The organism is Streptomyces sp. NPDC025833 (assembly GCF_055558055.1).
The window spans coordinates 294,815-390,284 of record NZ_JBVHNF010000008.1 but is presented as its reverse complement, the minus strand read 5'-3'; the positions used below and the strand labels follow the sequence as shown (position 1 = coordinate 390,284).

The following is a 95,470-nucleotide window of genomic DNA, read 5'->3' as shown; positions in this document are numbered from 1 at the left end:
TTTTCTTGGGGGGGGGGGGGGTGTGGGGGTGGGGTGGGTGTGGGGGGGGGGGGGGGGGGGGGGGGGGGGGGGGGGGCGCCGGGGGGGGGGGGGGGGGGGCCCCCCGCCCGCCCCCCCCCCCCGGCCCCGCGCCGTTCACCGCCCGGGTGTCACAGCGTCTTGCCGGTCGCCGGTCCGACCAGCAGGCCCTCGCCGGAGCGGTCGACGCGGACCGTGTCGCCGTCCTTGATCTCACCGGACAGGATCTCCCTGGCGAGCCGGTCGCCGATGGCGCTCTGGACGAGGCGGCGCAGCGGCCGGGCGCCGTAGGCCGGGTCCAGGCCCTCCTCCGCCAGCCAGGCCAGCGCCTCGGGGGTGATCTCCAGGCTGAGCCGGCGCTCGGCCAGGCGCCGGCCGAGGCGGCCGATCTGGAGCTCCGCGATCCGCTCCAGCTCGGGCTTGGTCAGCGCCGAGAAGACGACCAGGTCGTCGAGGCGGTTGAGGAACTCCGGCTTGAAGGAGGCGCGGACCACCTCCAGCACCTGCTCCCGCTTCTCCGCCTCGCTGCTGATCGGGTCGACCAGGAACTGGCTGCCCAGGTTGGAGGTGAGCACCAGGATGGTGTTGCGGAAGTCGACCGTGCGGCCCTGGCCGTCGGTCAGGCGGCCGTCGTCCAGCACCTGGAGCAGGATGTCGAAGACCTCGGGGTGGGCCTTCTCCACCTCGTCCAGCAGCACGACGCTGTACGGGCGCCGCCGCACCGCCTCGGTGAGCTGGCCGCCCTCCTCGTAGCCGACGTAGCCGGGGGGCGCGCCGACGAGCCGGGCCACGCTGTGCTTCTCGCCGTACTCCGACATGTCGATGCGGACCATCGCCCGCTCGTCGTCGAAGAGGAAGTCCGCGAGCGCCTTGGCGAGTTCGGTCTTGCCGACACCGGTCGGGCCGAGGAAGAGGAAGGACCCGGTGGGCCGGTCGGGGTCGGCGACGCCGGCCCGGGAGCGCCGTACGGCGTCGCTGACCGCGCGCACGGCCTCGCCCTGGCCGATCAGCCGCTTGCCCAGCTCGTCCTCCATGCGCAGCAGCTTCTGCGTCTCGCCCTCCATCAGGCGGCCGGCCGGGATGCCGGTCCAGGCGGCCACCACGTCGGCGATGTCGTCGGAGCCGACCTCCTCCTTGACCATCGTGTCCGTGGCGGCCTGCTCCTCGGCCTGCGAGGCGGCCTCCAGCTCCTTCTCGAGCTGCGGGATCTCGCCGTAGAGCAGCTTGGCCGCGGTGTCGAAGTCGCCGTCGCGCTGGGCGCGTTCGGCCTGGCCACGCAGGTCGTCCAGCCGCTCCTTCAGCTCGCCGACCCGGTTGAGGGACTGCTTCTCCTTCTCCCAGCGGGCGGTGAGGCCGCGCAGCTCCTCCTCCTTGTCGGCGAGGTCGCGGCGCAGCTTCTCCAGGCGGGCGAGCGAGGCCGGGTCGGTCTCCTTGCCGATCGCCAGCTCCTCCATCTTCAGCCGGTCGACGGCGCGCTGGAGCTCGTCGATCTCGACCGGCGAGGAGTCGATCTCCATGCGCAGCCGGGAGGCGGCCTCGTCGACCAGGTCGATGGCCTTGTCCGGCAGGAAGCGGGAGGTGATGTACCGGTCGGAGAGGGTGGCGGCGGCGACCAGCGCGCTGTCGGCGATCTGCACCTTGTGGTGGGCCTCGTACCGGCCCTTCAGACCGCGCAGGATCGCGACGGTGTCCTCGACGGTCGGCTCGGCGACCAGCACCTGCTGGAAGCGCCGCTCCAGCGCCGGGTCCTTCTCGATCCGCTCGCGGTACTCGTCGAGCGTGGTCGCGCCGACCATGCGCAGCTCGCCGCGGGCCAGCATCGGCTTGAGCATGTTGCCCGCGTCCATGGCGGAGTCGCCGCCGGCGCCCGCGCCCACGACCGTGTGCAGCTCGTCGATGAAGGTGATGACCTGGCCGTCGGATTCCTTGATCTCGGCGAGGACGGCCTTGAGCCGCTCCTCGAACTCGCCGCGGTACTTGGCGCCGGCCACCATCGCGCCGAGGTCCAGCGCGACCAGCCGCTTGTCCTTCAGCGACTCGGGCACGTCCCCCTTGACGATCCGCTGGGCGAGCCCCTCCACGACGGCGGTCTTGCCGACGCCGGGCTCGCCGATGAGCACGGGGTTGTTCTTCGTACGGCGGCTCAGCACCTGCACGACCCGCCGGATCTCCTGGTCCCGTCCGATGACCGGGTCCAGCCGCCCCTCGCGGGCGGCGGCGGTGAAGTCGGTGCCGAACTTCTCCAGGGCCTTGTACTGGCCCTCGGGGTCGGCGGTGGTCACGCGGCGTCCTCCCCTGGCCTTCTTGAAGGCCTCCAGCAGCTTCTTCGCCCCGGCGCCCTGCCCGGAGAGCACCTCGCCGGCCTCGCCGCCCTTCGCGGCGACGCCGATCAGCAGGTGCTCGGTCGACAGGTACTCGTCGCCGAGGTCCTTCGCGCGCTCACCGGCGTCCGCGATCACGGCCAGCAGCTCACGGCTGGGCTGCGGGGGCGCCACGGTGGAGCCGGTCACGCTGGGCAGCGCGGCCAGGATCCGCTCGGCGCCCGCGCGCACGGCGGCCTGGTCGGCGTCGACGGCGGCGAGCAGGTCGGTGATGTTCTCGTTGTCCTGCCCCTGGAGCAGAGCCAGCAGCAGGTGGGCGGGGGTGAGGTCCGGGTGCCCCTCGGTCACGGCACGACTGCTCGCCGCGTTGATCGCGTCCCGGCTCCTGTTGGTCAGCTCGGCGTCCACGTTGTCCGTTCTCCTCCTCGGCCGCTTTTTCCGGTCTTCCCGGCACTTCGCACTGCCCCTCGCACTGCTGACTTAACCAGCGTACACAAAGTTGAGTCTATTCCGCTCAAGGTTCGGGCGGGAGCGCGCCGGGGTTAGGTTGCGCCCATGACGAGGCACTCCGTGGACCCGGTTTCCCCCGACGAGCCGTATCTCGCCTTCTGGCGGGAACGGCACCTGTGCACCCTGACGACCCTGCGGCCCGACGGCAGCCCGCACGTGGTGCCGGTGGGGGTGACGTACGACGCCGGGGCGCGGCTGGCCCGGGTGATCACCAGCGGCACCAGCGCGAAGGCCCGGTACGTGCGGGCGGCCGGGGCGGCGGGCGCCCGGGTGGCGGTGTGCCAGGTGGACGGCCGGCGCTGGGCGACGCTGGAGGGGCGGGCGCGCGTCCGCACGGAGCCGGAGCGGGTGGCGGAGGCGGAGCGGCGCTACACCGAGCGCTACACGCGCACGCCCCGCCAGAATCCGGCACGCGTGGTGATCGAGATCGAGGTGGAGCGCGCACTGGGCCACGGGTGAATATTTTCAGCCACCATGGAAGCGCGCCCATAGCGGGAGATGTCCCCGTAAAACTGCAGCGGCGTCACCGTGTTCAGGTCACGGTGACGCCGCTGCGGGGGGAAGCGCCTGAGCGATCTGTTACGACGGGGGAATCGCGTCAGGCACTGCGGGGGGTGGCCGAGATGGTGCTCAGGTCGGACTCCGCCGGCTCGTAGAGCCGGTGGTCCCGCTGGTCCAGGTTCACAAAGATCATTCCGTACCGGACGGCACATCGCACCGGCTGCGGCGCGCCACGCGGCTTGCGCAGGCACCGGAAGGCCCGTACGTCACCGTCCTCGTCCCGGGTGACGACGACCGGCTCGCCGAACACGGTCACCATCAGGGAGTCACCGCTGTGGGGGATGGCGGTGACCAGGTCGATGAAGTGCCAGCCGGACCGGTAGGCGGTGGCCATCTCACGGCGGAAGGAGCGGTCGTCGGGTGGAGTAGTCATCAGTCAGCCCCAAGTGGTGTCATCCGCACCATCGGGATGAGCCGCCCCGGTGTCGTGGACACCCACAGCGACCACCCGCGGAGCAATGCCCCAGGTGGTATCGGCCGCAGCGTCACGCTCTGCACCGGAGAGGCCACTCAGCGCGCCAATGGCCACAACGGTGGAGAAGGCGACGGCAAGCATCGACCGAAGCAATCTGTTGCGCATTTTCGGCTTCGTCCTCACTTGAAGGTCCCCTCTTCCCCCGTCGAACAAGACGATGTCTCATTTGGGCACGTCATGGCCACACGATCGGTGCATCATGTTCCTGCATGTTCAGGACCCTGGGGGGTGGAGATTTGACGACGAATCAGGCCAAAGTGGCCCATCCCCATGCGATGACCGAACTCTGCGAGGAGGGTAGCGGCCTCTACGCCAGGGCGCTGCGCATGGGACGGATCGCCCGCTCCGACGCGGAGGCGGCCCCCTGCCTCATGGAGTTCGCCCTGCTCCAGCCGGATCCCGACGACGCGGGCTGGCTGCGCCCCACCCCTCCCTCGGTTGCCCTCGCCCAGCGGCTCAACCCGATCGAACGCGAGATCTCCGAGCGCAGGCGGCTGTCGGTCGAACTGGCCGCGGCCTTCGAGCCGTTCATGACGCTCAGCGCCCAGGACACGGCGAGCACCCACGCCATATCCGTGCTGGAGGGCCTGGACCGCATCAACGCGGCGCTCGACGTCGCCACGGCCGCGTGCCGGTCCGAGGTGCTCACCGTGCAGCCCACCAGCCGCCGCCTGGAGCACACCCTGCTCCAGGGCCTGGAGCGCGACCGGCCGCTCCTCGAACGCGGGGTGCGCATCAAGACCCTGTACCAGCACACGGCCCGCTACAGCCCCGAGACCCTGGGGTACGTCGCCCAGTTCTCCGTCGGCAAGGTGGAGTACCGCACCATCGACGAACTGGTGGAACGGCTCATCATCTGCGACGAGACCGTCGCCTTCATACCCGTCCGCGACGACCGCCAGGTCGCGCTGGAGCTCCGGCACCCCGGACTCGTGCGCTACCTGATCAAGGTGTTCGAGTTCATGTGGGCCCGCGCGGTGCCGCTGAGCACCGGCGCCCCCTACGAGACCGCGCCCGACGGCATCACCGAGATCCAGCACTCCATCGCCAAGCTCCTCGTCGAGGGCCTCGTGGACGAGGCCATCGCCCGCCGCCTCGGCATGAACGTCCGCACCTGCCGCGCCCACATCGCCAAGCTGGCCACCGCCCTCGGCAGCGGCAGCCGCGCCCAGCTCGGCTACCTGATCGCCCAGTCCGGCATCCTGGACCGGGACCAGTGACACGCCGGGCGGACCAGTGACACGCCGGGCGGACCGGTGCCCGCCCGGCGTGCGCGCGCCGGCGGTGCGGGCCGCGCCGCGGCCCGGGCGCCTCAGCGGGCGGGCGGGGGCTCCAGGTCCCGCGCGGTGAGCGCGGCGCCCGGCAGGGGCGGGCGGTGGCCGTCCAGGCCGACCTGGGCGATGCGGACGCCGAGCTGGGTGCGGCTGGCCGCGCCGAGCGTCTCCGACAGGCGGGCGATGTGGGCCCGGCAGGTGCGCACGCTGATGCCGAGCCGCTCGGCGATCACCGCGTCCTGGTGCCCCTCGGCGAGCAGCGCCGCGATGGACTGCTCCCGGTGCGAGATGCCCTCGATGCCGGTGTCGGGGAGCGCGGCGGTGAGCGGGATCGCCAGCCGCCACAGCCGCTCGAAGACCGTCACCAGGTAGCCGACCAGGGCCGGGTGGCGCAGTTCCAGGGCCATCGTGCGGTCGGCGTTGGCGGGGACGAAGGCCACCGTGCGGTCGAAGAGGATGAGCCGGTCGATGACCTCGTCGAGGGTGCGGGCCTCCACCGTGTCCCCCATCAGTTCGAGGTAGTTCAGCAGCCCCTGCCCGTGCCGGGCCACGTGCGTGTAGAGGTCGCGCATGCGCACGCCCCGGCCGCGCAGGGCGAGCGCCCGGTGCAGTCCCTCGGTGAGTTCCGCCTCGCGCCGGATGCCGCCGGGCTGCACGGTGAGCACCTCGGTGGTGCACGCCTCGGTCGCCTCGTCCATCGCGGCCTGGATCCGGGAGAGCCCGTCCAGGACCCGGATCGAGCTGCCCTCGGCGGGTGCCGCCGGCGCGTTGAGCTGCCGGCCCAGGCCCGCGTACCGCTCGAAGGCGGCCACCGCCGAGCCCACCCGCCGCTGGCTCTCGCTGACCTCGTCGTGGACCCCGCGCAGCAGCCGGGTCATGACCTCCTGCGGGGACGTCGGCACCAGCCAGTCCATGTCGTCGGGGTCGGGGTGCAGCAACGCCAGCTCCAGCAGGCAGGGGACGTGCTCGGCGTCCGTGCGCGACACCCGCCCCCCGCGCACGGCACGGGTGTACAACCGGTCGCCGGCGCCGCACAGCCGGTCGGCGCCGTGAGGATGCTCATCCGCCCCACGCCCGGCCATCGCCCATTCCACCCCCGGTGTGCCGCCACTTCCGCAGCGCAACTATGCGCGGCACCGACCGGGTCCGCAACACGGCTCCTTCCCCGCGGGCGCCCGGGAGATGCCGCCGCGCCCCGGTTCACCGGGGCTCCGGCCCGCGCTCCGCGCCGGGACGGGGTGGCGGGCGGGCGGTGTCCGCGGGGGCTACCCGAGGCCGAGCGCGGCGCAGGCGTCCTTGTACCTGGCGGTGCAGATCTCGTCCACCGAGTAGATGCCGTCGGCGACGACCGTGTCCTTGACGTTGTGCCGGGTCAGCGCGCGGACCTGGACCAGCCTGGACGGGATGTCCTTGAGGGTGGGGCTGTCGGCCCGGTCCTGGGTGAGGGCGTCGAACTGGATGTCCTTGCCCTGGACCTTGGTGAGGGCGATCTGCGCGGCGGCCTCGGCCTCGTCCGGGTAGGACTTGTAGACGCTCATGTACTGCTCGCCGGCCACGATCCGCTGCACCGCGTCCAGTTCCGCGTCCTGGCCGGTGATCGGGGGCAGCGTGGCGACGCCGGCCGCCTTCAGCGCCTTGATGACGCCGCCGGCCATGCCGTCGTTGGCGGAGTAGATACCGGCGATGCCGTCCTTGCCGATCTCCTGGATCGCCTTGGCCATGTCGGCCTCGGCGTTCTCCGGCTTCCAGTCCGCGGTGTCGAAGCTCGCGGCGATCGTCACCTTGCCGTTGAGCTGGGAGAGGGCGCCCTCCTTGAACTGCCTGGAGTTCGGGTCGGTGGGCGAGCCGTTCATCATGACGATCTTGTCGGACTTGCCGGCGTCCGGCCCGAGCGCCTCCAGCAGGGAGCGGCCCTGCACCTCGCCGACCAGCTCGTTGTCGAAGGAGATGTAGGCGTCGATCGGGCCCTCGGCGAGGCGGTCGTAGGCGATGACCGGGATGCCCGCGTCCTTGGCCTTGCGCACCCCGTCGGCGACGGCGTGCGCGTCCACCGCGTCGAGCAGGATGACGTCGACCTTGCTGTCGATCATGTTCTGGAGCTGCTCGGCCTGCCGGGCGGCGCTCGCGTCGGCGTTGGCGTACTCGACCTTGCCCCGCTTGCTGGTGAGTTCGGCGACCTTGCTCTTGATGATGGGGAAGTCGAACTTGCCGTAGCGGGAGTTCGCCTTCTCCGGCAGCAGCAGGCCCACCGTGATGTCGTCGCCCTTGGTCGGGCTCACGCTCGCGCTGTCCCCCGTCGCGTTCAGCGCGCCGCAGCCGGCGAGCGAGAGGGTCATCGTGGAGGCGGCCACGGACAGGGCGATACGACGCATTCGGGGGCTCACTTCAGGTGCGTTGCGGACCCGGGCGCTGCGGTACGGCCCAGGTGTCTGAAAAGACAACGCGGCGGCCGCACTCGGCGTCAAGGAGAAGCGCTTAACGAGTGCGCAACGCCACGCCGGGGGGCATATGTGGAGGTTGCGCGAAACCACCTGCAACAACTCTTTACGACCCGTCCACGTAAAGGAAGTTCACGGGCCGGCAAAGATCCGTATAAACCGGATGTTCCGCCACGAGTCGGGGACGGAGGCGCTCCCGCGCCCCCCTTCCGACTCGATCAGAGGTGCGAATGATCCCAGCCAGACGCGCGACCGCCACGGCCGTCGCGCTCGCCGCGTCTGCTCCGCGTACGAGGCCGCCTGGCTGCCGCCCGGCACCACCTCCCACCGCTACGACACCGTCGCGAACGGCGAGGAGCGCTGCTTCTTCGTGGACGCGTACGACACGTGAGGCAACTCCCGCTACCGGACGACCGGCGAGGCCGACGTGGTCGTCGCCACCGAGGCGGGCACCCCGGAGCCGGACGGGCCCTCGTCCCCGGCCCGCGCCGGCCGGCACCAGCGGAACCGGGCCGCCGGGACATGACGGGCGGGACATGACGAGAGGGGCCCGGAATCCGGGCCCCTCCTCGCGTGCGCGTCCGCGCGCGTCAGTCGTGCTGCTGCTGCCGCTTCGGCCGCCACACCACCAGCGCGCTGGTCTGCTGGACCTCCTGGTACGGCACCAGGTCGCGCCGGTAGGAGGCGTGCACGGCGGCCTCGCGCTGCTGCATGGCCGCCGCCGCGCCGTCCAGGGCCGCCTCCAGCTCCGCGATGCGGGACTGGAGCGCGACGACCTGGTTCTCCAGCTCGATGATGCGCTTGATGCCGGCCAGGTTGATGCCCTCGTCCTGCGACAACTGCTGCACCTGGCGGAGCAGTTCGATGTCACGGGCCGAGTACCGGCGGCCCCGGCCCGCGGTGCGGTCCGGGGAGACCAGGCCCAGGCGGTCGTACTGGCGCAGCGTCTGCGGGTGCAGACCGGAGAGCTGGGCCGCCACCGAGATGACGTAGACCGGGGTCTCCTGGGTCAGTTCATACGGATTACGCCGACGGCCGTCCATTCTCTCAGGCTCCCTTCGCGGCCTCGAACAGCTCCGCCCGCGGATCCTCGCCCGCGGTCACCTCGCGATACGCCTCCAGCGCGTCACGAGCCTTCCCCGACAGGTCCGTCGGCACACGCACCTCCACGGTGACCAGCAGATCGCCGCGGGTGCCGTCCTTGCGGACCGCGCCCTTGCCGCGCGCCCGCATGGTCCGTCCGTTCGGCGTGCCGGGCGGCAGCTTCAAGGTGACGGCCGGGCCACCGAGGGTGGGCACCCGCACCTCGCCGCCGAGCGCCGCCTCGGCGAACGTCACCGGCACGGTGACGGTGAGGTTGTCGTCCTTGCGCCCGAACACCGGGTGCTCCCCGACGTGCACGACCACGTACAGGTCGCCCGACGGGCCGCCCCGCTCGCCGGGCGCGCCCTTGCCGCGCAGCCGGATGCGCTGGCCGTCGGTCACCCCCGCGGGGATGCGGACCTGCATGGTCCGCGACGACTTGGCGCGCCCGCTGCCCTTGCAGTCCGCGCAGGGGTGCTCGGCGATCAGGCCCCGGCCCTTGCAGTCGGGGCAGGGGTCCGTGAGCGAGAAACCGCCCCCGGAGCCCCGCGCGACCTGCCCGGTGCCGACGCAGGTCGGGCACACCCGCGGCGTGCCGTTCTTGTCGCCGGTGCCCGAACACGCCTTGCAGGGCGCCTGGGAGGACATCCGCAGGGGCACCGTGGCGCCCTCGATGGCCTCCGTGAAGCTCAGCGTGACCTCGGACTCGATGTCCTGGCCCCGCCGGGGCTGGGTACGCGGGCCCGCGGTGCCGCCGCGGTTGAACAGGCCCCCGAAGACGTCACCGATGCCGCCGCCGAAGCCTCCGCCCTGGGCGTTGCCCCCGAAGAGGTCACCCAGGTCGAAGTTGAAGGAGCCGCCGGCCGCGCCCGGCCCGGGGCGGAAGCCCCCGTTGCCGAACAGCGCGCGCGCCTCGTCGTACTCCTTGCGCTTCTTGGGGTCGCCGAGGATGTCGTTCGCCTCGGAGATCTCCTTGAAGCGCTCCTCGGCCTTGACGTTGCCCTTGTTGGCGTCCGGGTGGAACTCGCGGGCGAGCTTCCGGTACGCCTTCTTGATCTCGGCCTCGGTGGCGTCCTTGGGGACGCCGAGGACCTTGTAGTAGTCCTTCTCGATGAAGTCCTTGGTGCTCATCCCCGACGTCCCTCCTTCCGTCCGTCGTCGACGTCAGCCCTCCTCCGGGCCACCGTTCTCCTTGTCGTCGGCCGCGTCGTCCTCGTCGGCACCCTCGGCCTTGACGGTCTGCGCGCCGGGCTGCGGTTCGGCGACGGCCACCCGCGCGGGGCGGATGATGCGCTCGCCGATGCGGTACCCGGGCTGCAGGATCGCCACGCAGGTCGTCTCGGTGACGTCCGGCGCGTAGCTGTGCATCAGGGCCTCGTGGATGGTCGGGTCGAAGGGCTCGCCCTCCTTGCCGAACTGCTGGAGGCCCAGCTTTGCCGCGACGGTCTCCAGCGACTCGGCCACCGACTTGAAGCCGCCGACCAGTTCGCCGTGTTCCCGTGCGCGGCCGATGTCGTCGAGCACCGGCAGCAGCTCGGTCAGGAGGTTCGCGATGGCGACCTCCCGGACCGCGACCCGGTCGCGGTCGACGCGGCGGCGGTAGTTCTGGTACTCGGCCTGGAGTCGCTGGAGGTCCGCGGTGCGTTCACCCAGCGCCGTGCGCACCTGGTCCAACTGCGCGACCAGACCGGCGTTGTCGTTCGCGTCCCCGGCCGGGGCCGCCTCCTCCTCGGAGGCGGCCTTCGGCTCGGCGTCGTCGGAGGTGGCGCCGGAGGGGACGTCGGGCTTCTCCTCGAAGCCCGGGGTCTCCTCCGTCACGCGGCACCGTCCTTGCGCTCGTCGTCCACGATCTCGGCGTCCACGACGTCGTCGTCCGCCTTGGCCTGGCCGGCCCCGGCGTCACCGGCTCCGCCCGCGGCCTGCGCGCCCTGGGCGTCGGCGTACATGGCCTGGCCCAGCTTCTGCGAGACGGCCGCGACCTTCTCGGTGGCGGTGCGGATGCCGGCGGTGTCCTCGCCCTTGAGGGCTTCCTTCAGCTCGCCGACGGCGCTCTCGACCTCGGTCTTGACCTCGCCGGGGACCTTGTCCTCGTTGTCCTTGAGGAACTTCTCGGTCTGGTAGACGAGCTGCTCGCCCTGGTTGCGGACCTCGGCGGCCTCGCGGCGCTTGTGGTCCTCCTCCGCGTAGCGCTCGGCCTCCTCGCGCATGCGGTCGACCTCGTCCTTCGGCAGCGAGGAGCCGCCGGTGACGGTCATCTTCTGCTCCTTGCCCGTGCCCAGGTCCTTCGCGGTCACGTGCATGATGCCGTTGGCGTCGATGTCGAAGGAGACCTCGATCTGCGGGACGCCGCGCGGCGCCGGCGGCAGACCGGTCAGCTCGAACATGCCGAGCTTCTTGTTGTAGGCCGCGATCTCGCGCTCGCCCTGGTAGACCTGGATCTGCACGGACGGCTGGTTGTCCTCGGCCGTGGTGAAGATCTCGGAGCGCTTGGTCGGGATCGTGGTGTTGCGCTCGATCAGCTTGGTCATGATGCCGCCCTTGGTCTCGATGCCGAGGGACAGCGGGGTGACGTCGAGCAGCAGGACGTCCTTGACCTCACCCTTGAGGACACCGGCCTGGAGCGAGGCGCCGATGGCGACGACCTCGTCCGGGTTCACGCCCTTGTTGGCCTCCTTGCCGCCGGTCAGCTCCTTGACGAGCTCGGCGACGGCGGGCATGCGGGTGGAGCCGCCGACGAGGACGACGTGGTCGATCTCGTTGATCGAGATGCCGGCGTCCTTGATGACGTTGTGGAACGGCGTCTTGCAGCGGTCCAGCAGGTCCGAGGTGAGCTGCTGGAACTGGGCGCGGGTGAGCTTCTCGTCCAGGTGCAGCGGGCCCTCGGCGGACGCGGTGATGTAAGGCAGGTTGATCGAGGTCTCCGTGGAGGAGGACAGCTCGATCTTCGCCTTCTCCGCGGCCTCGCGCAGCCGCTGCAGGGCCATCTTGTCCTTGGACAGGTCCACGCCGTGACCGGACTGGAACTGCTTGACCAGGTAGTCGACGACGCGCTGGTCCCAGTCGTCACCGCCGAGGTGGTTGTCGCCGTTGGTGGCCTTCACCTCGACGACGCCGTCGCCGATCTCCAGGAGGGACACGTCGAAGGTGCCGCCACCGAGGTCGAAGACGAGGATCGTCTGGTCGTCCTTGTCGAGGCCGTACGCCAGCGCGGCGGCGGTCGGCTCGTTGACGATGCGCAGGACGTTCAGACCCGCGATCTCACCGGCCTCCTTGGTGGCCTGGCGCTCGGAGTCGTTGAAGTAGGCCGGGACGGTGATGACCGCGTCGGTCACCTTCTCGCCCAGGTACGCCTCGGCGTCCCGCTTCAGCTTCTGCAGGATGAACGCGGAGATCTGCTGCGGGTTGAAGGGCTTCCCGTCCAGCTCGATCTTCCAGTCGGTGCCCATGTGGCGCTTGACCGAGCGGATGGTCCGGTCCACGTTCGTGACCGCCTGGCGCTTGGCCACCTCGCCGACGAGCACCTCGCCGTTCTTGGCGAAGGCGACGACGGACGGCGTGGTCCTGGCGCCCTCGGCGTTGGTGATGACGGTGGGCTCGCCGCCCTCCAGAACGCTGACGACGGAGTTAGTCGTGCCCAGGTCGATGCCGACCGCACGTGCCATGGTTGATTCCTCCAGCTGACTTGAGTGGAACAGGCTCAAGTGTGCCTGAGGAGATTCCCGGGGTCAAGAGACCTGAGCCGGATCGGCTCAAGTCTTATCCGCTCCTTACGCGCAAGTGGCCGCTGACCTGCGTGGATGCCGTCGGCCGGGGCGGCTGGACCGGGTGCCGGAGGAGGACGAGCACCAGAACGGTGAGGGCCACACCACCGGCCACCCACCACGCGGTCCCGCTCCCGGTCCATCCCGTGTGCACCAGTACCCCCACGAGCACCGACGAAAAGGACGCGGCCCCGAGCAGCACCACCGCCCCCGGCGGGGTCGGCCCGAACCGCCGCAGCCGGTGCGCGAGGTGGTCCGGCCCCCGCCTGAGCAGCGGGCGCCTCGCCACCCCCCGGGCGACGACCACGAGCAGGGTGTCCGCGACGGCCACGGCGCCCAGGCAGAAGGCCACCGCCGCGCTGGGCCCCAGTGGGTACCCCGCGCGCGTGAAGACGACGGCGGAGGAGAGCAGGAACCCCGTGAACAGCGAGCCGCACGCGCCCAGGCCGATGCGCGCGGGGTGCCAGTTGTGCATCAGGAACCCGGTGAGGGCGGCGGCGACCACGCTGAGCAGCACGGCCAGCCCGTCCATCACCTCGGCGGCGGCACAGGCGCCCACGCCGAAGGCGGTGACCACCCCGACCGTCCCGGCCAGCCCGTCGGCGTGGTCGAGCCCCTTGAAGGCGAGGGAGGCGAGAGCGATCCAGCCCACGGCCAGCAGCCCGCCGGGCACGCCCGTCTCGTCGTACGGCACCACGAACGCCGCCGCCACGACCGTCCCGGCGACGAGCACGCGCGTGCGCAGCCGCCACACGTCGGCCACCAGTCCCAGCCCGGCGACCGCGGCGGCGACCGTGAGGAGCCGCCCGACCCCGTCCCCCAGCGGCGCCACCCGGCTCCACTGGCCCACCCCGGCGACCAGGCAGGTGACGACCACGACGGCGAGTCCGCCGAGGAGGGGCAGGGGCCGCTGCCGGCGCCGGTCGAGGACCCCCGCCCGGAGGGCGGGCACCCGGAGCACCGCCGCGAGCACGGCGGCGAGGAGCAGGGCGGCGGTGGCGGCGGTGATCCCGTAGAGCACGCCTCCAAGGTAGGCGTGAATGGGGCGAATCGGTATGAATAACACGATCTGGTTGTCCGGCGGCGACCCATATCACCCCGCGACCTGCTGCATCCCGAAGGAAGATAGGGGTAGTCTCAGACGGACTGCATAAGTTACCGCTTAGTAATGTCCGTCAGCTCAAGACAGCTCGTGTTCAGACCGAGGCCGCCTCAGGAGCCCCAATGCAACTCGCCGCGATCATCGTGTCGCTGGTCCTGATCGTGGTCGGCGTGGCACTGTTCGGCCGCGCCCTCCTGCAGATCTACAACTTCCACCGGCTGGGCCAGCCCGTGCCGGCCGGCACCCGGACCGACGATCCCGCGCAGCGCACCCTCACCGTGGCCCGGGAGTTCCTCGGCCACACCCGGATGAACCGCTGGGGCGTCGTCGGCGTGGCGCACTGGTTCGTGGCGGTGGGCTTCTTCTCCCTGCTGCTGACGATCGTCAACGCCATCGGGCAGCTCTTCGAGGCGGACTGGATCCTGCCGGTCATCGGCGACTGGGCACCGTACAACGTCTTCGTCGAGTTCCTCGGCACGATGACGACGCTCGGCATCCTCGTGCTGATCGTCATCCGCCAGCTCAGCAAGCCGAACAAGCCGGGCCGCAAGTCCCGCTTCGCCGGCTCCAACTTCGGCCAGGCGTACTTCGTCGAGGCCGTCATCCTCATCGTCGGCGTCTGCATCTTCATGCTGCACGCCCTCGAAGGCGCCCAGCACCACGTCGACGGCTACGAGGCGTCGTTCTTCATCTCGTACCCGGTCGTCGCCTGGCTGCGCGGCATGGACACCTCCACGCTGCAGAACCTCACCTACCTCTTCGCCGGCCTGAAGATCGCGACCTCCTTCATCTGGATGATCACGGTCGCCCTGAAGACCGACATGGGCGTGGCCTGGCACCGCTTCCTCGCCTTCCCGAACATCTGGTTCAAGCGCGACGCCCGCGGCGGCACCGCCCTGGGCGCCCTGCTGCCGATGACGTCCGGCGGCAAGCCGATCGACTTCACCGACCCCGGCGACGACGACGTCTTCGGCGTCTCCCAGGTCGAGCAGTTCTCCTGGAAGGGCCTGCTGGACTTCTCCACCTGCACCGAGTGCGGCCGCTGCCAGTCGCAGTGCCCCGCCTGGAACACCGGCAAGCCGCTCTCCCCCAAGCTGCTGATCATGTCGCTGCGGGACCACGCGCACGCCAAGGCGCCCTACCTGCTGGCCGGCGGCGGCAAGTCGATGGAGGGCGAGGAGAAGGCGAGCGAGGAGCAGCTCAAGGACGTGCCCGCGGCCGCGCTGGCCGAGGCCGAGCGCCCGCTGATCGGCACCGCCGAGGAGAACGGCGTCATCGACCCGGACGTCCTGTGGTCCTGCACCACCTGCGGCGCCTGCGTCGAGCAGTGCCCGGTGGACATCGAGCACGTCGACCACATCGTCGACATGCGCCGCTACCAGGTGATGATCGAGTCGGCGTTCCCGTCCGAGGCGGGCACGATGCTCAAGAACCTGGAGAAGAAGGGCAACCCCTGGGGCCTGGCGAAGAAGCAGCGCCTGGAGTGGACCAAGGAGGTCGACTTCGAGGTCCCGGTCGTCGGCAAGGACATCGAGGACCTCTCCGAGGTCGAGTACCTGTACTGGGTCGGCTGCGCCGGCGCCCTGGAGGACCGGGCGAAGAAGACCACGAAGGCCTTCGCCGAGCTGCTGCACATCGCGGGCGTGAAGTTCGCCATCATGGGCGGCGACGAGAAGTGCACCGGTGACTCCGCCCGCCGCCTCGGCAACGAGCCGCTGTTCCAGGAACTCGGCATGGAGAACGTCGCCGCGCTGAACATGGCCTTCGGCGAGGACGACGAGGACGAGTCGACGAAGAAGCCCAAGTCGGCCAAGAAGATCGTCGCCACCTGCCCGCACTGCCTCAACACGCTCGGCAACGAGTACCCGCAGCTCGGCGGCGACTACGAGGTCATCCACCACACCCAGCTCCTCCAGCACCTGGTGGACGAGGGCAAGCTGATCCCGGTGACGCCCGTCGAGGGCATCATCACCTACCACGACCCCTGCTACCTGGGCCGCCACAACAAGATCTACACGCCCCCGCGCGAGATCATCGGCAAGGTCCCGGGCCTGCGCAACGAGGAGATGCACCGCCACAAGGAGCGCGGCTTCTGCTGCGGCGCCGGCGGCGCGCGGATGTGGATGGAGGAGCGGATCGGCAAGCGCATCAACAACGAGCGCGTCGACGAGGCCCTCTCCCTCAACCCCGACATCGTCTCCACCGCCTGCCCGTTCTGCCTGGTCATGCTGACCGACTCGGTCAACGGCAAGAAGAACGACGGCAAGGCCAAGGAGTCCGTCCAGGTCGTGGACGTCGCCCAGCTCCTGCTGGACTCGGTCCGGACGCCGGCCGACCCGGCGGGCGAGGCCGCGGACGAGAGCGCACCGGAGCCGGAACCGGTGAAGTGAGAACGGTGACGCGCGGCCGGCCCCGGTGACGTGACCGGCCGCGCGGCGGACCCGACGGCGCCCCCTGACCCGCACAGGCAGGGGGCGCCGTCGTGTGCGCCCGCGCCGCCTACACGTTCTTCGGCGCGGCCTGCTGCACCACCTCGAAGGACCACAGGGTGGAGCCGGACGCCGCCGGCTTCGGGCGCTCGCCGCCCTCGCCGCCGCCCTGGTGCGCGGACTTCATCGGACCCTCCATCCACGCCTGGAACGACTCCTCGTCCCGCCAGCGCGTGTACACGAGGTACTGGTCGGTGCCCTCCACCGGCCGCAGCAGCTCGAACCACTCGAAGCCGTCGGAGTTCTCCACCGCGTGGGCCCGCGAGGCGAACCGCTTCTCCAGCACCTCCCGCTGTTCGGCGGGCACGGTCAGCACGTTGATCTTCACTACGCTCATGGACCCATCCTGACCCACGCCGGCGCCGTTCCCGGCAGCCGGGCGGGCCGCCGTCCACCGAGAGGACCAGTGACCGGCCGCGCCGCCCCGCGGACCAAACCCCGGGGACACCCCGAGGAACCCCCGGAGCCGCCGCTGACGGCCCCTTAGGGGATGTCACAGGTCGGCCGCAATGCCCGGCCCGGAACGCCGGGCCCGGCCCACCGGCCGTCAGGACCGGGTACGTTCGATGACGTGGCTGGATTCAGGATCGGACGCGGGGGCCGGGACGACCGCACCCCCCAAGGACAGCAGGCGCCCCAGGGACCGTCGTACGGGCGCGGGCACGGACCCGCTCAGCCCGGGGGGCCGTCGTACGGTCAGCCGCCGTACGGGGGCACGGGCCCGGCGGGCCCCTCGTACGGCTACCCCTCGGCGCCGCAGCCGCCGTACCCGCAGCAGGGCGGGCCGCAGTACGGCTACCCCGGGCCCGCCGACGACGGGCCGGAGTACTTCGGCGACGGCGGCCACCCCGGGCACGGCACGCCGGACCCGTACGCGGCCGACCAGCCGGGCCACACCCAGGCGTTCTCGATCGACGAGGCCGCCGGCTACACCCAGGGCGCGACCTACCACGCCGGCTCGGCCGCCGCGCCCGCCGGCCCCGTGGGCCCGCCCCTGCACTGGAAGGAACTGCTCAAGGGGGTCGTCCTCTCCCCCGACCAGACCTTCCTGCGCATGCGGGACTACACGATGTGGATCCCCGCCCTCGTCGTGACCTTCCTGTACGGCCTGCTCGCCGTCTTCGGCTTCGACGGCGCCCGCGAGGACGCGATCAGCGCGACGCTGTCCAACGCGGTGCCGATCGTGCTGGTGACGGGCGTCGTGATGGTGCTGGGCCTGTTCGTCCTGGGCGTGGTGACCCACAGCCTGGCCCGCCAGCTCGGCGGTGACGGCGCCTGGCAGCCCACGGTGGGCCTGTCCATGCTGATCAGCGCCCTCACGGACACGCCCCGCCTGGTCTTCGCCATGTTCCTCGGCGGCGACGCCGGCTTCGTGCAGATCCTCGGCTGGGCCACCTGGATCGGCGCGGGCGCCCTGCTCACCCTGATGGTCTCCCGCTCCCACGACCTGCCCTGGCCGAAGGCCCTGGGCGCGTCGGCGATCCAGCTGATCGCCCTGCTGTCGATCGTGAAGCTGGGCACGTTCTAGCCTCACGACACACGGAAGGGCCCCCGGCGGACGACCGCCGGGGGCCCTTCCCATGTCCGCCTAGGCGTCGAGAACCTGCCCCGCACGCCGCACGACGGGAGGCAGGACACTCCACGGGAAGTTGATCCAGTCATCGGTCCGCTTCCATACGTACTCGCACTTCACGAGGGAGTGCGACTTCTCGTAGACCACCGCGGAGCGCACCTCGGCGACGGTGTCGAGGCAGAAGTCCCGCACCAGCTTCAGGGTCTTGCCGGTGTCCGCGACGTCGTCGGTGATCAGCACCTTCTTGTCGGAGAAGTCGATCACGTTCGGCACGGGCGCGAGCATGACCGGCATCTCCAGCGTGGTGCCCACACCGGTGTAGAACTCCACGTTCACCAGGTGGATGTTCTTGCAGTCGAGGGCGTACGCCAGCCCGCCCGCCACGAACACCCCGCCGCGCGCGATGCTCAGCACGATGTCGGGCACGTACCCGTCGTCGGCGATGGTCTGCGCCAGCTCGCGGATGGCGACCCCGAACCGGTCGTAGGTCAGGTTCTCCCGCACGTCTGCGTCGGTCATGTCGTCGTAGCCCTCACACCTGGGTCCGATGGAAATTGAGATAGGACCGCGAGGCGGTCGGCCCGCGCTGCCCCTGGTACCGGGAGCCGTGGCGCTCGCTGCCGTACGGCGACTCGGCGGGCGAGGACAGCCGGAACATGCACAGCTGCCCGATCTTCATCCCCGGCCACAGCTTGATGGGGAGCGTGGCGAGGTTGGAGAGTTCGAGGGTGACATGCCCGCTGAACCCGGGGTCGATGAACCCGGCGGTGGAGTGCGTGACCAGCCCGAGCCGCCCGAGCGAGCTCTTCCCCTCCAGCCGCGAGGCCAGGTCGTCGGGGAGCGTGATGACCTCGTAGGTGGAGGCCAGCACGAACTCGCCGGGGTGCAGGATGAACGGCTCATCGCCCTCGGGCTCGACCAGCCGCGTCAGGTCGGCCTGCTCGACGGAAGGGTCGATGTGGGGGTACCGGTGATTCTCGAACACCCGGAAGTACCGGTCCAGTCGTACGTCGATGCTGGACGGCTGCACCATGGATTCGTCGTAGGGATCGATCCGCACCCGCCCGGCGTCGATCTCGGCCCGGATGTCCTTGTCTGAGAGAAGCACGTAGCGAGGATACGCAAGGCGCGCGGGGCCATCGCAATCACGACGGCTCCGCGCGCCCGCTGTCACACTCCGACTACAGCCGGTCCCTGACCTCCCCGTTCACCGCCCGGATCCCTCGGTACCGCCCTTGCCGCCGCTACCGCTTCTCCATGACCACGGGCACCGCGCTGCGGAGCCGGGCGCACCGCGGGCACCGCACGAGCCGGCCGGGGCCGAGCCGCCCGGCCTTCTGCATCGGGAACGAAGCGGTGCTGAAGACGTGCCCGTCCGCGCAGCGGACGACGGTGCGTTCCATCAAGTCCCTCAAGTCCCTTCCCCAGGAGCCGCGTCCGGCGGTTCTACCCGAACGCCAAAAGCCACATTACGGGATCAAAGAGACGACTCTGCAGGCGGCACTCCAGCCTCTCACGGCGCCCCCACGGTACGCCCCGACTCAGGCCTCCCGCAGCCGGATGCCACCCCGGGCCGGACTCAAACCCATCGGCTTCCGAGCACCCGGGGTCTGGGATGATGTACAGTGAGCGAGCGTTCGGACGGGGGTCCACCGAGGCCATGTCCGTACATACGCGGGTGTAGTTTAATGGTAGAACATCAGCTTCCCAAGCTGAGAGCGCGAGTTCGATTCTCGTCACCCGCTCCACGAGAAACCCCCAGGTCAGAGACCCGGGGGTTCTTTTGTTTTCTGTGACGCCCCAAGCGAATCGGCCTGGGTGTTCGGTCGAGTCCGTCTGCTGCCGGAGGGCAATATCTGTATCCGTGAAATGAGAAATAGGTCTGGGGTATGACGAGTATTCCTCGACCGCCCGACGGAGGGGAATTATCGACCGTGCAGGACCGATCGCACCGTGCTACTGTCGTCATCAGTTGCAGGTGTGGTTGCCAGAAGGTTTTTCCGACGGCTGATCATCACGGCGACACGGAATGCGCACAGGGCGTATTCCCGATACCGCCTCCGAAGGAGAAAAAACATGGCTACTGGCACCGTGAAGTGGTTCAACGCGGAAAAGGGCTTCGGCTTCATCGAGCAGGACGGCGGCGGCGCCGACGTCTTCGCCCACTACTCGAACATCGCCACCCAGGGCTTCCGCGAACTGCTGGAGGGCCAGAAGGTGTCGTTCGACATCGCGCAGGGCCAGAAGGGCCCGACGGCCGAGAACATCGTTCCCGCCTGACACACCGGCACGGCCGCATACTTCGCAGCTGGGGCCCGCACCTTGGGGTGCGGGCCCCAGCTCGCTTCACTCCCAGGGTGATTCTCCCCTGTCGTTTTTCGGCCCGTTCTCGTGATTCTCTGCGCCGCTCATTCTGCTGCGGAAATTCCTTGATACGCGCCCGCATCGAGGAAGGTTCCGCATGAACCGCACACGTACCACTCGCGCACGCGGCAATCGCACGTACGACCGCTTCGGAGGAAGCGCCGCCGCGGGCCGCTCCGGCGTTCCGCGCCGCTCCACCGGTCACGGAAACCGACCGCCCGCGGGGGGCGAGTTCGCGCCGCCGAAGACGGTCACGCCCGCGTTGCCCGCCGTCGAGGCATTCGCCGATCTCGCCATGCCGGCGCCGTTGCTGACCACGCTCGGCCACGAAGGCGTGACCGTACCGTTCCCCATCCAGGCGGCCACCCTGCCGAACTCCCTGGCCGGCCGCGACGTGCTCGGTCGCGGCCGCACCGGGTCGGGCAAGACCCTCGCCTTCGGCCTCGCGGCACTGGCCCGTACGGCGGGCCGGCGCGCCGAGCCGCGCCGGCCACTGGCGCTGGTCCTCGTCCCCACCCGTGAGCTGGCCCAGCAGGTCACCGACGCCCTCGCTCCCTACGCCCGCTCCGTGAGCCTGCGGCTCGCCACCGTCGTCGGCGGAATGTCCATCGGCAGGCAGGCCGGCGCGCTGCGCGCCGGTGCGGAGGTGGTCGTAGCGACGCCCGGTCGGCTCAAGGACCTCATCGACCGGGGCGACTGCCGGCTCGACGACGTCGGCATCACGGTGCTCGACGAGGCCGACCAGATGACCGACATGGGCTTCATGCCCCAGGTCACCGCCCTGCTCGACCAGGTGCGCCCCGAGGGCCAGCGGATGCTGTTCTCGGCCACCCTGGACCGCAACGTCGACCTGCTGGTCCGCCGCTACCTGACCGACCCGGTGGTGCACTCCGTCGACCCGTCGGCCGGTGCCGTCACCACGATGGAGCACCACGTACTCCACGTGCACGACGCCGACAAGCACCGCACGACCACCGAGATCGCGGCCCGGGACGGCCGGGTCATCATGTTCCTGGACACCAAGAACGCCGTGGACCGGCTGACCAAGCACCTGCTGAACAGCGGTGTCCGCGCCGCGGCCCTGCACGGCGGCCGGTCCCAGCCGCAGCGCACCCGGACCCTGGCGCAGTTCAAGAACGGTGACGTCACCGTCCTGGTGGCCACCAACGTCGCGGCTCGCGGCATCCACGTCGACAACCTCGACCTGGTCGTCAACGTCGATCCCCCCAGCGACCACAAGGACTACCTGCACCGTGGCGGCCGTACGGCCCGCGCCGGGGAATCCGGCAGCGTCGTCACCCTGGTGACCCCCGGCCAGCGCCGCGACATGACCCGGCTGATGGCATCGGCCGGCATCACCGCGCGCGTCACCCCGGTCCGCTCGGGCGAGGCGGAACTGAGCCGGATCACAGGCGCCCAGGCACCTTCGGGGGTTCCCGTGGTCATCACCGCGCCCGTCGTGGAACGCACCCGCCGCGCTTCCGCATCCTCCCGGGGCCGCACCGGCCGGGGCCGACCCGCCGGCGCGGGGGCGCGCCGACGGGGACAGCGGCTGTCCGGGAAAGATGCGGCTGCCTGATCGGCGCGGTCCCCGGAGCCCTTCGGCCTGCCCGAGAGCCGCCCTGGTCTCCCGGGACCGCACGGGCCGCCCAGCCGACCATCCCCTACCGAAGGAGACACCCTTGAGGCCATCGCCGACGCAGCACCGTGCGCCCGGTCCCGCTCCCGTGACCGCGGTAGAGGACACCGAGAGGCACGGCCCTCGGGTGTGTGACGACATGACCGTCGAGGTGGCTCTGGCCATCATGGCGGGCGCCCGGGTCGAGTACCTGACCGTGTGCGACGGGGACGACGAGAGCACGGGTCTGGTCACCCGGACCGGACTCGCCGTTGTCCGCGACAGTTCGGCGTACACGGACCGGATCCGTCTGCGGGACGTCCGCGACGGACCACTGTCCTCGCCCGTCATCGGCGAGTACGGTCGGATGCCGGGCGCACCCGCCCTCTCGTACTGAATCCGTCTCGCCCCGGCCGGCTCGTTCTCCTTCTCCCCGCGAATTCTCTCCTGTGAGGCACCATGCGCTGTGTCATCGCCCGGTACCCGTTCGACCTGACCAGGACAGGGGTGCTGGCCTCCATGAAGGGCGTCAGGCCCGGGCTCGTCACGGGTGCGTCCGTGACCATCGGCCGCCGCCGCTACCCGGTCAAGCAGGTGGGCCAGGTCATCACACGACAGGACCCCCGTGACTTCACCGCCGGTGAAGTCGTGCGGGCCATGACGCGTCTCGGCTTCACCTGCCACGACCGCCCCGAGGGCGTGCCCGTGGGCGTGCCCGCGGGCGTGCCCACGGGCGTGGATGGACCCACTGCCCTGCAAACCGCGTCCGCACTGCTCGGCGGCACCGGGCCCGTGGCCGTGTGAGCACGGGCGGGAAACCGCCCCCAGGATCCCGGTGGGGGGGCGGGCGGCCCGCGGGGGGGGGGGCCCCCCCCCCCCGGGGGGCGGCCCCCGCCGGGGGGGGCCCCCCCCCCCGGGGGGGCGCCCGCCCCCCCACCGCCGTGTCGCCGTCCGCGCCGTGCGCTCGGAACCCGCCTGCCGGGCAACGGGGCGGAGACCGCGTCTCACCGGTCGAAGTGGATGAGGTCTCCTACGGTCCATGCGCTGACGTCCTTGATCGCGACTCGGTACATACCGCCCGTCTCCGGGATCCCGAGGCTGCCCTGCAGGATCCGGGCGAGATGGAAGTGCAGGTGCGTGGGCGCCTCACCGCGACCGGGACGGTTCCCTCGCGGAGCGCGGACGAAGACGTCCGAGAACGGGCCGAGACGGTCCGAGTCCTTCAGGACCTCCGCCACCCGCTCCCTCCACACAGCCTCGGGAGCGAGCCGGCCGGTGATGACGGCACCACCTACGACCACGGTCAACGACATCTGATTGCTTCGCTCGGACTCCACTGCGGCGGAGATGGCGACGAGCAGCTCATCAGGGTTCGACATGACAGCAGAGCTTATGCGGCCCACCACTCGGACCGGCAACCGCCCGTGGGTGAAGCGGTCGGGCGCTCGGCGGAAGGCGGCTCCCGCCATCCGGCGAGGCCCGATCGCGGGCGGACTCCTCCTTCCACCAGGAGACTGAATCTACTTTTGTACGAGTAGATTTTCGCTCCCGGCATGGGTATGGTTCTTCTCGTAGACATGGTCGATGGGACCCGCCAGACACGAACTGGCGGGTGGTTGAGCGCCAAACATGCAGGTCAGTGCGGCTCTTGAGCCTCGAAGCCAGAGTGTTACCAGAACGGTGACGGGGCGGAGAGCCGCACTGGGCGGCTCGCACGTCGAGGAGCTGCCGAGGGCAGTACCAGCTCACTCAGTGGTTGGTCCGGAGAGGGACGGAGGAGCAGACGCCATCAGGATCACCCGGTCCGAGAAGACCTCGGTCCGGGTACCGCAAGACCCCGGAATGGATGGTGGTCCCCGGTCAAGCAGCTACGATCCCCCCGCACCCGCCTCTGCCGGGCCGGGTAGCGGAAACAGAAGGTCGGCACAGCAGTAGGGCCGACAGATGGTGTTGAATTCCTTCGGGGCCCTGGTGCCGTACGGCACCAGGGCCCCTCGACGCGTTGCACAGCGAGGTGACATGACATCGGACAACCCCCTGAATGATCGTCTGGACGACGACGACTACCCCGCATACACGATGGGCCGGGCGGCCGAGTTGCTCGGCGCCACCCCGGCCTTCCTCCGGGCCATCGGTGAGGCCCGTCTGATCACCCCGCTCCGCTCGGAGGGAGGACATCGCCGGTACTCCCGCTACCAACTGCGGATCGCCGCGCGCGCCCGCGAACTCGTCGACAAGGGGACTCCGATCGAGGCGGCGTGCCGCATCGTCATCCTGGAGGACCAGCTCGAGGAAGCTCAGCGCATCAACGCCGAGTACCGCCGTGCCGCCAGCGAATCGGCGGGCAGTGCCGGCTCCGGCTGAACACGTGGGCCCGGGTCGCAACCGGAACGCCGTCTGACCGAAGGACGTCCTTCGACACCGTGCCCACAGCCCTCAAGGGCGGACAACCACGGTCGACAGCGGAGTGATCCTGCGCCCCCAGGCACCATGCCGGAGTACGAACGCACAGCTCAGAGGCCATGCCGCCGCCCAAGCGCCGTCGCTTCCCAAGCTTCAGGCGCGCGTTCGATCCTCGTCGTCCCTTCCGCGATCAAGGCCCAGGTCAACGACCGGGGCCTGCTTGTCGTGCCGGGGGGGGATCAGTGGCCACGTGCCAGAAGTGCGCCCGGCAGGCCGCCGACGACGTGGCCGGGTTCACCGGCTGACCGGCGGCCGGGTGCGGAGCCGAGGCTCCGGCAGATCCAGGGCCTCCTCCCACCGGAAGCCGTCCGCGCCGCCACCCGCCTTCGGCCGGCGGGGCTGCGCACGATCTCACCCGCGCTGAACACGGACGCTTCCGACCAGGCAGGGGAGCGACTGCGTGAGAACCGCATCGCCACGAGACGCGCCCGGTTGCGGGCGGAGGCGTGCACGGTGTCGGTGACGCATGCCGGTAGCCGGATCACCTGGTTGATCCGGCCGGTGCTCTTGCTCATCGGGCAGCGTGCCTCACAACTTTCTCTACCGGTGCAAGGAGGCTCGGTCCGGTCCCCGCTCGTGGGTGGGCAACGGCGGTCACCAACAGTGCTACCAGACCCTCGGACCGACCAGGGCCTCAGGGATTTCCCAGGCCAACAGCCACTCCTCAAGCCCAGCCCAGGTCAGGTCTCGAGGCGGGAGCCTGTCAGTCCTCGATGACCGGACGGCACGGTGACAGGAACGGATCAAGCCGGTCCTGTACCTCCCCCCTGGCCATGACGCGAACCCGAAAGGCTCCCGGACCCGGCGGGTGGTCCATGTCCGCGGAGCGCTCGTAGAGCAGCCCCCAGGAACCGGGGAAGCGGCGCGCGATGAAGCGGACAAGAGCGTCCAGTTCCTCGGCCTCGTCACGGCGCCGGTTGACCAGACCGTCGGTCCGTACGAAGTACTCCCCGTTGTGGACCTTCAGCGCCACCTCGCCGGTTGCCCACTCGATGCGATCAATGGCTGCCCTCAGTTCAGCCACGCCCTCCTCAAGCGATCCCGTATCCGCCTCTTCGGGGGACTCGGCAATACCGAACCAACCATGGAACTCGTACATATGCCTCTCACAGCGGCTTCGTGTCGATCACCGGCTGGATACCGTACCGCCTGCCGTACTCCTGGAGCTTGGCGATCACCCCGGGGCCCGGCTCGCCGTCGAAGTGGAAGTAAGGAGTGCGGCCGGATTGGATCGCATACTCGAATGTAGCTTTTGCCTGGTTTCTGAGAGCGCTTCCCATCTGCATTCCACCGGGCTTTGACTGCGCCACGTAGTCATCGCTGATCGCATCGATCTCCCTCCCCTTCGGATCATGCTCGAACTTCACACGGGACTCTCCGGCGAGCCGCTCGGCGAGAGCATCGGCAGCGGGATCGGGTTTGTTGACCTTGACGAGACCGCCGAGGCCACCATTGTTCTCGTACGGCACGAGACCGAGCGGGTCGCTGGTCGTATGCGGGTTGTGTACGTAACCGGCCGGGTCGGGGGCCGGCGCCAGCCCGAGTGGGTCGGGGGTGACGTAGCGGGCGGTGTGGGGGTCGTAGTAGCGGTGGTGGTTGTAATGGAGGCCCGTCTCGGGGTCGAAGTACTGGCCGGGGAAACGCAGGGGTGTGTACGCGGTCGCCGTCGCGTTCCACGTGGTGATACCCCACAGCGTGGTGCGGCTGTGCCAGGCGATGTGACCGTGCTCGTCGATGAGTTCGGTGGGCGTGCCGATCAGGTCGGTGGCGATGGCGAAGAAGCGCGCGTCGATCTCTTCCTGCGTGACCGCATCGATGCCGTCGCTGCGCCGAGTGTCGCCCTTCAATCCCCGCTTGCCCCGCCCGGACAGCCGGCCCGTGCCCGTCGTGGGCTTGCTGAAGCCGAGCTCGACGGCACTGCGCGGTATGTCCGACATCCGGAAGGTGCCGTCGCGGTATCCGGCGAAAGAGCCGCCGGTGCGTTGGGGCGTCTTGTCGAAGATCTCCCGGCATTTACCGTGGCCAAGGATGAACGACTCGTCGTTGTTGCCACTCCAGACCCGGCGGCCCGGGTTGGCCGGGCGGCCGGGTGTGGTGTCGTGTGGCTCAGGGCTTCAGCACTTGTGGTGTCGTTCGATTCCCTCCGCCGCGGCCGTCAGGACCTGGCGGACGCGGGGGACGAGGGTGTCGGACTTCCAGCCGTTGTGCTCGCGCAGCCGGGGTGTGGTGGTGAGGATCAGGTCGACCTGGCCCGTACCGTCGCGGTCGAGCGCGTCGGCGCAGCGGTCGGAGAGGCGGACGCGGCCTTCGGCCTGGGTGGCCCAGCCCGTCCGGGAGCCCGGCAGGCGCTGGACCCCGGTGGGGGGGTTCACGCTGCCCTGGAGGCCGTCGCGCAACGTCAGGACGAACTGGACGTCCCGGTCGTCGTCGCCGGTCCTGACCTGGCAGGTGGCCTCGCGTGCGGCGGCGGGCGTCTCCGTGGCGGTGGCGGGCTTCGCGTCCGCGAGCAGCGGCTCGGCCCGGGCCGGGGACAGTGCGCCCCAGCAGAGGGCCTCGGGTCCGGCGGCCGCGTCCCGGGGCCACCACTTGACGCCGGCGAGCACGCCGACGGCGACGAGGAGTGCCGCGCCGACGGCCAGGGCGCTTCGCGCCCTCTTCGGCCGGGGCGCCGGGGCACCGGGGGCGGGCGACGAGGGGGTGACCGGTGATGTCATGGCTTCAGTACCGCTCTCCCATGGCCTGGTCGGCTCCCTTGATTCCGTGGTTGTACCAGGACTCCTCCAGGGCCTGGAGGTTGTCCTCGTACTCCCCGGGGGAGCGGTCGAGATCGGATCGGCTCATGCCGGCGTCGAGGGCGTGCTGCTCCAGCATCTTGTCCATCTGGCGCCTGCCGTTGGAGAAGTGGTCGGCCATGTCCTGCCGCGTCTCCTTGTCGACCTCGGCGTTGAGGCCGTTCATGTACTCGGCGGTGCCGACGTCCACCAGGCGCTGCACGGTGTCGCCGACCAGCGGGATACCCGTGAGCGGCGCACCGATCACGTGGTAGTTCATCATCTTGTTCCAGCCGTTGGTGTCCTTCTCGGCCTGCCCCATGTCGTAGATCACATCGCCTCGGACGCCGTCCAGGTATCCCAGGACCGAGGACGACTGCTTGACCCAGGACCGCAGTTCGGGGTCCTCGTGCTCGAAGGAGGCCTTCCCGAACTGGTCCAGGCCGTGGGCGATCACCGTGCTCTGGGACTGGTGCATGCTCGCGAACGCGCCGGGGTCCTCCGCGGCGCCGCGCATGACGCGCGTCAGCGACTCCCGGCTGATGTCGAGGTGGTTGAACTCCGTGGAGCCGTTGAGGTCCTTGCCCAGGATCTGGTGCACGTCCGAGGCGTAGTCGCCGACCATGTGGCCCATGGGGGCCCGCAGTGCGGCGGGCATCGCGTCCTGCTGCCCCTTGGACTGCTCGCCGTAGTAGTTTACGGTCCGCTCGAAGATGTCCGCCTGTGCGGCGGTGTGCACCGCGGGGATGTCCGCGTGCAGGGGGGTCCCGGGCAGGCGTCCGGTCGCCGCGGCCTCCAGTGCCTCGCCGAAGCTCGCCCGGGCCGAGGTCTTGACCAGGTCCTCGGGCATCTCCGACTCGACGCCGGCCCCGGGCCACTCGCGCTTCTCGAGGAAGTAGTCGAGGTTGTCGTTGCGGTTCGGGTCGAGGTAGGACTCGGCCGCCTCCGGGTTGCGGCTCATCGCCTTCATCAGGCCGCCCATGGGGTCTTCCTGGGTGCCCTTCCAGTTCTCGGCGATGCCCGGGTAGGGATCCTTCGTGTGGGTCTCGTAGTCACGGATCTCGTCGCCGGTGGCGGACAGCAGGCTGCCGTCGTACACGGCGTTCCCGGAGCCCATGAGCTTGGTCAGGATCCCCAGTCCGGTGGCTCCGCCGCTCAGGTTGCCGGGGGCCTGCCGGGGCAGGTCGTTGCCCTCCCGCGCCGTCTTCAGGAGCTTCTCGGTCCACTCCGAGGGGGTGCCGCCGCTGGGCCCGAGGGGGGAGCCCTGACGCGTGGCCGTGGCCAGGTTGGCCGACAGGTTGTCGCGCAGCCGGCGCTCGTTGTCCGACATCGCGCCGTCCCGGCCGCCGCCCTCCAGGTTCTGGGCGAGGAGCAGCAGCCCCTCCTGCCCGTCCCTGCCGCGGAAGTTCAGGTCCGTCATCAGCTCGCTCGCGAAGACCGGGGACTTCTTCCCGTTCTCGGTGAGCTGGATCAGCCGCTTCATCTCCGCGTCGCTGAGGCCGTCGAGCCGGGAGTAGAGCAGGGCGGCTTCCTTGGCGTCCTTCTTGTCCTGTACGGCCTTCTTCTCGGCGTCGACGGCCGCGTCGCGGTCCCCGTACGCGGAGTCCGCGAAGCCCTCCTTGACGCTGTCCACGAGGGACTTGAGCGCGCGCGCCGCGGTGCTGTCGCTCTCCGTCGCCTTGGTGAGGATCCTCTGCACGTCGTCGCGGACCAGTTCCAGGTCCGTCTCGCTGTGCTCGGGCACGGTCGTGCCCTTGGCCGCGCGGTCGGGGTGCACGATCATCTGGACGTGGAACATCCCGCAGCCGTCGTCCACGACGGTCAGGTTCTTCTTCCGCGCGTTCTCGATCGTGTCCTGGAGGTGGCCGCGGTAGGAGATCAGTTCCTGGCGGGTGTCGCGCAGGATGTTCGCGATGCTCTGCGCCTGCGTGTGCGCGTCGCCGAACTCGTCCGCGGTCTTCGCCACGAACTCCCGGGTCACCGTGGCGTTGACGCCCTTCCAGTTCGCCTTGTCGGCCTTGGCCTTGAGGTTGTCCCGCGCGTCCCGTTCGAGGGTCTCCAGCCGTTTGACCAGGGACTCCCAGTCGGTGATCGACTGTCCGAGCCCCTCGAAGTCGCCGTGCAGCAGCGCGTTCAGGTCCATCAGTACCCCCGGTGCTCGTCGAAGCCCTTGTCCAGGGTGGAGATGCTGCTGAGCGTGGCGTAAACCCGCTCGTCATCGCCCTCGTGGACCGCCTTCGTGACGTCCAGGTGCGTGTAGATGTGCACGCACGCGTCGAGCAGGGACTGCACCTGGTCCACCCACCGCGTCGCCACGTGGTCGAGGGCCTCACCGAGGAGGTAGCCCTGGTCGGTCAGCCCTCCGGCGGCCTTCATCGACGAGACGCGCGCGAGGTCGTTGCACTGGTCGAAATCCTTGTACAGCGAGTGGGCGGCGTCCCCGACGGCCTTCAGGTCCTGCTGCGTCACGACCAGGTCCCCGCCGGGGCCGCCGCTGCCGCCGCCCCCTGGTGCCGCGGCCTGGTTCAGCTCCATGTGGGTCCCGGACCGCTTTTGCGCGTCCGCCTTCAACTGTTCCCATTCGTCCCACGCCACGTGAAACCTCCCCCGTACGGACCCCGGCTCGGCCTTCGATCACCTCGAGGTTAGTTGACGGGCGATCTTGGCCTGAAGGGGTCTCCCCCGAACCTCGGTGCGGCCGCCGGGACTTGGATCCTCCACGCCGTGCGGGCGGCACACCCGTGAGCGCCGCGAGGGCCCGCACCGCTCATGCGGTCTCCGTCACCGGCTCCGGCGGCCGACGACGGCACCGGCGTCGGGGACGACCCCGGCTCCCCCGCCACCGCGCCGCCGCACCCGGACAGGGCGAGGACCGCCGCCACGATCACCGCGGCCACCGCGGCCTTCTGCACCTGCCTGATCACAAAGTCGCCTCGGCGGGCCGACCGGGGGCTGGTGGGACGCGGTGGTCGGCGTGCGCCGGGATCAGCAACTCCCTGTCACCGCCTTGCCGTCCGGCAGCGGCCGTGGAGCGCGGTGGGGCGTGGTGGGGTTGGGGGGTGGAGACCATCATCGCCAGCGGTATAGCCGTCCTCGGGACGCTGCTCGGTTCGGGGATCACCCTGGCCTACCAGCAGCGCACCACCGATCGGAGCCACCAGTTCACCCGCCGCGAGAAGCTTCGGCAGGAACGCCTCGACGCCTACTCCGCGTACGCCGGCGCGTTGGTCAACTACCGGCGCTGCCTGGTCCACTTGTGGTTCTGCGAGCACGAGCAGCCGCCGCCGGAGGCCCCCGACGCGGTGCGGACCCGCGCCTACGACCTGCGCTCCGGTGCTCAAGAGGCGCTGTTCCGGGTCCAGATGCTCACCGACGACGAGGCGCTGAGCCGGGCGGCGGAGGGCGTGCTGGCGGACGTGACGGCGCTGTCCAAGACCGACGGCAGGGCGGAGCTCGACGCGGCCAGGGTGCGGACCCGTGACGGCATCAGTCTGCTGGTCCGGGCGGCCAAGCGGCACCTGTGAGGGGCGTGCGGGCGCGTCGGTTCGCGGTTCCGTGGCGCGGGAGTGGCCCCGTCGCCGAGTCGTGCTCGCCGTGGGGCGGGGTCAGTCCGGCGGGTTCAGTCGGGCACGCCCAGGTCCGTGCGCATGATGCGGCGCATGGCGGTCAGGGCGGGTTCCGCCGCCTTCAGGTCGGTGAGCGCCCGGTCCGGGCTCTCCCCTTCCCGGGCCAGGCCGCGGTCGATGCGCTTGGCCACGGCGTCGATCGCGGCCAGGACGGTGTTCAGGTCGCGGGACGCCCTGAGCACCGTCTCGGGGACGATCATCTGCGCCTCGGCGTAGCGGTCCCGGTAGTCGCGCCGCGCCTCCTCGACCTCGGCGCGGTCGTCATCGGTGTAGACGCCGTCCCGCATGCGGTGCAGGGCGTCCTTCAGCATGGTGTGGAAGTGGCGGGACGCGCGGTTCATGGCGCTGTACGCGGCCCGCCGTTCCTCGAAGGCGCGCCGCTCGTCCGCCACCCGCCGCTCCTCCGACCGCTGGCGTTTCGTCGTCCACGTCGTGATCACGGGCGCCAGGAGCGTGCCGAGCACTCCGACGACGGCGGTGACCATGGCGGCAGTCGTGGCACCCATGCGGACGACCCTAGCGGCCGGGCGCGGTCACCGGTCCCACGGCCACCGCCCCGGCCCGGCCCGCCGGGCACCGCCCGGACCGGCCCCGGCCCGCGTCGTTCACGGCCGTCGTCGCGGTGACCACGGTCCCGGCCGCCGCGGCGACGGATGCCCCGGCGAGGAAGCGCCGTCTCACCGAACGCCGGTGCCGTACCGTACGCGCAGCCCTTCTCGTCCCGTCCCCCAGTTCATCGTTCCGTGCCGGGTCGTGCCGGACACAGGCGTCACACAGGTTGTCTGCTGCACCAAGCGCACCAGAGGGCTCAGATGTCACAGGGAACCCGGCGGCCGGGGGCGTGGGCGGCCGGGACCACCACCGCCGGGGAAAGAATTCCGGATGCCCGTTCCGGCCGTACTGTGGAGAGAAGTCGCAGGTCAGCGGCGCGGGACGGCTACCGCGCGAAATGATCTGTGCCGACGGCCACAGCAAACGGGTGGCGCGTGGGCGCATACTGAGTCATGAAGAAGCCTGCTGCGTCGAAGCGTCATCTGCCCACCAGCCCCTTCAAGGCCCCGGTCGCACCGGTTCCCAAGCACTTCGCCGTGGGGGACCAGGTCTCCCACGACATGTACGGACTCGGCCGGGTGATCGGCATCGAGGACGGAGTCGCGGCGCTCGTGGACTTCGGCTCGGCGCGGATGCGGATCCTCAGCCCGTACGCCAAGATGACCAAGCTGTAAGACCGTCGTGCCCGGTCACGGCACACCAGGTCCCGTCCGGGACCTGTAGCGAAAGAGAGTCCTCCCATCGATCTGACCTCGCTGTTCTCCGCCCCGGAAGCGCAGCCCCACCACTCCGGCGCCGCGGCATCGCCGCCGCCGGCCACCAACCCCTTCCAGGCCCCCGACTTCGGGGACGAGGAGGCCTGGTCCTTCGACGACGCGCACGAGAGCGCGTCGGGCGCGGGCGCGGCCCACCTCTAGACGGCCCACCCACGGACCACCCGCCCACGGGCGGTCCGGCTCCGGGCGGTCCGCCGCCACGGCGGGCGGTGGCCCCGGCGATCGGCCGTGCTCGGCCTCGATCGGCCGGGGCCGTCCGCCGTGCCGCCGCGGGGCGGGGTTGCCCGCCCGAGTGATCGTTCCGGCCTCCGGGACGCGTGGTAACTTGGGTCACATTCGTCGGGGTGGCGCAGAGCGGACGCGAGGGGCGGATGAGCGGTTCGCCGTACGGTGCCAGGCGCCGCGTGCTGATGAGCCTGACCGTCGAGCACTACGTACCCCCCACGTTCCGTGTCGTCGACTCGATCGACGACTACGGCGAACGCCTCCGGTTCGACCAGTTGCTGGACCAGTTGCCGACCCACCGGTCCACGCCCGAGCCGGGGCCCAAGACCTGGCTGGTGACCGGCGGCGCGGGTAGCGGCAAGAGCACCGCCGTCCTCCAGTACGCGATCGCGCTCCTGGACCGCGAGACACCGTGCGTCGTCGTCGACAACCGCGCCCTGAGGGGCCTGGGCGTGCAGGGGCTGTCCGTCAAGGAGTTCGCCCGGCGCTTACGTCCGCCCGGCTTCGACGAGAAGCTGTGGAAGGCGCACGTCAAGAAGAGCCGCGTCATCTTCCTGGTCGACGCGCTCAACGAGTTGCAGCGGGAGTTCGGCGACGCTCCCGAATGGTCGTTCATCGGGCAACTGGTGGGCGGCTCCCACGACTTCACGGTGCTGGCGACGTCCCGGAGTGAGGCCGAGGACCTGCACCGGACCATGCTGCGCGAGGTCGAGATCGTGTCCATCGAACCGCTCGACGAGCAGGGCATCGAGGACTACCTGGGGATGCGCGACGGGTCGGCGTCCGGCGCCCTCGACGAGATCAGGTCGGGCAACATGCTGGGCCTGGCGTCGAACCCGTTCATGCTGTCGCTGCTGACGGACTGGCTGCTCGGCACACGGTCCGTCCAGGACCGGAAGATCCCGCGCAGCCGCGCCGACCTGCTGCGGGCGACCGTGGTCCGGCCCGGCGTCGAGGGCAAGTTCGGCAAGGCGGAGCGGGAGGCCGCGGAGCGCAGCGGGCTCGGCATGGAGGCGGCGCTGTGCGCGGCGGCACTGGCCTCGATCACCTCGGGCAGCGGCAACGCGGACTTCCTCGCCAGGGACGTGGAGGAACTGCTCGGCCGGGTGTGGGACGACAAGGGCGAGACAGCCCGTACGGTGCAGACGTTCCTGGACACCCAGATGGTGGAGCCGGTCGGCGGCGGCCTGTACAGCCTCATCCACCCGGCCTTCGTGGACTTCGGGCTGGCCCTCGCGTGGCAGGCCACCACCCCGCCCCCCGTCGTCCTGGACCCCCTGCACCTCGACCAGTGCCTGGGCGACTGGGTCGGCCTGCAGTCCGACCCGGACCGTGCCGTGCTCGGCCTGATCGACCCCGAGGCCAGGCCGCTGCCGCCCGAGCTGATGGTGGACGTCATCCTGGCCAACCGGGGCGTGCTGGGCGACGAGGTGCGCGGGATGCTGTGGCGGCAGCTCGGCCTCTGCTTCGTCAGGGGACGCCAGACGCGCGACCGCCTGGCCGTCGCGCTGGCCGGCGTACCGCGTGACGTGCTGCGCGACGGACTCCAGCACGGTCTGCTGCGGACGCTGAACGCCAAGGACCCGAAGCTCGCGGACGACGTCCTGGCGGCGCTGTGGAACGGGTCGCTGGACGCCCAGTCGCTCCAGCGGCTGCGCCGGTCCCACCAGCGGATCAGGAAGGGTTCGGCGGCGAAGGGTGCCGAACGCGACGAGGCCGAGGTCGCCAAGCGGCGGACGTGGCTGCGTGCGGAGGCCGATCCGGACCGGCGCCGGCGCAGCGCCAACTGGCTGGGCACCAACGGTGCCGAGCAGGACGTCGACACCCTGCTGGCGGCGATGCGCGACGACCCGGACTCGGCGGTCCGCGGCGCCTCCGCCACCGCGGTGGGGCGCATCGGATCGCTCCGGGCCGTCCCCGCCCTGCTGGAGACCGCCGTGCGCGACCGCGACCCCGTCGTCCGCGGCTCGGCCGCCCACGCCCTCGGCCGCATCGGCGACCCCCGGGCGGCCCCGGTGCTCGTCGGCATCCTCACCCAGGAGACCGAGGACAACGTCCGCGGCTCGGCCGCCAACGCGCTCGGCCGCATCGGGGACCTCCGGGCGGCCCCCGCCCTCATCGGCATCCTCACCCAGGACCTCGGGGACAACGTCCGCGGCTCGGCCGCCAACGCGCTGAGCCACATCGGCCACCCGCAGGCGGTCCCCTCGCTCATCACCACCCTCACCGGGACCACGGACAGCCACGTCAGGGGTTCGACGGCGGAGGCGCTCGGGCGGATCGGCGACCCGCGGGCGATCCCCGCCCTCCTGGCGGTGCTCACCGACGACGACCCGGTCGTCCGCGGCTCGGCCGCCAACGCCCTCGGCCGCATCGGCGACCCCCGGGCGGCCCCCGCGCTCATCGACATCCTCACCCGGGACACCGGGGACAACGTCCGCGGCTCGGCCGCCAACGCGCTCGGCCGCATCGGCGACCCCCAGGCGGTCCCCGCGCTGGTCGCCGCCCTCACCGGCGACCGGGACAGCCAGGTCAGGGGGTCCGCGGCCGAGGCGCTCGGGCACGTCGGGGACGCGACCGCGGCCGATGTCCTGCGGACCGCCATCGGGGACCCCGGGCAGACGTACCTGACCCGGCGTGCCGCCGTGACCTCCCTCAGCCGGCTGGACGCGGGGGACGAGGCGTGGATCACCGAGATCGCCGACCGGCTCAGGTACGCCGGCCGCGACCAGCAGGCCCGCGCCCTGCGCGGGGCCATCGTCGACCTGGTGGCCCGCCGGGAGGTCACGCCGGCGACGCGGGACTGGCTGGTCGACGTGATCCGGCGGGACGCGGACCCGCTGAACCGCACGACGGCTCTCGAAGGGCTGGCCCGGGCCGGGCTGGCGGACGCGGACCTGGTCAAGTTCATCATCGCGCCCGAGAGTCCGCGGCCGGACGGCCGGGCCCGGGACACCGACACGGGCGTCCTGGGCGTCGCGGCGGCGGCCGTCGTGCGCGCCGCCGCCGGCCGGCCGGACTACACCGAGTCCCTGCTCCCGAGCGTCGTCCACCTGCTCGTCCAGGAGGACACGCACTGGGCGACGGTCACCCCCGCGCTCACCCGGCTGCGTCTGCTCCCCCTGTCCGTGGCGGAACGTGTCTTCGCCCGCATCGTGGAGCTGGTGGGCGACACGGTGCCGGGAAACCCGTACCTGGCACCGGCGTTGGCCGTCGAGCGGGAGGCCCTGGCCGAGCGGGGGCGGGTGCGGGCCGACGTGGAGTCGTTCACCAGCAAACCGGAGGCGGTGCTCGCCGGGTTCCGCGAACAACGGAGGTCGAGGTTCGAAGTGAGCGCGCCCAGGACCGGTGACGAGTACCACGTCGCCCTGCTCACGGCCATTCCGGTGGAGACCAAGGCGCTCTTCCGCGTACTGGACGAACGCGGTGTCGGCACGGTCACCGTGCAGCGCGACGGGCGGTACTACGAGGTCTTCGAGCTGGCCTCCGCGCAGCTCCCCCCGGTCCGGGTCGTCACCACGCAGGCCACCGACCAGGGCGGCCAGTCGGCGGCGGCGGTGACGCACGACCTGCTGTCCGCGTTCCGGCCGGGCCTGGTGCTCCTGACCGGGGTGTGCGGCGGCTTCGCCGAGCACGGCGTGGCGCAGGGCGACGTGCTGGTGGCGCGGGAGGTGTTCGACTACGGCCCGGAGAAGGTGCGGCCGGAGGGCGGCGGTGGGCGGCCGCAGGTGTACCGGACGGACGTACAGGTGCCGCGGCTCGTCAGCAGTCTCGACAACAGGGGCCGGCTGGACGCGTCGCTGGGCGGCGGCCGGCTGCTCGTGAAGGACTTCGCCAGCGGCGAGAAGGTGATCGCCTGGCGGGACTCCGCCCTGCGCTCCCACCTGCTCTCCCTGTCCGCCGACATCGGCGGGGTGGAGACCGAGGCGCACGGGGTGCTGCACGCGATCTGGGAGGCGTTCAAGGCGAAGGACTTCGTGGGCGGGGCGATGATCAAGTGTGTCAGCGACCTCGGCGACGAGGAGATGGCCGTGGACAAGCAGGCCCGGCAGACCGCGGCCGCGGAGCGGGTGGCCAGGGTCGCGCTGGACGTGGTGGGGGCGTTCCGCCGCGCGGACGCGTGATCCGCGCCGGCGGTCGGGGCGCACACCACCGGGTGCCGGACCGCGCCCGCGCCGGTCCTCCCGCCCCCACCCGGTGCCGGGCCGCCTAAGGCGCGGGCCACCCGCGGACCGGCGTGCCGAGTTCCCGGGCGAGCCGCGACTCCAGTTCCGTCAGGGGCAGGTCGGCGCGGAGCCGCTCGGGGTGCAGGGGCGGCGGCTGGGTCCGGGGGCGGCCGTCCGGTGTCCCGGGCGTCCCCCGCACCGGCTCCTCCCAGGCGTCGTACGGCAGCGGCCAGGGCACGGCCGCGCCGAAGCAGAACCCCAGCGCCTGGAGCCCCGACCGGGTCAGCACCTTCACCACCACCCGGCCGGCGCCGGCCCACACACTCCTCACCGCGCCGCCTCCCCTCGGTGGCGACCGCACCGGGCGCCCCCGCCCACCCTCTCGTCCCCGCCTCGAGGATTTCTCCGGAAACCCTCCGGGCCCCCTCTCCCGGGTGTACGGGAACGCCCTGTCGGTCCTGTCACCGAGCTGGGCGGGTGGGCGCGCGTGCGCGATCGGCGGACGTCCCCGTCAGGGGCGCCCGCGTGGTGGGCTCAGGTCGCGCGGCGGCCGGTACGGGGGTCCGTCCGGGCTCGTGGGCCGCAGGGCCCGGGAGGACGGGGCCGGCGGCGGGGTCAGCGGGCGAGGGCGCCCATCGGGTCCCAGGCGGGGAGGACGATCGGGGGCAGGTCGAGGGCCGCGGCCAGGTCCGGGGGCAGGGCGGAGCGGCGGACCGCGATCTCGAAGACGTGCTCGCCGAACCACGAGTCGTTCATGGTCCAGAAGCCCTTGTCGGCCTTGGTGTCGCCCCAGCTGTTCTCCACCCGCCAGCGGCGCGGGCCGCCGTCCACCACGTCGACGCCGGTGAACAGCATCGCGTGGGTCATCTGGGTGTCGCGGTGCAGCAGCCGGTCGGCCTTGTCCAGGGTGAAGGGGGCGTCGTAGACGGCGGCGTAGTCGAAGAGGGCGGCGTCCCACACCCCGGCGTCCGCGTGCATCATCTTGCCGACGTCGCAGCCGAACCAGACCGGCTCACCGCCGACGACGGTCTCCATGGTCAGCCGCTTCAGCAGCTCCATCGGCACGTTCAGGTAGACGACCGGCGGGGCGTCCACGACGTTGCCCAGGTACTCCACGGTGAAGGTGCGGCCGACCGGGCTGGACCGGCGCGGGTCGTGCACCAGGCAGACGTACTCGTCCAGCGGGAGCCGCGCGTACGACGCGGCGAACTCCTGCGGGGTGAGCCAGCCGTCCCGGTGGAACTCCTTGTCCTTGTCCTCCCACTGCCACAGGAAGCGCCGCGGGGGCGTGCCGAGGTGGATGCTCAGCACGCGGTGCACGGCGGCCAGCACCTCGCGCTTGCGGGCGCGCTGGGCGGCGGCTCCCTGGGCGGCCAGGGCGCGCAGATCGCGGGCGCCCTGGCGGAGCAGGGTGCTCAGGGACCGGTTCATCGCCCGGGTCGCCGAGGAGCTGTCGGTCTCCGGCATCGCCGACTTCGGTACCAGGCCGTGCCTGGCGACCAGCGCCACGAACATGTTCCACTGGCCGCCGTCCCCGATCGGTTCCGTCAGCAGGTGCGCGACGGTGCGGTCGTCGACGTCCCGGTCCGAGGTGTCGACGATCGCTTCGAGGAAGTGGTTCGCCCGCTCGAACTTGTCCCACCAGAGCAGGTGGTTCTGCGAGAACTCGAAGTCCTTCACGCCCAGTTCGCGCGCGGCGCCGACCCGGAGCAGGTTGAGCCCGGCGAACAGCCAGCAGCGGCCGCTCTGCCGCTGGTTGGTGACCTTCCAGTCGTCCAGGTGGTGGGAGACCGAGTGGTCGGTGCCGGTGAGGATCCGCCGGTCGAGCGCCACGTCGTCCACGGAGGTCCGGGTGACCGCGTTCTGCATCAGCCGGTTCGCCGGGCGGGCGGCGAAGTCCTTCTCGAGCGCCTCCAGCAGGTCCGGGGTCAGACCGCGGTCCACGGCCGGGCGGGAGTCGTCGTTTCCGAAGGACACAGCGGTTTGCCTCCAGTTTCCCCGTGGGTCCCGAGACGGGCGCTTCCTCACCGTCGCACGGCCGTTCGGCCGGAGTCAACGGAGCTGCGACCGCGAGGAGTTCGGGCCGGCCGGCCCCCCGTACCGGCCGGCCCGGTTCCCGTACGGCCCGTGCGCCGCCCGGGCCCGCTCAGTCCTTGAAGAACCGCTTGTCCAGCGCGATGTCCGACAGCCGGTCCAGGCCCAGCGCGGGTTCCGGCCGCGTCACCGGGCCGGCCTCGGCGTAGGAGTTGATCTCGCGGGCCGCCACCCGCCGGCCGTCCGGGTACAGGACGTCGACCAGCCACACCTGGGCCGAGCCGCCCTTCTCCGAGGTGCCCCGGACCTTCTTGACCAGGGTGCCGTCGGCCAGCGTCGACGCCTCGCAGTGCCCGGTGACCCCGGCGCAGCCCATGTGCCCGGCCAGGGCGTCGGTCATCCCGAACTGGACGTCGGCCTCGATCATGTTCTTGCCGCGGCCGTCGTCGTAGACGAGCTGGACCAGTCCCTCGGTGGCGTTCAGGTCGGAGACGGTCCCTCCGGAGGGCAGGTGGGACTTCAGCACCCGCGTCAGCCGGGCGCCGGGCGCCTGCTGCCGCCCACCCGGCGAGCCGGTGGACGGGGTGCCGGGGGACTTCCGCGGGGCGGGCAGCGCGGCGATCACCCGGCGCCAGGCCGGACTGCGCACGATCGACGTCAGCTCGTCGAGGGAGAGCAGCGGGTCGGCGCCGTCGGCGGTCGCCTTCTCGCCGCCCCCGCCGAACTCCTGCACGGAGACCTGGGCGCCGCCTGCGGTGGTGAGCACGGCGTACCAGCGCTTCTGCCCGGTGTCGGCGTTGGGGTAGGTGAACGACCTGGTGGTGTCCAGCACCGCCCCGCCCGGGAGCCGGACGGTGGTGCAGGTGTCGTAGGGGCGCACCTGGACCGGCAGGCAGCCGCCCTGGCCCTGCTGGTCGTAGGGGATGTCGGGGCGCAGCCGGGTGACGGTGACGTCGACGCGGGACGTGCCCTGCGCGGTGGTGTAGGTGAGCGCGGCCGACGGAAGGGCGCCGGGTCCGCGGCCCGGGGTGCCCGAACCCGTGTCGTCGGTGCCCGTGCCCGAGGCCGCGGAGACGGTGCCGCCGGGCGGCAGCAGGCTCTTGAGGGTGGTGACCATCTCCTCACCGGTGACCGGCGAGGGCGCGGGGGAGGCCGGCCGCGCGGTGCGGTGGCCCTGGGCGGCGGTGCCCAGCGGTGCGGGTCCGGTCCCGTCCGGGCCGCCGAGCACGCCCGAGGCCAGCAGCCCGCCGCCGGCGGTGACGACCGCGGCGGCCGCCGCGGTGACCCGCAGGGCGGCGAACAGCCGCATCCGGCGGCCCCGGGCGACGGAACGCCGGACCAGGTCGGCCGAGTGGGGCGGGAACTGCGTGGTGGCGCGGCTCATGGCCCGGGCCACCCGGGTCTCGAACTCTTCGTCGCGGGACATGGCGGGTCTCCGTTCTGCGGGGGCCGGCCGCGGCGCCGGGCGCCTGCGGGCCGTGCTCCTCATGCGGTCAGGTCGGCCAGTTCGGCGCCGAGCACGGCGCGCAGCCGTTGCAGGGCGCGCAGGCTCCGGGTGCGGACGGCGCCCGCGGAGAGCTTCAGGACGTGGGCGGTCTCCTCCACCGAGCGGTCCTCCCAGTAGCGCAGCACCAGGACGGCACGGTCCTTGGCGGTGAGCTGCGCGAGGCCGTCCAGCAGCGCCATGCGCAGCTCCGGGTCCGGCGCCGGGCCGGCCGTCTCGGGCAGCCGGTCGCTGGGACGCTCGGTGGAACTGCGGCGGCGGCGCTGGGAGATGTACGTGCGCACCAGCACGGTGTCGGCGTAGGCCACCGGCGAACCGGCCCGGTCGATCCGCCGCCAGGAGCGGTACATCTTGGCCAGGGTCTCCTGCACGAGGTCCTCGGCGAGGTGCCAGTCGCCCGTGAGCAGGCAGGCCGTGCGGAACAGCCGCCCGCTGCGGGCGGCTGCGAACTCCAGGTAGTCCGCGGGTGCTTCCCCCACCGTGTGTCCTCTCGTGGCCGACGTCACCCTTCACACGCGGTGGGGGCCCCCGCGCGTTACGGCCCGGCGCCGATGTTTTTTCCCGGCGCCGCGGAGCGGCCCGGCAGCCCGCGGCACGGGACCCGGGGCTTTCCCGGGCCTACGGTCCAGCCTTCGGGGCCCTGGGCCAGGTCGGCTGCGAACGCCCAGGGCCCGGCGTCTCGTCGACGTTCGCGGCTACGGTGCCGGGTTGAGGGGGTCGTCGGTCACTCCGGCGACCCGGACCGCCTCGCCGACCGGGTCCGTGCCGAGGCCGAGTCCGGCCGCGGCGGCGGTCAGGGCGGCGAGCGCGGGGACGAGCGCGGCGCGCTCCGGTGCGGGCAGGCGCTCGACCAGCGTGCGGATCGCCGCACGCCGGTGGCCGAGGACCGTCCCGACCAGTTCCTTCCCGGCCGCGGTCAGCCGCAGGACGACCTCGCGGCGGTTGTCCGGGTTCACGCGCCGGTCGACCAGGTCGAGGGACTCCAGGCGTTCGGCCATCCGCAGGGCCGTGGAGGAGGTGACCCCCAGCGTGGCGGCCATGGTGACGAGCTTGATCGGCCCGCAGCCGTGCAGGGCGACCAGGGAGCGGAGCTGGGGCAGGGTGAGGGGCACGTCGACCGAGGCCAGGGCGCGGGCGGAGAGCGCCACGACGAGCCGCGAGGCGGCCATGACCGCCAGGGTGACCTCCTCCGCCTCCCGGTCCCGCACCTCGTCCGCGTCGCGGGGACCGGCCGGAGCCTCGACCAGGCCGTCGCCCTGCTGCGTCATGCGTTCCTCGTTCCGCCGCCGTGCCGCTCGCCGGTCCGTGGCCCGTACGTCGACGAGGCCGACGAGCGGGAGATCCGGACCGGTGGCCGAAGCCTATGCGCGGCGGTGACGAGCTGACCACGACGGTCCCCGCACATCCACCTGCCGAACGCAACTATTGCAAAGAGCAAGAAAAGCCCCGCACAGAGAGGATGCCGCCCCGCTGCTCCATCCGAGTGCATCCGTCAGCCGAACGGACGCGCACGGGCCGTCCGGACACCCTCTTCCGCCCGCGCGCGGAACAGGATGGCGGATGACTGACGTCATGGCACGGGCCGGCGGCGAACTTCGGGAGACGGACGACTGGTGAGCATTCTCAACGAACCCCAGGACGGCTCCGAGGCGGCCGAGGACGCGTACGCGGACGAGCTGCCGGTGCGGCGCAGGCAGCCCGGCAACGTCGTGGTGAAGTGGCTGACGACCACCGACCACAAGACGATCGGCACCCTGTACCTGACGACGTCGTTCATGTTCTTCCTGTTCGGCGGCCTGCTGGCGCTGATCATCCGGGCCGAGCTGGCCCGGCCGGGCATCCAGGTCGTCTCGAAGGAGCAGTACAACCAGCTCTTCACGATGCACGGCACCGTGATGCTGCTGATGTTCGCCACCCCGCTGTTCGCCGGTTTCACCAACTGGATCATGCCGCTCCAGATCGGCGCGCCCGACGTGGCGTTCCCGCGGCTGAACATGCTGGCCTACTGGCTGTACCTGTTCGGCTCGCTCATCGCGGTCGCCGGCTTCCTCACCCCGCAGGGCGCGGCCGACTTCGGCTGGTTCGCGTACACGCCGCTGTCGGACGTGATCCGCACGCCCGGGGCCGGCGCGAACATGTGGATCCTCGGCCTGGGCTTCTCCGGTTTCGGCACGATCCTCGGCGCCGTCAACTTCATCACCACGGTCGTCTGCATGCGCGCCCCCGGCATGACCATGTTCCGGCTGCCGATCTTCACCTGGAACGTGTTCCTGACCAGTGTGCTGGTGCTGTTCGCCTTCCCGGTACTGGCGGCGGCCCTCTTCGCGCTGGCGGCGGACCGCATCTTCGGCGCCCACGTGTACGACCCGGCCAACGGCGGGGCGATCCTGTGGCAGCACCTCTTCTGGTTCTTCGGCCATCCCGAGGTCTACATCATCGCGCTGCCGTTCTTCGGCATCGTGACCGAGGTGATCCCGGTCTTCTCCCGCAAGCCGATCTTCGGCTACATGGGCCTGGTCGCCGCGACCATCGCGATCACCGGCCTGTCCATCACGGTGTGGGCGCACCACATGTTCGTCACCGGGGCCGTGCTGCTGCCGTTCTTCTCCTTCATGTCGTTCCTGATCGCGGTGCCGACGGGGGTGAAGTTCTTCAACTGGATCGGCACGATGTGGAAGGGCAGCATCTCCTTCGAGACGCCGATGCTGTGGGTGACCGGCTTCCTCGTGACGTTCCTCTTCGGCGGGCTGACCGGCGTCATCCTGGCCTCGCCCCCCATGGACTTCCACGTCTCCGACAGCTACTTCGTGGTGGCCCACTTCCACTACGTCGTCTTCGGCACGGTCGTCTTCGCGATGTTCGCCGGATTCCACTTCTGGTGGCCCAAGTTCACCGGCAAGATGCTGGACGAGCGCCTGGGCAAGATGACCTTCTGGACGCTGTTCGTCGGCTTCCACGGCACGTTCCTGGTGCAGCACTGGCTGGGCGCCGAGGGCATGCCGCGCCGCTACGCCGACTACCTGGCGGCCGACGGCTTCACCGCGCTGAACACCGTCTCCTCGATCAGCTCCTTCCTGCTCGGCCTGTCGATGCTGCCGTTCCTGTACAACGTGTGGAAGACGGCCAAGTTCGGCACGCCGGTGACCCTCGACGACCCGTGGGGCTACGGCCGCTCGCTGGAGTGGGCGACGTCCTGCCCGCCGCCCCGGCACAACTTCGTCACGCTGCCGCGGATCCGCAGCGAGTCCCCGGCGTTCGACCTGCATCACCCGGACATCGCCGCGCGCGAGCACGAGGCCCACCTGGAGCCCGCCCCGAGCGACCGGGAGATCGGATGAACGGTCCGCCCCGGCAGGGCACCGGCGTGGGCGGCGACCTCGGCAACGAGGTGGAGGGCTACCTGCTGTGGCGGGCCCGGGTCGCCGAGGCGGAGCAGCGCGCCCAGGAGTTCACCGGCGCGCTGGACTGGCTGACGACCGGGCAGCGCGAGGAGATCGAGCGGCGGTACGTGGCCGACAGCCTGCGCCGGGCCCGGGCCGATCTGGAGCGCGTCGCCGCCCGGTGCGTGTCGCTGCGGGCCGAGTACGAGCAGCGCTACGAGCTGCTGCGGCGGCGCTGCGTGGGCGTGGTGCTCGCGGTGTGCGCCGGTTTCACCACCCTGGCCACGCTGCTGCTGGTGCTGTGAGGCGGGCTCACTCCTCGTCGTCGGTGCGCGCCGGGGCCGACCGTCCCGGCGGGGCCGGTTCGGCCAGCTCGGAGCGGACGGCGAGGACGTCGCCGATGAAGAGGTCGTAGACCAGGATGCCGATCACGCCACCGATCAGCGGCCCGACGATCGGGATCCACCAGTAGCCGCTGAAGGAGCCGGCCAGGCTCCCCGGGAGCGCCAGGCTGCCCCAGCCCTCCGCGTAGGTGAGCAGGCGTGGGCCGAAGTCGCGGGCCGGGTTGATGGCGTAGCCCGCGTTGGCGCCGAACGACATGCCGATGGCGGCGACGGAGAGGCCGATGACCAGCGGCCCGAGGTTGGCCTTCACGGCCTGGTTGCGCAGGTCGATGACGGCGGCGATCAGCATCAGCAGGAAGGCCGTGCCGACGATCTGGTCGATCAGCGGCCCCCAGATCCCGCCGTGGAAGTACGCGGCCGGGAAGGTGGCGAAGATCGAGAACGTGGCGTTCGTGTGCCCGTTCACCTTGGGTCCCGGCGCGACGCTGTCGTAGGCGTCGATCGCGTCGTGGTAGACGAGGTAGACCAGCGCGGCCCCGGTCAGTGCGCCGGCGACCTGCGCGAACCAGTACGGCAGCACCTTGGCCCAGGAGAAGCCGCGGCGCAGGGCCATCGCCAGGGTCACCGCCGGGTTGATGTGGGCGCCGCTGACGCCGCCGGCGACGTAGACGCCGAACACGACGGCGAAGGCCCAGCCCCAGCCGATGAGCAGCCAGTCGCCCGCCGCGAGGAAGATCGTGGTGGGGGTGGCTGCCCGGCCCGAGCCGGGCAGCGCGGCCACCGCCATCGCGACCACACCGCAGCCGAAGGAGATGAGGACGAACGTTCCGAGGAACTCCGCCAGGCACTCGCCCAGCAGCCCGCCCCGGCTCCTGAGCCGGGACGTCTTGACGAGCGCAGGGATTTCCACAGCCATGGAGGCCCCCTCTGCAGAGAGCGATGCGGCCAACATCCATATGTTCACCCACAAAGGCACTCCCCGCAGGGTGACGGTCCCGGCGCCGGTCCACATGGGTCCCGGGCGGCGAGACCGGCCGCGCAGCCCTCCCGGCCGAACCGCCGGGGGGGGGGGGGGGGGGCGCCGGGCCGCCCCCCCCCCCGCCCCCCCCCGGGGGGGGGGGGGGCGCCGGCGCCGGGCCCGGGCCCCCCCGACGCTGCCCATGCCCACCGTCCGTACCGCGCCGGCCGCGTCTCCCGACGGGTCAGGTGAGCCAGACCGTGGTGTCCGGGGGCAGGGTCGTGGCGTCCGGCAGGGGGGAGCTGCTCAGCAGGATCTCGCCGGGCGGGAGCGGCACCGGACGGGTGCCCAGGTTGGTGGCGTTGCGCCAGACCTCCGTACGGGCGAAGTCCAGCACGTCCGCGGGCGCGGCCGGTGTCCAGTCCAGCGTCTCGCCCTCCAGCAGCTTGCGGCGCAGCCGCAGGGCCGTGCGGTACAGCTCCAGCGTGGAGCCCTCCGTGCCGGTCTGCGCCTCGACGGAGTACGCCCCGAAGGACGACGGCTGCGGCAGCCAGCCGGCTCCGGGACCGAAGCCGTACGACGGTCCGGTCGCCGTCCAGGGCAGCGGCACCCGGCAGCCGTCGCGTCCCTTGCGGACGTGTCCGGTCTGCTCCCAGATCGGGTCCTGGAGCACCTCCGCGGGCAGGTCGGCGACCTCGGGCAGGCCGAGTTCCTCACCCTGGTAGAGGTAGGCCGAGCCGGGCAGCGCCAGCATCAGCAGGGTCGCCGCCCGGGCCCGGCGCAGCCCGGCCGCCGGGTCGATCGCGGGCGCCGCGCCGCCGGACAGCAGCCAGGCGGCCGGATCGGTGCCGGGCGGCAGCATGAGCCGGGAGGCGTGCCGGACGACGTCGTGGTTGGACAGCACCCAGGTCGCCGGGGACCCGGCGGCGTGCGCCGTGGCCAGCGCGCCGGTGATGGCCTCGCGCAGCCCGGCCGCGTCCCACGGGGCCTCCAGGTACTCGAAGTTGAACGCCTGGCCGAGTTCGTCGGGGCGGGCGTACAGGGCACGGCGGGCGCCCGGCACCCAGGCCTCGGCGACGGCGGTGCGCGGCGGGCTGTAGGCGTCGAAGATCTTGCGCCAGTCGCGGTAGATCTCGTGGACCTCGTCGCGGTCCCAGTACGGGTGGCTGCCCGGCGCCACCCGCAGCAGGGCCTCCTCGCCGGTCGCGCCGATGTCACCGACGTCGCGCAGCGGCTCGGTGAGGTCCTTGGCCAGACCGTGGGCCACGTCGACGCGGAAGCCGTCGACGCCGCGGTCGGACCAGAAGCGCAGGGTGGTCCGGAAGTCGGCGCGGACGTCGTCGTCGCCCCAGTCGAGGTCGGGCTGTTCGGGCGCGAAGAGGTGCAGGTACCACTCGCCGTCGGGCACCCGCCGCCAGGCGCTGCCGCCGAACACCGACTGCCAGTCGGTCGGCGGGAGTTCGCCGTGCGCGCCGCGGCCCGGCCGGAAGACGTAGCGGTCCCGGGCGGGTGCGCCGGGGCCGGCCCGCAGCGCCTCCTGGAACCAGGGGTGCAGGTGGGAGGTGTGGTTGGGGACGACGTCCACGACGACTTTGAGGCCGAACCGGTGCGCCTCGGCGGTCAGGGCGTCGAAGTCGTCCAGGGTGCCGAGGCGCTCGTCGACGCCGCGCGGGTCGATGACGTCATAGCCGCCGTCGGCGAGTTCGGAGGGGTAGAAGGGGCTCAGCCACAGGGCGTCCACGCCGAGCGCGGCCAGGTGGTGCAGCCGTTCGGTGAGGCCCCGCAGGTCGCCGAGGCCGTCCCCGTCGGCGTCGGCGAAGCTGCGCGGATAGACCTGGTAGACGACGGCCTGCCGCCACCAGTCGGGGTTCCGGGACGAGAGGTCGGGCGCGAGGTCTGCCATACGGGCTCCGTTCGGGCGGGACGGCGGTGGCCGTGCCGTTCGGTCGTCTGCAGGGACTCTGTCCACCTTGCCCGGAAAAAGAACAGGATTCAGCGTTCGACCGTTTTCAGGTACAGCTGCACGTACCGTTCGACGTCGACCTCCAACGCCACGTCGATCAGGGCCCGTTCGCGTCCGCCCTCGTGGATCTCGGACTCGCCGGACCGGGGGCGGCGGTCCACGACCGTCTGGCCCCGGGCCGGTCCGGGGGCGAGGGACACCTCGACCGGCAGCCGCCGGGTGGTGATGCCCTGCGGGTCGGCGACCGCGCACACCGCGCCCGCGTCCCCGAGGCCGCCCGCCTCCTCCGCCTCCGGCTCCTCGCCCTGGGTGACCGGCCGGTGCGCGAGGAGTTCCCCGGCCAGGCGGGTGCCGGGCTCGTCGCTCGCGCGCAGCCGGTGCACCTCGGCGGAGGGGACGACGACCCGCGTGAACACGTCCAGCCCGTACATCGTGATCGGCACCCCGGCGGTGAGCAGGATGGCCGCCGCCTCCGGGTCGTGCCACACGTTGAACTCCGCGACCGGCGTGGCGTTGCCGGTGGTCACGGCCCCGCCCATGAACACGATCCGCTCGATGTTCGCGGTCACCTCCGGGTGGGTGCGCAGCAGCAGGGCGATGTTGGTCAGCGGGGCGGTCGGGATCAGGGTGACCGGGCGGGGGGAGGCGAGGATCTCCCGGCGCAGCAGGGCGACGGCGTCGACGTCCGCGGCGGTCCGGGTGGGCGCGGGCAGGCCCAGGTCGCCCATGCCGTCCGAGCCGTGCACGTGGCGGGCCGAGCGGGCCGGCTCCAGCAGCGGGCGCTCGGCGCCCCGCCCCACCGGGATGCCGGGGGCGCCCGCCCGCTCCAGCACGGTGAGAGTGTTGCGGACCACGCCGTCCACGTCGGTGTTCCCGGCCACGCAGGTCACCGCCCGGAGGTCGAGTCCCGGGTGGCGTACGGCGAACAGCAGGGCCAGGGCGTCGTCGACCCCGGTGTCGCAGTCGATGATCACGGGAATGGGCTGACCGGTCACGGCGGACTCCTTCCGTCGTGCCGACCTTAGATCAGGCCCCGCGGGTGGCACCGGGTGCCGTGACGGAGCGTGGGGCCGGGCGGGCAGGCGCGGGGCCGGGTGCGCAGGCGCGGTGCCGGGCGCCGGTCGCGGTGCCGGGTGCGCCGATCGCGGCGCGGGGTGCCGGGCGCTGGTCACAGCGCGCGGTGCCCGGTGCCGGTCGCGGGGCCGGGCACCGACCCGCAGGGCATCACCACCCGGCGGCTGCCGGTCGAGGTGTCCCTCACCCTCGGACCGATCCGGGGCCAGACGGTCGCGGTGCCGGGCGCCGGTCGCGGTGCCGAGTGCCCGTCGCGGTACGCGGTGCCGGGCGCCGCCGTCCGCGCCTGCCCCGCGGCCCTTCCCCTCTGCGCCGCCCCGCGATCCTCCACCGTGCGCCGCCCCACGGCCCTCCGCCGTACACCGCGCCCCACGGCCCTCCGCCGTACACCGCGTCCCACGGCCCTCCCCCCGCACCGCCCCGCGGCCCCGCGCGCCGTCGTCCTGCGGTGGCTCACCCGTACGGACCGGCGCGCTGGTGGGCGGGCCGGGCCGGTGGTGCCGTGAGACCAGCACCCCGTCGGCCGCACGCAGCCCAGGAGACGCCGATGTTCGACGCGATACGCCACCGGATACCCCGTGCCGTCCTCCTCCCCTGCCTCGGCACCGGGCTCCTCGTCGCCGGCGGCTGCGCCGCCCTCGGCCTGGAGCACCCGGAGAGCGCGCCGCACCCCCTGCCCACGATCGACCGCCCGTCACCGACCTCCAGGACGTCCGCGCGGGCCGACGGTTCCACGCTCACCGACGAGCAGGCGCAGGCCGCGCTGATCACCCAGACCGACCTCGGCGCCCCCTGGACCGCCACGCGCGGCGCGGCCACCTGGCGGGACGGCCTGCTGAAGTCGCGTACCACGGCCGGGGAGTGCCAGCGGCTGCTGGACGCCCTCTACCGCGACGAGCTCCTCGGCGCCCCGGCCCGCGTCGCCGTCGGCCTGGACGACGCCGACACCGACGCGCAGATCCGGTTCCAGATCGGCGCGCGCCGCCCGTCCGACGTCGACGCCGCGCTGTCCTGGCTGGCGGAGATGCCGGCGCGGTGCGCGCGGTTCACGGCCACCACGGACCTCGGGCTCGTGGAGGACGTCCAGGTCGGGAACGCCCCGCTGCCCGAGGTCGGGGACAAGCGGCAGGGCCTGCGGATCAGCTTCGCCGGTACGGCCTCCGACGGGCAGGACTTCCTGCTCACCCTGGACGTGGCCGCCGTCCGGGTCGGCGAGGACGCGTTCGCCCTCACCAACGGCGGTCTCGGCGACGTGCCGAACGACGCCACCCAGGCCGCCGTCCAGGTCGCCGCGCTCCGCCTGGCCGACATCCGCAGGCAGGGCCTCGCCCAGGTGTGACCCGGGGCCCGCCGACGGCCCCCGCGCCGACCCGCTCCGGCACGCACTGTTCCGCCAACTCCCTTGCTGCCTCTTGCCGTTGGGCACCTCCAAGCCCTAGCTTGAAGGGCGGATCAGCATGCTTGACACAGTGCTGTCGTGTTGCGAGGTCGCCGTGCCCGGACGTACATCCGCACCCCCCACCGCCCTCCCGCACTCCCCCGCCCGCCCGGCCGCCCGGGCCTCCGCGACCCGGGGCGTCGTCGCGGCCGTCGTCGCCACCACCGCCCTGCTCCTCGCGGCCAACGCCGGCCCGGCCCGCCCGGCCGACACCCCACCGGCACCGTCCGTACTCAGCCAGGCGGACCGCTGACGTCCGGCCCGTCCACCCCCGCGCCCGCGCCCCGGCCCCGGGACGCCCGCGCTTTTGTCGGAGACATGACCTAGTCTTCGTGTACTCGCCACCCGAGGCACACACGGCGCGCACCCAGGGGATGCGGACAGCGCCGTGTCCGCGTGGCTCACCGACATCATTCGTTCCGGGGGGTTCGAATCCGCGTGCGCAAGCACTCCCTCACCGCTGCCGCCACCCTGGCAGCCCTCATCGGCTCGATGGCCCTCGCCGCGCCCTCGTACGCCGACACCGACCGGCCGATCCCGCTCACGGACGCCGGCGACACCGTGGTGGACGGCGTCCACCACCGCGTCTTCCTCGCCGACCGGTCCACGGGCCGGATCGTCGTCACCGACGAAACCGGCAAGGTGACCGGCGACATCACCGGCCTCCCGCAGGTCCGGGACCTCCAGCTCCACCCGGACGGCAAGACGCTGTACGCGGCCGTGTACGGCGCCGACAAGATCGTCGCGATCGACACGCAGGAGCTGCGGCAGACCGCCGAATACCCGACCGGACCGGGCACCACCCCGTCCAGCGTCACCTACGCCGACGGCCGGCTCTGGTTCGGTTACGGCGACCAGTGGGACTCCGGCCTCGGCATGGTCGACCTGACCGCCGAGGCGCCCACGGTCACCCTCGGCCTGGGCACCGAGCACGACTTCGCCAGCCCGCCCAAGCTGTACGCCGACCCGGACAACCCCGGCACGCTGCTCGCCCTGGACGCGGGCATCAGCTCCGGCCCGATCGTCGTGTACGACATCTCCTCCGGCACGCCGGCCGTCCGCGTCACCGCGGACAAGGGCGGCTTCTACAAGGACGCCGCCCTCACCCCGGACGGCCTGAACGTCGTGGTCGCCGGACCCGGCAACCGCGCCCTGACCGAGTACCGCCTCTCCGACCTGGCCCAGGTGCGCACCTACCCGGTGAAGGACCAGCCGGAGACGGTCGACATCGCCCCGGACGGCACCGTCGCGGCCACCGTCCTGGACACCGGCGACATCGGCGACACGTACGTCTTCACCAACGGTCCCGCCAAACCCAGCGTCCGCAACCTCTCCCACAGCTGGATGCCGTGGGGCGCGCACGCGATCAGCTGGTCGGCGGACGGCACGCGGCTGTTCGTGCAGACGGACCCGGGGTCGTACACCCGGCTCCACCGGATCGACGAGCCCCGCAGATACCAGACGACCCTGACGGTGAACGCCCCGGCGACGGCGGTCCGCGCCAAATCCCTCAAGGTCACCGGCAGGCTCACCACCGGGCTGGCGCTGCCCGCCGGCACCCCGCTGGCGGTGACCCGCACCGACGCGGAGTCGCCGCGCGGCAGGTCCCTGGGCACCACGCTCCTCGGCGGCGGCGGCACGTTCGGTTTCACCGACACGCCGTCGTCCGGCGGCAAGGTCACCTACACGGTGGCGTACGCGGGCGACACCGCGCACCTCCCAGGCCGGGCCACCGGCTCCGTCGCCGTCTCCCGCACCAGGCCGGCGCTGACGCTCACCAACAACCGCAAGGTGTACGCGTACGGCAGGGACGTCAGGTTCACCGCGCGCCTCGGCACGACGTACAAGAACCGCACCGTGGAGATCTGGGCCGACCCGTTCGGCGGCGACAAGCCGAACAAGCGGGTGAAGACCGGCCGGGTCGACTCCCGCGGCGACCTGTCGGTCGTCCTGGACCTGACCCGGGACACCAAGGTCACCGCGAAGTTCGCGGGCGACTCCCGCTTCCTGCCGGCCTCCGCCACCAGCACGGTCGGCGCCAAGGTCGCCATCTCCAGCTCGGTCTCCGGCCACTACCGGGCGCGGTCCGCGTGGGGCCGGACGTACTACTTCTTCCACAAGTCCAGGAACCCGCTGATCACGACGCGGATGTCGTACTACTGGGACCGGGCGCAGAAGTTCGAGTACCAGGTGTACTACCAGGGCCGCTGGTACCCGGGCGACCCCGCGTACTTCAAGCTCGGCCGCGGCGGCGTCTCCCAGGTGTCGATCACCGGCAAGCACGCCGAGGACGTCGGCTGGCGGTTCCGGGTCCGCTCGTCGTACATCGACGGCGCCTCCGGTGACCGGGTGAACTCCACGACGTACGGGGCCTGGAAGTACTTCACCTTCACCGCGTGAGGCCCGGCCCGGGCTACCGGGCGGCCTGGAGGCGGCCCAGCTCGCGCTGGACGTTCTCCAGCGCGCCGCTCCGGCGCCCGGGCACCCGGAGCCTGAGCCGGGCCAGCCCGGGGCCGAGCTCGCGGGCCCGCGCCGGATCGTCGATGCGGGCCCACTGGTGGTGGGCGCGGTCCACGGCCGCCTCCACGGCGGGCGCGTCCACCGCCTGCCCGGCGGCCAGCCGCGCCTCGGCCACCGCCAGCCAGGCCCGGCAGCTCCCGCCCGGGTCGCCCGCGAACATCGCCAGGTCGGCCCGCACCTCGCTCCAGTGCAGCGCCTGCTCGGAACCGGCGCCGTGCGCCCGTACGGCCTCCTCCTCGTACCGGGCGGCGATCGCGTCGGCCTCCCCGTGCCGTCCGTCCCGCACGGCGTCGCTGATCGCGGCGTGCGGTTCGCCGTCCGGCGGGGCGGCCGCGGGGGCGGGTCCGGTGCCGGGCGGCGGTACACCGACGTCACCGGCACGCGAGCGGGGTACGGCACCGGCGGCTCCGGGGGCGGGCGCCGCGCCGGGCACGGGGGCGGGGGCGGGCGGGGCCTGTGGGGCCGGTCCGGGCACCGGTCCCGGGAGCGGGAAGCCGGGGGCGTGCCCGCCGGCGTGGGCCAGGAGCAGATTGCCCGCCGTCTCCCGCGCGACGCGGGACAGCGCCTGCTGGTGCAGGACGTCCAGGGGCGGCCGGTGCCCGCTCCGCAGCAGGGTCGCCACCGTCTTCATGTACACCGGCTCGGCCGGGCCCCGGCGCCCGGCGGGCGGGGCGACGCGGCCGTACACGGCGGTGTGCGGGCCGCAGTCGAGACCGTGCTCGGCGAGGTGCCGCCAGGTCTCCTGGTCCGCGTGCAGGTCCAGCAGGAGCGCGGTGTCCGCGGCGGAGCGCAGGCGCAGCTCCTCGCGGATCCAGTGCCAGGGCAGCGCGGTGTAGCGGACGGTGGCGGGGGAGGTGCGGGCCAGGGCCAGGTGCAGCCGGTGCTGGCGGCGGTCCAGGTGGAGCTGCCCGGTGAGGTACACGGTGAGCGGTCCGGGCGCTGCCGCGGCGGCCCGCAGCCGGGTGAGGACGGCCTGCGGTTCCAGCGGCTCGGCGAGTTCGACGATGTTCGCGGTGTCGGTGCCGGCCAGCACGGCGGGGGCGACGGCGGCCAGTACCGGCAGGACGGCGGCCGCGTCCACCAGCCGCCCCCGGCCCAGTGGCGAGGCCGCGAGCAGCAGCACGGTTCCGGGCATCGCGCTTCCCCCTGTCACCCTGGGGACCCCGGGAACCCTCCGGTCGCGAGGGCCCCGTAGATCCGGTCTCCAGCCAGCACCGTAGCCGCTGCCGCCGCGAACCGGCGGCTCAAGACCGCAAACGTCCCTGTTCGGGGTCTTCGCCCGGCGGGTTCCCGGCGTCCGCGGCCCGCCGCAGCGCGAAGACCGTGGTGTCGTCCTGCAACCGGCCCCCGGTGTGGCGCCGTACGCCGTCACGGACCCGGCGGACCAGGCGCCGCGGCTGGGTCCGGCGCGGATCGGCGCGGACGGCGCGGGCGACCTCCTCGGCCAGCGGGTAGAACTCGCCGGCGGCGTCCCGGGCCTCGGTCACCCCGTCGGTGACCAGCAGAAGCGTCTCGTCGGCGGCCAGCGGCACCCGGTGCACGGGCGGAATGCCACCGCCCGCGAGGTCGCCGAGGCCGAGCGGCACCCAATCGCCGCTGGGCAGTTCGCGGACCCCGTGCGGGCCGACGGCCAGCGGCGGTTCGTGGCCGAAGTTCACCAGGTCGATCCGTCCCGGGGCGTCGTCGGGGAAGGCGATGAGGACGGCGGTGGCGAAGCGGTCGCCGTCGTACCGGCCGAGCGCGGCCCGGTGCCGCCGGTGCCGCAGCATCCTGATCTCCAGGCGTTCGGCGACGGTCGCGAGGTCCGGCTCGTGGTAGCCGGCCTCGCGGAAGGTGCCGAGCAGCGCGGCGGCGGTCTCCACCGCGCCGAGCCCCTTGCCCTGCACGTCCCCGACGAGGACCCGGGTGCCGTGCGGGCCGGGCTGGATGTCGTAGAAGTCGCCGCCGACCCGGGCCTCGGTGTCGGCGGCCAGGTACACCCCCGCGTGCTCCAGTCCGGCCCAGCGCGGCGGCAGCGGGCGCAGCACGGTGCGCCGGGTGGTCTCGGCGATGTCCCGCATGTGCAGCACCCGCCGTTCCTGGCGGACCCGGACGGCGGCGGCGAGGGTGGCCAGGAGGCCGCCGAGGGCGACCAGCAGGAAGTCGCCGAGGCCGGCCTTGTACTGCTCGGGCCAGGCGCTGTCCACGAGGACGTAGGTCACCACGGCCACCAGGCCGTAGGCGGCCGTCGTCCACACGCCGCAGACGGCGGCGGCGATGCCGGGGACCAGGACGATCCAGGAGATGATCCGCAGCCGCTCCCCGGTGCTGTAGTCCAGCACGAGGACACCGGCGAGCAGCAGCCCGGGCGGCAGCCACGCGACACTCCGCCCGCGGACCCACAACAGCGACTTCCGCCGCCCGTACTCCATCTCCGTCACGGCCGGCCGCCCTCCATGTCTCTCAGCGAAGCACGCGGGAGAACCGTACGCATCCGGGCGCCCGTCCCCCGTCCGGCCGACTTGCCGGGCCGCGCCCCCCGGTGTGCGCTGGTACCGGGAGGCAGTGCGGGGGGCGAGGAGAGAGGAGTGCCCCATGGCTCAGTCGGCACCCACGCCCGGCGGGATCTTCCGGCCCGGCCGCACGACGGCGGCGGTGGAGGGCCGGCCTGACCGGCGGCGCACCCGTCCGCCCGACGTCTTCGACGCCCGCACCCACGCCGTGGCGCGGGTCCTCATACCGGTCGTGCTGGGGGTGGTGTACGGGTACTGGGTCGCGGCCACCAACCGGTACGGCGGTCCGATCACCGGCTGGAACCTGCTGCTCGGCATCGTCAGCGGGGTGGTGTTCGCCGTGCTCGCGATGGTGCTGCTGGCGCTGGCGCCCCGGATGCCCAGGGAACTGCACGCGCTGGGGTGGACGGTGTTCACCGGCTGCGCCTTCGGATTCATCTACATCCAGTCGCCCAGCGCGTCGGTGGCGCGGACCGTCCTGCTGTCGCTGCTGATCGCGGCGGCCACCTTCGTCGTGTTCTTCTACCGCTACTACACGCGGGAGGACGCCTTCGGGCGCCGGATCCACTGAGCGGGGCCGACGGCGCGCACGCTTGGGGCCCGGCCGGGCCCCAAGCGTGCGCCTGTGCGCCCCTCATCCCGCCCTGAGCGGTGCCGCGGGAACGGCCCGGCTCCACGACCCGGGGAAGCCGGACCGCCCAGCACCAGGAAACACCCGTCGGGGTGATCCCTCCACCGGAGGGCGGAAGCACTCGTTCCGCCGTCCGGGTCCCCCCGCCACCCGAACGCCCTCCCCCGCTCGCGCGCGGGCGTGCGCGGTCCTTGCCTTGGAGCGTGCCCCCACGACGTCTCAGGAGCGCCCTGTCGGCCGTGCTGACCGTCCTGTCCTGCCTCCTCGTGCCGTTCGGCGCGCTGGCGGCCTGGGCGGCGTACGGGCTGGCCGACACGGGCCGCTACGTCACCGCCATGGCGCCGCTCGCCGCCGACCCGGCCGTGCGGGAGGCCGTCGTGGACACGGTCGGCGACGACCTCCTGCGCGCCGTGGACCAGCACCTGGACGTGCGCCCGGTCCGCGGCTCGGTCGGCCCGTTCGTCCACGACGCGGTGCGCTCCTTCACCCGGACGCGGGCCTTCCGGGTGGCCTGGGACACCGGCAACCGGGTCACCCACGACGCCGTCCTGCGCGCCCTGCGCGGCGCGGACGAGCGCGCCGTCACGGTGGACCTGGCCCCCGTCACCGCGCAGGTCAAACGCCAGCTCACCCACGACCACGTGCCGCTCGCCGCGCGCATCCCGGTGGAGCACACCGCGGTCGCCGTGCTCCCGGCGGGCCGGCTGACCGCGCTCCGGAAGGGGTTCCACGTGCTCGAAGTCGCCGGGTTCTGGCTGCCCGTGGCGTCCGTCGCCTTCGCCGCCGGGGGGATCGCGCTCGCCGTGCGCCGGCGCCGGGCCGTCGTCGCCACCGCCCTGGGCACGGCCCTGGGCGGCGCCCTGCTCGCCCTCGCCCTCGCCCTCGGCCGCACCCTGACCCTGGCCCGCCTGCCCGCCGGGGTGTCCCACCCGGCCTCGGCCGCGGTCTACGACGCCCTCACCGGCACCCTGCGCACGACCGCCTGGCTGCTGTCCGGCCTCGGGCTCGCGGTGACCCTCACCGTGTGGCTCACCCGGTACCTGCGGCTGCCCCGTCCCGCGCGACGGCGGCGAGGATCCCCAGCGCCCGCGCCAGAGCCGGCTCCGGCGCCGAAGCGAGCCCGAGCCTGACCGCGTCCGGCGTCCGCCCCGGGCCGACGCCGAAGGCCGTACCCGGTGTGACGGCGATCCCGTGCGCCCGGGCGGCGGCCGTGAAGGTGTCGGCCCGCCACGGCGGGGGCAGCTCCCACCAGGCGAAGTAGGCGGCCGGATCGGAACGTACGGCGAACCCGGCGAGCTTCTCGGCGACCAGCCGCTGCCGCCGCCGCGCGTCCTGCCGTTTGGCGGCCACCAGCCGGTCCACGGTGCCGTCGCCGAGCCAGCGCACGGCGGCCTCCAGCGCGAAGGAGCCCGCGCTCCACCCGCCGGAGCGCACGGCCCGCGCCACCGTCTCGGCGCGGCCCTCCGGCACGACGGCGAAACCGACCGTGAGGCCGGGCGCGACCCGCTTGGACAGTCCGTCGACCAGGTACGTCAGTCCCGGGGCGAGCGCGGCGAGCGGGGGCGTGCCGCCCGGGTGCAGGAAGGACCAGATCCGGTCCTCGACGACCGGTGTCCCCAGGCCGCGGACGCAGTCGGCCAGCTCCCGCAGGCGCCCCGGGGTGATCGTCCGCGAGGTGGGGTTGTGCAGGGCCGGCTGGAGGTAGAGGGCGGACAGCGGTGCGCCGCGGTGGGCGGCGGCGACGGACCCCGGCACCGGCCCCTCGGCGTCCGTGGCGAGCGGGACGAGGACCAGGCCGAGGCGGGCCGCGATCTCCTTGACCAGCGGATACGTCAGGGGCTCCACGCCGATCCGGCCGCCGGGGCGGACCAGGGCGGCGAGGGTGGCGGCGATCGCCTGGCGGGCGTTGCCGGTGAACAGGATCCGCTCGGGACCGGCCCGCAGCCCGCTCCGGGCGAGCAGGGCGGCCACCGCCTCCCGGGCCGCCGGGGTGCCCGCGGCGGCGGCCGGGCGCAGCGCCCGGCCGAGCGCGTCCGGCCGCAGCAGCGTCGCCAGGGCGGGGGCCAGCAGCTCCGACTGACCGGGGGCGCTCGGGTAGTTCAGCTCCAGGTTCACGGCCGGGGCGCCGGCCGCCTCGGCCAGGGCGCGCCCCGGCTGGCCGTCCGGCGCGGTGGCCCGTACGAACGTGCCGCGTCCGACCTCGCCCACCACCAGCCCCCGGCGGACCAGTTCGGCGTAGACCCGGCCCGCGGTCGAGGGCGCGATGCCGTGCCGGCGGGCGAACGCCCGCTGCGGCGGCAGCCGTTGGCCGGGACCCAGCCGCCCGCTGTCGATGTCGGCCGCGATCCGGTCGGCGATGCGCCGGTAGTCGTCCACAACTCCCCCTGCTCTGCGGTCCGTTGCATTGCACCGAGGGCAAAGATTTTATTGCACCGAGCGGTGGGGCGCGCCTACGGTCGTCGCATGCCCCTTCCCCCTCCCTCGGACCTCCTCGCGTATGCGGACCGAGGCCCCGCGGACACCCCCCGGGTCCCCCTCGTCCTCGTCCACGGCCACCCCTTCGACCACACGATGTGGCAGCCGCAGCTCACGGAGTTCGCCGCCGCCCGCCGGGTGATCGCCCCCGACCTGCGCGGCTACGGCGCCTCACCGGTGACGCCCGGCACGGTCCCGCTCTCCCGCCACGCCGGGGACATCGCCGCCCTCCTGGACCACCTGGGCGTGGACGCCTTCGTCCTCGCCGGCCTCTCCATGGGCGGCCAGATCGTCATGGAGTGCGCCGCCCGGCTCGGCGACCGGATCCGGGGCCTCGTCCTCGCCGACACCTTCCCCGCCGCCGAGACCCCCGAGGGCGCCCAGGGCCGCCGCGCCCTGGCCGACCGGCTGCTCGCCGAGGGCATGCGGGGCTACGCCGACGAGGTGCTGGACAGGATGGTCGCCCCGTACGCCGCCCCCGAGGTCAAGGCCCACGTGCACCGCATGATGACGGGCACCCCGCCGCGGGGCGCCGCGGCGGCGCTGCGCGGCCGGGCCGACCGCCCCGACTACCGGGACCTGCTGACGCGGCTCGCCGTGCCCGCCCTGGTCGTGGTCGGCGCCGACGACACCTACACCCCCGTGGCCGACGCCGAGGCGATGCACGCCGCCCTCCCCGACTCCACCCTGCACGTCGTCGAGGGCGCGGCCCACCTGCCCAACCTGGAACGCCCCCGGGAGTTCAACCGGGCGCTGGGCGACTTCCTGGCGCGGCTGGACGGGTGATCGTAGGCTCGGTCCCGTGACCAGGCACGGCGGACGCGGGATCGGCGCATGGTGCGCGGGTCTGCTGCTCGCCGGGGTGAGCGTGGTGGTGGGCTGCCGCGCCGCCGACACCGACGGCTTCACCCCGGTGCCCCAGCTCCTCGCCTTCCTCCCCTGGCTGCTCGTACCGGCCGCCTGCGCGCTGCTGTGCGCGCTGTTCGCCCGCTGGTGGACGGGGCTGGTCTGGGCGGTCGCCGTCCTCGGCCTGCTCGCCTGGTATCTGGACCCGTACGGCAGGACCGCCGAACCGGCCGGACCTCCGCTCGCCGCGCTGCGGGTGCTGACGGCGAACGTCGAGCTCGGCCACGGCACCCCCGCGCTGGTCCGGGTGGTCCGGGACCGGCGGCCGGACGTGGTCTTCGTGCAGGAGTGCGGGCCCGAGTGCCGGGCCCTGCTGGAACGCGGGACCGGGGACGCCTACCCGTACCGCCGGGCCGTCGCGGCGGACGGTTCCGAGGGCTCCCTCGTCCTCAGCCGCTTCCCGCTGACGCCGGCCCCGGGCGTGCCCGGCACCCTGGGCATGCCCGGGGCCGTGGCCGACGTGCGCGGCCACGCCGTACGCCTCCAGCTCGCCCACCCCGTGCCGCCGCTGCCGGACCAGGTCGTCCCGTGGCGCCGCGAACTCGGCCGGCTCCGCGCCTTCGCCGCCGCCGACCGCACCACCCCGACCGTCCTGGCCGGCGACTTCAACGCCTCTCAGGACCACGCGGCCTTCCGCCGCGTCCTCGACGCCGGCCTGACCGACGCGGCCCGCCTCGCCGGCCACGACCGCACCCCGAGCTGGCCGTCCCGTACGGCCTCCGTCATCGGCGTGCAGATCGACCACGTGCTGGTCTCCCCGCACTTCGCGGTGGCCGGCGCCCGCTTCCTCGACGTCCCCGGCACCGACCACCGCGCCCTCCTGACCGACCTCACCCTGCACGGCGGTGCGTGACGGCGGGTCAGCGGACCGGCACCCGCGACGAGCCCGGCGGCACACGCACGCTCCCCGCCCCCGCCCACCGGAGTCGAACCGGTCATACTGGACACATGTTCCGAGAGTTCCCCATCGGCCTCACCCCTCCCGACTGGCTGATCCGGAACCTCAGACCCGAGCAGGCCCCCGTCAACCGGCCCGCCATGGCCCGCGCCGCCCTCGCCATGGCCCTCCCCCTGGCGATCGGGCTGGCCGCCGGCCGCCCCGCCTACGGCGCCCTCGCCTCCATGGGCGCCCTGTCCGGCGTCATCGGCGACACCGCCGACGCCTACCGCATGCGCATCCTCAACATCGCCGTCCCGCAGTTGTTCGGCGCGATCGGCGTGGCCCTGGGCACGCTGGCGTACGGCCACGGCTGGTACGCGGTGGCCGCGGTCACCGGCGTCGCCCTGGTCTCCGGCATGATCTCCACGATCGGCGCCGTCGCCTCGGTGTCCGGCCTGCTCCTGCTGCTCAACTGCGTGGTGGGCGCGGGCCTTCCGCTGCCGTCCCCCTGGTGGCTGGCCCCCGTCCTGATGACCGGCGGCGGCCTCCTGGTCCTGCTGCTGGCCCTGCTGTCCTGGCCGCTGCGCGCGGGCGTCCCGGAGCGCGCGGCCGTCGCGGCCACCTACCGCACGGCCGCCGACCTGCTCGCCGCCGCCGGCACGGACCGCACCGAGGAGTACGAGGAGGCCCGCCGCACCGTCACCCGGTCCCTGAACCAGTCGTACGACCTGGTCCTGGCCCGGCGCACCCGCCACCACGGCCGCAGCCCCGAACTGACCCGCATGCTGGCCCGGTTGAACGCCATCACCCCGGTGATCGAGGCGGCCCCCGCGGCCCACCTGGCGGCCCGCCCGCTGCCGCCCGAGATCCCCGGCGCGCTCCGCGTCCTGGCCCGGGCCGTGGAGGCGGACGACGCGCCCCCTCCGCCCCTCGACCTGCCCCTGCCCACCACGGAGACGGGCCGGGCCGTGGACCACGCGGTGCGGCACGCGGCCGAGGTGGTCACCGCGCCCGACGTGGACCCCCGGGGCATCGACGACCGGCTGGGCCGCCCGGCCGCGGCCGGCATCCGCACGGCCCGCGCCGCGCGCACCGTCGTACTGTCCGCCAACTCCTGGCGCTACGGCGTACGCCTGGCCGTCTGCATCGGCATCGCGCAGGCCCTGGTCTCCCTCGTGGCCGTCCCCCGCTCCTACTGGGTCGCGCTGACCGTCACCTTCATCCTCAAGCCGGACTTCGGCTCGGTCTTCTCCCGCGCCCTGCTGCGCGGCCTCGGCACGGTGGCCGGGCTGGTGGTGGCGGCCGTGGTGCTGGCCGAGGTCCCCCTCGGCTGGTGGGACGTCCCGGCGCTCTTCCTGCTGGCACCGCTCATCCCGGCCCTCACCCCGCGCGGCTACGGCTTCCAGACGGCGGCCATCACCCCGGTGATCCTGCTGCTCTCCGACATCCTCAACCACCAGGGCACGGCCCTGCTGCTGCCGCGGCTGAACGACTCGCTGCTGGGCTGCGCGATCGTGCTGGTCGCCGGGTACCTGCTGTGGCCCGAGAGCTGGCACACCCGGGTGGGCGACCGGCTGGCCGACGCTGTGGCCGACACCGCGGCCTACGTCGAGGCCGCGTTCGGCGACGGCACCGACCCGTCCGCCCGCGCCCGCATGCGCCGCCGCCTCTACCGCGATCTGTCCGTCGTCCGCACCGAGTTCCAGCGCGCGCTGTCCGAGCCGCCGCCGACCGGCCGGCGCGCCGCGGCGTGGTGGCCGCTGGTCGTCGCCGTGGAACGCATCGTGGACGCCACGACGGCCGCCCGCGTCCGCGTCCGGCACGGCGCGGCGCCGCCGTCCACCGGCGAGATCGCCCAGGTCGCGCTGCAACTGCGGGAACTGTCCGAGGGCGTGCGGCGGGCGCGGACCCTGATCGCGGTCCGCACCGACCTCACCGGGCCGGCGGGCAGCGTGCTGGAGCCCCTGCGCCAGGAGGTGGCCGCGGCCCGAGCCATCACGTCCCCGCGCTGACACGGTCCCGCTACTCGGGGCCGCTAACCTTACGTGTCCGTCCTGGCCAGCGATTGACGGATTACAACCTCACGCGAAGGGTTGCGCACATGGGCATTCTCACTCTCCTGCGAAACGCATTCGGCCGCTCACGCAAGTCACGAGCCACCGAGGCGGAGGGTGCGGACCAGGTCCCCGCGCAGACCCCGCCCGCGGCGGAGCCGGAGCCGGAGGCGGAGGGTACGGCCCCCTCCGCCCCGCAGGCCCCGCCCGCACCGGAGGCGGCGGCGGAAGCGGAAGCCGCGGACCGGCCCGCCGAGCAGGCCCCGCCCGCACCGGAGCCGACGGCCCCGTCCGTGCCCGAGCCCCGGTCCGCCGCCGAGGAACACGACCTGGTGGCAGCGGCCTTCGACAACATCAAGGTCCCTCACCAGCAGACAGCGCCCCCGACCGAACCGACGGGCCTCCCGGCGACACCGGAGGAACCGGTCGAGGAACTGGTCCTGGCCCTGACGGTGGTGACGACCGGGGACCCGATCGAGAACGAGACCAAGACGGAGGACCCGACCGAGCCCGAGCCGCCGGCCGAGCCCGAGCCCAAGGCGGAGGAGCCGGCCGAGGCCGAGGCCGAGACGCCGGCCGAGGCCGAGGTCAATACCGAGGAACCGGCCACGACGCAGTCGGAGGAGTCGGCCGAGGCCCCCGAGCCCGAGGCGACCGCGGCACCGGAACCGGAACCGGCAGCCGAGACGACGGCGGAGCCGGAAGCGGCTGAGACGACCACGGCCCCCGCAGCCGCCGACGGCGAACCCGCCCCGCAGGAAACACCCGCGTCCGACGACGCCACCCGCACGGGTGATGCGGATGGGAACACAACCGCCGAAGGCGAAGCCGAGACGCCCGCAGCCCCCGAGCCGACCACCACGGAGACGTCCGAGCCGGAACCGGCGGCAGCCGAGACGACGGCGGAGCCGGAAGCGACGGCGGAGCCGGAAGCGGCTGAGACGACCACGGCCCCCGCAGCCGCCGACGGCGAGCCCGCCCCGCAGGAGACACCCGCGGCCGACGACGCCACCCGCACGGGTGATGCGGATGGGAACACAACCGCCGAAGGCGAAGCCGAGACGCCCGCAGCCCCCGAGCCGACCACCACCCCCGAACCCCCCAAGCCCACCCCCGCCATCCCCCTGACCAGGGTCCGGTCCCGCACCCCCGCCCTGGCCACCGCCTACAAGGCCGCCACCACCGCCCTGAAGAAGAAAGACCTCACCGGCACCCGGGCCAAGCTCTACCTCGTGCTGGACCGCTCCGCGAGCATGCGCCCGTACTACAAGGACGGCTCCGCGCAGGCCCTCGCCGACCAGACCCTCGCGCTCGCCGCCCACGTCGACCCCGAGGCCACGGTCCACGTCGTCTTCTTCTCCACGGAGGTCGACGGCACCACCGACCTCACCCTCACCGCCGACCACGAGACCAAGGTCGACGACGCGCACGCGGGCCTCGGCCGCATGGGCCGTACCAGCTACCACGCCGCCGTGGAGGCCGTACTCGCCCACTACGAGAAGAACGAGGCCCCCGGCACCCCCGCCCTCGTCGTCTTCCAGACCGACGGCGCCCCGGACGCGAAGACCCCCGCGACCCAGGCCCTGACCTCGGCGGCCGACTCCCACCCCGCCGTGTTCTTCTCCTTCGTCGCCTTCGGCGAGCCGGACAACAAGGCCTTCGACTACCTCCGCAAGCTGAAGACCGGCAACGCGTCCTTCTTCCACGCGGGTCCCACCCCCCGCGAGCTGACGGACACCGAGCTGTACGAAGGCGTCCTCGCGACCTGGCGGCCCTGACAGCCGACCGCCCGTGACGGAGCGTAGCCACCGTGGCCGCCCCTTCCCGCCCTGCAAAACGGGAAGCGGGCGGCCCACCCGTGTCGGCTACGATTTCAAGGTTCGAAACCGCAGAAAAGCAGCGACCTGGGAGCAGCCACGATGGCTCGACACCTCATCACCAGCGCCCTTCCGTACATCAACGGGATCAAGCACCTGGGCAACATGGTGGGGTCCATGCTCCCGGCGGACGTGTACTCCCGGTACCTCCGCCAGCGCGGTCACGACGTCCTCTACATCTGCGCGACGGACGAGCACGGCACCCCCGCCGAGCTGGCCGCCAAGGAGCAGGGCCTGCCCGTGGCCGAGTTCTGCGCGCAGGCGCACGACGCCCAGAAGGCGGTCTACGACGGCTTCGCGCTCGCCTTCGACTACTTCGGCCGCAGCTCCAGCCCGGAGAACCGCGAGATCACCCAGCACTTCGCCCGGAAGCTGAACGAGAACGGCTTCATCGAGGAGCGGGCGATCCGCCAGGTCTACAGTCCGGCCGACGGCCGCTTCCTGCCGGACCGCTACGTCGAGGGCACCTGCCCGCACTGCGGCTACGACAAGGCCCGCGGCGACCAGTGCGAGAACTGCACCCGCGTGCTGGACCCGACCGACCTGATCAACCCGCGCTCGGCGATCTCCGGCTCCACGGACCTGGAGGTCCGCGAGACCAAGCACCTGTTCCTGCTCCAGTCCAAGCTCCAGCACGAGGTCGAGGCCTGGGTGGCCCGGCACGAGGACGACTGGCCGCAGCTCGCCTCCTCCATCGCCCGCAAGTGGCTGACCGAGGGCCTGCACGACCGGGCGATCACCCGTGACCTGGACTGGGGCGTCCCGGTGCCTGCGGACACCTGGCCGGAGCTGGCGGCCGAGGGCAAGGTCTTCTACGTCTGGTTCGACGCCCCGATCGAGTACATCGGCGCGACGAAGGAGTGGGCCGACCAGGACCCGGAGAACCGCGACTGGAAGTCCTGGTGGTACGAGGCGGACGACACCGTCCGCTACACCGAGTTCATGGCCAAGGACAACGTCCCCTTCCACACCGTGATGTTCCCGGCGACCGAGCTGGGCGTGCGCGAGCCGTGGAAGAAGGTCGACTACGTCAAGGCGTTCAACTGGCTGACGTACTACGGCGGCAAGTTCTCCACCTCGCAGAAGCGGGGCGTCTTCACCGACCAGGCCCTGGCCATCCTGCCCGCCGACTACTGGCGGTACTTCCTGATCGCCAACGCCCCGGAGTCGGACGACTCGTCCTTCACCTGGGAGCACTTCACCGCCACGGTGAACAAGGACCTGGCCGACACCCTCGGCAACTTCGTCAACCGCGTGCTGTCCTTCAGCAAGAAGCGCTTCGGCGAGGAGGTCCCGGCCGGCGGCGAGCCCGGTGAGGCGGAGGCGAGGCTCGGCGAGGAGATCGCGTCGCTCCTCGCGGAGTACGAGTCGCACATGGAGGCCCTCCAGTTCCGCAAGGCCGCGGCCGCCCTGCGCGCCCTGTGGTCGGCCGGCAACTCCTACCTGGAGGAGAAGGCCCCCTGGCTGGAGATCAAGACGAACAAGGAGGGCGCGGCCCTCACCCTGCGTACGGCGATGAACCTCATCCACCTGTACGCGGTGGTCTCCGAGCCGTTCATCCCGGCGACGGCCAAGGTCATGCGCGAGGCGTTCGCCCTGCCGCAGGACACCGCGGCCTGGGTCGGCGCCGAGGAGGCGAAGGCCCTGGCCTCCGTCCCGGCCGGCACCCCGTTCACGGTCCCGCCGGTCCTGTTCGCCAAGCTGACCGACGAGGACCTGGCGACGTACAAGGACCGCTTCGGCGGCGAGGAGGGCTGACACCCCTCCGCTCCCTGACGTGCTCGCCCGCCGGCCCCGCCGCGGGCGAGCACGCGCGTGTCAGCGCCCGGCCGCGTACGGCACGAAGTCGGCCCAGGCACCGCGCGTGAGCGCGAGCCGCGGGCCATCTATGTTCTTGGAGTCGCGGACGTGCACCGAGCCGGGGGTGGCGGCGATCTCGACGCAGTCGTTGCCGTCACCGCTGCTGCTGTAGCTGAACAGCGAAAAATCCACCCGGTCCCGGCGGAAACGGCACGCGCACCGGAGCACGGGAACGTGGGCTCCGGTGCCCGCGGCGGTCTTCCTTAGGACCACGAGGGGGAAAGGAACCCACCAAGCCCCGCCCCTCCCACCCGCGGCGCACGATCACTCCCGTGGGTGAACATCACCAACTGGGCTGGATTCGCCCCCGGTTGTCTGCCCTACGCTCGGCGCAGCACCACGCGGCACGACACGACCCCAGACATACGAAACGGCCCTCGCCGGGACGGGCATCCCACTGCGAGGGCCTGACCACCAAGGAAGCAGTACCTTCCCGATGGATACCGAAAACAGTAGCGCGCCCCCGCCCGCCGGGTCCCGTAACAGCGGTAAAAACCACCCGCACCGGCAGCCTCGGAACACACACGCGATGGCCCACGCCGGCGGTGTCGTCCACGACAACACCCGGCACACCGCCCGGTTCACGGTGATCGGCAACCACCTCGCCCAGCACTCGGAGTTGTCCGGGCTCGCCATCGGGCTGGCGGTGTACATCCAGTCGGTCCCCACCGGCGCCCCCGTGGACATCAAGACCCTCGCCGCCCGCTTCCCCGAGGGCACGACCCGGATCGCCGCCGCCCTGCGCGAACTGGAGACCCACGGTTACCTGCGCCGCACCCGCGAGCGCACCCCGGCCGGCCGGGTCGTCACCCGCACCGTCTCCTGCAACCAGCCCGACCGCCACCGCACCCGCGACGCCCCCGAGGCGGCGCCCCGCCGGACGGCCCCCGCCCCGCAGCGGGAACCCGCACGCCGCCGCGCCCTCCCGGCCGTGCCGAAGCCCGCGTACGCCTCCCCCGGGCTGCTCCGGACGGCCACCGAGGTCCTCGCCGGCCTGCGCCGCACGGACCCCCGCCTGCTCCTGTCCGCCACCGACGCCGAACACCTCGCCCCCGGTGTCGCCGCCTGGCTGGAGCGCGACCTCACCCCCGCCGCCGTACGCTCCGCGCTGACGGCGAACCTGCCGAACGAGCCCCTGATCCGCCCGGCCGCCTTCCTCGCCCACCGGCTGACCGCCCAGCTCCCGCCCACGCCGCCGTTCCGGCCTCCGGCCTCACCGGCCCTGGAGCCCCGTCACCCCTGGCAGACCTGCGACGGCTGCGAACGCGTCTTCCGGGCACCGGCCCCCGGCCGCTGCCGCGACTGCCGCACCGACACCAGCGAGACCGAATGAGCACACTGCCGGAGTGGGAGTACGCCTTCGGCGCGGAGGAAGCCGCCCCCACGCATCCGGTGAGACGACTGTGCGCGCCGGCCGTCGAGAACAGGTCAGGACGGACCGGCGCGCACAGGGGGCCCGGTGTTACTTCGGCTGCGGCTTCCTGACGCTCAGGTGCAGCTCGCGCAGGCGGGACTCCTCAAGCTCGGTCGGGGCGCCCATCATCAGGTCCTGGGCGTTGCCGTTGAGCGGGAAGGAGATCGTCTCGCGGATGTTGGGCTCGTCCGCGAGGAGCATGACGATACGGTCCACACCCGGGGCGATGCCGCCGTGCGGCGGGGCGCCGAAGCGGAAGGCGCGCAGCATGCCGGCGAACTTGTCCTCGACGGTCTCACGGTCGTAGCCCGCGATCTCGAACGCCTTGAGCATGATGTCCGGCTCGTGGTTCCGGATCGCGCCGGAGGACAGCTCGACGCCGTTGCAGACGATGTCGTACTGCCAGCCCAGGATGTCCAGCGGGTCCTGGGTCTCCAGGGCCTCCAGGCCGCCCTGCGGCATGGAGAAGGGGTTGTGCGAGAAGTCGATCGCGCCGGTCTCCTCGTCCTTCTCGTACATCGGGAAGTCGACGATCCAGCAGAAGCGGAAGACGTTCTCCTCGAACTGGCCGGCCCGCTTGGCGGCCTCGACGCGGACCGCGCCCATGATCTTGGAGACCTCGTCGAACTCGCCCGCGCCGAAGAAGATCGCGTGGCCGGGGGCCAGCGAGAGGCGCTTGGTCAGCTCGGCGACGTTCTCCTCGGTGAGGAACTTCGCGATGGGACCGGACAGCGTGCCGTCCTCGCCGACGCGGACCCAGGCCAGGCCCTTCGCACCCAGCGACACGGCGAAGTCGCCGAGCTGGTCGAAGAACTTGCGCGGCTGGGCGGAGACGTCCGGGACGGGCAGCGCGCGCACGTGCTTGCCGGCGAACGCCTTGAACTCCGAGCCCTCGAAGACGTCGGTGATGTCCACCAGCTCCAGCTTGGCGCGCAGGTCCGGCTTGTCGGAGCCGTACTTGAGCATCGCCTCGCGGAACGGGATCCGCGGGAACGGGGACGTGACGTGGCGGCCGTTGCCGAACTCCTCGAACAGCTCGGTCATGAGCTGCTCGATCGGCTGGAAGACGTCCTCCTGCTCGACGAAGCTCATCTCGACGTCGAGCTGGTAGAACTCGCCCGGCGAGCGGTCGGCGCGGGCGTCCTCGTCGCGGAAGCAGGGCGCGATCTGGAAGTAGCGGTCGAAGCCGGAGATCATCAGCAGCTGCTTGAACTGCTGCGGGGCCTGCGGCAGGGCGTAGAACTTGCCCGGGTTGAGGCGCGAGGGGACCACGAAGTCGCGCGCGCCCTCGGGGGAGGTCGCCGACAGGATCGGGGTCGCCATCTCGTTGAAGCCCAGCGCCGTCATCTTGTGCCGGATCGCCGAGATGACCGCCGTGCGCAGCATGATGTTGCGGTGCATGCGCTCGCGGCGCAGGTCCAGGAAGCGGTACTCCAGGCGCCGCTCCTCGTTGACCCCGTCCTCGGCGTTGATGGTGAAGGGCAGGGGCTGCGCCGCGCCGAGCAGCTCGACGTCGGCGACCTCGACCTCGATCTCACCGGTGGGCAGCTCGGGGTTCACGTTCTCGGTTCCACGTGAAACAACGCGGCCGTCGACGCGGACCGTGGACTCCTTGGAGATCTTGTCCAGGGCCTCGTACGCGGGGGTGCCGGGGCGGGCGACGAGCTGCGTGATGCCGTAATGGTCGCGCAGATCGATGAAGAGGATGCCGCCCAGGTCGCGCCGATTGTGCAGCCAGCCACTCAGCCGGACGTCGGTGCCGACGTCAGAGGCGCGGAGCTGGCCGCAGGTGTGGGACCTGTACCGATGCATCGTCGTTCATCGTCCTTCGTGGTGGGTTCTCTCCCGCCGGCTCTGCGGACCGGCGGGAACGGGCACGGGCCCGGACCCATCAAGGGTACCGGGCACGCCAGATCGGCTCCTCCCCCTTGTCATCCGCCCGCACCAAGGTGGCACGCTCCCGTCACATCTTCCTAAAGTGGGGCAATGCGCACTGGCGAGCCTCTTCCGTCCGTCGGGGACGTCCTCGCCGCCCTCGCGACCGGGCTGTGGCACTGGGACACGGCCGCCGGGCTGGTCACCGTGGACGCGGAGGCGGCGAGGCTGCTCGGCCTGCCCGCGGAGCCGGCCACCCTCACGGAGGCGCAGACCCGGGCCCGGCTGCACCCGGTCGACTGGAACGAGATCACCGGCGTGGTGCGGCTGGCGGTCGCCGAGAACACCCTCGCCGAGGTGCGCATCCGGGTCATGGACGTGGACGGCAGCGTCCTGCGGGTCGTCCGCAGCCGGTCGAAGCCGTCCTACGACCCCGAACGGCAGACGTACGAGCTGATCGGCACCCTCCAGGAGGTGACCGAGCCCACCCCGGGCACGGCGGCCGCCCGCAGCGCGGTCACCGGGGACTGGCGGCGCTCCCGGGAGGCGTTCCTCCTGGACGCGGGACGCGCGCTGGCGGAGGCCCGGTCCACGGCCGAGGTGCTCCGGGTGGCGGGCGGCCTGTCCATGCCGGGCTTCTCACCGGACGGGCTCGTGGTGTTCGGGGTGAAGGGCGACCGGCTCTCCATCACCGGCCAGCACGGCCACCAGCCCGATGCCATGAACCCCTTCTCCGACATGCCGCTGGACACCGACTACCCGGCGGCCGAGGTGGTCCGCACCGGACGGGCCGTCTACCTGTCGTCCCCGGAGGAGTACAAGGAGCGCTACCCCGCCACCTGGCCGCTCGCCCGGGTCTTCGGCCGCCGCTCGTGGGCGTTCCTGCCGCTGACGGCCGCAGGGCGCACGATGGGCGCCTGGATGGCCGCCTTCACCCACACCGTGGCGTTCACACCCGACGAGCGCGCCGTCCTGACCACGGTCGCCCGGATGCTCGCCCAGGCGCTGTCCCGGGCCGGCGCCGCCGAGTCCGAGCGGGAGCTGTCGGAGGGCCTCCAGCGCTCCATGCTGCCGTCGCTGGGCCCCGAGGTCCCGGGGATACGGGTGGCGGCCCGGTACATCCCGACCGGCGGCGGTCTCCAGGTCGGCGGCGACTGGTACGACGTGATCCCGCTGCCGTCCGGCCGCTTCGCGCTGGTCATCGGGGACGTGCAGGGCCACGACGTCCGCGCGGCCGGGCTCATGGGCCAGCTGCGGATCGCGCTGCGCGCCTACGCGGCCGAGGGGCACCGCCCGGACGCCGTCCTCTCCCGCGCCTCCCGCTTCCTGCACGGCGTCACCCACTCCTCCGCCGACGACCCGCTGGCCGACCCGCGCTTCGCGACCTGCCTGTACGTCGAGGCCGACCCGGTGACCGGCATGCTGGAGATCGCCCGCGCCGGCCACCCGGACCCGGTGATCCGGATGGCGGACGGCACGGTGATGCTGCGGCCCACGACGGGCGGGCTGCCGCTGGGCATCGACCCGGACGCCGACTACCCGAGGACCCGGTTCACCCTCGAACCCGACGAGACGCTGATGCTGTGCACCGACGGCCTGATCGAGACCGGCGGGCACGACATGGAGAGCGGCTGGCGGCGGCTGCGCGCGACCCTGGAGGACCACGAGGGCGACCTGGAGTCCCTGGCCGACGAACTGGTGCGGGCGGTGCACGGGCCGTTCTCGCACCACACCACCGGCCCGCTGGCCGACCGCCGCGAGGACGACATCGCGCTCCTGCTGCTGTGCCGGCCGGGGGACGGCTGCGGCTGCGGCGGCACGACCGCGGTCCGGATCCCGGCGCGGCGCACCCTGCTGTCGGTGGCGCAGGACGAACCGGACCGGATCGCCGAGGCCCGCCAGCACCTGCGCGAGCTGCTGCACGACTGGGCCTCGGCCGACCAGGTGGACTCGGCGGTGCTGCTGGTCTCCGAGATGGTCACCAACGTGCTGGTGCACACCGACGCGGACGCGCTGCTGCTCGCCGAGATCACCGGCGAGCCGGCCGCGCGGCGGCTGCGGGTGGAGGTCTTCGACACCGGGGACGACCTGCCGCACCGGCGCCACCCCGGCGAACTGGCCTCCTCCGGCCGCGGTCTGATGCTGATCGAACTCCTCGCGGACGCCTGGGGGGTGGACCCGCGCGGCGAGGGCAAGAGCATCTGGTTCGAGCTGTGCGAACCGGCGGGACCCGCGGAGGACGCGTGACCTCGCGCCGGTGACGCGCGGCCCGCCGCCGCCCCGGGAAGGGGCGCTACGGCCCGGTGGTGGCGGGTCCGTCGGGCCGTTCCCCGTACCGCTCCCGCAGCTCGGCCCCGACACCGAAGGCCGCCGCGGTCAGCGGGACCGCGAGGAGCATGCCGAGGATGCCCGCCACGGAGGCGCCCGCGGTGATCGTGACCATCACGACGGCCGGGTGCATCTGCACGGTGCGGCTCTGGATGACCGGCTGGAGCACATGCCCCTCCAGCACCTGCACCGCGAGCACCACCCCGACCGTCCACAGGGCGGTCACGAGACCCCGGTCGGCGAGGGCCACCAGCACGGCCACCGCGCCCGACAGGAAGGCGCCGAGGTACGGGATGTAGGCGCCGACGAAGACGAGCGCGCCCAGCCCCACCGCGCCGGGCACCCGCAGCACCAGCAGGCCGACGGTGATGCACAGGGCGTCGATGAGGGCGATGAGGGTCGTCCCGCGCATGAACCCCTCCATCGCGGCGAACGCCCGCCGGGACATGGCCTCCAGGGTGTCGGCGGTGCCGCCGGGCGCCAGGGAGCGCAGGGCCGCCACGGCCCGGTGCCCGTCGCGCAGGAAGAAGAAGACGAGCAGCAGCGCCAGCACCGCCATGGCGATGCTCTCGGCGACGACGCCGACCCCGCTGACGACGTTGGACGCGGCCGTCCCGCCGAACTTGCCCAGCAGCTCGCGCGCGTTGCCGGCCAGGTCGTCCAGCCCGGTGCCGGACGCTCCGAAGTGCCGCGCGACGGCCCTGGCGGCGTTCCGCAGCGAGGCGACGATCTGCCCGCCGTTGTCGACGAGCGCGGCGGCGACGATGTAGACGGCGCCGCCGACGACGGCCAGCACGGCGGCGCAGGTGAGCCCGGCCGCCACCGACGGCTGCACCCCCGCCCGCACCAGCCACCGGTGCAGCGGACCGAGCAGCGCGGTGCCGAGCAGGGCGAGCAGCACCGGTGTCACGGCCGTACGGAGTTCCGCGCACAGCCGCACCCCCACCCAGCCCACGCCCGCGACGAGGAGCAGCACGGCGCACCAGGCGGCGAGCCGGCGGACGTGATCGGGCAACAGGCGCACGAGCCCAGCCGACCACGCGCGCGGGCCGCTGTCCCGCGGCGCGCGGCCGGGCGGGTGAGGCGGCCGGGCCCGTACGGTCGGGGCATGGAGAGGACTGCACCCGAACCGGCGGCTCCCGGCGCGACCGCGGCCGTCGTCTACCGGCCGGCGCGCCCCGGGGACGCCGGTGCCATCGCCGCGCTCGACGGCTCCTTCACGACCGACTCGGTGTTCGAGGTCACCGCGTCCGGCGGCGGGTTCGCGATCCGCGAGGTACCGGTCCGGCCCCCGCTGCACAAGGTCTTCCCCGACGAGGACGGCGGCCCGGGCGACGGGGAGGAGGACGGCGGGCCCGGCCCGGTCCGGACGGTGGTCGCCGTGCGCGGCGACGAGCTGTGCGGGTTCGTGACGGCCGCCTTCGAGCCGTGGAACGCGCGCCTGACCGTCCGGGACATCGAGGTCGCGCCGGCCTGGCGGGGCAGGGGCGTGGGGCGGGCCCTGATGGAGCACGCCGTCGGCTTCGCCCGGGAGTGCGGGGCGGTGCACGTGTGGCTGGAGGTCAGCAGCGTCAACGCGCCCGCCGTCCGCGCCTACCTCCGCATGGGCTTCGCCTTCTGCGGGCTGGACACCTCGCTCTACGACGGCACGGAGTCGGCGGGCGAGCGGGCGCTCTTCATGGCCCGGCCGGTGCGCTGACCGGCCGGGCCCGGAAGAGGATCAGATGCCGTCCTGCGTCATCCCGTGCACCGCCGGGACGCTGCCGAGCCGGCCCTTCTTGAAGTCCTCGAAGGCCTGCACCAGCTCGTCCTGGGTGTTCATGACGAACGGGCCGTAGTGGGCCATGGGCTCCCGGATGGGCTGCCCGCCGAGGAGGACGACCTCCAGGTCCGGGGTGTGGGAGTCCTGCCTCTCGTCCGCGCGGACGGTCAGCGAGGAGCCGGAGCCGAAGACGGCCGTCTGGCCCGAGCGGACCGGGCGGCGCTCCGCGCCGACGCTGCCGCGGCCGGCGAGGACGTACGCCAGGCCGTTGAAGTCCTGACGCCACGGCAGGGTGATCTCCGCGCCCGGGGCGAGCGTCGCGTGGATCATCGTGATCGGCGTGTGCGTGATGCCGGGGCCCTCGTGGCCGTCCAGCTCACCGGCGATGACCCGCAGGAGCGCGCCGCCGTCGGGGGAGGTGAGGAGCTGGACCTGGCCGCCGCGGATGTCCTGGTAGCGCGGGGCCATCATCTTGTCCTCGGCCGGGAGGTTCACCCAGAGCTGGACGCCGTGGAAGAGGCCGCCGGACACGACGAGGGACTCCGGCGGGGCCTCGATGTGCAGCAGGCCCGAACCGGCGGTCATCCACTGGGTGTCGCCGTTGGTGATGGTGCCGCCGCCCCCGTGCGAGTCCTGGTGGTCGAAGACACCGTCGATGATGTAGGTGACGGTCTCGAAGCCGCGGTGGGGGTGCCAGGGCGTGCCCTTGGGCTCACCGGGCGCGTACTCCACCTCGCCCATCTGGTCCATCATGATGAACGGGTCGAGGTGGCGGTAGTTGATCCCGGCGAACGCGCGGCGCACCGGGAAGCCCTCGCCCTCGAACCCGCTCGGGGCGGTCGTGACGGTGAGCACGGGGCGTGCCACGGCGTCGGCGGGAGCGGTCACGCGGGGCAGCGTCAACGGGTTCTCGACGGTCACTGCAGGCATGGTGGGTACCTCCTTGGTACGCCCACTTTAGTTGAGCGTTGAACTTTCTGCCACCCATAACGGAGAAGGCCCGGAGGGAATTCCCTCCGGGCCACCGTCCGGGTCGAGCGGGGAGCGTGCGCCCCGCGCACCTGCGGGCACGGACACGCCGGGAGCCGTGCGGGCGCCCGGCGATCCGCCCGCGCACGCCGGGCCGGCTAGCCGTACATCCGGCGCATCGCGAAGTCGACCATCTGCTCGACCGCCTTCGCGTCGAAGACCATGCGGTGCTCGCCCTCCATGTCCAGGACGAAGCCGTAGCCGGTCGGCAGCAGGTCGATCACCTCGGCGCCGGTGATGACGAAGTACTTGGACTCCTTGCCCGCGTACCGGCGCAGCTCCTTCAGCGAGGTGAACATGGGGATCACCGGCTGCTGGGTGTTGTGCAGGGCGAGGAAGCCGGGGGTGTCGCCGCGCGGGCAGTACACCTTCGAGGTGGCGAAGATCTGCTGGAAGTCCTCGGCGGCCATCTGGCCCGTGGTGAAGGCGCGCACCGCGTCGGCGAGCGAGGGCGGGGACGGCTCCGGGTAGAGCGGCGGCTGCTGGCCGTACCCGCCGACACCGCCCGGCATCTGCTGCTGCGGCGGGGCGTACTGCTGCTGCTGAGCAGCCCCGCCGTCCATGGGCTGGCCGTATCCGTACATGGGCGCAAGCGTACCGAGAGCGGTGCCGGCGCGGGCGTCCGGGAAATTTATGTAGCGAGCGTTAGGGAATTGGGGTACGGTTTTCTGTATCGGCCGCTACAGATGGCGGCCGCTCCCGCACGGCCCGGAGGTGCCCCATGACCGTGTCCCGCCCCGGCGCGGACCCCCGCCCCCTCCTGCTCCTCGCACACGGCGCGGGCGGCTCGATCGCGGCCAACTACGGCCCGGTCATGAGCCGGTTGACCAGCAGGTACGCGGTGGCGGGCACCGACTGGCCGGGCGCCGGCGGCACCCCGCGCGCAGCCGGGCCGCTGGAGCTGGACGCGCCGGCCGGGCGGCTGCTCGCCGCAGCCGACGCGGCCGGGGCGCGGCGGTTCACCGTCTCCGGGTACTCACTGGGCGCGGCGGTGGCGGTCCGGCTGGCCGCCCGGCACCCGGAGCGGGTCACCTCGCTCGTCCTGACCGCCCCCTTCGCCCGCGCCGACGCCGGGCTGCGGCTGACGGCGCGGGTGTGGCGCGCGCTGAGCGAGGCCGGCGACCGGGAGACGCTCGGGCGGTTCCTGCTCGCCCACGCCCTGAGCCCGGCCGCCCTGGACGCGATGGCCCCCACGGAGCTGGAGGCGGTCGCGCGGGAGACGGGGGCGGACGCGCCGCGGGGCACGCCGGAGCAGGTGGAGCTGGTGGAGCGGCTGGACGTGAGCGCCGACCTCGCCCGGATCACCGCGCCGACGCTGGTCGTCTCGCCCACCGACGACGCCCTGGTGCCGCCCCGGCTGCACCGGGCGGTGGCGGCGGGGATCCCGGGCGCCCGGCTGGTGGAGATACCGGGCGGTCACCTTCCGTTCGCCGAGCAGCCCGACCGGTGGGCGACCCTGCTGACCGGCGCGGAGGAGTAGACCCTTCTCACACTTGGACCGGCGGGGTTGCGCCTTATTACCGACGGGTAGCATCATCGTAGCTACTTGTTGGTACGTGAAACAGATGCGAGGAGTCAGTGCCTCGCCGATCCTTCTACGGAGCCGGAGCCGTCACCATGGGGCACTACAAGTCGAATCTCCGCGACATCGAGTTCAACCTCTTCGAAGTACTCGGGCGCGACAAGGTGTACGGCACCGGCCCGTTCGAGGAGATGGACGTCGAGACCGCCAAGAGCGTCCTGGAGGAGCTGACCCGCCTCTCCGAGAACGAGCTGGCCGAGTCCTTCGCCGACGCCGACCGCAACCCGCCGGTCTTCGACCCGGAGACCAGCACCGCTCCGGTCCCCGCGTCCTTCAAGAAGAGCTACCAGGCCTTCATGGACTCCGAGTACTGGCGGCTCGGCCTGCCCGAGGAGATCGGCGGCACCACCTCGCCGCGCTCCCTGATCTGGGCCTACGCCGAGCTGATCCTGGGCGCCAACCCGGCCGTGTGGATGTACTCCTCCGGCCCCGCGTTCGCCGGCATCCTCTTCGAGGAGGGCAACGAGGTCCAGAAGCACATCGCGAAGATCGCCACCGAGCGGCAGTGGGGCTCCACGATGGTGCTCACCGAGCCCGACGCGGGCTCGGACGTGGGCGCCGGCCGCACCAAGGCGGTCCAGCAGGAGGACGGCTCCTGGCACATCGAGGGCGTGAAGCGCTTCATCACCTCGGGTGAGCACGACATGTCGGAGAACATCCTCCACTACGTGCTCGCGCGCCCCGAGGGCGCCGGCCCCGGCACCAAGGGCCTGTCCCTCTTCCTCGTCCCGAAGTACCTCTTCGACTTCGAGTCCGGCGAGCTGGGCGAGCGCAACGGCGTCTACGCCACCAACGTCGAGCACAAGATGGGCCTGAAGGCCTCCAACACGTGCGAGATGACCTTCGGCGACCGGCACCCCGCCAAGGGCTGGCTGATCGGCGACAAGCACGAGGGCATCCGCCAGATGTTCCGCATCATCGAGTTCGCCCGCATGATGGTCGGCACGAAGGCGATCTCCACGCTCTCCACCGGCTACCTGAACGCGCTGGAGTACGCCAAGGAGCGCGTCCAGGGCCCGGACCTGGCGAACTTCATGGACAAGACCGCGCCCAAGGTCACCGTCACCCACCACCCCGACGTGCGCCGCTCGCTGATGACGCAGAAGGCGTACGCGGAGGGCATGCGCGCCCTGGTGCTGTACACCGCATCGGTCCAGGACGCGATCCAGGTCAAGGAGGCGAACGGCGAGGACGCCTCCGCCGACCACGCGCTGAACGACCTGCTGCTGCCCATCGTCAAGGGCTACGGCTCCGAGAAGGGCTACGAGCAGCTCGCCCAGTCGCTCCAGACCTTCGGCGGCTCCGGCTTCCTCCAGGAGTACCCGATCGAGCAGTACATCCGGGACTCCAAGATCGACACCCTGTACGAGGGCACCACGGCCATCCAGGGCCAGGACTTCTTCTTCCGGAAGATCGTCCGCAACCAGGGCGCCGCGCTGAACTCCCTCGCCGAGGACATCAAGAAGTTCCTGGCGCTCGCCACCGGCGGCGACGAGCTGGCCACCGCCCGCGAGCACCTGGCCAAGGCGGCCGTGGAGCTGGAGGCGATCGTCGGCGTGATGCTGACCGACCTCGCCGCCACCGAGCAGGACACCAAGAACATCTACAAGGTGGGCCTGAACACCACCCGCCTGCTGCTGGCCTCCGGTGACGTGGTCGTCGGCTACCTGCTCCTCAAGGGCGCCGCCGTCGCCGCCGAGAAGCTGGCCACGGCCTCCGCGAAGGACAAGGCGTTCTACACCGGCAAGATCGCCGCCGCGAAGTTCTTCGCGGCCAACGTCCTGCCCGGCGTCACGCTCGCCCGCAAGCTCTCCTCCGGCGTCGAGCTGGACCTCATGGAGCTGGACGAGGCCGCCTTCTGACAGCTCCGGACCTTCCGGACGCCCCCGCCGATTCCGCGTACGGGCCCGCATCCTTTCCGGGAGCGGGCCCGTGCACGTCGTTAAGGTGAAACCCATGAGCGCACCAGTCCGCTTCGACCGCGGCCACACCGACGACCTGATGTCCTTCCTGGCGGCGTGCCCGTCGCCGTACCACGCCGTGGCGAACACCGCCGAGCGGCTGGAGAAGGCGGGCTTCCGTCAGGTCGCCGAGACGGACGCGTGGGACGGGACGAGCGGCGGCAAGTACGTGCTGCGCGGTGGCGCGATCGTGGCCTGGTACGTCCCCGAGGGCGCCGAACCGCACACGCCGTTCCACATCGTCGGCGCGCACACCGACTCGCCGAGCCTGCGGGTCAAGCCCCGCCCGGACAGCGGGGCGCACGGCTGGCGCCAGGTCGCGGTCGAGATCTACGGCGGCCCGCTGCTCAACTCCTGGCTGGACCGGGACCTGGGCCTGGCCGGCCGGCTCACCCTGCGCGACGGCTCCTCCGTCCTGGTCGACGTGGACCGGCCGCTGCTGCGGGTGCCGCAGCTCGCCATCCACCTGGACCGCTCGGTCGGCGCCGAGGGGCTCAAGCTCGACAAGCAGCGCCACCTCCAGCCGGTCTGGGGCCTCGGCAACGACGTGTCGGACGGCGACCTCATCGCCTTCCTGGAGCAGGAGGCCGCGCTGGCGGCGGGCTCGGTGACCGGCTGGGACCTGATGCTGTACCCGGTGGAGCCGCCGGCCTACCTCGGCCGGGACCGGGAGCTGGTCGCCGGCCCCCGCATGGACAACCTGCTGTCCGTGCACGCGGGTGCCGCCGCCCTCGCCGCCGTGGCCGCCTCCGGCGCCCCGCTCACCCGCATCCCCGTGCTGGCCGCCTTCGACCACGAGGAGAACGGCTCCCAGTCGGACACCGGCGCCGACGGCCCGCTGCTCGGCACGGTCCTGGAGCGCTCGGTCCTCGCGCGCGGCGGCTCCCTGGAGGACCGGGCCCGCGCCTTCGCCGGCACGGTCTGCCTGTCCTCCGACACGGGCCACGCCGTGCACCCCAACTACGCCGAGCGGCACGACCCGACGCACCACCCGCGGGTCAACGGCGGCCCGATCCTCAAGGTCAACGTCAACAACCGCTACGCCACGGACGGTTCGGGCCGCGCGGTGTTCGCCGCGGCCTGCGAGAAGGCGAACGTCCCGTTCCAGAGCTTCGTCTCGAACAACTCCATGCCGTGCGGCACCACCATCGGACCGATCACCGCGGCCCGGCACGGCATCCGCACGGTGGACATCGGCGTCGCGATCCTCTCCATGCACAGCGTCCGCGAACTGTGCGGCGCCGACGACCCGTTCCTCCTGGCGAACGCCCTGACGGCCTTTCTGGAGGGCTAGTCGGGGCCTCGCCGGGTATCCGGACGGCACCGGAAACTCCGGAACCGGAAGGGGAGGCGAGGTCTCATGGGTCTCGGCGGATGCATCATCCTCATCGCCGTAGGGGCCATCCTGACGTTCGCGACCGACTGGCACATGCACGGTGTGAACCTCACCGTCGTCGGCGTGATCCTCATGGCCGTGGGCCTGATCGGCGTCGCGACGTTCGCCGGCATCGCACGCCGGCGGCGGGTCGTGGTCCCGTCGGCGGCGCCTGTGGTGGAGGAGGAACCGCACCACCACCACACCCGCCGCGTCGACGGCTACAGCGACGGCTACGGCGTCTGAGTCACCGCCTCCTGCTCGTCCAGGCCCGCCAGGACGAGCGGCAGGCGGTCCGCCCCGCCCTCGGCGAGGCGGACCGGCACACCCCAGTCCTGCTGGTGGACGTGGCAGGCGGGATAGGGGACGGCGGGATCGTCGTCGCAGCTCGCGGCCATCGCGGAGACGTGCAGGACACCCTCCGGGACGGCCGGGTTCAGCACCAGCTCGCGGCAGAGGTCCGTGTCCGCTCCCCCGCCCTGGAGCAGCAGCTCGGGCGGGGTGGAGGAGACCAGCAACCGGGTCGCGGGGCCGTACCGGACGTCCGGCTTCTGGCCCGCCGGGGCCTGGAAGACCACATCGAGACGCAGGCGCCCGGCCGCGACCTCCGTGGCCGCCCGCCGTGGGCGGTGGGCGACCGGAGCCACGCGCACGGCGTCCTCGGGCAGCCGCAGCCGGGTCAGCCGGTGCCGGGCCGACTCCACCACCACGACGTCCCCGCCGACGAGCACGGCGTCGCTGGGCTCGCGCAGATCGGTGGCGAGCGTGGTGACCTCACCGGTGGCGGGGTCGTAGCGGCGCAGGGCGTGGTTGTAGGTGTCCGCGACGGCGACGGAGCCGTCCGGCAGGGCGGTCACGCCCAGCGGGTGCTGGAGCAGCGCCTGCTCCGCGGCGCCGTCCCGGTGCCCGAAGTCGAACAGGCCGCTGCCCACGGCCGTGTGCACGTGCCCGTCCGGGTCCACCCAGCGCAGGGCGCTCGTCTCGGAGTCGGCCAGCCAGAGCCGGTCGGCGGTGGCGGCCAGGCCCGAGGGCTGCGCGAACCACGCCTCGGCGGCGGGACCGTCCACCAGCCCCTCGTTGCCGGTGCCGGCCGCCACGGCGACGGTCCGGCCGGCCGGGTCGTACGTCCACAGCTGGTGGACGCCCGCCATGGCGATCCACACCTTCCCGCCGAACACCGCCACGTCCCAGGGTGACGACAGGTCGACCGCACGGGCCGGCCCGGACGTCGCCGACCCCCGCCACCACTGCCGTCCGGTGCCGGCCAGGGTGGTCACCTCGCCGGTGCCGGGATCCAGGCGGCGCAGGGCGTGGTTGACGGTGTCGGCGACCACCACCGAGCCGTCGTCGAGGAGGGCGAGGCCCTGCGGCTCGCTGAAGGCGGCCGTCCCGGCGCCCCCGTCGGCGAAGCCGCGGGCACCGGAGCCGAAGCGCCGCACGACGGTCTCGGCGTCCTCGGCCAGCTCCACCAGCCGGTGCCGGGTGGAGTCGCTGACCAGGAAGTTCCCGGACGGCAGCAGCAGCGCCTTGCCGGGGAAGCGCAGGGCCGTCGCCGCGGGCTCCGGGGGTACGTAGGGGCCGTCGCCGCGGCGCAGGGTGCCCTTCGCCGCGTGCTCCGTCTCCAGCTCCGTGACCAGGCGCTCGATGGCGTGCACATGGCCCTCGCCGGCGTGCTGCGCGACGACGTACCCCTCGGGGTCGATCACCACCAGGGTCGGCCAGGCGCGGACCGCGTACTGCTTCCAGGTGGCCAGCTCCGGGTCGTCCAGGACGGGGTGCGCCACGCCGTAGCGCTCCACGGCGTCCACCACGGCGCCGTGCTCGGCCTCGTGCGCGAACTTCGGCGAGTGCACGCCGATCACCACGAGCGTGTCCCGGTGCTTCTCCTCCAGCTCGCGCAGTTCGTCCAGGACGTGCAGGCAGTTGACGCAGCAGAAGGTCCAGAAGTCCAGGACGACGATGCGCCCGCGCAGGCCGGCCAGGGTGTGCGGCCGGCCGCCGGTGTTCAGCCAGCCGCCCCTGCCGGTGAGTTCGGGGGCGCGGACGCGGGCGCGGCGCCGGGGTGCGGAGTCGGTCATGGCTCCAGGGTGCCACCGGCGCCGGCGGTCTCCCCGGCTCGCCCCGCGGCCGGGGGGAGGGTCAGTCCTGGTGGACCACGTTCCGGCCGGGGCCGCCGGAGAGGACGTCCCGGCCCGGGCCGCCGTACAGCCTGTCGTTCCCGCTGTTGCCGTAGAGCCTGTCGTCGCCGGCGTTGCCGTACAGCGTGTCGTTGCCCTTGCCCCCGTACAGGGTGTCGGCGCCGGCCCCGCCGTAGATCGTGTCGTTGCCGTCGTCACCGGCGAGGTCCTGGCCCGCGGCGCCGCCGCGCAGGACGTCGTCGCCCCTACCGCCCTTGACGATGTTGTCCCCGCCGCTCGCGGTGATGCTGTCGGCGCCGTCCCCGCCCCAGGCCAGGCCCAGCCTGCCCACGGTGATGGTGTCGTCGCCCGCGTCACCCGAGACGTACGCGCCGTCGAGGCGGCCGGAGTCGGCCGCCCGGTCGTTGCCTGCGCCCAGCGAGATCTCGGCGTAGGAGTACACCTGGTCGGTGTCGTTGCGGTAGGCGAGCGTGTCGTCGCGGTCGCCCAGGTCCAGCACGAGGGCGGGGTAGGGGTCCTGGCTGTCCACGGAGGTGACCGTGCAGGTGACCTTGGTGCGGTCGGCGCGGTCCGGGTAGGCGCAGCCCTGGCCGGCGGTGATCGTGACGACGTCGTCGATCACGAAGGTGGCGCCGGACCGGTCGACGGTGCGGGTCGCGGTGACCGTCGCCTTGTTGGCCTGGCCGGCGGCGGCCTGGTAGGTGAGCTGCCAGTCGTACTGGTTGACCTCGGCACGGGCCGACGGCGCGGCGGCGTGCGCGCTGCCGGCCAGGGCGAGGGGCAGCGCGAGGGCGGCCGTGCCGACGGTCAGGGCGAGGACGCGCGCCGGCCGGCGGCGCGGGGAGCGAACGGTCATGGTGGACCTCCGGGAGGAACGGGCGGTGGGTGTTCCGGCTTCCGCACCGTTCGACCGCGGACCCGCCCCCGCGGTTGGCCTGCCGCCCGTACGAACGGCGAAGTTCACCCGCCGCTCACCTGACGTACCGCCGGAGTCCGGCGCCCGGTCGGCGGCGGGCGTGGCCCGTGGCCGGGCGCGCCGAGGGCCGGGGCGGCACGCCGGCGGGCCCGGCCGCGGTGGTTCCGTGACGATCGGACGGCGCCGGGGAAGCATGCTCCGTATGAGATTCCTCGTGCGCGACCGCATCCTCGGCATCGGCGACGACTGGTGGATCGAGGACGAGCAGGGCCGGAAGGTGTTCCTCGTCGACGGCAAGGCGATGCGCCTGCGGGACACCTTCGAGCTGAAGGACGCCCAGGGGCGGGTCCTGATCGACATCCACCAGAAGATGTTCGCCCTGCGCGACACGATGGTGATCGAACGGGATGGCGAGGCCCTGGCCCGGATCAAGCGCAAGCGGCTGTCCCTGCTGCGCAACCACTACCGGGTCACGCTGGTGGACGGCACCGAACTGGACGTCAGCGGCAAGATCCTCGACCGCGAGTTCGCCATCGAGTACGACGGCGAACTCCTCGCGGTGATCTCGCGCCGCTGGCTGAGCGTCCGTGACACGTACGGCGTGGACGTCGTACGGGAGGACGCCGACCCGGCACTGGTGATCGCCGTGGCGGTGTGCGTGATCCACCTGGCCGAGAAGGAGGGCGAGGAGGACTGACCGTCACGGAACCGGCTCCGCGAGCCCGGTCCTCGCAGACCTGCTAGCCCTGGCGCCGCGGGGCTTCCAGGCCCAGGACCCGGTCCTTCAGCGCCGGGAACTGCTCGCGGGTCGCGGCCGGCCTCGCCGGGTCGATGTCGACCGTGAGGACCTCCTCGCCGGAGCCGGCCTCCGCGAGCACCTCGCCCCACGGGTCCACCACGATCGAGTGACCGGCCTGCGGAACTCCGGCGTGGGTCCCGGCCGTTCCGCAGGCGAGCACGAACGCCTGGTTCTCCACCGCACGCGCCCGCGCCAGCAGCGTCCAGTGCGCGCGCCGCCGTTCGGGCCAGCCCGCCGGGACCACCAGCGTCTCGGCACCGGCGTCGACCAGTCCGCGGAACAGCTCGGGGAAACGGAGGTCGTAGCAGGTGGCCACGCCCAGCGTGGTGTCCGGCAGCCGGACCGTCACCAGGTCCCGGCCCGCGCCCATCAGCACGGCCTCGCCCTCGTCGAAGCCGAAGCGGTGGATCTTGCGGTAGGACGCGGCCAGTTCACCGGAGGGTGAGAAGACGAGGGAGGTGTTGTAGAGGGTTGCGTCGCCCGCCCCGGCACCGCTACCGGACGGCGCCCGCTCGGGGATCGACCCGGCGTGCAGCCACACGCCCGCGTCGCGCGCCGCCTCGGCCATCGCCTCGTACGTCGGTCCGCGCAGCGGCTCCGCCTCGCGGTCGAACTCCTCGTAGGCGAAGGCTCCGGTGGTCCACAGCTCGGGCAGGACGACGAGGTCGGCCCCGCTCTGCTCCCGCACCAGGGCGGCCGCGCGCCGCCGCCGGGAGTCGGCCGGCTCCCCCTCGTCCACGTCGATCTGGATCAGCGAGGCGCGCACACTACCACCGTCCTGGCATTCGAGCCGTCCACACGGGCCTACGATCGTCACACGAAAGCACTGCCGGGGTGCCTTTCAGCAGCGTAACTTAGCCTCTCAAGACACCCGCCGAAGTGCAGCCGCCGCCCGCTGGCAATGCCGCCACCACCTGCCCGTGTACCGACCGCCGAGGGGTCCCGTTCCGTGAGTCTGCATCCCACCCTCCAGCCCTACGCCGACGCCTGGACGCACTCCGTCGACGCGATATCCGAGCTGGTGCAGTCGCTTCCCGAGCGCGAGTGGAACCGGCGGACCCCCTGCCCCGGCTGGTCGGTCAGGGACATCGTGTCCCACGTCATCGGCCTGGACTGCGAGATACTCGGCGACCCGCGGCCGATCCACGCCCTGCCGCGCGACCTGTTCCACGTCGCCACCGACCACCAGCGGTACATGGAGATGCAGGTCGACGTCCGCCGCCACCACACGGCGCCGGAGATGACGGCCGAGCTGGAGTACACGGTCATCCGGCGCAACCGCCAGCTCCGCAACGAGTCCCGGGACCCCGCCACGCTGGTGCGCGGACCGCTGAGCACCGAGATCACCCTGGAACAGGCCTACCGGGCCCGGGCCTTCGACGTCTGGGTGCACGAGCAGGACCTGCGCACGGCCCTCGGCCGCCCCGGCAACCTGGACTCGCCGGGCGCCCACGTCGCGCGGGACGTGCTGCTGGACGCGCTGCCCGAGGTCGTGGCGCGGGACGCGGACGCACCGCGCAGCTCCGCGGTCGTCTTCGACGTGCACGGGCCGGTCGAGTTCCTGCGCACCGTCCGCGTCGACATCCAGGGCCGCGGCACGGTGGAGACCGCCCCCGCCCTCGGCCCCGCCGCCAGCCTCGCCCTGGACTGGGAGACCTACGTCCGCCTGGCCTGCGGCCGGGTGAGTCCGGAGGCGGTCGCGGACCGGGTGAAGACGGAGGGCGACCAGGACCTGGCGGCGGCGATCCTCGCCAACTTCGCGGTGACGCCGTAACGCCACCGCCACCGGCGACCGGCAGCCAACGGACCACGCGACCCCACCGGACCGCGCGGCGCCACGGACGCACGGCCGGCCCCGGCGCACGGCCGCCCCGGGCCCGCGCGGCGCGGCCGCCGGCGGGTGCGCCCCCCTGCCCCTACGGCCCACCGGTCCGCCGGGGACGGCTGGTGCGCGGGCGACCGGGGACCCGGCTCACACCGCGGGCACGTGCACCGTCTCCACCCGGCTCGCGACCAGCCGCTCCCGCTCCCGCCGCGCCGCCCGTCCCCGCAACCGCAGGATCTGGCCGACACCGAGCGCCTGGAGGACGAACACCGCCGAGAAGGCCACCGTGTAGTCGTCGCCGGTGGCGTCCAGCAGCACGCCGATGGCGAACAGCGTGGTCATGGAGGCGATGAAGCCGCCCATGTTGGTGATGCCGGACGCGGTGCCCTGCCGCTCGGGTGGGTTCGCCGGCCGCGCGAAGTCGAAGCCGAGCATCGAGGCCGGACCGCACGCGCCGAGCACGGCGCACAGCACCAGCAGCAGCCACATAGGCGCCCGTTCCCCGGGGTAGGCCAGCGTCGCCGCCCACAGCAGCGCGGTGGCCGCCACCGTGCCCAGCGCCAGCGGCAGCCGCGCCGCGTGGTGCCGGGCGACGATCTGGCCGTAGACCAGGCCGATCACCATGTTGGACAGGACGACGAGGGTGAGCAGTTCGCCGGCCGTGGCACGGCTGAGGCCCTGCGCCTCCACCAGGAACGGCAGGCCCCACAGCAGCAGGAAGACCATCGCCGGGAACTGGGTGGTGAAGTGCACCCACATCCCCAGCCGGGTGCCCGGCTCACGCCAGGACGCGGCGATCTGCCGGCGGACGTAGGCCGCGCCCCGGTGCGGGGACGGCTCCGGCTCCTGCCCCTCGGGGTGGTCCTTCAGGAACAGCAGGGTCAGCACCAGGACGACGGCGCCCGCCAGCGCGCTGCCCGCGAACGCCTGGGTCCAGCCGATGCTGTGCAGCAGCCGGGCCAGGACCAGGGTGGAGACCAGGTTGCCGGCCATGCCGACCAGCCCCGCGAGCTGTGCGACCAGCGGCCCGCGCCGGGCCGGGAACCACCGGGTGCCCAGCCGCAGCACGCTGATGAACGTCATCGCGTCGCCGCAGCCCAGCAGCGCCCGGGAGGCGAGCGCGGTGCCGTACGAGGGGGAGAAGGCGAAGCCGAGCTGCCCCGCGGTGAACAGCACCGCCCCGGTGCTCAGCACCTTCTTGGTGCCGAGGCGGTCGACCAGGAGGCCGACGGGTATCTGCATGCCCGCGTAGACCAGCAGCTGGAGGATCGAGAACGTCGACAGGGCCGAGGCGTTGACGTGGAAGCGGTCGGCCGCGTCCAGGCCGGCCACGCCCAGCGAGGTGCGGAAGATGACGGCGACGAAGTAGACGGCCACGCCTACGCACCACACCGCGACGGCCCGGCGTCCGCCCGGCGGGTCACCCGGGAGGGTGGCGCCGCGCGCGGGGGCGCTCATCGGACCTCACCCCGGGCGAGGTGCGAGAACCAGCCCACGTGCCGGTGCACGACGCCGACGGCCGCCTCCGCGTCCCCGGCGCGCAGCGCGTCCAGGATCTCCTCGTGCTCGGCGAGCGTCTTGGCGATCCGGTCGGGGTGGGAGTGCATGACGGCGACGCCCATCCGCAACTGGCGGTCGCGCAACTGGTCGTAGAGGCGCGAGAGGATCTCGTTGCCGCCGCTGCGCACGATCTCGGCGTGGAAGCAGCGGTCGGTGATCGCGGCGGCGGCCAGGTCGCCCGCCGCGGCCTGCGCCTTCTGCCGCTCCAGCAGTTCGGTCAGCCGCTCCAGCAGGCCCGGCGGGGCGGGTACGGCCTTGCGGGCCGCGTGCTCCTCCACCAGCAGCCGCGTCTCCACCACGTCGGCGATCTCCTGCGCGGAGACCGGCAGGACCAGGGCGCCCTTCTTCGGGTAGAGCCGGATCAGGCCCTCGGCCTCCAGCCGCAGCAGCGCCTCCCGGACGGGCGTGCGGGAGACCCCGACGGCCTCGGCCAGCTCGCCCTCGGTGAGCAGGGTGCCGCCCTCGTAGCGACGGTCGAGCACCCCCTGCTTGACGTGGGAATACACCCGGTCGGCCGCGGGGGGCGGCTTGAGGGACTGCGGTGCGGACTGCTCGACGGCCGTGTTCATGCCCACAGGATAGATACAACACGTACGCAAGCGGTGGAACCGTCCATCATGCGGACCCGGGGGCGCGTGACGAGAACCTTTCGCGGCAACCGCACAACCTTCTGTGCTACTTACGTGTCACACTCGTGCGGCCCCCCTTTGCTCCGGTCACAACTCGGCCGCACTTCAGGGGCATTCACATACATTCGAGGTACATCACATTGATTACCGGCATCCCGGGCACCCGTCTCCGCAAAGCAGTCGCCGTCGCCGTCACCTCCGGCGCCCTGCTGACGACCGGTGCCCTCACCGCAGCGCCCGCCCAGGCCGTCACCGCGCCCACGATCGTGGCCAAGGGCGGGTACCTCATGAACAACGCCAACGGCGCGACGCTCTACAACAAGAAGATGGACACCCGGCTGTCCACCGGCTCCACCACCAAGATCATGACGGCCAAGGTCGTGCTCGCACAGTCGAACCTGAACCTGAACTCCACGGTGGTGATCCAGAAGGCGTACAGCGACTACGTCGTCAGGAACAACGCCTCCCAGGCCCACCTGATCGTCGGTGACAAGGTCACCGTGCGCCAGCTCCTGTACGGCCTGATGCTCCCGTCGGGCTGCGACGCCGCCTACGCGCTCGCCGACAAGTACGGCACCGGCTCCACCCGTGACGCGCGCGTCAAGAACTTCGTCGGCAAGATGAACACCGCCGCCAAGTCGCTGGGCCTGAAGAACACCCACTTCGACTCCTTCGACGGCATCGGCAACGGCAACAACTACTCGACGCCGCGCGACCTGACGAAGATCGCCAGCAGCGCGATGAAGAACGCCAACTTCCGCGCGATCGTGAAGACGAAGGCGTACACCGCCAAGACGGTGACGAAGACGGGCGGCACCCGCACGATGACGACGTGGAAGAACACCAACGGGCTGCTCAGCAGCTACAGCGGCACCATCGGCGTGAAGACCGGCTCCGGCCCCGAGGCCAAGTACTGCCTGGTCTTCGCCGCGACCCGGAACGGCAAGACGCTCATCGGCACCGTCCTCGCCTCCTCCTCCACCCCGCAGCGCGAGGCGGACGCGAAGAAGATGCTGACCTACGGCTTCGCCCGGCTCGGCTGATCCCCGCTCCCTGCCGAAGGGCCCGTCGCACAGCGGCGGGCCCTTCGTGCTGCGCCCATCCGCGATGGAACGCATATGAAACACATGGTGATAGTTTCATTGGCACCATGTTGCTGCGTCTGGACAAGACCGACACCCGCCCGCTGCACGAGCAGGTCGCCGCGGCGGTCCGCCGGGCCGTCGCCGAGGGCGAGTGCCGCGCGGGCGACCGGCTGCCCTCGGCCCGCGACCTCTCCACGGCCCTGGACATCAACGTCAACACCGTCCTGCGCGGTCTGCGCGAACTGCGGGACGAGGGGCTGCTGGAGTTCCGCCGGGGCCGGGGCATCACCGTCGCCGAGGGCGCGGCCCGGCGCTCCCGGATGCGGATCAGGGTGCGGGAACTGGTGGCGGAGGCGTCCCGGCTGGGCTACAGCCGGACGGACCTCATCGACATGATCCGGGAGTCGGTATGACGGGGAAGACGGACGGCGAGCGCGGGCCCCACGGCCGTGCGTCCCGCGGGTGGTCCATCGGGGCGACGGTGGCCGTCACCGCCGTGACCGCCGGCCTGCCCTGGGCCGCGCGGGGCCGGCTCCCGGACCGGCTGGCCACCCACTGGAGCGGCACCGGCGCCCCCGACGGCTCGATGCCCCTGTGGGCTGCGTCCGCGGTCCCGGCGGCCGTCTGGCTGCTGGTCGCCCTCGCGGTGGGCGTCCGGTGGCGCCGCTCCTGGCCCGCCGCGCGCCCCTGGCGGGCGCCGGCGCTGGCCCCGACGGGCACCCTGCTGGTCGGTGCGCAGGTGTCCGTCGTCCGCGCGAACGCCGGCCATACGGACTGGCACGAGGCCCGCCAGCCGGTCCTCGGCGTGGTGCTGCTCGTGGCCCTGGCCGCGCTCGCCGCTCTGGCCGCCTGGTGGCTGACCGCCCGGTCCCCCGCCGCGCCGGCCGCCGGCACGCCCCCGCTTGACCTGCCCGCGGGGGAGCGGCTGGCCTGGTTCTCCCGGACGGCCAACCCCTGGCTGCGGCTGCTGGCGGCGGTGGCGGGTCTGCTGGCCGTCGGCGCGCTGGTGGTCCTGGCCGCCGGTCTGGCCGACCCCGCCCCGCTGTGGCCCGTGTGCGTGGTCGGCGCGGTCACGGCGCTCGCCGGCGGCGTCTTCTCCTCGGTGCAGGCGAAGGTGTCGGAGGCGGGCCTCGAGGTGTCGTTCGGCCCGCTCGGCTGGCCCGCCCGCCGCTGGGCCCCGGCCGCCATCGAGAGCGCCCGCGCCGAGCGACGGCTGCCGTCCCAGGTCGGCGGCTGGGGCTACCGCGTCAGCGGCCTCGGCACGACGGTCATGCTCCGCGCCGGCGACTGCCTGGTCGTACGCCCCCGCGGCCGGCGCACCGACTTCGCGGTCAGCGTGGACGACGCGGAACGAGGCGCAGCCCTCCTGAACGCCCTCCGCACCCGACGAACGGACTGAGCACAATCACCCAACAGTCCTACAGGATAGGGTAATTACCCGATTTTCACCCGCAATCGTGAACATCTCGCTTTCCGTTGGCATATTCCCTTTCCTCCGTCCTAGGTTCCGTGACGGAGGTGTTCACATGAACGAGCCGAAGAAGCGGTACGACCCCGCGGCACAGCGGGAGGCCATCGACGTCAGCGACTTCGTGTACGCGGCCACCGGAGCCCGGGTGCGCCGGCTGACGATGCCGGACGGAAGCCACTGGTTCCCGGCGGTGGACGTGTGCAGGGAGCTTGGTCACAGCAACTCTCGCCAAGCGCTCGCCGACCATGTCCCCGACGGGCACCGAGAGATTCTCGAGACCGTAACCGGAGCTTACGGTCTCAGCATTCCCGCAGGTCGGGAGTGGCGCCGAGACTTGAACATCATCTCTCTGCAAGGTCTCGTGCTCCTCGTGCAAGCCTGCACCAAGCCCTCCTGCGCACCTTTCAAACTGTGGGTCGCCGACGTCATCGAGACCGTGCAGCGGGAGGGTTCCTACACCCTCGAAGAGGCCGAGGTGCAACCGGCCGGACCCGGCGCTCCCATCGCCTACGCCATGCCCGAACAGGTCGCGGAGGCCATCGTCCGGCTGGAGACGCACAACCTCCGGCTCGACGAGGAGCTGGCGGACGGCCAGCGCCGGTCGATCGAGGTGCAGAAGGAGACGCTCGCCGTCCAGCAGGAGACGCTGACCGTCCACCGGGAGGCCCTCACCCTCCAGAGGGAGACGCTGGCCACGCAGAAGGCCACGCTCGCCGTGCAGCAGGCCATGGTCCGGGCGATGGAGCGCATAGCGGACCGGCTCGACGCCCTCGTCCTCACCCGCGTGGCCCCCGGCGGCCCAGCCGCGGTGGCGCCCACCGCCGAGGCGGTGCTGGCCGACTGGCGGCGGCGGCTGTCCGTCACGGCGGACGTCTGGACGGTCGCCGTGGTGATCGCCCCGCTCCTCGTCGAGAAGGGCGAGCTGCGCGAGCCGCTGGAGTCGATCGCGGCTCGTACCGGTCTCTCGGTGCACAGGGTCGACGAGTGCCTCCGGCTGCTCCGCGGCCACGCCTGTATCCGCTCGGGGGGTGGAGCCGAGGACGGGGCTCCGGTGTACGTGCTCGGGCGGGGCTGAGGAAAAGGGAGAGGAGACGGTCGCAATGCGAGGTTGCGGCCGTCTCCTCCCGGTGGACGTTACCCGCCCGCGGGCCTCACGCCCAAGTGATCAGCCGCTTCGGCTGCTCCAGGATCGCCGCCACGTCGGCCAACACCTTCGAGCCCAGTTCGCCGTCGACCAGGCGGTGGTCGAAGCTGAGGGCCAGGGTGGTCACCTGACGCGGCTTCACCTTGCCCTTGTGGACCCACGGCTGGAGCTTGATCGCGCCGACCGCGAGGATCGCCGACTCGCCCGGATTCAGGATCGGGGTGCCGGTGTCGACGCCGAAGACGCCGACGTTGGTGATGGTCACCGTGCCGCCCTGCATGGCGGCGGGCGAGGTCCGGCCCTCGCGGGCCGTCCCCACCAGTTCGCCCAGCGCCTCCGCCAGTTGCGGGAGCGTCTTGTCGTGCGCGTCCTTGATGTTCGGGACGATCAGCCCGCGGGGGGTGGCCGCCGCGATGCCCAGGTTGACGTAGTGCTTGCGCACGATCTCCTGGTTCGCCTCGTCCCAGGAGGCGTTGACGTCCGGGTTGCGCTTGATGGCGACCAGCAGGGCCTTGGCGATCAGCAGGAGCGGGTTGACCCGCAGGCCCTGCATCTCCTTGTCCTGCTTCAGCTCCTCGACCAGCTTCATCGTGCGGGTCACGTCCACCGTCACGAACTCGGTGACGTGCGGCGCGGTGAAGGCCGAGCCGACCATCGCCTGGGCGGTGGCCTTGCGGACGCCCTTGACCGGGACGCGGGTCTCGCGCGCGGTGTCGTACGACCCCACGGGCGCCGCGACCGCGGGAGCGGTGGCCGGGGCGGCGGCGGGCGCCGCCGGCTCGGCGGCCGGGGGCGCGGCCGCCGCGTGGACGTCCTCGCGCGTGATGACGCCGTCCGGGCCGGACGGGGTGATCAGGGCCAGGTCGACGCCCAGGTCCTTGGCCAGCTTGCGCACCGGCGGCTTGGCCAGCGGGCGGGACTTCTCCGCCGCCGCGCCGGTGTGCCCGTTCAGCTCCGCCTGGACCGCCTGCGCCGCCGCCTGGACGGCGGCCTCGGGGCCCTTGCGGGGGCGGCGCCTGGTGGAGGAGGTGGCCACGCCGTAGCCGACGAGGACCGGCTTGCGGCCCTCCGGCTCCGGCTCCGGCGCGGGCTCCACCGGCTGCGCGGAAGCCGCCTCGGGCTGCTCCGCCGGCGCCTCGGACGCGGCGCCGCCGCCCACGGCCACCGCGATGATGGCCGTGCCGACGTCCACCGTGGTGCCCTCGGGGAAGCGCAGTTCCCGGACCACGCCGTCGTAGGGGATGGGCAGTTCCACCGCCGCCTTGGCGGTCTCCACCTCACAGACGATCTGGCCGTCGGTGACCGTGTCGCCCGGCTGGACGTACCACTTGAGGATCTCGGCCTCGGTGAGCCCCTCGCCCACGTCGGGCATCTTGAACTCGCGTACGGACGCTTCCGTCATCGTCGTCACGAACCTCTCCTCAGTACGCCAGCGAACGGTCGACGGCGTCGAGCACGCGGTCCAGGTCGGGCAGGTACTCCTCCTCCAGGCGGGCCGGCGGGTACGGGGCGTGGTAGCCGCCGACCCGCAGGACGGGTGCCTCCAGGTGGTAGAAGCAGCGCTCGGTGATGCGGGCGGCGATCTCCGCGCCGGAGCCGAAGAACACCGGCGCCTCGTGCACCACGACCAGGCGGCGGGTCTTCTCCACCGAGGCCTGGACGGCGTCGAAGTCCAGCGGGCTGACCGAGCGCAGGTCCAGCACCTCCAGCGACTTGCCCTCCTCGGCCGCGGCGGCGGCGGCCTCCTGGCAGAGCTTCACCATCGGGCCGTAGGCCACCAGGGTCAGGTCGGTGCCCTCCCGGACCACGCGCGCCTTGTGCAGCGGGGCCGGGATCGCGTCGAAGTCGACCTCGCCCTTGTCCCAGTACCGCCGCTTGGGCTCGAAGTAGATCACCGGGTCGTCGCTCTGGATGGCCTGCTGCATCATCCAGTAGGCGTCGGAGGCGTCGGACGGGCTGACGATCTTCAGTCCGGCCACGTGCGCGAACAGCGCCTCGGGGGACTCGGAGTGGTGCTCGACCGCGCCGATGCCGCCGCCGTAGGGGATGCGGACGACGACCGGCATCTTGACCTTGCCCAGCGAGCGGGCGTGCATCTTGGCGAGCTGGGTGACGATCTGGTCGTAGGCCGGGAAGACGAAGCCGTCGAACTGGATCTCCACCACCGGGCGGTAGCCGCGCAGCGCCAGGCCGATCGCGGTGCCGACGATGCCGGACTCGGCGAGCGGGGTGTCGATGACCCGGCTGTCGCCGAAGTCCTTCTGGAGACCGTCCGTCACCCGGAAGACACCGCCGAGCTTGCCGACGTCCTCGCCCATGACGAGCACCTTCGGGTCGGCGTCCAGGGCACGGCGCAGCGACTCGTTGATGGCCTTGGCCATCGCCATCTTCTCGGCCATCTCAGTGACCCCCTTCATCGGCGAACGACGCCTGGTAGGCGGCGAACTGGGCGCGCTCCTCGTCGACGAGCGCGTGCCCGTCCGCGTACACGTTCTCGAAGATGGCGAAGTGGTCCGGGTCGGGCATGGTGCGGACCGCTTCGCGCACCCGCCTGCCCAACGCCTCGGACTCGGTCTCCAGCTCCGCGAAGAACGCCTCGTCCGCGTGGCCCGAGGCCTCCAGATGCCGCCGCAGCCGCAGGATCGGGTCCTTCGCCTCCCATGCCTGCCGCTCCTCGTCGCCCCGGTAGCGGGTGGGGTCGTCGGAGGTGGTGTGGGCGCCCATGCGGTAGGTGAACGCCTCCACCAGCGTGGGGCCCTCGCCGTTGCGGGCGCGCTCCAGGGCCCACTTGGTGACCGCGAGGCAGGCGAGCACGTCGTTGCCGTCGACCCGGACGCCCGGGAAGCCGTAGCCCTGGGCGCGCTGGTACAGCGGCACCCGGGTCTGCTTCTCGGTGGGCTCCGAGATCGCCCACTGGTTGTTCTGGCAGAAGAACACCACCGGGGCGTTGTAGACCGCGGAGAAGGTGAACGACTCGGCCACGTCGCCCTGGCTGGAGGCGCCGTCGCCGAAGTAGGCGATGACCGCCGAGTCCGCGCCGTCCTTGGCCACGCCCATCGCGTAGCCGGTGGCGTGCAGGGTCTGGGAGCCGATGACGATCGTGTAGAGGTGGAAGTTGTTGCTGTTCGGGTCCCAGCCGCCGTTGTTCACGCCGCGGAACATGCCGAGCAGGTTGGCCGGGTCGACCCCGCGGCACCAGGCGACGCCGTGCTCGCGGTAGGTCGGGAAGACGTAGTCGTCCTCGCGGGTGGCCCGGCCGGAGCCGATCTGGGCGGCCTCCTGGCCCAGCAGGGAGGCCCACAGGCCCAGCTCGCCCTGGCGCTGGAGGGCGGTGGCCTCGGCGTCGAAGCGACGGGTGAGCACCATGTCGCGGTACAGGCCGCGCAGCTCCTCGGGGGTGATGCCGGCGACGTAGGCGTCGTACTCGGCGTTCTCCACCCGTTCGCCCTCGGGGTTCAGGAGCTGCACGAGCTCGGGCTCGGTGCTCTTCCTGGCGGTACTGCGGGTGGTGCGCTTGGTGCCGGTGGCCCCGGTTTTGGTGCCGGTGGTGCCGGCCTTGCCTGCGGCGCTGCGTCGCGGCTTGCGCGCGGCACTGCTCTCCACGGTCACGTGTGCTCCTCCGTCGTTCCGGCCCCCGGGGTTGCCGGTAGGCCAGTGCGGCTCACCTGTCTCGACCACCGGGCACGGGGTGGGTGCCACTCGGCCGGGAACAGGCGTGACAGGTGCCCCGGCGAGCGCCCTGCGACCATTACGTTACCCAGTGCTTCACATTTCTGTGAAACCCCATCTGACCTGCGTTTTTGCTTGGATTTCCAAGTAAATCGAGATGAAGGGAAAGCATGCTGGTCACAGCCTTGCGGCAGTCCGGAGCAACCGCACGTTATCCCGCCCACCCAGGTCACGGGAAGAGTTTCATGTGAGACTGACCTCGTGCGCGAAGGCGGAAAAATTAGGGTTTTTCTACTCGACGACCATGAGGTCGTGCGCCGCGGCGTCCGCGAGATGCTCTCCGCCGAGCCCGACATCGAGGTGGTCGGCGAGGCCGGCACGGCGGCGGAGGCCCGGGCACGCGTCCCGGCCGTCCGCCCGGACGTCGCGGTGCTGGACGTGCGCCTGCCGGACGGCAGCGGGGTCGAGGTGTGCCGGGAGATCCGCTCCGCCGACCGGTCGGTGCGCTGCCTGATGCTGACCTCGTTCGCGGACGACGAGGTGCTGTTCGACGCGATCATGGCGGGTGCCTCCGGGTACGTCCTGAAGGCGGTCCGGGGCGAGGAGCTGCTCCGGGCGGTGCGCGCCGTCGCCGCCGGGAAGTCGCTGCTGGACCCGGTCTCCACCGCGCGCGTACCGGAGCGGCCGCGCACCGTCGGCACCGTGCACCCGGACGAGCGGCTGGCCCGCCTCACCGATCGGGAACGCAGGATCCTCGACCTGATCGGCGAGGGGCTGACCAATCGCCAGATCGGCGACCGGCTGCACCTCGCGGAAAAGACGATCAAGAATTATGTCTCCGGCCTGCTCGCCAAACTCGGAATGCAGCGGCGTTCCCAGGCGGCCGCCTTCGTCGCCCGCATCCAGGTCGCCGGCGTCCAGGCGGAGAAGCGCGCACCCTGACCGAAAGCGACCGTCGGCGACTGCCTGTGACAAGGCCCAGCTCGCGTCAGCCGCGCGTGCCCTACCATCTGGCGCGTGCCGCGCTCATGTGTACCCCTTTTAGTGCCCCACGCGCCCCCTCTGGGCGCCCTGCTCCGCCTGTACGCGGCGGGTACCGCCCTCGCCTGTGAACCGGTCGGCCAGGGCCTGCTCAACCGCGGCTACCGGCTGCGCACCACCCGCGGCCGGTATTTCCTCAAGCACCATTTCGACCCGGACACCGCCGACCCGGCGGCCATCGAGCGCCGGCACCGGGCCACCCAGCGCCTCGCCGACCTCGGCGTCCCGGTCGCCGTGCCGCTCGCGCACCGCGAGGGCCGCACGGTCGCGGTCGTCGGCGGCAGCGCCTACGCCCTGCACCCCTGGGTCGACGGCAGACACCGCCACGGCGGTCAGCTCACCCGGCCGCAGAGCGCGCGGCTGGGGGCGCTCCTGGGCGCCGTGCACGCCTGCCTGGAGCGCGTCATGCCGCCCAAGGGGCGCACCCGCCCGGCGACGAGCCCGCACCCCGTGGAGAGCGCCGACCCGGCCGGCACCTTCGCCCTCATCGGCGACCTGCTCGCGCACGTGCGCCGGCACCGCCCCGCCGACGCCTTCGACGAGCTGGCCCGGCACCGGCTGCTGGAGCGCCGCGCCCTCCTGGAGCAGCACGCGGACCGGCGCCCGCCGCGCGGCGGGTCGGTGGGCTGGGTGCACGGCGACTTCCACCCGTTCAACCTGCTCTACAAGGACGACGCCCCCGCCGCCATCGTCGACTGGGACCGGCTCGGCGTGCAGCCGCGCGCGGAGGAGGCCGTACGCGCGGCCGCGATCTTCTTCGTACGGCCCGGAGGAACGCTGGACCTGCCGAAGGTGCGCGCCTACGCGCGCGCGTACCGGCGCGCGGCGGGCGCCGCGCCCTCGGAGCTGGCGGCGGCCGTGCACCGGGTGTGGTGGGAGCGGCTGAACGACTTCTGGATGCTGCGCTGGCACTACGAACGCGGCGACACGCGCGCGGACCCGCAGTTCCCGGCCGCGTCGGCGCTCGCGGTGTGGTGGACGCGCGAGTACGACGCGGTGTGCGCCGCGTTCGCGCGGTGAGCCGGGACGGCCCGGCCGCCGGGCCGGGTCAGTCCGGGTCGGCCCCCGCCGTCGTCCCGGCGTCCGCCGGTGCGCTTCAACCGCCGGTGGTCTCGCCCGTGGTGCCGTCGGTCGTGGTCCCGTCGGTGGTGGTGCCGCCCTCCGCGGTGTTGCCGCTCCCGGTCGTGGTGGTGCCGCCGCCCCCGGTCGTGGTGGTGCCACCGCCCCCGGTGGTGGTCGTGCCGCCGCCCCCGGACGTGGTGGTGTCACCGCCGGTGGCGGTGCCGCCGTCCGTCGGGTCCGTGGGCTGGG

At 72.5% G+C, this 95,470-nt stretch carries 84 protein-coding genes, 1 tRNA gene and 1 pseudogene (1 of these 86 only partly in view); 41 read left to right on the top strand and 45 right to left on the bottom strand.

Annotated elements, in window-relative coordinates; translation table 11 throughout:
• Nucleotides 1–149: 149 nt before the first annotated feature.
• The gene (clpB, locus tag ACZ4K2_RS17035) at nucleotides 150–2,747 is read right to left on the bottom strand and encodes an ATP-dependent chaperone ClpB (RefSeq protein WP_467468196.1); all 2,598 of its coding nucleotides are present in this window, start codon (nucleotides 2,745–2,747) and stop codon (nucleotides 150–152) included.
• 147 nt (nucleotides 2,748–2,894) lie between these two features.
• Here clpB and ACZ4K2_RS17030 point away from each other — a divergent pair, with 147 nt between their 5' ends.
• Nucleotides 2,895–3,308 carry a TIGR03618 family F420-dependent PPOX class oxidoreductase gene (locus tag ACZ4K2_RS17030; RefSeq protein WP_467468198.1) on the top strand — a complete coding sequence of 138 codons (414 nt, stop codon included), beginning with the start codon at nucleotides 2,895–2,897 and terminating at the stop codon, nucleotides 3,306–3,308.
• A 139-nt stretch (nucleotides 3,309–3,447) separates the two neighbouring features.
• Here ACZ4K2_RS17030 and ACZ4K2_RS17025 read toward each other — a convergent pair whose 3' ends face one another.
• Entirely contained in the window at nucleotides 3,448–3,783 is a 336-nt protein-coding gene (locus ACZ4K2_RS17025) for a hypothetical protein (RefSeq protein ID WP_467468200.1), read from the bottom strand.
• 377 nt (nucleotides 3,784–4,160) lie between these two features.
• On the opposite strand from ACZ4K2_RS17025, the gene ACZ4K2_RS17020 reads away from it, so the two are divergent.
• Nucleotides 4,161–5,105 (top strand): helix-turn-helix transcriptional regulator, encoded by a 945-nt coding sequence (locus tag ACZ4K2_RS17020; protein WP_467468202.1) that lies wholly within the window; start codon nucleotides 4,161–4,163, stop codon nucleotides 5,103–5,105.
• Nucleotides 5,106–5,197: 92 nt separating this feature from the next.
• On the opposite strand, the gene ACZ4K2_RS17015 is transcribed toward ACZ4K2_RS17020, so the two are convergent.
• Nucleotides 5,198–6,241 (bottom strand): helix-turn-helix transcriptional regulator, encoded by a 1,044-nt coding sequence (locus ACZ4K2_RS17015; RefSeq protein ID WP_467468204.1) that lies wholly within the window; start codon nucleotides 6,239–6,241, stop codon nucleotides 5,198–5,200.
• 183 nt (nucleotides 6,242–6,424) lie between these two features.
• A complete protein-coding gene (locus ACZ4K2_RS17010) occupies nucleotides 6,425–7,531 on the bottom strand; it encodes a sugar ABC transporter substrate-binding protein (RefSeq protein ID WP_467468206.1) in 1,107 nt (368 codons plus the stop codon).
• A gap of 229 nt (nucleotides 7,532–7,760) precedes the next feature.
• Here ACZ4K2_RS17010 and ACZ4K2_RS17005 point away from each other — a divergent pair, with 229 nt between their 5' ends.
• On the top strand, nucleotides 7,761–7,988 hold the full coding sequence (locus ACZ4K2_RS17005) for a hypothetical protein (RefSeq protein WP_467468208.1): 228 nt from the start codon (nucleotides 7,761–7,763) through the stop codon (nucleotides 7,986–7,988).
• Between the two features lie 199 nt (nucleotides 7,989–8,187).
• Here ACZ4K2_RS17005 and ACZ4K2_RS17000 read toward each other — a convergent pair whose 3' ends face one another.
• The 5 genes from ACZ4K2_RS17000 to ACZ4K2_RS16980 all read right to left on the bottom strand — a co-directional run bounded on the left by ACZ4K2_RS17000 (nucleotide 8,188) and on the right by ACZ4K2_RS16980 (nucleotide 13,462).
• Entirely contained in the window at nucleotides 8,188–8,640 is a 453-nt protein-coding gene (locus ACZ4K2_RS17000; RefSeq protein ID WP_467468210.1) for a heat shock protein transcriptional repressor HspR, read from the bottom strand.
• A gap of 4 nt (nucleotides 8,641–8,644) precedes the next feature.
• Complete coding sequence (gene dnaJ / locus ACZ4K2_RS16995; RefSeq protein WP_467468212.1) at nucleotides 8,645–9,811, bottom strand: molecular chaperone DnaJ; 1,167 nt, start codon at nucleotides 9,809–9,811, stop codon at nucleotides 8,645–8,647.
• Nucleotides 9,812–9,844: 33 nt separating this feature from the next.
• The gene (gene grpE, locus ACZ4K2_RS16990; RefSeq protein ID WP_467468214.1) at nucleotides 9,845–10,498 is read right to left on the bottom strand and encodes a nucleotide exchange factor GrpE; all 654 of its coding nucleotides are present in this window, start codon (nucleotides 10,496–10,498) and stop codon (nucleotides 9,845–9,847) included.
• Entirely contained in the window at nucleotides 10,495–12,342 is a 1,848-nt protein-coding gene (gene dnaK, locus ACZ4K2_RS16985) for a molecular chaperone DnaK (RefSeq protein WP_467468215.1), read from the bottom strand. Before dnaK ends, grpE begins: the two co-directional genes overlap by 4 nt.
• A 94-nt stretch (nucleotides 12,343–12,436) precedes the next feature.
• Nucleotides 12,437–13,462: an MraY family glycosyltransferase gene (locus tag ACZ4K2_RS16980; RefSeq protein ID WP_467468217.1), complete on the bottom strand. Its 1,026-nt coding sequence runs from the start codon at nucleotides 13,460–13,462 to the stop codon at nucleotides 12,437–12,439.
• 203 nt (nucleotides 13,463–13,665) lie between these two features.
• Here ACZ4K2_RS16980 and ACZ4K2_RS16975 point away from each other — a divergent pair, with 203 nt between their 5' ends.
• Nucleotides 13,666–15,933: a (Fe-S)-binding protein gene (locus ACZ4K2_RS16975; RefSeq protein WP_467468219.1), complete on the top strand. Its 2,268-nt coding sequence runs from the start codon at nucleotides 13,666–13,668 to the stop codon at nucleotides 15,931–15,933.
• A gap of 109 nt (nucleotides 15,934–16,042) precedes the next feature.
• Here the strand turns inward: ACZ4K2_RS16975 and ACZ4K2_RS16970 are convergent, their stop codons facing one another.
• Nucleotides 16,043–16,369 (bottom strand): antibiotic biosynthesis monooxygenase family protein, encoded by a 327-nt coding sequence (locus ACZ4K2_RS16970; protein ID WP_467468221.1) that lies wholly within the window; start codon nucleotides 16,367–16,369, stop codon nucleotides 16,043–16,045.
• 153 nt (nucleotides 16,370–16,522) lie between these two features.
• On the opposite strand from ACZ4K2_RS16970, the gene ACZ4K2_RS16965 reads away from it, so the two are divergent.
• Entirely contained in the window at nucleotides 16,523–17,560 is a 1,038-nt protein-coding gene (locus tag ACZ4K2_RS16965) for a Yip1 family protein (protein WP_467468223.1), read from the top strand.
• 60 nt (nucleotides 17,561–17,620) lie between these two features.
• Here ACZ4K2_RS16965 and ACZ4K2_RS16960 read toward each other — a convergent pair whose 3' ends face one another.
• The 3 genes from ACZ4K2_RS16960 to ACZ4K2_RS16950 all read right to left on the bottom strand — a co-directional run bounded on the left by ACZ4K2_RS16960 (nucleotide 17,621) and on the right by ACZ4K2_RS16950 (nucleotide 19,020).
• Entirely contained in the window at nucleotides 17,621–18,124 is a 504-nt protein-coding gene (locus tag ACZ4K2_RS16960) for a phosphoribosyltransferase (RefSeq protein WP_467468225.1), read from the bottom strand.
• Nucleotides 18,125–18,137: 13 nt separating this feature from the next.
• Nucleotides 18,138–18,713, bottom strand: a complete 576-nt coding sequence (gene dcd / locus ACZ4K2_RS16955) for a dCTP deaminase (RefSeq protein WP_467468227.1) — start codon at nucleotides 18,711–18,713, stop codon at nucleotides 18,138–18,140.
• A 136-nt stretch (nucleotides 18,714–18,849) separates the two neighbouring features.
• Complete coding sequence (locus ACZ4K2_RS16950; RefSeq protein ID WP_467468843.1) at nucleotides 18,850–19,020, bottom strand: hypothetical protein; 171 nt, start codon at nucleotides 19,018–19,020, stop codon at nucleotides 18,850–18,852.
• A gap of 259 nt (nucleotides 19,021–19,279) precedes the next feature.
• Here ACZ4K2_RS16950 and ACZ4K2_RS16945 point away from each other — a divergent pair.
• From ACZ4K2_RS16945 to ACZ4K2_RS16925, 5 genes are all read left to right on the top strand, one after another.
• A tRNA-Gly gene (locus tag ACZ4K2_RS16945) sits at nucleotides 19,280–19,353 on the top strand.
• 328 nt (nucleotides 19,354–19,681) lie between these two features.
• Nucleotides 19,682–19,885, top strand: coding sequence for a cold-shock protein (locus tag ACZ4K2_RS16940; RefSeq protein ID WP_028799214.1), 204 nt, complete (start codon nucleotides 19,682–19,684; stop codon nucleotides 19,883–19,885).
• A 181-nt stretch (nucleotides 19,886–20,066) separates the two neighbouring features.
• Complete coding sequence (locus ACZ4K2_RS16935) at nucleotides 20,067–21,548, top strand: DEAD/DEAH box helicase (protein WP_467468229.1); 1,482 nt, start codon at nucleotides 20,067–20,069, stop codon at nucleotides 21,546–21,548.
• Nucleotides 21,549–21,747: 199 nt separating this feature from the next.
• Nucleotides 21,748–21,984: a CBS domain-containing protein gene (locus ACZ4K2_RS16930; protein WP_467468232.1), complete on the top strand. Its 237-nt coding sequence runs from the start codon at nucleotides 21,748–21,750 to the stop codon at nucleotides 21,982–21,984.
• Nucleotides 21,985–22,046: 62 nt separating this feature from the next.
• On the top strand, nucleotides 22,047–22,391 hold the full coding sequence (locus ACZ4K2_RS16925) for an SCO5918 family protein (protein ID WP_467468234.1): 345 nt from the start codon (nucleotides 22,047–22,049) through the stop codon (nucleotides 22,389–22,391).
• A 200-nt stretch (nucleotides 22,392–22,591) separates the two neighbouring features.
• On the opposite strand, the gene ACZ4K2_RS16920 is transcribed toward ACZ4K2_RS16925, so the two are convergent.
• Nucleotides 22,592–22,966, bottom strand: coding sequence for a hypothetical protein (locus tag ACZ4K2_RS16920; protein ID WP_467468236.1), 375 nt, complete (start codon nucleotides 22,964–22,966; stop codon nucleotides 22,592–22,594).
• 640 nt (nucleotides 22,967–23,606) lie between these two features.
• Between ACZ4K2_RS16920 and ACZ4K2_RS16915 the strand changes: the two genes are divergently transcribed.
• On the top strand, nucleotides 23,607–23,951 hold the full coding sequence (locus ACZ4K2_RS16915) for a MerR family transcriptional regulator (RefSeq protein ID WP_467468238.1): 345 nt from the start codon (nucleotides 23,607–23,609) through the stop codon (nucleotides 23,949–23,951).
• Nucleotides 23,952–24,753: 802 nt separating this feature from the next.
• Here ACZ4K2_RS16915 and ACZ4K2_RS16910 read toward each other — a convergent pair.
• The 5 genes and pseudogenes from ACZ4K2_RS16910 to ACZ4K2_RS16890 form a co-directional block, all read right to left on the bottom strand.
• Nucleotides 24,754–25,149, bottom strand: coding sequence for an immunity 7 family protein (locus ACZ4K2_RS16910; RefSeq protein WP_467468240.1), 396 nt, complete (start codon nucleotides 25,147–25,149; stop codon nucleotides 24,754–24,756).
• 7 nt (nucleotides 25,150–25,156) lie between these two features.
• Nucleotides 25,157–25,852: pseudogene (locus tag ACZ4K2_RS16905) on the bottom strand (restriction endonuclease fold toxin); the annotation flags it as partial.
• A 312-nt stretch (nucleotides 25,853–26,164) separates the two neighbouring features.
• A complete protein-coding gene (locus ACZ4K2_RS16900) occupies nucleotides 26,165–26,764 on the bottom strand; it encodes a hypothetical protein (RefSeq protein WP_467468242.1) in 600 nt (199 codons plus the stop codon).
• 4 nt (nucleotides 26,765–26,768) lie between these two features.
• On the bottom strand, nucleotides 26,769–28,964 hold the full coding sequence (locus tag ACZ4K2_RS16895; RefSeq protein WP_467468244.1) for a DUF6571 family protein: 2,196 nt from the start codon (nucleotides 28,962–28,964) through the stop codon (nucleotides 26,769–26,771).
• Nucleotides 28,964–29,416 carry a hypothetical protein gene (locus ACZ4K2_RS16890; protein ID WP_467468246.1) on the bottom strand — a complete coding sequence of 151 codons (453 nt, stop codon included), beginning with the start codon at nucleotides 29,414–29,416 and terminating at the stop codon, nucleotides 28,964–28,966. Before ACZ4K2_RS16890 ends, ACZ4K2_RS16895 begins: the two co-directional genes overlap by 1 nt.
• A gap of 464 nt (nucleotides 29,417–29,880) precedes the next feature.
• On the opposite strand from ACZ4K2_RS16890, the gene ACZ4K2_RS16885 reads away from it, so the two are divergent.
• Nucleotides 29,881–30,345 carry a hypothetical protein gene (locus ACZ4K2_RS16885; RefSeq protein WP_467468248.1) on the top strand — a complete coding sequence of 155 codons (465 nt, stop codon included), beginning with the start codon at nucleotides 29,881–29,883 and terminating at the stop codon, nucleotides 30,343–30,345.
• Nucleotides 30,346–30,440: 95 nt separating this feature from the next.
• Here ACZ4K2_RS16885 and ACZ4K2_RS16880 read toward each other — a convergent pair whose 3' ends face one another.
• Nucleotides 30,441–30,953 (bottom strand): hypothetical protein, encoded by a 513-nt coding sequence (locus ACZ4K2_RS16880; protein ID WP_467468250.1) that lies wholly within the window; start codon nucleotides 30,951–30,953, stop codon nucleotides 30,441–30,443.
• Between the two features lie 498 nt (nucleotides 30,954–31,451).
• Here ACZ4K2_RS16880 and ACZ4K2_RS16875 point away from each other — a divergent pair, with 498 nt between their 5' ends.
• Nucleotides 31,452–31,673, top strand: coding sequence for a hypothetical protein (locus ACZ4K2_RS16875; RefSeq protein WP_467468252.1), 222 nt, complete (start codon nucleotides 31,452–31,454; stop codon nucleotides 31,671–31,673).
• 446 nt (nucleotides 31,674–32,119) lie between these two features.
• Nucleotides 32,120–36,124, top strand: coding sequence for a HEAT repeat domain-containing protein (locus ACZ4K2_RS16870; RefSeq protein ID WP_467468254.1), 4,005 nt, complete (start codon nucleotides 32,120–32,122; stop codon nucleotides 36,122–36,124).
• Between the two features lie 85 nt (nucleotides 36,125–36,209).
• On the opposite strand, the gene ACZ4K2_RS16865 is transcribed toward ACZ4K2_RS16870, so the two are convergent.
• From ACZ4K2_RS16865 to ACZ4K2_RS16845, 5 genes are all read right to left on the bottom strand, one after another.
• Complete coding sequence (locus tag ACZ4K2_RS16865; protein WP_467468256.1) at nucleotides 36,210–36,497, bottom strand: DUF6059 family protein; 288 nt, start codon at nucleotides 36,495–36,497, stop codon at nucleotides 36,210–36,212.
• Between the two features lie 284 nt (nucleotides 36,498–36,781).
• Nucleotides 36,782–38,143, bottom strand: coding sequence for a C1 family peptidase (locus ACZ4K2_RS16860; protein ID WP_467468258.1), 1,362 nt, complete (start codon nucleotides 38,141–38,143; stop codon nucleotides 36,782–36,784).
• Nucleotides 38,144–38,312: 169 nt separating this feature from the next.
• Nucleotides 38,313–39,626 (bottom strand): hypothetical protein, encoded by a 1,314-nt coding sequence (locus ACZ4K2_RS16855; RefSeq protein ID WP_467468260.1) that lies wholly within the window; start codon nucleotides 39,624–39,626, stop codon nucleotides 38,313–38,315.
• 59 nt (nucleotides 39,627–39,685) lie between these two features.
• Nucleotides 39,686–40,183 carry a SigE family RNA polymerase sigma factor gene (locus tag ACZ4K2_RS16850; protein ID WP_467468263.1) on the bottom strand — a complete coding sequence of 166 codons (498 nt, stop codon included), beginning with the start codon at nucleotides 40,181–40,183 and terminating at the stop codon, nucleotides 39,686–39,688.
• A 216-nt stretch (nucleotides 40,184–40,399) separates the two neighbouring features.
• Nucleotides 40,400–40,972: a MarR family winged helix-turn-helix transcriptional regulator gene (locus ACZ4K2_RS16845; RefSeq protein ID WP_467468264.1), complete on the bottom strand. Its 573-nt coding sequence runs from the start codon at nucleotides 40,970–40,972 to the stop codon at nucleotides 40,400–40,402.
• Between the two features lie 345 nt (nucleotides 40,973–41,317).
• Here ACZ4K2_RS16845 and ctaD point away from each other — a divergent pair, with 345 nt between their 5' ends.
• Both ctaD and ACZ4K2_RS16835 read left to right on the top strand, forming a co-directional pair.
• A complete protein-coding gene (gene ctaD / locus ACZ4K2_RS16840; RefSeq protein WP_467468266.1) occupies nucleotides 41,318–43,042 on the top strand; it encodes an aa3-type cytochrome oxidase subunit I in 1,725 nt (574 codons plus the stop codon).
• A complete protein-coding gene (locus ACZ4K2_RS16835) occupies nucleotides 43,039–43,389 on the top strand; it encodes a cytochrome C oxidase subunit I (protein ID WP_467468268.1) in 351 nt (116 codons plus the stop codon). Before ctaD ends, ACZ4K2_RS16835 begins: the two co-directional genes overlap by 4 nt.
• A gap of 7 nt (nucleotides 43,390–43,396) precedes the next feature.
• On the opposite strand, the gene ACZ4K2_RS16830 is transcribed toward ACZ4K2_RS16835, so the two are convergent.
• The 3 genes from ACZ4K2_RS16830 to ACZ4K2_RS16820 all read right to left on the bottom strand — a co-directional run bounded on the left by ACZ4K2_RS16830 (nucleotide 43,397) and on the right by ACZ4K2_RS16820 (nucleotide 47,344).
• Nucleotides 43,397–44,344, bottom strand: coding sequence for an MIP/aquaporin family protein (locus tag ACZ4K2_RS16830; protein ID WP_467468270.1), 948 nt, complete (start codon nucleotides 44,342–44,344; stop codon nucleotides 43,397–43,399).
• Between the two features lie 286 nt (nucleotides 44,345–44,630).
• Nucleotides 44,631–46,289 (bottom strand): glycoside hydrolase family 13 protein, encoded by a 1,659-nt coding sequence (locus ACZ4K2_RS16825; protein ID WP_467468272.1) that lies wholly within the window; start codon nucleotides 46,287–46,289, stop codon nucleotides 44,631–44,633.
• An 89-nt stretch (nucleotides 46,290–46,378) separates the two neighbouring features.
• Nucleotides 46,379–47,344 (bottom strand): nucleoside hydrolase, encoded by a 966-nt coding sequence (locus ACZ4K2_RS16820; protein WP_467468274.1) that lies wholly within the window; start codon nucleotides 47,342–47,344, stop codon nucleotides 46,379–46,381.
• A 626-nt stretch (nucleotides 47,345–47,970) separates the two neighbouring features.
• Here ACZ4K2_RS16820 and ACZ4K2_RS16815 point away from each other — a divergent pair.
• The 3 genes from ACZ4K2_RS16815 (at nucleotide 47,971) to ACZ4K2_RS16805 (ending at nucleotide 51,261) form a co-directional block, all read left to right on the top strand.
• A complete protein-coding gene (locus tag ACZ4K2_RS16815; RefSeq protein WP_467468276.1) occupies nucleotides 47,971–48,762 on the top strand; it encodes a hypothetical protein in 792 nt (263 codons plus the stop codon).
• Nucleotides 48,763–48,880: 118 nt separating this feature from the next.
• Nucleotides 48,881–49,114 carry a hypothetical protein gene (locus ACZ4K2_RS16810; RefSeq protein ID WP_467468278.1) on the top strand — a complete coding sequence of 78 codons (234 nt, stop codon included), beginning with the start codon at nucleotides 48,881–48,883 and terminating at the stop codon, nucleotides 49,112–49,114.
• 185 nt (nucleotides 49,115–49,299) lie between these two features.
• The gene (locus ACZ4K2_RS16805; protein WP_467468280.1) at nucleotides 49,300–51,261 is read left to right on the top strand and encodes a YncE family protein; all 1,962 of its coding nucleotides are present in this window, start codon (nucleotides 49,300–49,302) and stop codon (nucleotides 51,259–51,261) included.
• Between the two features lie 13 nt (nucleotides 51,262–51,274).
• Here the strand turns inward: ACZ4K2_RS16805 and ACZ4K2_RS16800 are convergent, their stop codons facing one another.
• Both ACZ4K2_RS16800 and ACZ4K2_RS16795 read right to left on the bottom strand, forming a co-directional pair.
• Nucleotides 51,275–52,516, bottom strand: a complete 1,242-nt coding sequence (locus tag ACZ4K2_RS16800; RefSeq protein ID WP_467468282.1) for a hypothetical protein — start codon at nucleotides 52,514–52,516, stop codon at nucleotides 51,275–51,277.
• A 109-nt stretch (nucleotides 52,517–52,625) separates the two neighbouring features.
• The gene (locus tag ACZ4K2_RS16795; RefSeq protein ID WP_467468814.1) at nucleotides 52,626–53,792 is read right to left on the bottom strand and encodes a PP2C family protein-serine/threonine phosphatase; all 1,167 of its coding nucleotides are present in this window, start codon (nucleotides 53,790–53,792) and stop codon (nucleotides 52,626–52,628) included.
• A 163-nt stretch (nucleotides 53,793–53,955) separates the two neighbouring features.
• On the opposite strand from ACZ4K2_RS16795, the gene ACZ4K2_RS16790 reads away from it, so the two are divergent.
• Both ACZ4K2_RS16790 and ACZ4K2_RS16785 read left to right on the top strand, forming a co-directional pair.
• On the top strand, nucleotides 53,956–54,444 hold the full coding sequence (locus ACZ4K2_RS16790) for a hypothetical protein (RefSeq protein WP_467468283.1): 489 nt from the start codon (nucleotides 53,956–53,958) through the stop codon (nucleotides 54,442–54,444).
• 263 nt (nucleotides 54,445–54,707) lie between these two features.
• Complete coding sequence (locus ACZ4K2_RS16785) at nucleotides 54,708–55,634, top strand: hypothetical protein (RefSeq protein WP_467468285.1); 927 nt, start codon at nucleotides 54,708–54,710, stop codon at nucleotides 55,632–55,634.
• On the opposite strand, the gene ACZ4K2_RS16780 is transcribed toward ACZ4K2_RS16785, so the two are convergent.
• Complete coding sequence (locus ACZ4K2_RS16780; protein WP_467468287.1) at nucleotides 55,534–56,880, bottom strand: aminotransferase-like domain-containing protein; 1,347 nt, start codon at nucleotides 56,878–56,880, stop codon at nucleotides 55,534–55,536. The two genes, ACZ4K2_RS16785 and ACZ4K2_RS16780, sit on opposite strands and share 101 nt — an antisense overlap.
• An 87-nt stretch (nucleotides 56,881–56,967) precedes the next feature.
• On the opposite strand from ACZ4K2_RS16780, the gene ACZ4K2_RS16775 reads away from it, so the two are divergent.
• From ACZ4K2_RS16775 to metG, 5 genes are all read left to right on the top strand, one after another.
• A complete protein-coding gene (locus ACZ4K2_RS16775; protein ID WP_467468289.1) occupies nucleotides 56,968–57,765 on the top strand; it encodes an alpha/beta fold hydrolase in 798 nt (265 codons plus the stop codon).
• Nucleotides 57,766–57,781: 16 nt separating this feature from the next.
• The gene (locus tag ACZ4K2_RS16770; RefSeq protein ID WP_467468291.1) at nucleotides 57,782–58,738 is read left to right on the top strand and encodes an endonuclease/exonuclease/phosphatase family protein; all 957 of its coding nucleotides are present in this window, start codon (nucleotides 57,782–57,784) and stop codon (nucleotides 58,736–58,738) included.
• Nucleotides 58,739–58,833: 95 nt separating this feature from the next.
• Entirely contained in the window at nucleotides 58,834–60,777 is a 1,944-nt protein-coding gene (locus tag ACZ4K2_RS16765) for an FUSC family protein (RefSeq protein WP_467468293.1), read from the top strand.
• An 89-nt stretch (nucleotides 60,778–60,866) separates the two neighbouring features.
• Nucleotides 60,867–62,597, top strand: coding sequence for a VWA domain-containing protein (locus ACZ4K2_RS16760; protein WP_467468295.1), 1,731 nt, complete (start codon nucleotides 60,867–60,869; stop codon nucleotides 62,595–62,597).
• 141 nt (nucleotides 62,598–62,738) lie between these two features.
• Nucleotides 62,739–64,454: a methionine--tRNA ligase gene (gene metG, locus ACZ4K2_RS16755; protein ID WP_467468297.1), complete on the top strand. Its 1,716-nt coding sequence runs from the start codon at nucleotides 62,739–62,741 to the stop codon at nucleotides 64,452–64,454.
• 60 nt (nucleotides 64,455–64,514) lie between these two features.
• Here the strand turns inward: metG and ACZ4K2_RS16750 are convergent, their stop codons facing one another.
• The gene (locus tag ACZ4K2_RS16750; RefSeq protein ID WP_467468299.1) at nucleotides 64,515–64,688 is read right to left on the bottom strand and encodes a DUF397 domain-containing protein; all 174 of its coding nucleotides are present in this window, start codon (nucleotides 64,686–64,688) and stop codon (nucleotides 64,515–64,517) included.
• Between the two features lie 304 nt (nucleotides 64,689–64,992).
• On the opposite strand from ACZ4K2_RS16750, the gene ACZ4K2_RS16745 reads away from it, so the two are divergent.
• A complete protein-coding gene (locus ACZ4K2_RS16745) occupies nucleotides 64,993–65,889 on the top strand; it encodes a helix-turn-helix domain-containing protein (RefSeq protein WP_467468301.1) in 897 nt (298 codons plus the stop codon).
• Between the two features lie 129 nt (nucleotides 65,890–66,018).
• Here ACZ4K2_RS16745 and aspS read toward each other — a convergent pair whose 3' ends face one another.
• The gene (aspS, locus tag ACZ4K2_RS16740) at nucleotides 66,019–67,782 is read right to left on the bottom strand and encodes an aspartate--tRNA ligase (protein ID WP_467468302.1); all 1,764 of its coding nucleotides are present in this window, start codon (nucleotides 67,780–67,782) and stop codon (nucleotides 66,019–66,021) included.
• Between the two features lie 174 nt (nucleotides 67,783–67,956).
• Here aspS and ACZ4K2_RS16735 point away from each other — a divergent pair, with 174 nt between their 5' ends.
• Nucleotides 67,957–70,092, top strand: a complete 2,136-nt coding sequence (locus ACZ4K2_RS16735; protein WP_467468303.1) for a SpoIIE family protein phosphatase — start codon at nucleotides 67,957–67,959, stop codon at nucleotides 70,090–70,092.
• Nucleotides 70,093–70,138: 46 nt separating this feature from the next.
• Here the strand turns inward: ACZ4K2_RS16735 and ACZ4K2_RS16730 are convergent, their stop codons facing one another.
• Nucleotides 70,139–71,197, bottom strand: coding sequence for an AI-2E family transporter (locus ACZ4K2_RS16730; protein WP_467468305.1), 1,059 nt, complete (start codon nucleotides 71,195–71,197; stop codon nucleotides 70,139–70,141).
• Nucleotides 71,198–71,281: 84 nt separating this feature from the next.
• Between ACZ4K2_RS16730 and ACZ4K2_RS16725 the strand changes: the two genes are divergently transcribed.
• Complete coding sequence (locus tag ACZ4K2_RS16725) at nucleotides 71,282–71,872, top strand: GNAT family N-acetyltransferase (RefSeq protein WP_467468307.1); 591 nt, start codon at nucleotides 71,282–71,284, stop codon at nucleotides 71,870–71,872.
• Nucleotides 71,873–71,893: 21 nt separating this feature from the next.
• Here the strand turns inward: ACZ4K2_RS16725 and ACZ4K2_RS16720 are convergent, their stop codons facing one another.
• Together ACZ4K2_RS16720 and ACZ4K2_RS16715 are read right to left on the bottom strand one after the other, a co-directional pair.
• Nucleotides 71,894–72,865 (bottom strand): pirin family protein, encoded by a 972-nt coding sequence (locus ACZ4K2_RS16720; protein ID WP_467468309.1) that lies wholly within the window; start codon nucleotides 72,863–72,865, stop codon nucleotides 71,894–71,896.
• Nucleotides 72,866–73,062: 197 nt separating this feature from the next.
• Nucleotides 73,063–73,548 carry an SseB family protein gene (locus ACZ4K2_RS16715; RefSeq protein ID WP_467468311.1) on the bottom strand — a complete coding sequence of 162 codons (486 nt, stop codon included), beginning with the start codon at nucleotides 73,546–73,548 and terminating at the stop codon, nucleotides 73,063–73,065.
• A gap of 137 nt (nucleotides 73,549–73,685) precedes the next feature.
• Here ACZ4K2_RS16715 and ACZ4K2_RS16710 point away from each other — a divergent pair, with 137 nt between their 5' ends.
• The 4 genes from ACZ4K2_RS16710 (at nucleotide 73,686) to ACZ4K2_RS16695 (ending at nucleotide 78,128) form a co-directional block, all read left to right on the top strand.
• Nucleotides 73,686–74,444 carry an alpha/beta fold hydrolase gene (locus ACZ4K2_RS16710; RefSeq protein ID WP_467468313.1) on the top strand — a complete coding sequence of 253 codons (759 nt, stop codon included), beginning with the start codon at nucleotides 73,686–73,688 and terminating at the stop codon, nucleotides 74,442–74,444.
• A gap of 137 nt (nucleotides 74,445–74,581) precedes the next feature.
• Nucleotides 74,582–76,408 (top strand): acyl-CoA dehydrogenase, encoded by a 1,827-nt coding sequence (locus ACZ4K2_RS16705; protein ID WP_467468816.1) that lies wholly within the window; start codon nucleotides 74,582–74,584, stop codon nucleotides 76,406–76,408.
• 94 nt (nucleotides 76,409–76,502) lie between these two features.
• Nucleotides 76,503–77,801 carry a M18 family aminopeptidase gene (locus ACZ4K2_RS16700; RefSeq protein ID WP_467468315.1) on the top strand — a complete coding sequence of 433 codons (1,299 nt, stop codon included), beginning with the start codon at nucleotides 76,503–76,505 and terminating at the stop codon, nucleotides 77,799–77,801.
• A 66-nt stretch (nucleotides 77,802–77,867) separates the two neighbouring features.
• Nucleotides 77,868–78,128, top strand: a complete 261-nt coding sequence (locus ACZ4K2_RS16695) for a DUF6458 family protein (protein ID WP_467468316.1) — start codon at nucleotides 77,868–77,870, stop codon at nucleotides 78,126–78,128.
• Here ACZ4K2_RS16695 and ACZ4K2_RS16690 read toward each other — a convergent pair.
• Both ACZ4K2_RS16690 and ACZ4K2_RS16685 read right to left on the bottom strand, forming a co-directional pair.
• Complete coding sequence (locus ACZ4K2_RS16690) at nucleotides 78,116–79,960, bottom strand: NHL domain-containing thioredoxin family protein (protein ID WP_467468317.1); 1,845 nt, start codon at nucleotides 79,958–79,960, stop codon at nucleotides 78,116–78,118. The genes ACZ4K2_RS16695 and ACZ4K2_RS16690 overlap by 13 nt on opposite strands.
• Nucleotides 79,961–80,021: 61 nt before the next feature.
• Nucleotides 80,022–80,876, bottom strand: coding sequence for a calcium-binding protein (locus tag ACZ4K2_RS16685; RefSeq protein WP_467468319.1), 855 nt, complete (start codon nucleotides 80,874–80,876; stop codon nucleotides 80,022–80,024).
• Between the two features lie 262 nt (nucleotides 80,877–81,138).
• Between ACZ4K2_RS16685 and ACZ4K2_RS16680 the strand changes: the two genes are divergently transcribed.
• Nucleotides 81,139–81,633: an LURP-one-related/scramblase family protein gene (locus ACZ4K2_RS16680; protein ID WP_467468321.1), complete on the top strand. Its 495-nt coding sequence runs from the start codon at nucleotides 81,139–81,141 to the stop codon at nucleotides 81,631–81,633.
• A 43-nt stretch (nucleotides 81,634–81,676) separates the two neighbouring features.
• On the opposite strand, the gene ACZ4K2_RS16675 is transcribed toward ACZ4K2_RS16680, so the two are convergent.
• A complete protein-coding gene (locus ACZ4K2_RS16675) occupies nucleotides 81,677–82,501 on the bottom strand; it encodes a carbon-nitrogen family hydrolase (RefSeq protein WP_467468323.1) in 825 nt (274 codons plus the stop codon).
• A 183-nt stretch (nucleotides 82,502–82,684) separates the two neighbouring features.
• Here ACZ4K2_RS16675 and ACZ4K2_RS16670 point away from each other — a divergent pair, with 183 nt between their 5' ends.
• Nucleotides 82,685–83,509: a maleylpyruvate isomerase family mycothiol-dependent enzyme gene (locus tag ACZ4K2_RS16670; RefSeq protein WP_467468325.1), complete on the top strand. Its 825-nt coding sequence runs from the start codon at nucleotides 82,685–82,687 to the stop codon at nucleotides 83,507–83,509.
• 198 nt (nucleotides 83,510–83,707) lie between these two features.
• Here the strand turns inward: ACZ4K2_RS16670 and ACZ4K2_RS16665 are convergent, their stop codons facing one another.
• Together ACZ4K2_RS16665 and ACZ4K2_RS16660 are read right to left on the bottom strand one after the other, a co-directional pair.
• On the bottom strand, nucleotides 83,708–85,018 hold the full coding sequence (locus tag ACZ4K2_RS16665; RefSeq protein ID WP_467468327.1) for an MFS transporter: 1,311 nt from the start codon (nucleotides 85,016–85,018) through the stop codon (nucleotides 83,708–83,710).
• Nucleotides 85,015–85,689 (bottom strand): GntR family transcriptional regulator, encoded by a 675-nt coding sequence (locus ACZ4K2_RS16660; RefSeq protein ID WP_467468329.1) that lies wholly within the window; start codon nucleotides 85,687–85,689, stop codon nucleotides 85,015–85,017. Before ACZ4K2_RS16660 ends, ACZ4K2_RS16665 begins: the two co-directional genes overlap by 4 nt.
• A gap of 200 nt (nucleotides 85,690–85,889) precedes the next feature.
• Here ACZ4K2_RS16660 and ACZ4K2_RS16655 point away from each other — a divergent pair, with 200 nt between their 5' ends.
• From ACZ4K2_RS16655 to ACZ4K2_RS16640, 4 genes are all read left to right on the top strand, one after another.
• Nucleotides 85,890–86,792: a D-alanyl-D-alanine carboxypeptidase family protein gene (locus ACZ4K2_RS16655; RefSeq protein ID WP_467468331.1), complete on the top strand. Its 903-nt coding sequence runs from the start codon at nucleotides 85,890–85,892 to the stop codon at nucleotides 86,790–86,792.
• A 107-nt stretch (nucleotides 86,793–86,899) separates the two neighbouring features.
• The gene (locus tag ACZ4K2_RS16650; protein ID WP_467468333.1) at nucleotides 86,900–87,247 is read left to right on the top strand and encodes a GntR family transcriptional regulator; all 348 of its coding nucleotides are present in this window, start codon (nucleotides 86,900–86,902) and stop codon (nucleotides 87,245–87,247) included.
• Complete coding sequence (locus ACZ4K2_RS16645; RefSeq protein WP_467468335.1) at nucleotides 87,244–88,233, top strand: DUF1648 domain-containing protein; 990 nt, start codon at nucleotides 87,244–87,246, stop codon at nucleotides 88,231–88,233. The genes ACZ4K2_RS16650 and ACZ4K2_RS16645 overlap by 4 nt, the downstream gene beginning before the upstream one ends.
• A gap of 127 nt (nucleotides 88,234–88,360) precedes the next feature.
• Nucleotides 88,361–89,380 (top strand): BRO-N domain-containing protein, encoded by a 1,020-nt coding sequence (locus ACZ4K2_RS16640; protein ID WP_467468337.1) that lies wholly within the window; start codon nucleotides 88,361–88,363, stop codon nucleotides 89,378–89,380.
• Between the two features lie 76 nt (nucleotides 89,381–89,456).
• Here ACZ4K2_RS16640 and ACZ4K2_RS16635 read toward each other — a convergent pair whose 3' ends face one another.
• From ACZ4K2_RS16635 to pdhA, 3 genes are read right to left on the bottom strand one after another with little or no spacing between them, the layout of a single operon-like run.
• Nucleotides 89,457–90,860 (bottom strand): dihydrolipoamide acetyltransferase family protein, encoded by a 1,404-nt coding sequence (locus ACZ4K2_RS16635; protein ID WP_467468338.1) that lies wholly within the window; start codon nucleotides 90,858–90,860, stop codon nucleotides 89,457–89,459.
• A gap of 10 nt (nucleotides 90,861–90,870) precedes the next feature.
• Complete coding sequence (locus ACZ4K2_RS16630) at nucleotides 90,871–91,848, bottom strand: alpha-ketoacid dehydrogenase subunit beta (protein WP_467468340.1); 978 nt, start codon at nucleotides 91,846–91,848, stop codon at nucleotides 90,871–90,873.
• A gap of 1 nt (nucleotide 91,849) precedes the next feature.
• A complete protein-coding gene (gene pdhA, locus ACZ4K2_RS16625; RefSeq protein WP_467468342.1) occupies nucleotides 91,850–93,058 on the bottom strand; it encodes a pyruvate dehydrogenase (acetyl-transferring) E1 component subunit alpha in 1,209 nt (402 codons plus the stop codon).
• A gap of 321 nt (nucleotides 93,059–93,379) precedes the next feature.
• On the opposite strand from pdhA, the gene ACZ4K2_RS16620 reads away from it, so the two are divergent.
• Entirely contained in the window at nucleotides 93,380–94,060 is a 681-nt protein-coding gene (locus tag ACZ4K2_RS16620) for a response regulator (protein ID WP_467468344.1), read from the top strand.
• 102 nt (nucleotides 94,061–94,162) lie between these two features.
• Complete coding sequence (locus tag ACZ4K2_RS16615; RefSeq protein WP_467468346.1) at nucleotides 94,163–95,179, top strand: phosphotransferase; 1,017 nt, start codon at nucleotides 94,163–94,165, stop codon at nucleotides 95,177–95,179.
• Nucleotides 95,180–95,255: 76 nt separating this feature from the next.
• On the opposite strand, the gene ACZ4K2_RS16610 is transcribed toward ACZ4K2_RS16615, so the two are convergent.
• Nucleotides 95,256–95,470: the end of a protein kinase domain-containing protein gene (locus ACZ4K2_RS16610; protein WP_467468348.1), read on the bottom strand. 1,477 nt of this gene lie beyond the right edge of the window; only the last 215 of its 1,692 coding nucleotides appear in the window; its start codon lies off the right edge, out of view — the gene reads right to left on this strand; it ends in the stop codon at nucleotides 95,256–95,258.

Coding starts and splice junctions, on each gene's coding strand:
- ACZ4K2_RS16910 (WP_467468240.1), bottom strand. CDS start 25,149: ATGTACGAGTTCCATGGTTGGTTCGGTATTGCCGAGTCCCCCGAAGAG.
- ACZ4K2_RS16845 (WP_467468264.1), bottom strand. CDS start 40,972: ATGACGCAGCAGGGCGACGGCCTGGTCGAGGCTCCGGCCGGTCCCCGC.
- ACZ4K2_RS16735 (WP_467468303.1), top strand. CDS start 67,957: ATGCGCACTGGCGAGCCTCTTCCGTCCGTCGGGGACGTCCTCGCCGCC.
- ACZ4K2_RS16700 (WP_467468315.1), top strand. CDS start 76,503: ATGAGCGCACCAGTCCGCTTCGACCGCGGCCACACCGACGACCTGATG.
- ACZ4K2_RS16715 (WP_467468311.1), bottom strand. CDS start 73,548: ATGTACGGATACGGCCAGCCCATGGACGGCGGGGCTGCTCAGCAGCAG.
- ACZ4K2_RS16940 (WP_028799214.1), top strand. CDS start 19,682: ATGGCTACTGGCACCGTGAAGTGGTTCAACGCGGAAAAGGGCTTCGGC.
- ACZ4K2_RS16835 (WP_467468268.1), top strand. CDS start 43,039: ATGAACGGTCCGCCCCGGCAGGGCACCGGCGTGGGCGGCGACCTCGGC.
- ACZ4K2_RS16915 (WP_467468238.1), top strand. CDS start 23,607: ATGACATCGGACAACCCCCTGAATGATCGTCTGGACGACGACGACTAC.
- ACZ4K2_RS16645 (WP_467468335.1), top strand. CDS start 87,244: ATGACGGGGAAGACGGACGGCGAGCGCGGGCCCCACGGCCGTGCGTCC.
- ACZ4K2_RS16680 (WP_467468321.1), top strand. CDS start 81,139: ATGAGATTCCTCGTGCGCGACCGCATCCTCGGCATCGGCGACGACTGG.
- ACZ4K2_RS16765 (WP_467468293.1), top strand. CDS start 58,834: ATGTTCCGAGAGTTCCCCATCGGCCTCACCCCTCCCGACTGGCTGATC.
- ACZ4K2_RS17010 (WP_467468206.1), bottom strand. CDS start 7,531: ATGCGTCGTATCGCCCTGTCCGTGGCCGCCTCCACGATGACCCTCTCG.
- ACZ4K2_RS16895 (WP_467468244.1), bottom strand. CDS start 28,964: ATGGACCTGAACGCGCTGCTGCACGGCGACTTCGAGGGGCTCGGACAG.
- ACZ4K2_RS16970 (WP_467468221.1), bottom strand. CDS start 16,369: ATGAGCGTAGTGAAGATCAACGTGCTGACCGTGCCCGCCGAACAGCGG.
- ACZ4K2_RS16710 (WP_467468313.1), top strand. CDS start 73,686: ATGACCGTGTCCCGCCCCGGCGCGGACCCCCGCCCCCTCCTGCTCCTC.
- ACZ4K2_RS16665 (WP_467468327.1), bottom strand. CDS start 85,018: ATGAGCGCCCCCGCGCGCGGCGCCACCCTCCCGGGTGACCCGCCGGGC.
- ACZ4K2_RS16650 (WP_467468333.1), top strand. CDS start 86,900: ATGTTGCTGCGTCTGGACAAGACCGACACCCGCCCGCTGCACGAGCAG.
- ACZ4K2_RS16800 (WP_467468282.1), bottom strand. CDS start 52,516: ATGCCCGGAACCGTGCTGCTGCTCGCGGCCTCGCCACTGGGCCGGGGG.
- ACZ4K2_RS16965 (WP_467468223.1), top strand. CDS start 16,523: ATGTCACAGGTCGGCCGCAATGCCCGGCCCGGAACGCCGGGCCCGGCC.
- dnaJ (WP_467468212.1), bottom strand. CDS start 9,811: ATGAGCACCAAGGACTTCATCGAGAAGGACTACTACAAGGTCCTCGGC.
- dnaK (WP_467468215.1), bottom strand. CDS start 12,342: ATGGCACGTGCGGTCGGCATCGACCTGGGCACGACTAACTCCGTCGTC.
- ACZ4K2_RS16690 (WP_467468317.1), bottom strand. CDS start 79,960: ATGACCGACTCCGCACCCCGGCGCCGCGCCCGCGTCCGCGCCCCCGAA.
- ACZ4K2_RS16760 (WP_467468295.1), top strand. CDS start 60,867: ATGGGCATTCTCACTCTCCTGCGAAACGCATTCGGCCGCTCACGCAAG.
- ACZ4K2_RS16900 (WP_467468242.1), bottom strand. CDS start 26,764: ATGACATCACCGGTCACCCCCTCGTCGCCCGCCCCCGGTGCCCCGGCG.
- ACZ4K2_RS17020 (WP_467468202.1), top strand. CDS start 4,161: ATGACCGAACTCTGCGAGGAGGGTAGCGGCCTCTACGCCAGGGCGCTG.
- ACZ4K2_RS16630 (WP_467468340.1), bottom strand. CDS start 91,848: ATGGCCGAGAAGATGGCGATGGCCAAGGCCATCAACGAGTCGCTGCGC.
- ACZ4K2_RS17005 (WP_467468208.1), top strand. CDS start 7,761: ATGTTCCGCCACGAGTCGGGGACGGAGGCGCTCCCGCGCCCCCCTTCC.
- ACZ4K2_RS16745 (WP_467468301.1), top strand. CDS start 64,993: ATGGATACCGAAAACAGTAGCGCGCCCCCGCCCGCCGGGTCCCGTAAC.
- ACZ4K2_RS16685 (WP_467468319.1), bottom strand. CDS start 80,876: ATGACCGTTCGCTCCCCGCGCCGCCGGCCGGCGCGCGTCCTCGCCCTG.
- ACZ4K2_RS16725 (WP_467468307.1), top strand. CDS start 71,282: ATGGAGAGGACTGCACCCGAACCGGCGGCTCCCGGCGCGACCGCGGCC.
- ACZ4K2_RS16795 (WP_467468814.1), bottom strand. CDS start 53,792: ATGGAGTACGGGCGGCGGAAGTCGCTGTTGTGGGTCCGCGGGCGGAGT.
- ACZ4K2_RS16705 (WP_467468816.1), top strand. CDS start 74,582: ATGGGGCACTACAAGTCGAATCTCCGCGACATCGAGTTCAACCTCTTC.
- ACZ4K2_RS16640 (WP_467468337.1), top strand. CDS start 88,361: ATGAACGAGCCGAAGAAGCGGTACGACCCCGCGGCACAGCGGGAGGCC.
- ACZ4K2_RS16875 (WP_467468252.1), top strand. CDS start 31,452: ATGAAGAAGCCTGCTGCGTCGAAGCGTCATCTGCCCACCAGCCCCTTC.
- ACZ4K2_RS17015 (WP_467468204.1), bottom strand. CDS start 6,241: ATGGCCGGGCGTGGGGCGGATGAGCATCCTCACGGCGCCGACCGGCTG.
- ACZ4K2_RS16935 (WP_467468229.1), top strand. CDS start 20,067: ATGAACCGCACACGTACCACTCGCGCACGCGGCAATCGCACGTACGAC.
- ACZ4K2_RS16810 (WP_467468278.1), top strand. CDS start 48,881: ATGCTTGACACAGTGCTGTCGTGTTGCGAGGTCGCCGTGCCCGGACGT.
- metG (WP_467468297.1), top strand. CDS start 62,739: ATGGCTCGACACCTCATCACCAGCGCCCTTCCGTACATCAACGGGATC.
- ACZ4K2_RS16960 (WP_467468225.1), bottom strand. CDS start 18,124: ATGACCGACGCAGACGTGCGGGAGAACCTGACCTACGACCGGTTCGGG.
- ACZ4K2_RS16975 (WP_467468219.1), top strand. CDS start 13,666: ATGCAACTCGCCGCGATCATCGTGTCGCTGGTCCTGATCGTGGTCGGC.
- ACZ4K2_RS16925 (WP_467468234.1), top strand. CDS start 22,047: ATGCGCTGTGTCATCGCCCGGTACCCGTTCGACCTGACCAGGACAGGG.
- aspS (WP_467468302.1), bottom strand. CDS start 67,782: ATGCATCGGTACAGGTCCCACACCTGCGGCCAGCTCCGCGCCTCTGAC.
- ACZ4K2_RS16825 (WP_467468272.1), bottom strand. CDS start 46,289: ATGGCAGACCTCGCGCCCGACCTCTCGTCCCGGAACCCCGACTGGTGG.
- ACZ4K2_RS16695 (WP_467468316.1), top strand. CDS start 77,868: ATGGGTCTCGGCGGATGCATCATCCTCATCGCCGTAGGGGCCATCCTG.
- ACZ4K2_RS16855 (WP_467468260.1), bottom strand. CDS start 39,626: ATGTCCCGCGACGAAGAGTTCGAGACCCGGGTGGCCCGGGCCATGAGC.
- ACZ4K2_RS17000 (WP_467468210.1), bottom strand. CDS start 8,640: ATGGACGGCCGTCGGCGTAATCCGTATGAACTGACCCAGGAGACCCCG.
- ACZ4K2_RS16790 (WP_467468283.1), top strand. CDS start 53,956: ATGGCTCAGTCGGCACCCACGCCCGGCGGGATCTTCCGGCCCGGCCGC.
- ACZ4K2_RS17030 (WP_467468198.1), top strand. CDS start 2,895: ATGACGAGGCACTCCGTGGACCCGGTTTCCCCCGACGAGCCGTATCTC.
- ACZ4K2_RS16720 (WP_467468309.1), bottom strand. CDS start 72,865: ATGCCTGCAGTGACCGTCGAGAACCCGTTGACGCTGCCCCGCGTGACC.
- ACZ4K2_RS16775 (WP_467468289.1), top strand. CDS start 56,968: ATGCCCCTTCCCCCTCCCTCGGACCTCCTCGCGTATGCGGACCGAGGC.
- ACZ4K2_RS16880 (WP_467468250.1), bottom strand. CDS start 30,953: ATGGGTGCCACGACTGCCGCCATGGTCACCGCCGTCGTCGGAGTGCTC.
- ACZ4K2_RS16920 (WP_467468236.1), bottom strand. CDS start 22,966: ATGTCGAACCCTGATGAGCTGCTCGTCGCCATCTCCGCCGCAGTGGAG.
- ACZ4K2_RS16830 (WP_467468270.1), bottom strand. CDS start 44,344: ATGGCTGTGGAAATCCCTGCGCTCGTCAAGACGTCCCGGCTCAGGAGC.
- ACZ4K2_RS17025 (WP_467468200.1), bottom strand. CDS start 3,783: ATGACTACTCCACCCGACGACCGCTCCTTCCGCCGTGAGATGGCCACC.
- ACZ4K2_RS16660 (WP_467468329.1), bottom strand. CDS start 85,689: ATGAACACGGCCGTCGAGCAGTCCGCACCGCAGTCCCTCAAGCCGCCC.
- ACZ4K2_RS16930 (WP_467468232.1), top strand. CDS start 21,748: ATGACCGTCGAGGTGGCTCTGGCCATCATGGCGGGCGCCCGGGTCGAG.
- ACZ4K2_RS16815 (WP_467468276.1), top strand. CDS start 47,971: ATGTTCGACGCGATACGCCACCGGATACCCCGTGCCGTCCTCCTCCCC.